Annotated in this window: 82 protein-coding genes, 1 tRNA gene and 1 pseudogene (1 of these 84 only partly in view); 55 read left to right on the forward strand and 29 right to left on the reverse strand. The window is 62.0% G+C overall.

The features are described 5' to 3' along the window. Both AC0L2K_RS02315 and AC0L2K_RS02320 read right to left on the reverse strand, forming a co-directional pair. Positions 1 to 66 carry the beginning of a hypothetical protein gene (locus tag AC0L2K_RS02315; RefSeq protein ID WP_128185627.1) on the reverse strand. The gene continues 168 nt to the left of window position 1, outside the view, so only the first 66 of its 234 coding nucleotides appear in the window; the start codon lies at positions 64 to 66; its stop codon lies off the left edge, out of view. Between the two features lie 725 nt (positions 67 to 791). Continuing rightward, on the reverse strand, positions 792 to 1,340 hold the full coding sequence (locus AC0L2K_RS02320) for a hypothetical protein (RefSeq protein WP_473530488.1): 549 nt from the start codon (positions 1,338 to 1,340) through the stop codon (positions 792 to 794). A gap of 257 nt (positions 1,341 to 1,597) precedes the next feature. Here AC0L2K_RS02320 and AC0L2K_RS02325 point away from each other — a divergent pair, with 257 nt between their 5' ends. Beyond that, positions 1,598 to 3,556, forward strand: a complete 1,959-nt coding sequence (locus AC0L2K_RS02325) for a DUF262 domain-containing protein (RefSeq protein WP_473530489.1) — start codon at positions 1,598 to 1,600, stop codon at positions 3,554 to 3,556. A gap of 131 nt (positions 3,557 to 3,687) precedes the next feature. Here the strand turns inward: AC0L2K_RS02325 and brxL are convergent, their stop codons facing one another. The 7 genes from brxL to AC0L2K_RS02360 form a co-directional block, all read right to left on the reverse strand. Continuing rightward, on the reverse strand, positions 3,688 to 5,760 hold the full coding sequence (gene brxL / locus AC0L2K_RS02330) for a BREX system Lon protease-like protein BrxL (protein ID WP_473530490.1): 2,073 nt from the start codon (positions 5,758 to 5,760) through the stop codon (positions 3,688 to 3,690). 11 nt (positions 5,761 to 5,771) lie between these two features. After that, entirely contained in the window at positions 5,772 to 8,276 is a 2,505-nt protein-coding gene (gene pglZ / locus AC0L2K_RS02335) for a BREX-1 system phosphatase PglZ type A (RefSeq protein WP_473530491.1), read from the reverse strand. Then, on the reverse strand, positions 8,276 to 9,172 hold the full coding sequence (locus AC0L2K_RS02340; RefSeq protein ID WP_473530492.1) for a hypothetical protein: 897 nt from the start codon (positions 9,170 to 9,172) through the stop codon (positions 8,276 to 8,278). Before AC0L2K_RS02340 ends, pglZ begins: the two co-directional genes overlap by 1 nt. 271 nt (positions 9,173 to 9,443) lie before the next feature. Then, positions 9,444 to 11,825 (reverse strand): BREX-1 system adenine-specific DNA-methyltransferase PglX, encoded by a 2,382-nt coding sequence (pglX, locus tag AC0L2K_RS02345; RefSeq protein WP_473530493.1) that lies wholly within the window; start codon positions 11,823 to 11,825, stop codon positions 9,444 to 9,446. After that, positions 11,825 to 15,370 carry a BREX system P-loop protein BrxC gene (brxC, locus tag AC0L2K_RS02350; RefSeq protein ID WP_473530494.1) on the reverse strand — a complete coding sequence of 1,182 codons (3,546 nt, stop codon included), beginning with the start codon at positions 15,368 to 15,370 and terminating at the stop codon, positions 11,825 to 11,827. The genes pglX and brxC overlap by 1 nt, the downstream gene beginning before the upstream one ends. A gap of 5 nt (positions 15,371 to 15,375) precedes the next feature. Then, the gene (locus AC0L2K_RS02355; RefSeq protein WP_473530495.1) at positions 15,376 to 15,984 is read right to left on the reverse strand and encodes a DUF1788 domain-containing protein; all 609 of its coding nucleotides are present in this window, start codon (positions 15,982 to 15,984) and stop codon (positions 15,376 to 15,378) included. After that, entirely contained in the window at positions 15,981 to 16,586 is a 606-nt protein-coding gene (locus AC0L2K_RS02360) for a DUF1819 family protein (protein ID WP_473530496.1), read from the reverse strand. The genes AC0L2K_RS02355 and AC0L2K_RS02360 overlap by 4 nt, the downstream gene beginning before the upstream one ends. Before the next feature lie 307 nt (positions 16,587 to 16,893). On the opposite strand from AC0L2K_RS02360, the gene AC0L2K_RS02365 reads away from it, so the two are divergent. From AC0L2K_RS02365 to AC0L2K_RS02385, 5 genes are all read left to right on the forward strand, one after another. After that, complete coding sequence (locus AC0L2K_RS02365; RefSeq protein WP_473530497.1) at positions 16,894 to 17,121, forward strand: hypothetical protein; 228 nt, start codon at positions 16,894 to 16,896, stop codon at positions 17,119 to 17,121. A 245-nt stretch (positions 17,122 to 17,366) separates the two neighbouring features. Next, on the forward strand, positions 17,367 to 18,701 hold the full coding sequence (locus tag AC0L2K_RS02370; RefSeq protein ID WP_473530498.1) for an integrase: 1,335 nt from the start codon (positions 17,367 to 17,369) through the stop codon (positions 18,699 to 18,701). Between the two features lie 606 nt (positions 18,702 to 19,307). Continuing rightward, on the forward strand, positions 19,308 to 19,664 hold the full coding sequence (locus tag AC0L2K_RS02375; RefSeq protein ID WP_473530499.1) for a hypothetical protein: 357 nt from the start codon (positions 19,308 to 19,310) through the stop codon (positions 19,662 to 19,664). Positions 19,665 to 19,764: 100 nt separating this feature from the next. Then, positions 19,765 to 22,449 carry a DUF5906 domain-containing protein gene (locus AC0L2K_RS02380; protein ID WP_473530500.1) on the forward strand — a complete coding sequence of 895 codons (2,685 nt, stop codon included), beginning with the start codon at positions 19,765 to 19,767 and terminating at the stop codon, positions 22,447 to 22,449. A gap of 879 nt (positions 22,450 to 23,328) precedes the next feature. Then, complete coding sequence (locus tag AC0L2K_RS02385; RefSeq protein ID WP_473530501.1) at positions 23,329 to 23,715, forward strand: hypothetical protein; 387 nt, start codon at positions 23,329 to 23,331, stop codon at positions 23,713 to 23,715. Positions 23,716 to 23,717: 2 nt separating this feature from the next. On the opposite strand, the gene AC0L2K_RS02390 is transcribed toward AC0L2K_RS02385, so the two are convergent. Then, positions 23,718 to 23,975 carry a hypothetical protein gene (locus AC0L2K_RS02390; protein ID WP_473530502.1) on the reverse strand — a complete coding sequence of 86 codons (258 nt, stop codon included), beginning with the start codon at positions 23,973 to 23,975 and terminating at the stop codon, positions 23,718 to 23,720. An 8-nt stretch (positions 23,976 to 23,983) separates the two neighbouring features. Then, positions 23,984 to 25,075: a tyrosine-type recombinase/integrase gene (locus AC0L2K_RS02395; RefSeq protein WP_473530503.1), complete on the reverse strand. Its 1,092-nt coding sequence runs from the start codon at positions 25,073 to 25,075 to the stop codon at positions 23,984 to 23,986. Positions 25,076 to 25,430: 355 nt separating this feature from the next. On the opposite strand from AC0L2K_RS02395, the gene AC0L2K_RS02400 reads away from it, so the two are divergent. From AC0L2K_RS02400 to AC0L2K_RS02425, 6 genes are all read left to right on the forward strand, one after another. Beyond that, positions 25,431 to 25,640 carry a hypothetical protein gene (locus AC0L2K_RS02400; protein WP_473530504.1) on the forward strand — a complete coding sequence of 70 codons (210 nt, stop codon included), beginning with the start codon at positions 25,431 to 25,433 and terminating at the stop codon, positions 25,638 to 25,640. A gap of 599 nt (positions 25,641 to 26,239) precedes the next feature. Beyond that, positions 26,240 to 26,788, forward strand: coding sequence for a hypothetical protein (locus AC0L2K_RS02405; RefSeq protein WP_473530505.1), 549 nt, complete (start codon positions 26,240 to 26,242; stop codon positions 26,786 to 26,788). Beyond that, on the forward strand, positions 26,733 to 28,442 hold the full coding sequence (locus tag AC0L2K_RS02410) for a hypothetical protein (protein WP_473530506.1): 1,710 nt from the start codon (positions 26,733 to 26,735) through the stop codon (positions 28,440 to 28,442). Before AC0L2K_RS02405 ends, AC0L2K_RS02410 begins: the two co-directional genes overlap by 56 nt. Then, the gene (locus AC0L2K_RS02415) at positions 28,439 to 31,606 is read left to right on the forward strand and encodes a hypothetical protein (RefSeq protein WP_473530507.1); all 3,168 of its coding nucleotides are present in this window, start codon (positions 28,439 to 28,441) and stop codon (positions 31,604 to 31,606) included. Before AC0L2K_RS02410 ends, AC0L2K_RS02415 begins: the two co-directional genes overlap by 4 nt. A 101-nt stretch (positions 31,607 to 31,707) precedes the next feature. Then, positions 31,708 to 31,971, forward strand: a complete 264-nt coding sequence (locus AC0L2K_RS02420; RefSeq protein WP_473530508.1) for a hypothetical protein — start codon at positions 31,708 to 31,710, stop codon at positions 31,969 to 31,971. A gap of 219 nt (positions 31,972 to 32,190) precedes the next feature. Beyond that, the gene (locus AC0L2K_RS02425; RefSeq protein ID WP_473530509.1) at positions 32,191 to 35,043 is read left to right on the forward strand and encodes a hypothetical protein; all 2,853 of its coding nucleotides are present in this window, start codon (positions 32,191 to 32,193) and stop codon (positions 35,041 to 35,043) included. Positions 35,044 to 35,117: 74 nt separating this feature from the next. Here AC0L2K_RS02425 and AC0L2K_RS02430 read toward each other — a convergent pair whose 3' ends face one another. Further along, the gene (locus AC0L2K_RS02430; protein WP_473530510.1) at positions 35,118 to 35,495 is read right to left on the reverse strand and encodes a hypothetical protein; all 378 of its coding nucleotides are present in this window, start codon (positions 35,493 to 35,495) and stop codon (positions 35,118 to 35,120) included. A 333-nt stretch (positions 35,496 to 35,828) separates the two neighbouring features. Here AC0L2K_RS02430 and AC0L2K_RS02435 point away from each other — a divergent pair, with 333 nt between their 5' ends. The 5 genes from AC0L2K_RS02435 to AC0L2K_RS02455 all read left to right on the forward strand — a co-directional run bounded on the left by AC0L2K_RS02435 (position 35,829) and on the right by AC0L2K_RS02455 (position 39,283). Continuing rightward, complete coding sequence (locus AC0L2K_RS02435; RefSeq protein WP_473530511.1) at positions 35,829 to 36,110, forward strand: hypothetical protein; 282 nt, start codon at positions 35,829 to 35,831, stop codon at positions 36,108 to 36,110. A 146-nt stretch (positions 36,111 to 36,256) separates the two neighbouring features. Then, the gene (locus AC0L2K_RS02440) at positions 36,257 to 36,988 is read left to right on the forward strand and encodes a thermonuclease family protein (protein WP_473530512.1); all 732 of its coding nucleotides are present in this window, start codon (positions 36,257 to 36,259) and stop codon (positions 36,986 to 36,988) included. Between the two features lie 50 nt (positions 36,989 to 37,038). Then, positions 37,039 to 37,440, forward strand: coding sequence for a hypothetical protein (locus AC0L2K_RS02445; protein WP_473530513.1), 402 nt, complete (start codon positions 37,039 to 37,041; stop codon positions 37,438 to 37,440). Between the two features lie 275 nt (positions 37,441 to 37,715). Next, a complete protein-coding gene (locus AC0L2K_RS02450; RefSeq protein ID WP_473530514.1) occupies positions 37,716 to 38,012 on the forward strand; it encodes a hypothetical protein in 297 nt (98 codons plus the stop codon). Positions 38,013 to 38,023: 11 nt separating this feature from the next. Further along, positions 38,024 to 39,283 carry a hypothetical protein gene (locus AC0L2K_RS02455; protein ID WP_473530515.1) on the forward strand — a complete coding sequence of 420 codons (1,260 nt, stop codon included), beginning with the start codon at positions 38,024 to 38,026 and terminating at the stop codon, positions 39,281 to 39,283. Between the two features lie 317 nt (positions 39,284 to 39,600). Here the strand turns inward: AC0L2K_RS02455 and AC0L2K_RS02460 are convergent. Both AC0L2K_RS02460 and AC0L2K_RS02465 read right to left on the reverse strand, forming a co-directional pair. Continuing rightward, positions 39,601 to 39,677: transfer RNA gene (locus tag AC0L2K_RS02460), tRNA-Arg, on the reverse strand. Between the two features lie 396 nt (positions 39,678 to 40,073). Further along, a complete protein-coding gene (locus tag AC0L2K_RS02465; protein WP_473530516.1) occupies positions 40,074 to 40,958 on the reverse strand; it encodes a D-alanyl-D-alanine carboxypeptidase family protein in 885 nt (294 codons plus the stop codon). Between the two features lie 466 nt (positions 40,959 to 41,424). Between AC0L2K_RS02465 and AC0L2K_RS02470 the strand changes: the two genes are divergently transcribed. Both AC0L2K_RS02470 and AC0L2K_RS02475 read left to right on the forward strand, forming a co-directional pair. Next, positions 41,425 to 42,525, forward strand: coding sequence for a hypothetical protein (locus AC0L2K_RS02470; protein ID WP_473530517.1), 1,101 nt, complete (start codon positions 41,425 to 41,427; stop codon positions 42,523 to 42,525). Between the two features lie 322 nt (positions 42,526 to 42,847). After that, on the forward strand, positions 42,848 to 43,468 hold the full coding sequence (locus tag AC0L2K_RS02475) for a nucleoside triphosphate hydrolase (protein WP_473530518.1): 621 nt from the start codon (positions 42,848 to 42,850) through the stop codon (positions 43,466 to 43,468). 50 nt (positions 43,469 to 43,518) lie between these two features. Here AC0L2K_RS02475 and AC0L2K_RS02480 read toward each other — a convergent pair whose 3' ends face one another. Further along, positions 43,519 to 43,818: a hypothetical protein gene (locus AC0L2K_RS02480; protein ID WP_473530519.1), complete on the reverse strand. Its 300-nt coding sequence runs from the start codon at positions 43,816 to 43,818 to the stop codon at positions 43,519 to 43,521. Between AC0L2K_RS02480 and AC0L2K_RS02485 the strand changes: the two genes are divergently transcribed. Further along, positions 43,817 to 43,945, forward strand: coding sequence for a hypothetical protein (locus AC0L2K_RS02485; RefSeq protein WP_473530520.1), 129 nt, complete (start codon positions 43,817 to 43,819; stop codon positions 43,943 to 43,945). The genes AC0L2K_RS02480 and AC0L2K_RS02485 overlap by 2 nt on opposite strands. Before the next feature lie 29 nt (positions 43,946 to 43,974). On the opposite strand, the gene AC0L2K_RS02490 is transcribed toward AC0L2K_RS02485, so the two are convergent. From AC0L2K_RS02490 to AC0L2K_RS02500, 3 genes are all read right to left on the reverse strand, one after another. Continuing rightward, entirely contained in the window at positions 43,975 to 44,679 is a 705-nt protein-coding gene (locus tag AC0L2K_RS02490; RefSeq protein WP_473530521.1) for a glutathione S-transferase family protein, read from the reverse strand. An 86-nt stretch (positions 44,680 to 44,765) separates the two neighbouring features. Then, a complete protein-coding gene (locus tag AC0L2K_RS02495) occupies positions 44,766 to 45,974 on the reverse strand; it encodes a beta-ketoacyl-[acyl-carrier-protein] synthase family protein (RefSeq protein WP_473530522.1) in 1,209 nt (402 codons plus the stop codon). 4 nt (positions 45,975 to 45,978) lie between these two features. Then, the gene (locus AC0L2K_RS02500) at positions 45,979 to 46,233 is read right to left on the reverse strand and encodes an acyl carrier protein (protein WP_010912831.1); all 255 of its coding nucleotides are present in this window, start codon (positions 46,231 to 46,233) and stop codon (positions 45,979 to 45,981) included. Positions 46,234 to 46,441: 208 nt separating this feature from the next. On the opposite strand from AC0L2K_RS02500, the gene AC0L2K_RS02505 reads away from it, so the two are divergent. From AC0L2K_RS02505 to AC0L2K_RS02520, 4 genes are all read left to right on the forward strand, one after another. Further along, positions 46,442 to 47,278 (forward strand): urease accessory protein UreD, encoded by an 837-nt coding sequence (locus AC0L2K_RS02505; protein ID WP_473530523.1) that lies wholly within the window; start codon positions 46,442 to 46,444, stop codon positions 47,276 to 47,278. 43 nt (positions 47,279 to 47,321) lie between these two features. Continuing rightward, entirely contained in the window at positions 47,322 to 47,624 is a 303-nt protein-coding gene (locus AC0L2K_RS02510) for an urease subunit gamma (protein WP_023801505.1), read from the forward strand. A gap of 40 nt (positions 47,625 to 47,664) precedes the next feature. Further along, positions 47,665 to 47,922, forward strand: coding sequence for a DUF1272 domain-containing protein (locus AC0L2K_RS02515; RefSeq protein WP_287290710.1), 258 nt, complete (start codon positions 47,665 to 47,667; stop codon positions 47,920 to 47,922). Positions 47,923 to 48,042: 120 nt separating this feature from the next. After that, positions 48,043 to 48,348, forward strand: coding sequence for an urease subunit beta (locus tag AC0L2K_RS02520; protein WP_077374464.1), 306 nt, complete (start codon positions 48,043 to 48,045; stop codon positions 48,346 to 48,348). A gap of 152 nt (positions 48,349 to 48,500) precedes the next feature. Here the strand turns inward: AC0L2K_RS02520 and AC0L2K_RS02525 are convergent, their stop codons facing one another. Both AC0L2K_RS02525 and AC0L2K_RS02530 read right to left on the reverse strand, forming a co-directional pair. Next, the gene (locus AC0L2K_RS02525; RefSeq protein WP_473530524.1) at positions 48,501 to 48,995 is read right to left on the reverse strand and encodes a hypothetical protein; all 495 of its coding nucleotides are present in this window, start codon (positions 48,993 to 48,995) and stop codon (positions 48,501 to 48,503) included. Positions 48,996 to 49,121: 126 nt separating this feature from the next. Beyond that, the gene (locus tag AC0L2K_RS02530; protein ID WP_023801509.1) at positions 49,122 to 49,505 is read right to left on the reverse strand and encodes a hypothetical protein; all 384 of its coding nucleotides are present in this window, start codon (positions 49,503 to 49,505) and stop codon (positions 49,122 to 49,124) included. Positions 49,506 to 49,696: 191 nt separating this feature from the next. Between AC0L2K_RS02530 and ureC the strand changes: the two genes are divergently transcribed. From ureC to AC0L2K_RS02565, 7 genes are all read left to right on the forward strand, one after another. Continuing rightward, on the forward strand, positions 49,697 to 51,409 hold the full coding sequence (ureC, locus tag AC0L2K_RS02535; RefSeq protein ID WP_473514448.1) for an urease subunit alpha: 1,713 nt from the start codon (positions 49,697 to 49,699) through the stop codon (positions 51,407 to 51,409). A 105-nt stretch (positions 51,410 to 51,514) separates the two neighbouring features. Then, the gene (locus AC0L2K_RS02540) at positions 51,515 to 52,003 is read left to right on the forward strand and encodes a DUF29 domain-containing protein (RefSeq protein WP_473530525.1); all 489 of its coding nucleotides are present in this window, start codon (positions 51,515 to 51,517) and stop codon (positions 52,001 to 52,003) included. A 157-nt stretch (positions 52,004 to 52,160) separates the two neighbouring features. Continuing rightward, positions 52,161 to 52,736: an urease accessory protein UreE gene (locus AC0L2K_RS02545; protein WP_473530526.1), complete on the forward strand. Its 576-nt coding sequence runs from the start codon at positions 52,161 to 52,163 to the stop codon at positions 52,734 to 52,736. Beyond that, positions 52,729 to 53,400, forward strand: coding sequence for an urease accessory protein UreF (locus AC0L2K_RS02550; protein WP_473530527.1), 672 nt, complete (start codon positions 52,729 to 52,731; stop codon positions 53,398 to 53,400). Before AC0L2K_RS02545 ends, AC0L2K_RS02550 begins: the two co-directional genes overlap by 8 nt. Further along, on the forward strand, positions 53,397 to 53,837 hold the full coding sequence (locus tag AC0L2K_RS02555; protein WP_473530528.1) for a DUF3995 domain-containing protein: 441 nt from the start codon (positions 53,397 to 53,399) through the stop codon (positions 53,835 to 53,837). The genes AC0L2K_RS02550 and AC0L2K_RS02555 overlap by 4 nt, the downstream gene beginning before the upstream one ends. After that, positions 53,834 to 54,475, forward strand: a complete 642-nt coding sequence (gene ureG, locus AC0L2K_RS02560) for an urease accessory protein UreG (protein WP_473530529.1) — start codon at positions 53,834 to 53,836, stop codon at positions 54,473 to 54,475. The genes AC0L2K_RS02555 and ureG overlap by 4 nt, the downstream gene beginning before the upstream one ends. 86 nt (positions 54,476 to 54,561) lie before the next feature. Then, complete coding sequence (locus tag AC0L2K_RS02565; RefSeq protein ID WP_473530530.1) at positions 54,562 to 55,329, forward strand: class II aldolase and adducin N-terminal domain-containing protein; 768 nt, start codon at positions 54,562 to 54,564, stop codon at positions 55,327 to 55,329. A gap of 41 nt (positions 55,330 to 55,370) precedes the next feature. Here AC0L2K_RS02565 and AC0L2K_RS02570 read toward each other — a convergent pair whose 3' ends face one another. Next, the gene (locus AC0L2K_RS02570) at positions 55,371 to 56,003 is read right to left on the reverse strand and encodes an HAD family hydrolase (RefSeq protein ID WP_473530531.1); all 633 of its coding nucleotides are present in this window, start codon (positions 56,001 to 56,003) and stop codon (positions 55,371 to 55,373) included. 223 nt (positions 56,004 to 56,226) lie between these two features. Here AC0L2K_RS02570 and AC0L2K_RS02575 point away from each other — a divergent pair, with 223 nt between their 5' ends. Then, positions 56,227 to 57,183 carry a sugar-binding transcriptional regulator gene (locus tag AC0L2K_RS02575; RefSeq protein ID WP_023801517.1) on the forward strand — a complete coding sequence of 319 codons (957 nt, stop codon included), beginning with the start codon at positions 56,227 to 56,229 and terminating at the stop codon, positions 57,181 to 57,183. 21 nt (positions 57,184 to 57,204) lie between these two features. On the opposite strand, the gene AC0L2K_RS02580 is transcribed toward AC0L2K_RS02575, so the two are convergent. After that, the gene (locus AC0L2K_RS02580; protein ID WP_027152175.1) at positions 57,205 to 57,390 is read right to left on the reverse strand and encodes a hypothetical protein; all 186 of its coding nucleotides are present in this window, start codon (positions 57,388 to 57,390) and stop codon (positions 57,205 to 57,207) included. A 214-nt stretch (positions 57,391 to 57,604) separates the two neighbouring features. Between AC0L2K_RS02580 and gcvA the strand changes: the two genes are divergently transcribed. From gcvA to AC0L2K_RS02625, 9 genes are all read left to right on the forward strand, one after another. Continuing rightward, the gene (gene gcvA, locus AC0L2K_RS02585) at positions 57,605 to 58,513 is read left to right on the forward strand and encodes a transcriptional regulator GcvA (RefSeq protein WP_236393227.1); all 909 of its coding nucleotides are present in this window, start codon (positions 57,605 to 57,607) and stop codon (positions 58,511 to 58,513) included. A gap of 189 nt (positions 58,514 to 58,702) precedes the next feature. Next, positions 58,703 to 60,013, forward strand: a complete 1,311-nt coding sequence (locus tag AC0L2K_RS02590) for an ABC transporter substrate-binding protein (RefSeq protein WP_027152174.1) — start codon at positions 58,703 to 58,705, stop codon at positions 60,011 to 60,013. Positions 60,014 to 60,133: 120 nt separating this feature from the next. Further along, complete coding sequence (locus tag AC0L2K_RS02595) at positions 60,134 to 61,006, forward strand: carbohydrate ABC transporter permease (protein ID WP_023801520.1); 873 nt, start codon at positions 60,134 to 60,136, stop codon at positions 61,004 to 61,006. Positions 61,007 to 61,017: 11 nt separating this feature from the next. Continuing rightward, positions 61,018 to 61,842, forward strand: coding sequence for a carbohydrate ABC transporter permease (locus tag AC0L2K_RS02600; RefSeq protein ID WP_023801521.1), 825 nt, complete (start codon positions 61,018 to 61,020; stop codon positions 61,840 to 61,842). Between the two features lie 50 nt (positions 61,843 to 61,892). Continuing rightward, a complete protein-coding gene (locus AC0L2K_RS02605) occupies positions 61,893 to 62,897 on the forward strand; it encodes an ABC transporter ATP-binding protein (RefSeq protein ID WP_473530532.1) in 1,005 nt (334 codons plus the stop codon). Next, a complete protein-coding gene (locus AC0L2K_RS02610; RefSeq protein ID WP_473530533.1) occupies positions 62,894 to 63,664 on the forward strand; it encodes an L-iditol 2-dehydrogenase in 771 nt (256 codons plus the stop codon). Before AC0L2K_RS02605 ends, AC0L2K_RS02610 begins: the two co-directional genes overlap by 4 nt. A 70-nt stretch (positions 63,665 to 63,734) precedes the next feature. After that, a complete protein-coding gene (locus AC0L2K_RS02615; protein WP_473530534.1) occupies positions 63,735 to 65,213 on the forward strand; it encodes a mannitol dehydrogenase family protein in 1,479 nt (492 codons plus the stop codon). Positions 65,214 to 65,257: 44 nt separating this feature from the next. After that, entirely contained in the window at positions 65,258 to 65,941 is a 684-nt protein-coding gene (locus AC0L2K_RS02620) for an HAD-IA family hydrolase (protein WP_473530535.1), read from the forward strand. Further along, the gene (locus tag AC0L2K_RS02625; RefSeq protein ID WP_473530536.1) at positions 65,938 to 67,524 is read left to right on the forward strand and encodes an FGGY-family carbohydrate kinase; all 1,587 of its coding nucleotides are present in this window, start codon (positions 65,938 to 65,940) and stop codon (positions 67,522 to 67,524) included. Before AC0L2K_RS02620 ends, AC0L2K_RS02625 begins: the two co-directional genes overlap by 4 nt. Before the next feature lie 25 nt (positions 67,525 to 67,549). Here the strand turns inward: AC0L2K_RS02625 and AC0L2K_RS02630 are convergent, their stop codons facing one another. Both AC0L2K_RS02630 and AC0L2K_RS02635 read right to left on the reverse strand, forming a co-directional pair. After that, entirely contained in the window at positions 67,550 to 68,128 is a 579-nt protein-coding gene (locus AC0L2K_RS02630) for a histidine phosphatase family protein (RefSeq protein WP_287221301.1), read from the reverse strand. Positions 68,129 to 68,352: 224 nt separating this feature from the next. Continuing rightward, entirely contained in the window at positions 68,353 to 69,057 is a 705-nt protein-coding gene (locus AC0L2K_RS02635) for a DUF1194 domain-containing protein (protein WP_473530537.1), read from the reverse strand. Positions 69,058 to 69,521: 464 nt separating this feature from the next. Here AC0L2K_RS02635 and AC0L2K_RS02640 point away from each other — a divergent pair, with 464 nt between their 5' ends. The 4 genes and pseudogenes from AC0L2K_RS02640 to AC0L2K_RS02655 all read left to right on the forward strand — a co-directional run bounded on the left by AC0L2K_RS02640 (position 69,522) and on the right by AC0L2K_RS02655 (position 73,324). Further along, on the forward strand, positions 69,522 to 71,048 hold the full coding sequence (locus tag AC0L2K_RS02640) for an MATE family efflux transporter (RefSeq protein ID WP_473530538.1): 1,527 nt from the start codon (positions 69,522 to 69,524) through the stop codon (positions 71,046 to 71,048). Further along, a pseudogene (locus AC0L2K_RS02645) lies at positions 70,967 to 71,965 on the forward strand (Tm-1-like ATP-binding domain-containing protein); the annotation flags it as partial. The gene AC0L2K_RS02640 and the pseudogene AC0L2K_RS02645, both read left to right, overlap by 82 nt. An 11-nt stretch (positions 71,966 to 71,976) precedes the next feature. Next, a complete protein-coding gene (locus AC0L2K_RS02650; protein WP_473530539.1) occupies positions 71,977 to 72,903 on the forward strand; it encodes a phosphoenolpyruvate hydrolase family protein in 927 nt (308 codons plus the stop codon). 4 nt (positions 72,904 to 72,907) lie between these two features. Next, positions 72,908 to 73,324, forward strand: a complete 417-nt coding sequence (locus AC0L2K_RS02655; protein ID WP_128248237.1) for a cupin domain-containing protein — start codon at positions 72,908 to 72,910, stop codon at positions 73,322 to 73,324. Positions 73,325 to 73,531: 207 nt separating this feature from the next. On the opposite strand, the gene AC0L2K_RS02660 is transcribed toward AC0L2K_RS02655, so the two are convergent. After that, positions 73,532 to 74,722, reverse strand: a complete 1,191-nt coding sequence (locus AC0L2K_RS02660) for a M24 family metallopeptidase (protein ID WP_023797328.1) — start codon at positions 74,720 to 74,722, stop codon at positions 73,532 to 73,534. A 275-nt stretch (positions 74,723 to 74,997) separates the two neighbouring features. Here AC0L2K_RS02660 and AC0L2K_RS02665 point away from each other — a divergent pair, with 275 nt between their 5' ends. The 5 genes from AC0L2K_RS02665 (at position 74,998) to AC0L2K_RS02685 (ending at position 80,491) form a co-directional block, all read left to right on the forward strand. Further along, a complete protein-coding gene (locus AC0L2K_RS02665) occupies positions 74,998 to 76,608 on the forward strand; it encodes an ABC transporter substrate-binding protein (protein ID WP_473530540.1) in 1,611 nt (536 codons plus the stop codon). A 277-nt stretch (positions 76,609 to 76,885) separates the two neighbouring features. Further along, complete coding sequence (locus AC0L2K_RS02670; RefSeq protein WP_023797326.1) at positions 76,886 to 77,872, forward strand: ABC transporter permease; 987 nt, start codon at positions 76,886 to 76,888, stop codon at positions 77,870 to 77,872. Beyond that, a complete protein-coding gene (locus AC0L2K_RS02675; protein WP_473530541.1) occupies positions 77,869 to 78,699 on the forward strand; it encodes an ABC transporter permease in 831 nt (276 codons plus the stop codon). The genes AC0L2K_RS02670 and AC0L2K_RS02675 overlap by 4 nt, the downstream gene beginning before the upstream one ends. Continuing rightward, positions 78,696 to 79,700 (forward strand): ABC transporter ATP-binding protein, encoded by a 1,005-nt coding sequence (locus AC0L2K_RS02680; RefSeq protein ID WP_473530542.1) that lies wholly within the window; start codon positions 78,696 to 78,698, stop codon positions 79,698 to 79,700. The genes AC0L2K_RS02675 and AC0L2K_RS02680 overlap by 4 nt, the downstream gene beginning before the upstream one ends. Next, entirely contained in the window at positions 79,697 to 80,491 is a 795-nt protein-coding gene (locus AC0L2K_RS02685; RefSeq protein ID WP_023797324.1) for an ABC transporter ATP-binding protein, read from the forward strand. Before AC0L2K_RS02680 ends, AC0L2K_RS02685 begins: the two co-directional genes overlap by 4 nt. Positions 80,492 to 80,545: 54 nt before the next feature. On the opposite strand, the gene ggt is transcribed toward AC0L2K_RS02685, so the two are convergent. From ggt to AC0L2K_RS02705, 4 genes are all read right to left on the reverse strand, one after another. Beyond that, entirely contained in the window at positions 80,546 to 82,132 is a 1,587-nt protein-coding gene (ggt, locus tag AC0L2K_RS02690) for a gamma-glutamyltransferase (RefSeq protein ID WP_473530543.1), read from the reverse strand. A 128-nt stretch (positions 82,133 to 82,260) separates the two neighbouring features. Beyond that, positions 82,261 to 83,115: a TIGR01459 family HAD-type hydrolase gene (locus tag AC0L2K_RS02695; RefSeq protein WP_287230212.1), complete on the reverse strand. Its 855-nt coding sequence runs from the start codon at positions 83,113 to 83,115 to the stop codon at positions 82,261 to 82,263. Continuing rightward, the gene (locus AC0L2K_RS02700; RefSeq protein WP_023797321.1) at positions 83,112 to 84,398 is read right to left on the reverse strand and encodes an FGGY-family carbohydrate kinase; all 1,287 of its coding nucleotides are present in this window, start codon (positions 84,396 to 84,398) and stop codon (positions 83,112 to 83,114) included. The genes AC0L2K_RS02695 and AC0L2K_RS02700 overlap by 4 nt, the downstream gene beginning before the upstream one ends. Position 84,399: 1 nt before the next feature. Next, positions 84,400 to 85,443 (reverse strand): class II aldolase/adducin family protein, encoded by a 1,044-nt coding sequence (locus tag AC0L2K_RS02705; RefSeq protein ID WP_473530544.1) that lies wholly within the window; start codon positions 85,441 to 85,443, stop codon positions 84,400 to 84,402. 200 nt (positions 85,444 to 85,643) lie between these two features. Here AC0L2K_RS02705 and AC0L2K_RS02710 point away from each other — a divergent pair, with 200 nt between their 5' ends. From AC0L2K_RS02710 to AC0L2K_RS02730, 5 genes are all read left to right on the forward strand, one after another. Further along, on the forward strand, positions 85,644 to 86,426 hold the full coding sequence (locus AC0L2K_RS02710; RefSeq protein ID WP_473530545.1) for a DeoR/GlpR family DNA-binding transcription regulator: 783 nt from the start codon (positions 85,644 to 85,646) through the stop codon (positions 86,424 to 86,426). Beyond that, positions 86,423 to 87,802, forward strand: coding sequence for an FGGY-family carbohydrate kinase (locus tag AC0L2K_RS02715; protein ID WP_287172984.1), 1,380 nt, complete (start codon positions 86,423 to 86,425; stop codon positions 87,800 to 87,802). The genes AC0L2K_RS02710 and AC0L2K_RS02715 overlap by 4 nt, the downstream gene beginning before the upstream one ends. Next, positions 87,799 to 89,343 (forward strand): sugar ABC transporter ATP-binding protein, encoded by a 1,545-nt coding sequence (locus AC0L2K_RS02720; RefSeq protein ID WP_473530546.1) that lies wholly within the window; start codon positions 87,799 to 87,801, stop codon positions 89,341 to 89,343. Before AC0L2K_RS02715 ends, AC0L2K_RS02720 begins: the two co-directional genes overlap by 4 nt. Further along, positions 89,340 to 90,338, forward strand: coding sequence for an ABC transporter permease subunit (locus tag AC0L2K_RS02725; RefSeq protein ID WP_128170892.1), 999 nt, complete (start codon positions 89,340 to 89,342; stop codon positions 90,336 to 90,338). Before AC0L2K_RS02720 ends, AC0L2K_RS02725 begins: the two co-directional genes overlap by 4 nt. Positions 90,339 to 90,416: 78 nt before the next feature. After that, the gene (locus AC0L2K_RS02730) at positions 90,417 to 91,355 is read left to right on the forward strand and encodes an ABC transporter substrate-binding protein (protein WP_091595356.1); all 939 of its coding nucleotides are present in this window, start codon (positions 90,417 to 90,419) and stop codon (positions 91,353 to 91,355) included. The last annotated feature ends 142 nt before the right edge of the window (positions 91,356 to 91,497 follow it).

A 91,497-nucleotide genomic window follows, 5' to 3' on the forward strand; every position in this document is an offset into this window, starting at 1 on the left:
CACGTAGGCGCCGATCCTCAAGGGCAGCTTTTCGAGGACGACATCCATTTCCTCAGGCGCGGACAATGGTTTCTCCCTTCGAGATCTACCGACAACAAGCCATTCGAGGCCGATTGGGTTCCAGACTATCCCGAACTCGTTGATCGCAGGTGCCGCTCGCCTCCTGGCTTGCAAGGACACTAACCGCTACCGTGACCCGCCGATTCAAACCTCGCTGGCCGCACTGATCCGCTCAGGAACCCCGATGGCTTTGTCCTGATGCTAGAAGTTTGGGCAAGGCCTGCCAGGCATCTGAATATTTCGGGAAGCATGGACCCGAAAATGGCTCAGATGGAGGGAAAGTTGGGGGACCCAATTGATCGGACGAAATGGGCGAATCTTGTTTCGACCGTCTATTCGATCGACTGAGGTTCTTCGGTACGAAAACTAGCAGATGAACGCCGCTAGGCCATGCGGGAGTATGCCGGATAATGTCGGCGACTTTGGCTATGTTATACCGCGCTCAAATACTCTTGTTTAACAGCTGACCAGAATTGTCGGGTTTTTTGCTGGCGGTGAAAGTGCCACGCTTCTCCAGGAACATCGTTGTCACGTAGGTCCGAAAACACAGGGCTCCTGAGTACCTTGTCGAAGGCTTTCCGGAAACGCAGTTCCCGAGGGTTGAACGGAGGCGGACTGACAGTCTCAGAAGCCAATATAACATTTTGCGGTAAGCCGTCGGAAGCCCAGCTGAACCCCCCTGTTACCACGATGCCGCTCAACTGGAGAAACCAAGGCGCGCGTTTGCTTGGTTATCCGGACGATAGTCTCTGCCACACCAGCAGCCAGCGGTTTGCGAGGACAGGTCTGTCATCATCATGGACTACCCAAAACCCCTCTTCCACTCGGCGATTTAGTTCTACGCCTTTTCCCCCCAACGCGTCTTCGACGGCCTTCTCGTTTGTAGTCCATTCCTCGTCATCGCCGACAAATGACACGATTGGCAACTCTTCAGCGCCAATATCAAAGTCAGCGAAACTTGCGACCGATGGCTTGTAAAATATCGCTCGCATATCCCATAGCCGCTCTGCTTCGTTCCAATCTGGGTCAGTGATCGGCTTCGAGCTATTGGACCATAGGTCATCAAACCATTTCTGGATGTCGCGAAGGTCCTCGACGAGAATGCCTGCCTCGATCCAGCTCGCCTGTTCTAACCCTTGAAGGGCAAGCCCGTTGATCGAAGCATTTGCAGACGTTACTACTGCGCGATTTCGGCCGATGTACACCTTCGCATGAAGCGTGTCGCATTGCCTTAACTCAGCTCGTACGTTGCGCAAAGCGCGCGGATTTGTGCCACCCATGCGCAAGTTGGCGACGACCTTGCAGTCTAGCCCGGTTACCCAGCTCTCGCACCCACGTCCCCAAAAAGCGACGGCGCTCCTTTCTCAGCAAGAATAGACCGAATTTCGCGGCTGAGATCCGTTCCAAATAAGAAATTTCCCAACTGGCACTCCTAATTGCTCTGAGGGATTGATCTGTGGGAAAGTCGACCAGAGACACGGTTCCGTGCGGATTCCACTTCGCCACTTTGTATAGCAGCCTAAGTCGGGAGCAAAAAATGAAGGCAGGACCTGTTGAAATCGGCACATTGCTGCAAAATCGGAATCGCTACTGCGTTCCAATTTACCAGCGTCACTATGTCTGGAATCGCGAGAAGCAGTGGGAGCCTTTCTGGCAGGACATTAGGACAAAGGCCATTGAGCGGCTGGCCGGACGGGAACGACGCTTCTCTCACTTCATGGGCGCGGTTGTCTTGGAAAGCCGGGCAAAGCCTTCGGTAAAGCAGGTTCCCTCCTTTCAAGTGGTGGACGGTCAGCAACGGCTAACAACGTTCCAACTGTTTTTGACAGCGGCGCGCCACTACGCTCAATCGATCGGTCACGAAACTACTGTCGGCAATATCACGCGCTACGTACTGAATAGCGACCCCCAACTCATGGAGGACGCTGATATCGAAATCTACAAAGTTTGGCCCACAGAATCGAACCGAAAGCTATTCGTTGACATCATAGCGTCGAAGGACCGCGCGGCGCTAAAGAAGGCCTACGCGGATCAGTGGTACGCGAATTCCAGTAGGGACCAAGTCAAGGAATACAACACGACGCCGTCGATGCTCCGCGCATACGGATATTTCTACGATCGCATCAAGCACTCTGTCGAGACAGATGATCTTCACGACGATCTGGTGGAGGCCCCCGAGGTCGAGAACGCGACCGCCCCTGCAAGCGAGGATGGCATACCAAAGGAACTCAAGCTCGACGCAATTTGGCAATCGCTGCTGGAGGAATTCAAAGTTGTCGAGATCGTCCTGGACGAAGGCGATGACGCACAGGTCATCTTTGAAACCTTGAATGACCGCGGAGAGCCTTTGCTGGCGGCTGATCTAGTCCGCAACAACATATTTCAGCGAGCCGATGCGCGCGGGGAGAATGCGGAGGTTCTGTTCAAGCGACATTGGAAACCCTTTGAGGCTCCGTTCTGGAGTGTGATGGAGAAGCAAGGTCGCTATAAGAAGCAGCGTATCGAGTTCTTCATTGCCAACTTTATCGCAGGGAAAATGGCCGGCGATGTCACTATCTCCAAACTTTTCTCCGAATACAAAGCGTTCCTGAGACCGGCTCGCAACAGCACGGTTCCCCGGTATGCGAACGTGCAGGCCGAGATTCAGGACCTTGAAGCGTACGGCAAGGTATATCGCGACGTTGTCGAACGGACCTCGGGCTCACCCTTGGCCGTGTTTTCCGCCAGGCTTCGGCCGTGGGATGTCACAACGATCAATCCCCTGCTCCTTCGCCTGTGGTCAAGCAATATGGGCGAAACCGAAAAGCAGGCATCCCTCGACCTTCTTCTATCCCTAATCGTGCGCCGGGCGGTATGCGGGTTGACCTCTAAAAACTACAACAACCTGTTTCTTATGGTTGTCGCAGACATGGACAAGAAGGGATGGAGTTACGAGAATCTGCGTGCATATCTGCTCGGCTTAACATCAGAGAGTGGCCGCTTTCCGCAAGATGGGGAATTCGAGAATGCCATCGGAACCAAACCTCTCTACACGACGCTTGGGCCAGCACGCCTTCGAACGCTACTGTCCGAGATAGAGCTAGCCAAGCGCGGCAAGAAGCAGGAACACCAATCTCTCCCCGAGACGCTTACCGTCGAGCATATCCTGCCTCAACAATGGCGTCAGCATTGGCCAATGGTTAGCGAAGTGCAGCCGACTGAGGCAGATTTCAACCAGGCGTTCTTTGCGGTCCTTGAGAACGAATCTGCCGTGGGGCAGATCGTACGCCGTAACCGGATCAAACATACGCTCGGCAATCTCACGCTTGTTACGCAATCCTTCAATAGCGGCGTTAGCAATCTAGCGTTCAGCAAAAAGCGGCAGGAATTCGAGGATCAATCCATCTTAATGCTAACCAAGGATTTCGTTAAAAAAGACGGGTGGTCAGAAGACGAAATATCCGATCGGGGAAAGATCCTGTATGCACTTTCACGCCAAATTTGGGCGGCTCCTTAACAAACTGACGACCCGCGAAATTCGCGGCGGAGCCGTTGAAGGGGTAGGAGGCAACATCGTAACGTCGTATCAGGTGAAGGCGCCGGAGCGCTAATTTCGGTGCCGGCGCCGGCACGGAAATATCATCTGATCTAGAGCTTGTTCGCTCTAGCCTCACGCATGTACGTCACTTCAAACGCTTTGGCGGACCGGAACTGCTGAAGTCGGTTTGAGAGGCTGAAGGCGTCGTTCATTTCGTAATGCTGGAAGATGTCGAGGCCTCGGTCGAGGGAGATTTTCCAGCCCGTATCGGTCACGATGTGGCGCGCGTGGATGGTTCCGGTACCGTCAAACTCCCAAGTGAAATTGACGCCTGAACCGAGACAGGACTCTTCGATGGAAAGCAGATTGGCCTTTTGTTGATCCGCTTTGAGATCATCGCGCGCCGTCACTAGATGGATGTCCACCTCGTCCTCCGGCGCCTTGTGCTTGACGACGGTCTCGATGAACTCCATCAGGTTCCGGACCTGGTAGAAAAGACGGATGTAGGGGTCCGTGAGCGTGATCTTCCGTGCGCCCCTGACATAGGGGCTAAAGAGCAAGTCGAATGAAACGCCCTTCTGGTTCTCGCTGAAAACTCGGTGGCCTTCCCTCGCATCCGGCAAGACGCTTTCAGCTTTGCTGGTCGAAGGCACGCTATTCCCGGAAACCACCTCCTCCTGGATCTCCGGTTGGCCCTCCTGCTGCGCAGCGGCCCGACGGCGATAGTGGGTAGGGTACTCGTCTTCCTCGAGCGTGGTGACGGCAACCTTCCGGTCTCCGGCGGCGAAGTAGGAAAAATCGATGTCGGGATATGTGTTGTCGATCCGCATCAACTGATCCTTGACGCGCTTTCGTCCCTCGATCGAGAGCCTGAGAAGCTCTTCGGTCTCCTCCGCCGACGCGCCACCGCCCGGGAAAAGGATCTTCATCAGGCCGGAAAAGGTCTTGTTGATCCCGTCGCGGTCGCGGGTCGAGATGGCCGAGGATAGCCGAAACAAGTCCTTGTAGCGATCGGAATAGTCGTCGCTTCTGAGGTGCCGCAGGATTTCGGCGAGATAATCGACGACGAATCCATAGCCGTTGGAGAACATTTCTCCGCGGATCACGTCCACCTCCCAACCCGGGATGTAGGCATGCAGGCGATCGATGAACGCCGAGTCGTAGTATTTCTCGGGAACCTCCTCGAAAAGATCGGTGTGCTTGAGCATATAGGGGACGTTGTGTTTCGTGTTCCCTACGAACACCATCGAGGCCTCGGCGCCCAGCGTCTCCACGCCTCGGGAGAACGTTTTGTTCGCCATATAGTTTTTCATGATGTCGACGAGCGACTTGTCGACCCTCTTTTGCCGACCAGCGAACTCGTCGAAAGCGACGACATCCCAGTATCCCACGAGCCCGAGCTTGCCGGACTGGTTGTTCACGAACAGCTTGGGCACGGTCACTTCGCCACCCGAGATCAGAATTCCGTGGGGCGAAAATTCCGAATAGATGTGTGACTTTCCCGTCCCCTTCGGCCCGAGCTCGATGAGGTTGTAGTTGCGCTCGACGAACGGGATGAGCCGCATCAGCTGGATCAGCTTGCTGCGTTTCCCGAACATCTCCGGGTCGAAGCCTATGCTCTGGATCAGAAGGTCGATCCACTCGTCCGTCGTGAATTCCTGGCGCGCCTTCAGATAGGCTTCGTAGTCGAAATGGGAGAGCTGGATCGGCTTAAGGGTGCCGAGAATCCATGGCGAGACGGCTTTGTCCTCGGTGTGCTCGTATTCGACGTCCGCGATGCACCAAACACCGCTCACAAGGAGCTTGGGGTGGGACTTCACCGTCCCGGAATCGACAATGACCTTCTTGATGCCCAGGTTCGCGAATTCCGCCTCGTAGGCATCATTCTTGTCGTTCAGCGCGACGCTGATCTTGTCGATGACCTTGTAGCGGCCCTTTTCGCGAACGTTCGAGCGAACGAGTCCCGCCTCGTTCCGATGGACATAATGCTTACGCAGGATCTCCTTGACCGTCTCGATGCCGGACTGGATCGAAGCCTCGTCGCTGGTCGCGCAGTACTGCCCGAGGAGGTATTCAAGCACATAGGTGGGAACGATGGCGTTTCCCTTGACCGCCTTGACCAGGTCCTTGCGGACAACCAGACCCGGGAAGGCCGCATTGATTTTGGTATCCAGCGCGTTCAATCGCCCACTCCTCAAAAGTCGAAATCACTCGTGAAGCTCCGGCGCAAAAGATAGCGCATGCTCCGGTACTCCTTGAAGTGGGACGTTCCAGCGTGCTGCTCCTCGAGCCGCAGCACGACTTCCTGCCCGTTGAAATCGTCGGCCTTCTTCGACAGCAGGAATCGAACTGGCATTTCCCTCTCTCTGGGATTCTCGGAAGGGAAGTCAAACAGGAGATCGTGGCTGTCGGAAATCAGCTCGCCGGCACCGCTGTAGATGCCCGCCCGCAGCCGCCGCGGCTGTGCCTTCTCGGTGACGGGGGTCGACTGATAGAAAAGCACGGAAATCTGGGCGGAGGTGATCGTCTTGTTCGAGCTGGCGACGATCTCAACCTCGACCGCTGACAGGTCGCTCTGCCGCTTCTTGTTGATCTTCAGAACGGGGATGATCACCTCCTGCAAGGAGGCGCCGCCATGCACATAACGGCTGCCGGATCCTTTGAGACGTAGCCGGTTGATGGATTTCGGGATCAGCACCTCGAGGTCACCCTCAAGACCGAGGGCGGCAGGCTCGAACTTCCGGAGGCCGGATTGCGCTACGAGACCTTTGCCCAGCACGAAGCGGCGATCCTTGAACAGGACGGGATCGCCCGCGACCTCAGCTCCCGAGAAGTCGCTCTCCTCAATCGGGCGATGCTGGTAGATAAAACCGTGATCGGCAGTCAGCACGAGATTGCTGGCATTCGCCGCCGTCAGCTTCTTCACGAGCTTGACCAACTCGTCGAGGGAGTCTTCGACAGCCTCGAAGACCCGTTCCTCCGAGACCATCTTGTCGCCGGCCGCATCTATGCGGTTGTGATAGATGTAGACCACATCGTGATCGCGCAGCAGGGTCCGGGCCTCGTCACCCTTCATGGGCATCACTTCTTCGGCCTTCAAGGCGGCAACCCGGTCGCCCGCCCGGCCGCCCTCGAGGATCTTGCGACGGTTTACGAGTCCTTGGGAACTGGTTCCGTCGACCAAGACAATGCCTGTGTCATCGCTGGCGATCCGGATTTCCTTGTTGGGCAGCAGTGACGCCATCCCGAGCTGCGTGTAACTCGGAAGTGACGCCAGCGCCGGCTCGATCTCGGCGTCGTAGCGGTCGAGGCTGCGGATGCGGCCGAGCAGCTCTTCCCCGACCTCGTATCGCATGGCGTCTGAAACCACGACGCAGAGCTTCAGGTCCTTGCGTCTATAAGGGGCGACCTGCGCCGCGTAGAATTCTCGCTGGCGCATGATGGGCGGCGCTTCCCATCGTTCAGCGGCGTCTATGTGTTCCTGCCAGCGGTCGTTGAGCTTGAGCAGGTAAGTGTTGACGTAGAGGTTCTCGATCCGTTCGAACAGGTCGCCCATCAAGGATGGATGCGCGGAGCGCTGCATGTGAAAGACGAATTGGCGATAGAGCTGGTCGATGCGGAACCAGGAATGGGCGTAGCGCCGAGCCCCGTCTGACAAGGACTCCATGTTCAACGTCGCCTGGGCGACGGACTGCAGGAAATCCGCTGCATGTCCTAGTGCCTGATAGAGGTCGGCGAATTCCTGATACCAGTGGCTCTGTCGCCGCTGGCGTATCCAACTGACCACGTCGGCATGAGGCACCGTTTGGGCGCCTACCTCGCGAACCAGGTTCCGGATGATTTCCCGGTCGATTTCCCGGAAGTAGTCGAGTTCCACCAGTGTCCGGAAGTCGCGCCTGGCGAGGTCAGCCGGAATGGCGAGAGCGTCCTCATATTCTGCAGACAGTGTTTCAAAGGACTCGGCCGCATTGCGGTTGTTCTTCCATCGCCGGAAGAAGACCAGCGCCTCGGAGGAGAGGCGCGCATCCGACCCTACCCCGAAGGCATAGCAGGACTTGAACAGCTCGATTGCGAAATCCGGGACCGACGGATCCTTGGCGCGATAGCCATAATGCCGGCCCATCTGCTCCCACAAGAATTCGTCCAAAGCGAAACGGGATATCAGCCGTAGCCTGTCGTCCTTCTTCTCCGCGTGCTCGGCCAGCAGGTTTTCGGCCACCGCGTCGAAGGTCGGGTCAGCGTTGGCGCAGACGGCCAGCATCTTCAGGCGGAGGGCGCTTGCCGTGTCGTCGGGCCTGAGCAGTCGCTTTAGCTGCTCGATGCGCTTTGCCGCGCGGAAGAATTCGCCATGCTTGCGGACGAGATCCGAGAAGGAGATGCCGAGACCCAACTCGGACAGCCAGTTTGACACCTGGTCCATGCGAAACTCGCCGTTGGCAAGCTGCAGGTCCATCAGCCAGTTCTCGAGCCGTTCTGGCTCCGGTCCTTCCTTGTAGAGCAGAAATTTCTGTTTCGGCGCCTCGCGAAGGATTCGGTGCTTTAGGCCGAACTCGTTGTTGGCGATTTCCACCTTCTCCACGTCAGGAATCGAGACGACTTGAAACGCGTCGCGGAAGCTGAGCTCCGCGTCATACCAGAAGACGATGCGGTGCTTTTCAAACTGGGCCTTTAGACCAAGCGTAATGCGGTCCTGCATCATCAGTCTTCCGAATCGCCAAGGCCCTTGATGGGCTTCAGGGCGCTGCCGAACCTGGCGTAGTTCACCTTGACCCCATCATCGAGGTCGATTTCGAGCCGGCGCGTGGCGAGCGGGAAAAGAACGTTACGCTCGTATCCGTCCAGTTCATCGATGTCGCGGCTGGTGCTTTCGATCTCTTTCAGCGCCTTGACCTTCTCGGCCTGTGTGGATGCCGAGCTGATGCTGACGGCCTCCAACTGGCTTCGGTGCGCGTCCAGCTTGCGGCGGAACTCGCGCAGGTACTCCAGCACCGTGCTGACCGTGTCGGAGCGGTAGCGATGCATGTAAATCAGGGCGTTGAATGTGCCCTTTGGGCTGGAGAACAGCCAGTAGATCGGACGCTTCCTGTAGCGCCGGACATGGTCGTCGTAGAAGTCGCGGAGGAAGAAGCGGCGTATGTCGTTGCCCAGCGCGGCCTCGATGAAGGCTAGGTTCTCGGCAAGACGTTCCTCGCCGAATGCCGTGCGCAGGAGCTGCCGGAACCGGTCAGTGATGTCGTCAGCGAACCAGTCGTCGTCGAGGATGGGGATCACATTGTCCTTGTCCGGCGAGAAAGTCCGCTGCGGAACGCGCTTCAGATAGTCCTCCAATCCTTCGCCCTGGTTCGCGAGAATCAGACCGGGGGCATCGAGGCTGTAGCGGCCGAACATGCATCCAACGGCGTAAGACAGGAACTCGCGCATGGTGTCGGTGCGCAAAGCGTTCTCGAGCTCGGGCTCGGACTTATTGCCGCCATACCGATAGGCGGGGTTGCAGGCGAGAGTGATTCCTTCCACCTGAACCTCAGGTGTCAGTTCGTCCTGCAGGCGGTAGGCGTCGATGAAGACGCGGTTGTTCTCTTCTTCAAGGCGATTCATTGCCTCGACCATGCCCCGCCAATAGGCGCGGAGGCGAGCATAGGTGCCTTCAAGTGTCTCGGCCCGATTATTCGGAGCGAGCAGAGGGTGCGTCAGGAAGTCCCATGAAGTTTCAAATGAGTCCCAGTCTATTTTCGCAATGGAGGAGCACTGGCTCGATACATCTTCAACGTTGGATGGCATCGAAGCGGGTACGGGTATTCCTTGCAAAGCAAATAAACTGAAGTCAAGAGTTGGCGCCAGCAACCGTAGAAAAGTAGAAGAGACACAACTATTCAATAGCGATGCGATCCCATTGCGTGCGAACGAATCCTCTCTTGGGAACACACACGATCCCTTGGTGTCGAATATAAACCCCTGATCGCAAAGCCTTGCTGCAAATTGCCCATCTGATAGCGACGAGTAAGACGCTTGGCTTGAAGTAATATGCACGATTTTTGATGACAAATTCAGGGTCGGATATTCGAGGATATTTTGAGCGAACGAGATCGATAAGAACTCGACCATTATGTTCGTACCTCACGACGAAGTCGTTGTGGCCATACCACCGCCTATCACCGCCGCCTTTGTTGTATGGAAACCAATGTTTCCCTTTTGCCACCTCGGCGGTAGCGGACGGTGCCCCTATCACCAATTCGTCGAAAGACAGTTCAGTCCAGCGCCTCAGGAATGTCTCGTTGTCTGTTGTGGCCATGCCCTGCCGAAAGTCAGCGTATGCGCCGAGAGAATCGAGCGAATTGAATGAATCTAATTCACTAGGCGTGATCCAATAGACGATTGGGGAGCCGGGCACCTTCTCAAACGTGGCTCCCGAAGCAAGGTAGCGGCACGGGGCATCAGCAACATTGGCGGCTTCACGTGCTAAGATGGCCTTGGCCTGCTCGCCAGGCGCCTTCGTCAGGTCCAGGTAAATCCCGTATCTATCGGCAGCGCTTCCATTGCACATGACAAATGCGGTTGCCGATACTACTTGGCCGCCGATCGATTCAAATGCGCCTGAACCTAGATGGGCCATTGTCACAATTGGAGATGAAACTAACAACCGCTCTCGAAGCTGCTGATACTTCGACCCTGACATCCATGAATGCAGGGTAATCATCCCAACATACCCGCCTGGCCCTATCATCCTAATCGCGCGATCTAAGAACATACTATAAAGATTGTACCGGGAGGTTGGATAGTTGCCCTTAACGCCATCTTTCAGAAGACGAGAGTAATACTTGTCACCCATGTACGGTGGGTTGGCCACCACGATCTGATAATTCAGGCTGAGATAGTCGGCCATCCGCAACACGGTCTGCACTCTGGAATGCACGTCGCGGAGGAACAGGTTGCCTTCGAACCGTTTGCCCGCGACCATCCGGGCCACCTCGGCCACATCCTTCAGCTTCGGCATGATGAGCGACCCGAAGGTCTTGGCTTCTGCAAATCGAACGAGGGTGTCGCGTAGGTCGGCGGTAAACAGGTCACGCCCTACGGCCGCGGTGTATTCCGCCAGTTCCCCGTCCTCGAAAGAAACATTCTCCAGTACGCAGATATTCGGCTGCGCGGGCCGCCGAAGGAATCGTTTCCGCTGCCCCGTCGCCTTCATTACCAGCGCAAAGGCCGCCAGCGCGCCTGCCCGCTCATCGATTTCGATGCCGTAGAGATTGTGCGTTAGGATCTTCTCGGGGATTTCCGCGGGGTCGAATCCTTCCTCCTCGTAGATCGCGTAGAGCAGGTCGAACGCGTAGGTCAGCATGTGACCCGAGCCGCAGGCCGGATCGCAGACCCTGATCTCCTCGGGCGAGGCGACGTGCAGGAAATCCTCGGGTTCCTCCGACGCGATGTAGTAGTCCATCTGCGCGGCAAGCTTCGAACCGGGACGGTTGAGCATCCAGAGCCGGCCCAGCGAGTTCTCGACCAGGTAGCGCACGATCCAGTGCGGCGTGAACAGCTGTGTGGCGGCAGGAATGCTTTCAGGCGTGATCTTCTGGTTCTTTTTCAGGCCGGCGAAGACCTGGTCCTTCTTCTCCGAAATGTAGAACTGGTAGAGCCAGCCGATGATTTCGACGTCGCGACATGCCTCCGCCGTCATTATGTCGCGCATGCGGGCGAGGATGTTGTCGGAGGAGAGTAGGTCCTCCGGCATCAGCAGCTCGGTGTAGTCCGCGATCTTCTCGAACAGGAACGGCATCGTCTGATGCCACTGGTTGCAGTGGGCGACGAGGAGGAGGCGATAGGCTTCACTCTGCGGATCGCGGCTCGGCCTGCGCCCGTCCAGCAGAGCGGCAACCTCCCGCCGGATTTCTTCTGGCAGGTCCCCGTCGATGTGGCCGGCTGCAGCTTCGGCAAGGATTTCCGGTCTCGTCTGCCCTTGGCCGGGAGACAGCACGCCGATGCGCGTGTAGCCGTTCACGTCCATGAAACGCAGGGCAGAGAAGCGGTTGAACCACGTGTAGGCAACCCGCTCGATCACCTGCTCCTTCCCATGTGCGGCGACTTGCCCTTCGAGTTCCTTCACGGCTTTCGGAATCTCGCGACGCGCGGCACTGCCGTCGGCGAGCACGTGATCGAGCTTGGTCGCAACCTGCTGCATGAGCGTCCGGCGCGCTGCCTGAGCGAACTTCTTCAGGCCGGACGTGTCGAGCTTTTGAGGCGTAGTGGCGTCCATCAGACAGTAATCCTTTTGCCGCTCCGGATTTCGGCGAGCAGCGACTTGCGCATGGATTCGAGGAAGGAATCGACGTCGGCCTCGGTTTCGAGGAATGCCTTGTCGAACGGGACGGAGAGCGACGTGTGTGCGATGAATGTCACAGGGGCCTCGATTTTCACGCCGGGACCGTTCTCGAATCCTTGGGCTGCGCCACGATCGTCATCGTTCGCCGCACCCGCCGCCGTCCGCCTGGAGGGAGCGGTTACCCGTGCGAGAAGCTCTGGGTACAGCCTCGTCCGGAAGTCGCCGGCCCGCTCCCGCACGACGGCGATAAGCGTGGCCGTGCGCAGAGGCGTCAAGCCGGTCTCGGCCTCCGAAAGGATCTCTTGGCGCTCGTCTTCGGGAAGGGCGGCCAGTTGCGGAAGCTCTCTCAGTTTCGAGACGAGTTCCTCGATTTCCTGGACGGCAGCCGTCCGCTCCTGCGCCAGGTGACATTCGACGATGCCGCGGGTGCGATCGAGGCCAGCCTTAAGCTGCTGGATGTTGCTGTTCCGAAAGCAGGCAGGGTCATCAAGCACTCCCTGTATGGCCCGAGCCTCGACGCCGCCTGCATAGGCGAGGTTCGCCTCCTGCTCGCGAAGGAATCGCCTAGCATCGTCGTAAATGCCGTGCTGGGCGCCTTTCATGAACTTCCGGACGGGATCGAGAACGTCCTCCTTCATGTCGAGCAAGGAACCGACCTGTGTTGGGAGGTCGGTCACGTACCAGCCGTAAGGTTTCCCGACTGTCGGCTTCAGCGCTTCCAGGATAGGCTCCAGGGCTATTAGGAACGGGTATTGATCCTTCTGTGACAGATAGCCTTGGATTTCCTGTAGAGTCCGCTGGAAAGCCTCGGCAGCCTCCTTGCCGATGACGCGCGCGTCGGTCCCGGACGGCTGCGTGTCGAAAAACTCCGAGTAGAATTCCTTCAACTGGCGCAGCTGGGCCTGCGAGAATTCTACCTGCGGTTCCAGCACGATGTTGCCGTGGGCCTGCGTGTTTTTCAGCGTTCGCTCGAGCGTTGGCCCTTCGAGCAGGTTTCCGTCGGCGCGAGCCTCGATCTTTCCGCGCGCGAAGAGGCTGGCGAGGTTGCAGAGGACAGCGGCGTAGGGCCAGCCATAGGGCTTGCGCTCGAACCGTTCCGTAACGGCCTTGACCGTGGTCCGGACGCCGGTGCGGCTGTTGGCTTGGATGAAGTTCTGGATTTCCTGCTCGGCTTCGCTCAGTCCTGCGGCATCGTTCCCGAACAGTCCGTCTTCCGCCTGCTTCAGGAACCTGCTGAGGTCGTTCTCCGAGTACTGCACGCCTCGGAGCATGCCGAGATTGACGTGCACCTTGTCAACGAGAACCTGGAAAGCTTTCATTACCCGGAGCTGGGCATCCTCGGCGCGTATATCGATTTCATCGCCCCGGACGAAGAGCCGGGCTTCCGACAGCAACGCCTTCAGGCGGCTGGTCAGGTCGCGGTGTCGCTGGGCATTCTGGGCGCCCTTGTCGCCGATGATCCGCTCGACGCTGGGCTGCAGTGCCGTCGCCCGGTGTTGGCGCACATACTTTTCCGTGCGCTTGTACATCATGATGTCGGTCATCAGCCGCTCATCGGGCTTCAGCACGACCGCAAGCTCGTCGCGCGACATGCTCTGCATCTTTATCGCGTCGGGCTTCCCAACCTGCTCGTGGAAGGGCGTGTAGAGGTTGATGGAAAGCTCGTGGTCGCGACCGGTCAGTCGGTCATCGAGTCGCCTTGCATATGCGTAATCGTGTCCGGTCGCCTCATGGCGGAGCTTTCGCGATTTGACGATCCCGTCAAACACCAGCTGCTCGAATTCCTGGGCGACCTCGGTCAGGTCCACCTGAACTGCCTTGATCTCCTGCTCGATGTCTTTCTCCTCATCCGTCAGGAACTCGAAGAGCTCGCCGTTCCGCTGGATGTAGGTCTGCTGCTCGAGGACGTTGACGGCTTCCTCTACCTGCTTCCTCAATCGGGTCAGATCCTCGTCGAACTGCCGCAGGAGTAGAATGCAGACATTGCGGAGCGTCGGCTTGAAGGGTCGGACATATTTGACGAGGAACAGGGCCTTCAGGACGCGCACAGCGAACGGATTGTCCAGGTTTCGCTCGGCGATCTGGATTGATTGCTGCACCCCTGACTTCAGCGCCGACCGAATGCCTTCGAACATCATGTCGAACGGGGCAATGCCGCCGAGTTCGAGATCGGCAATATGGACCGCGACGTCCTGGAAGACCCCTAACATCGACCTTTCGCCAACGGAGCTGTGCCTTCCCTCGAAGGCGTTGTGCTCCGACAAGGCCTGGATGGACATCTGGAACAGCGCGTACTGGTAGGGAATGAAGGGATAGCTCTGGATAAATTGATCGCGGTCGGCAAAGTTCCGGAAATGGATCGAGCCGTCGGAGAAGTCGAACAGGGTTTTGAAGTTGCCTGACTGCTCATGGAAGAGGTCCGACAGTGCGGTCACTCCATCCTCGGTCTTTTTCAGGAGCCGCTTCTGGATGACTTCGTCGGCATTGGCGCTGGTCAGGGACATCCGGTTGGCGAAACGCGCCTGGATCTTCGAGAAGTCGTTTTCCTGGCGCTGGGTCAGCTCGCCGATCACGGCGCGAATTTCCTGCTGCGCGGTGATAACGATCCAAGCCCGGCCACGGCACTTGGTGTTCAGGCTTTCGGCGATCGTCTGGAGGTTGGTCATCAGCTTGACGTTGTCAGCAATGTACTGGCCGACTTCGTCGACGAAGAAATTCAACCGGAACTGCGGTCCCTGCCGGTCAATGTACTCCTTCACCTGGCTTGCGAAGTCCTCGATCGAAACCTTGTAGTCGGCACGGTATTTTCCAAGGATTCCCTCGGCCGCCGATGCGTCGGCGCCACTTGCCTCCGAGTAAGCTTTCGTGATGCTCGGGCCCTCTAGCAGAGCCTGTTCCCGGCCGCGCTCCCACGTCTTCCCGGCGATGCGCTGGTATGCGGCCTTGAAGCCAGCGTATTGATCTCGGCTATCGAGATCGCGCTCAAACTGGGCGACATGGCCCTGTTTCCCATAATAGCCGCACATCTCGTCGAAGACCTTCTGGAACACCGCCAGCAGGGCATCGACCTGGGTCTTGGTGATGACGTCCGCCTTCTGGTCGATATTGAAGAGAATGCTCTTCGAAGGAATCGAGACTGCGCGCTTCAGATCGGCGCTGAGAATTTCATTTTCGGTTGATTTCTGCAGGAAGATGTCGAGCGCGGGAGTCCCGTCGACCACCCTGTTCTCAAGGATCAGGGCGAGCATCTTCAGCAAGTGCGACTTGCCCGAACCGAAGAAGCCGGAGATCCAGACGCCATTCGCCGTTTCATAGTTGTTATAGGCGTCGAGAAAATGCTCCAGGCGCTTCTCGACCTCGTTGGTGATAACGTACTCCTCCAGCTCCTGGCGGAGGCTCGCCTCGTCATCGGCCTTGATGACCCCCTCAATCGCGCGGTCGACAGGCTTCTCGAAGATTTCCTTCAAATTGATCGCCATCCCCGTCACACCTCGTAGTGAAAGATATTGAAGGCCCGGTAGTACTTGTCGTCGTGCAGCAGCCCGAAGAGGTCAAGGGACGCCCCGGTTTCCAGGCTCTGTGTGTATCGACCGGGAAAGAACATGACCGTGGGCTTTTCCTTGGCCGTGCTCTGGAGGTTGTTCAGAACGTTGTGGGACCTGATGTAGGGAAAGACCTCGCCCACGCCCGACAGGAAGAGGACAGAATGATCCTCGGATTCGATCCTCCGGCCGATCTCCGGCACGAGATGGGCTTCCGGATCCAGGACTCCCTGGAGCAATTCCTTCAGTTCTGCCTTCGTCGCCGAAGATTCCAGCTCGAGAACCTGCTCCCAAATTCCCCGTTGTTTCAGCAAGTCGATGGCCAGGTCGTAGAGGCTGACCTCCAGGATGACAACACCGCGGTTGGCAAGCTGGTTGATCAGCTGGCCGCGCTGTTGCTCCATGGAAGCGGCCTCTTCAGGGGCATACGGGCATATGAAGAAAGGAACTTCGTTCCCCAATCCCTGTCTTTTGAGAAAGCGCTCGCTCGAAATCACCTTCACGAGGTGTTCGAACCGCCGTTTCGGCGATGCCAGTTCACGCGACTTCATGCGGGCGACCCGGATGCGCCGGGAAAGAAACGCAACTCCGTGGGATCGTGTGCGACGATCAAGTCCTGCAGGGCAGGGGAGAGCAGGGTCCTCATGATCTGCCCGGGCGGCGAGACGAGATCAGCCTCACGCAGCATCCGGAACAGAACCTGACGAAGCTTCGCGCGGGTGGAAGGTTTCAGTTCCGCCAGTTCGGGGTGCCATTCCGCCTTAGCGTCGAAGAAGGAATCGAAGTGGTCGTATGCAAGCTCCTCCTGGAACCTGGCATATCGCTCCTGGAGAACTTCCGATGCGAAATCAGCGATAAAATCGTAGGTGCGGCAGATCGCCAGCCATAGGAGATGACCCTGTTCATGTCTGCTGCTGCGTGTGAAGAACTCCAACTCATCCATATGCAACGACCGGAGCCGGGCAACGATCTCGCGGATAGTGCGCCGGGCCGAACTTTGTGTCCGGAAGGAGAGGGACTGCAGCGCCTGCTCGGCAGCCTGCGACCAGTCGAACCGGTCCTGATACGATCGTGCCAGCAGGATGGATTCGTCGAGGAACAACGATCCAATCGAGAACGACAAGCGGTATGTGGCAGGTCCTGTTGAGAGCATCGAGAGGTATTACACTTTGTTTGGGCGCCGGGCATGCAATATCCGAGCGTTAATCCCGAGCCAACGGCTCGCGACGGAAGGGACGGTCACGTTTTGATCTGTGGCTGCCTCCCCGCGGGCCCGGCTCGGACACCGAATCCCGTCTACCATATTACCGATTTACGCCGAGGTGCCAACTTGATCGCTGCGACCGATATTTTGAACAGCCCCAAGGATCTGATAGAAAAAAACCGCTGAGTACGATGGTTCGCAAGCTCCGCAAAATAACGAAACTGACAGAACGCCCCGTAGGCGAAAGGAACACACCGTGGAACGACAGGGACCCGAACTCCCGCCCTACGATGCAATTGAAGCTGCACTACTGCTGTTCCTGGCCAAGCGCGGCCCCATTCGTCCTGCTGACGTCTATACTCCGCTTGCAGAGCAGTTTGGATTGACCCCTATGCAGCGGCGGACAACAGACAAGCTGAGGATTTGGCAGCTATCGCAGTCCGGGCTTGAATATGCTCGTGTCATCGACGATTTAGACATCTAGCGTGACAAAAGTCTACAGGCGCCGCCTGTAGCGCAAATGAACCGAGAAAATTTTCACCGTTGTTTGCTTACCCCAGCTTACCCAAGCGCTAGGCCCGACAAGGCAGTTTGGTCATAAGTAATTGATGTTATTGGCGCACCCGACAGGATTCGAACCTGTGACCTCTGCCTTCGGAGGGCGATGCAGTGCGGGATTGCGGATAACAGTGACATCCTGAAACCCTTGTGTTCCGGCGCTTGGCCGTTATGCTTATCACAGTCATCCTCGAAATCTATGTGGGACGTTCTGTGGGAAAGCGATCTTCCGAAATTGACAGCCCGTCGAAGCGGGGCCGGTTGGCCGCGCGTAAGAACCCTTATTGGATAGGCGTCAGCGGTGGCCGCGGCGGGGTGAGCCTGGGCTACCGGAAGCCAGCTCGTGGCCCTGGCGTTTGGATCGGCAAGATTGTGGCCGAAGGCAGCCGGACTGAAGAGCGAATGGGGGAAGCAGATGATGACGGCGCAGCGCACGGCGCCCTGACATATCGGGCGGCCGTCACTGCCGCACTCGAATGGAGCCGACGCCAGTATGAAGCCAATCGGTCAGTCGAGATTGGCACCGGTGGCCCGACTGTTCGCTCGGCCGTGGCTGCTTATGTGGCCGAACGCAAAAAACGATCGGCGCGCGAGGGCGGAAATGCAGAAGGCCGCTTGACCCGCCATGTTCTCGCCGATGATGAATTCGCCGGGACGCGGCTTTCGAAGCTTCGGGCGAGCACGATCGAGGATTGGCGAGCCAGGCTGTCGATCCGCGGCCAGACTGAAGCGGCGACCGAAGGCGGCCCTGAGCCGATCACACCCTCGACCGTCAACAGGTTGCTCAACGATCTGCGTGCAGCTCTCAACGCGGCAGCCGAACGCCACCGGCGCGAGTTGCCGGCCCATCTTCCCATCGAGATCAAAGTGGGAACGCGCGCGCTGAGCGTCACCGGCGACGCCCGCAAGCAACTGCTTACCGACTCACAAATCAGGACGATCGTGACTGCTGCGTTCGACGTCGACGCGGACTTCGGCCGTCTGGTCCTGGTCGCCGCGGCGACGGGCGCGCGCCATTCTCAAATCCGGCTGCTTCGGGTCGGCGACGTGCAAGTCGAGCAGCTTCGCCTAATGATGCCAGGATCTTCGAAAGGCCGATCTGCGAAGGCCAGGCCGTCGGTGTCGGTTCCCGTTGCTGCCGAAGTGATCGACAAGCTGCAGCCGGTGGTGGCCGATCGGGGTGCCGACGAGCCACTTCTAGAGCGTTGGGCGTACCGCAGCGTCGGGCCCATAAAATGGGAGAAGGACCATCGGCGCGCCTGGGGACCGGCTTATGAGATTGATAAAGCTTGGGTGGCAACCGTCGCGAAGGCGGGCGTTCCGGGCGACACTATCATGTATGCCTTCCGCCATTCGTCGATCGTTCGCGGCCTCAAGGCGGGGTTGCCCGTCCGACTGGTTGCCGCGCTTCATGACACCAGTAGCGAAATGATCGAGCGGCATTATTCCGCTTACATCGTAGACGCGACGGAGGAAATATCGCGGCGGGCGGCCTTTGCGTTATGATTTCGACATACAGAATAAAACGACATACGTTTTGTAAAAATCACAGATAGGCTACCAACATTTCTAACCAAGACCAGTTTAATTAGTCGAATTGGTTGACAAAGCGCACGATTAGTTTAGCTTACGATTGCGTTGCATTGGTTTTTTGTGAATCTGATGAACTGGCTGGCCCGGAGTGGCGCGACGCACCCTTCCGAAAAATGAGCGCGCAGCGCTTCGTTGAAAGGCAAGTCAGATGGCAGTCCAAGCTGCAGCAGCGCCTCCGCGCGCTGATCGCACCAAAACCCCAAAGCCCGAAATCCCATGGCGCCAGCGGCCGTTCCTTCCGCTTGTCGCTGCTGCCGAATTGCTCGGTTTATCGCCCTCGTCGCTGTATCGCCTCGAGGCCGAAGGCAAACTGTCCTTCAATAGGCTCGGCGGCCGAACTCTCGTTGCAGTCGGCAGCATCGTCAAGCTCATCGACACCGCGGACAGCTGGACGCCATCCGACAGGGGAGCTGCGGCACGTGCGAAGCGCCAGGAGCGTGCTCGCGCAGGGTGGGAAAGTTGACGGCGGCGTCGACGTCACGGGCCGAACGTCGCCGCGCTGCGAAGTCTGCGACCGGCATGAGCGCGCCGATCATCGCTCAAATCCGCCCCATCACCGTCGAAGAGATGGTGCCCGGCGAGCAATACGATCCTGGGTATTCGGTCTTCGTTATGGAGACGCTACCGGTGTTCGGGCCGAGTGGTAGGCAAAAGTTCGGGTTCCAGTGTCAAGTGTGGCTGCCGCCGGAGCATCGAGAGCCGACAGTCGCGAACATGAAGATAGCAATGGGTGTCCTTCGTGAGATCGATCCGAACGCCCGCCGGATGATCGACAAGGTTGCCGCTCTATCGCGCGACCCACGGTCACGCAGAGAAGCGGTGCGAATTGGGATGATAGAGGGATATATCCCGCCAGATCGCGCACCAGCGCCTTAGAACTATCCTGCCGACGACCGAATCGACTGACACGAATAGAAACGAAAGCCAGCTGCCGCAGGAACGGCAAACTGGCTTGAAAAGTCGTATCGGAAACAAAATGAACCATACGGTGAAAGCGCCTGTAGCGCAAGCTCTTACCATCGGCGATCTGTTGGCCAGACCCCGGCCCGGCGCAGCTCCAGAACTTTTTCCCGACGTCGTGCCCGCAGAGCATCCGCCTGCGGAATGCGTCTCCTTTACGGTTGTGACCAGTGGCGAGCGCCTGACCAAATTATTTGGCCCGGACGCTTCGGGTCTGCCAGTTCAGAAGAACGCCCCCGGTGTGCCGCGCCGTGCGACTGCCGATCGGAGGACCGTGAGCGGCGATAGCGGGTCTATGGCGGCAGAATTTGCGTCGGTTCTGACCGCGCTTACCGTCAATCAAGCGCTGGTGCTGGCCCCGCCGCCCCCAGGGAAGGATTCCTGGACCGTTGTGCCTATGCGGGAGGTCGGACAAAACGAGCACTCGATCGCGAAAACCAAAGCGAACTTTCCCGCACCGACGGGGCCAGCGCTCATCGGCCTAGACCTGGACATTAAAATCTGGCCGAAAGATTTGCGTCAACGTGTGGCCGCCCACGGCGACTTGTCTCGTGCTTTGCGGAGCGTTTTCCCGCCCTTGGGTTCGGCCACATATGTTCACCGGGCTTCTGTCTCCGCAGGAATCTTCAACAAAAGGACCAAGAGCAAGACGGAAGACTACTCGGGGCAGCATCGCTACTATTTCGCGCGATCGGGCTCAGATGTTGAGGGCGAGGACGGCTTTGCGAGTCGGTTGCGCGATCATTTAGTGTTGGCCGGTTTGGGCTTTGGTGTGATCACTGATGCCGGCAGCGTGCTCGTGAAGACACTTGTCGACAAGTCCGCTAGCCAGGATTACTCGCGCTTCTGGTTCGAATCTAGTGCTGCACTGGATTCGCCAGATCTGCAGCATGATCCTGCGGTCCGTGCTCCGAAGATTGTCAACCCGCACGGCGGCTTGCTCGACACCGGGCTACTGCCAAAACTTACCCGAGCGCAACGGGACGAGCTGGACGCCGTAGAGACTAAGATTCGGGCCGATCTGGAGCCGCAGGCGGCGCCCGTTCGTGCGCGCTGGCGAGCCGACCGCCAGGCAGCGCTTGTAGCCAAAGGCGTACCTGCCGACCGGGCAGCGAAGGCGGTTGGCCTTGCAGTCGAACAGCATGTCTTGCCCGAAGACTTCGCCCTTGATTTCGATAACGGCAGCTCCGCCACCGTCGCCGAAATTCTGGACAACCCGGCACGCTATCACGGCCTGACCGGGCCGGACCCGTTCGAGCCGAATTATGGCAATGGACGAAACTTGGCCATCCTTTATGCGGAGAGCAGCAGCGACGCTCGGATATATTCGCACGCTCATGGAGGCATCCACTACCGGCTCGTGCGTAGCCCAGCGCATTGGTTTCAGGACCCCGCAGATATCGATCGACCTATCGAAAGCGAGGCGCCGACTGATCCGGCTACCATTGCCGTTCGCCGGTTGAACGAACGCCATGCTGTGGTCCGACAGGGAGGAAAGGCTCTAATCATCACGGAAGCCGACGACGGCGAAGTGTCTTTCGGGACGGTCGCGAATATCCGCGACTGGTACGCCAACGACACCATCATCCAAAATAAGAAACCGACGACTGTCTTTGAGGTTTGGTTACAAAGCCGGCAACGCCGCCAATACGAACAGGTCGTGTTCGCACCCGAGGGCGGGCCGCCGCACAGCTTCAATCTGTGGCGAGGATTTGCCGTCAAGCCCGAAGCCTCGGGCTCCTGCCGGCTCTTCCTCGATCATGTGCGCGACAACGTCTGCGGCGGCGATTCTGATCTGTACGCATGGGTCGTTTCGTTTTTCGCTCAGATGGTGCAGCGGCCGGGCGAGAAACCTGGCGTGGCATTGGTGCTCCGCGGCGGCCAGGGCACTGGCAAGTCGATCGTAGGCAAGTACGTCGGCGCCCTCTTCCCAGCGCACCATGTGATCGTTTCGCAGCCTGACCACCTGACCGGCCGTTTCAACTCGCATCTGGAAAGAGCCATTCTCGTCCAGGCGGAAGAAGCTTTCTGGGCTGGCGACAGGGTCGCGGCCGGTGGCGCGTTGAAGGATCTCATCACGAGCGATCACATGAGAATCGAGCGCAAAGGCATCGACACCATTCAGGTTCGAAATAATGTCCGGGTGCTGATCACCACGAATTCCAAGTGGGCCGTGCCTGCCGGCGTCGATGAACGACGCTTTGCCGTGCTCGATGTTGCCGACCACAGGAAGCAAGATACGAACTACTTCGGCGCCATCGCCGCCGAGATGGCCGGCGGCGGCGGCTTAGGAGCGCTTCTGCACTTCCTGCAGTCGTTCGATTTGGGTTCTGTTGATCTCCGGCGCATTCCAGCCACCGAAGCACTGCTTGACCAGAAGCTTGCCAGCCTCGAGCCGTTGGAGCGCTGGTGGGTGGACAAACTTCAAAGAGGGACTTTCCAATATTCGGAGGGCTGGCCGGAAGAGATTAGCAAGTCCGATCTCTACGCAGACTACGAAAGACCCACAGCGAAGATTGCGCGGCCAATGCACGAAGCGGAGTTCGGCCGTTCAATCCGTCGTCTTTGCCCAGGGATCGGCGAAAGCCGGCCACGGAAGGGAGAGGCGCGCGTCCGTGTTTTCAACCTGCCCGAACTGTCCGTCTGCCGTGACGCCTTCAGCGAATTACTCGGAACGCGTCTCGATTGGGAGTTGAACTGATGCAGAACAGCGTTTTGCCCGGACCACTTGGACCAAACGTGGACCGCGAAGCCCTTACGTTTCAAGGCTTGGTCCAGGTGGTCCAAGTGGTCCAAGTAAAAAATGAAATTGATATAGAACGGAAATACCGTCGTATCGACATACACGAGACACATGCACGCATGTCGTGTGTGAAACGAATTTGCCTTTTTGACCCGGACCACCTGGACCACTTGGACCAGCCCATATATTTCAATGGGTTAAGCGGTCCAGGCGTCGAAAGGCGGTTGGACCAGCTTGGACCGGACAAGAGGTCCGGTGGTGGCGTGGTGCGCCGACGTCAAAACACGATACCCCATCAATACCTATCGCGGAAACGGTCGTGAGACGCGCCGGCTTGCACAAGGTACCCGGTGGATGGCGCGGCAGCTCGGCACAGATCGCCGTCGCAACGGCTGCGATTAAGAAGTGGAACCGCACCCGACATCTGCAACCCAAGTGTGGGGCAGCGCGTAAACGGGACTATGAGCCCTGCCAAAATCTCGCGATGGAAAACAGCCGGTGCTGGCGCCATGGGGGTCTCAGTCAGAAAGGGGATTCATGGCGAACGCCCCGGTGGCCGGATCCTGGATCTCCCGTCGCGATGAAGAAATTGAACCGAAAGCTCTCCGATCTCCAACGAGCAGCGGCAAAACGCGCCAAGCGCATCGCCAGAATGACGCCGGCTGAACTCGCCGCTTATCAAGCCTGGCAGAAATCGCATCAGCCAGGCTCAGCCGCGGCTAGAGCCCGAACGCGTCGCGAGCGGAAGGACGCGCAAGAGGCGCGCGAACTGTTTTTGAAAGTCGAACGAGAAGCAGAGATCGCAGCCGCGATCCGAGACGGAAAAGGAGTTTTCGCTTGACCAAACCACGGGAAGAAACACCAGAACAGGTTTTCGAGCGTGTCAGCCTCCGCCTGCGCACACGCGGGCTCATCGCTGCTGTGGATAGCTTGATCGCGGTGGCTGAAGACACAAAGGCGCCCCCGCCGGCTCGAGCGACTGCCGGCACAGCGCTGTTGCGGGCGAATGGGTTGCTGCTCACCGACAAGGCCACCAAAGCAGGCGGTAAGACGCCTGCCGAGATGAGCCCCGACGACTTGGCAAAAGCTCTCGACAAGCTGAAGCGAGAACTCGCGGATCGGCACGAAGGTGAGACGGATCGCGGCGACGACGGTGACGGCGGCGTTTTGCGGGATCTCGCGGGGCGGCGATCCGGAGACGATGCCGACGGCGTTTTCGACTGACGTCACGCCCAGCGCTGCGAAGCCAAGTTCCACAAATGGCGCCACATCGGCACGGCCTCGCATCGAGCATGCTTGAAAAACAGCAGCCGTCGAACTTCCGAAGCGCGTAGCTCGCATTCGAGTTCACGACCGGTTAGGCCCGAATCGGCAGGCATTCTGCTTGTTTGGGGCAGCGCTGCGTTCTGGTCATCCCGGACCAGATAGAAGCGATCGCCCATGCCGATGTACAAGACCAGGGCGCCGGCGGCGATTAAGACCATTCGCAGCCTCATTTGGGTTTTCTTGATATCAGGTTCACCACTTCCCGCAGGTCCTCCGGCTGGTGCTTGGCATACACGCGTTCAGTCATCAACGGCGAATTGCCGAGTATTTTTGCGATTTTGAATACAGGTGCACCCCGCCGCGCCATGATGGTCGCCGCCGTGTGCCGAAAAACGTTCGCTGATATCCCAGTGGCCTGCGGTTTCTGATGGCCTTTCGCTTTTTTGCTTTCATCCGCCAGTCCGGCTGCTATCGCGACGTGTTGAAGCGCGGCCCACACGTCGCCTTGATTGTCGAGCACAAACTCGCTGATACGCTCCGCATAAGCCCTCTTAAGTACCGGTAGCAAGGCGTCGGAGATCGGGACCGTGGCTCGCCGCTTCTTGGTCTTGCGCCGACCCGGCACGTCAAGCTCAATAACGCCAATTTCGAAATCGACCCGATCCCAGGTAAGATCAAGCAATGCCTGTTGTCTGGCGGCTGTTTCCAGGGCGAGCGCGATAAAGCGCTCAACGCGGGAGAGCCGGCGCGAAGTGCGCCCGCCCTGCTGTTTTCGCTGCGCCCTGGCGGCCGCTTTGAGCCTTTCAATTTCGTCGTCTCGCAGCCAGCGCTGGCGCGGCTGTCCGTGTTCGGGCAGTTCCAATTTCCGCACGTACTTCGGCGGCACGAATCCCCGATCGGCGCAAAACCGCAGGGCGGCCAATATGTAAACCAGCTCACGCAAGACGGTCGGCGGTTTCACCTTCCGGCCTAGCCGGCCGCTGGTCCGCTTGGCGACGTATCCATCGATAGCATCTTGGTTCAGATCGGACGCAGGCAGCGAGCCGAAATACGGCTTCAACTGTTTCCAGGCGAGGTACGCGGACTCCGGCGAAACCAATCTAACGGCGACGTGCTTCTCGCAGTAGATCGTCCAAATCTTCGATAGACTAGGAACTGCTACCGGCCCGCCCTCCAAGAGGAACGCGCCCAACACTTTTCTAGCCCGGTCGACATCGTACTCATGTGTGGTCACACGTTTGCCGACGCGATTTTCAGTCCAATGCACGTACCAGATCCCGTTATCGGCGCGTTTTAGGTAGGGGGTCGACTTCGCCACGAGTGAAACCAGCCATTACAGACTGTGTGATATTGCCAGAACATAAAGGATCATTCAATGTATTCTCGCGATGAGTTACGTATAGTAAAGAATGACGTGCGACGTCGTTTGACAAAATTGACCAACAATACTCCAACTAGACAGTTGACTTACTGAGCGAATACGGTAGTGTTTCCTCACGGCCTGAAACGCCGCTTTAACAAGCTATCTCCACAAGATAGTCCATTAGTCCGAGGGCTGCGCGCGAATGTCCAGGCGCGAGCTAAAGGCGCGCAGGGCCGAGCTTGTCGGTCGTTTCACCCTCGGACGCTGGACGCTGAGAACGCCGCCTGAAACGCGGCAGAGGGACAAGCAAATGGCTACGTTTGAATTCAAGAACTCCGAGGCAAAGGCTTTTTGGGTTGCCAGCTCGAACCTGCGGAAGGCAGTTAGAGAAGGAAGTGACGACATCGACGTGCTTGCGAAGCTTCTCGAGGGCCACGCCAACTACGGACTTCAGCCCGGAATTAGGGCTCGTGCCGAGGCGCTTCTCTGGGAAAGAAGACGCGCTGCCAAGGCGGGCTAACGATCTACGACGGAGAAGACGAAGGGGCGCCCGGAGCGCCCCTTTTTCGTGTCTGGGGGCAGTTTTCGGCTGATTTTGGCGCTTTGCTACCAATCCGCTACCAAGCGCCACTCCTAAGTGCCTGAAAACGCTGCTCGGCGAACTGTGTACGTAACACTGGGGGCGCGGTTTTTCGCTGGTTTGCAGCCCGTCGTCGTATCGCGGCGTGCACCCTTTCGCAGCTCGTCTATGCGGCGCCGGCCAGCTTGGCGCGCGCTGAACGGAAGGGGCGCGCCTTCGGTCATCGACACCGGACCGGTCGCGCTGCGCCAGACGCACCGTGCCAACGCCGCCAGCCGTGCCGCCGGTCGCCGCCCGCGCCCAGGCCAGCCTTGCCCCTGGGTGACGAATGCACCCCCGCCAATACCAACTTGCCGCTCTGAAAACGCGCATCGGACAATGCTAGGAATTTGCCGGAGCGTGGAACTTTTCGACCCGCCCGCTGGCATAGGCAAGGTCATCAAATCGCTGGCTTCGTGCATCGTTCTTTGCTAAGTTAAATCACCGGAAAAACTGCGGATCTCGGGTAGCCGCTCCACCGTCGAGCAACCTCGCTCGGCATGTTCAACGAACCTCACAACATCGCGCAGAATTGCGCCGAAGGTTCATTGAAATTGGAGTATCCGGTGGTCCCCACTGAACAGAACGAAATCGACCGTCTCGTGGCATCTGCTCGGCAGCGTCTTGATCGGGCTGTTGGCTATCTGCGACGTGTCAATGAGCCCGGGCGCGCAGTCTTACACGCCATGTGTGGCGCCGAAGAGATTCTGAAGGCAGCCTGTGAGATCGAGGATATCGCTGGCACGTTTCCCGAATTGGCTGCTGCCGCTTCGCGGTTGGTGGCCGATGCCTGTCCGATAGTTGCCGCAGAACCTGGAGCGCCGTCGGCAGAGCAAGTTTACTTTGGATTTGGGCGGGTCAGCGAGTTGCTGGTATCAGAAGCGCCGGCCTCACGAATCTGGCTGATCAATAATGCCGGCATCTTCGTTGCCGAATTGACAATCGCCATTCATCGGCAACAACTGCGCCGAAACGGCCAGGCGCTCTTCGAAGATGTCGCTGCGCGCATCGATGCGACTTCCGCGTCCCGCAGCGCTGCCTTGCACTAGGAGCCCGACAATGCCGACCATAAAATCGAGCCCATATTTTAATTCGCCCGCCTTCGCCCAGGCCGCCAGCAACCTATCGGCGCTGTTCGAACCGCCAAGCGGCGCAGACGCCGCGGGCTGGGCCAATGCCGATGCGAAACGCGAGGAAGCGTCTCGCCTGAAGCAGCAGTTCGAATACCGAAACGACCCGAATTTCGACCAGCAGACGTTCGATCGCGGGAACATCGCTATCGGGAACTACTCGCCGTTGCAGTCCTACTACGCGCAGGATCAGAACGACGCCACGAAGCGACGAGGCGACGACATCACGGCGGCGACGTCGCGATCGAACAACGCCGCCGACAACGTGCGCGCGATCGAAGATAGGCAGATGCAAGAAGCCGCCGCGATGCAGCGTCTTGGTGTGACCGATGCGACCTCGCGCTCGAACAACGCTGCCGACAATGAGCGAGCTTTGGAAGTCGGCAAGATCGGCAGTCTCGCTGACCTCTACAAGCCGATCGGCGAGGGCGAACTTCGCCCCGAAATGCCACCGCAAATCGCCAGCCGCTTCGGCGTCGAAGGGGGATTGCCGGCCGTTCAGGGCAACCCAAAGCCGCGCTCGGAAACCGAAGTGCAGGGCGACTTGGTGCAGCAAATGCGCGACGCCGGGCTCATCGATGACGGCATGGTCGTCGATCGTTACGTCGGCGACAAGACGCCTGTCGAAGCCGTCGGTACTGACGGAAAGCCGCGGTTCATGTCACCGGGCGCCGCCGTGCGGACCGGTGCGCAGCCTTACGCAAAACCGGATGATACAAAATTCGACAACTACCTGGCAGTCGGTCCGGACGGCCAGGAAAAGCGTTTCCTCGGCTACGTCGGAGCGAATAACCAGATTTTCGACAGCGCGACGCACCAGCCCGTCGCCAACGTTCTTCGTAAAGAAGGCACTGGCGGCGGCATGTCGTTCGAGACGGACGGTCAGGGCGGCATTAAGCTTTCGACCGGCAACGCGGCCGGCAATACCACCGCACGCACCACTGATCTCCAACGGCAGGAAGCGGAGGCCGGTCGCGCCGTTTCAGAACTCACCAGCTTGTTCGGCGCGCTGCGGACCGACGACGTAGGCGTCGCTGGCAACCTTAATTCCGTTCTAACCAACTACGGCGCGCAGCTTATTCCGAGCCTCGCACGGCCCGACGTGATCGGCACCAGGGCGCAGCTCGATGCGACCACGCTTGGCATCGCTCGGTCACTGGTCGGTGACGAACGGCTGTCGGACGGTGACCGACGGGCCGCGGAGGCGGTCATGGTCGATGGTGGCCTTGGTGAAAGCCTTCCCGGCGCCCGCGCCAAGCTCGCCAGCCTGATCGTGCTGTCGGCATACCGGCAGAAGTACGCCAACACCGTTCGAACCGGCGGCGAGCGTCTCCCCGCGCTCAACGCCGGCATGTTGGGAAAACTGGTAGACGAACGCGCCATTTCGCCCGACGTCGCGCAGACGTATTCGCAGAACGTGCTTTCCCGTGCCTCTCAGTCACCGGGTGGCCCGATCCCCGGCGTCAACCTTGGCGAGGATATCAACGCGGTTCGCGACGAGTTTTCGCCCCCGCCTACAAGTTCGGCCGCACCCCGTCGGCTTCGCTTTGATGAGAATGGAGATCCGCTATGAAAGAGGCCGAACTCTTCGACGGAACCGTTCTGGAGTTTCCAGACACCACTTCGGACGATGTGGTGCAGCGCGTCGCCAAACAGCAAACGTTGTCGCGTCGGGGCGCCACGTCCGGCAGCCCGTCGCCGGCCCCAAATGCCAGCGCTGCGCCGTCGGCCCCGCTTGTGCAGGAAGACGCCCGAGATCCCCGCGGCGTGCCTGGCGGGACGCCCGCCCCGGCCGCGCCCGTCGACACCATCGGCGACAAGGCGATGCGAACGTCAGCCGGTGTCTTGGGCGCGCCCGTCGATCTCGTGAACGCGATTATGGGGAAGGTCGGCCTCCCGTCCAGCGAGGCGCCGTTGCTCGGGTCCAACCAGATCGAAGGCATGATGAAATCGGCGTCCGGTACGCGCGAAAGTCGCGACATCGCCGCCACTTCGCCCGGCGTCTCGCAAGAAGGCGGCGCGCCACTTTCGCAGCGTGTCTATTCCTCGTTTCTCAACACGCCGAAAGCCCGCGAAGCGTATCTGAGCGAAAGCTACGGCCGGGAGGGCGAAGGCTGGTACAAGCTCGCCGACCAGTTCGGCAATCCGACCGACCGCTACGTGACGCGTGGTGCCGACGGCTCCGAAAAGCTGTTCAATCCTCCCGGCATCGATATGGGCGACGTCGCCGGCATGGCTGGCGGCGTTCCGGACCTTATCGGCGCCATCATGGGCGGCGCAGCCAGCGTTCCCGCATATGTCGGTGGTCCCCTAGTCGGCATCCCAGCATCGGCGGCATTGTCGTCGGCTGGCGCGCAGCTGGTAGGGGAACCGGTCGGGCGGCTTTTTCCCGAGAACAGGGAAGCAGAACCCAGCATCGCGTCGGACGTTCTGCCGCGGGCAGGCGGTGAAGCCATGCGGGATGCGATCATCTCCGCCGCAGTGGGCGGCGCCGGCAAGGTCGCCAGTTCCGCGGTAAACAAGGTCAGCGCGCCGTTCGCGGCCAGTGCGTCCGATCCATTGGCGACCGAATATCGTGCTGCCGCAGATCGCCTGAAACAGAAGGGTTATGACATCAAGCCGATGCCGTCAGAGGGCGGCGCGGGCGGCTTTGTGCCGCGCGTGGAAGGTTTCCTCGAGAAGCTGCCCGGCTCTTCGGAGAAGATGCGTCAATACCGCCAAAGCGGTGACGACGCGGTTGCCCGATATCAAGGCGATCTAGCCGCCGGCGCCAACCCGAACGAAATCGGCCGCGAGGTCATTTCGGAACTCGGCACGCAGCGGAAGAACCTGATCATTGATCGCGAGGAAGCCCTTCGCCGCGCCGACGAGGGCATCGCAGCGAACGAACAGAGCCTCACATCTCGCCAAGGCCCGGCGATGAGCGCGGAAGCAGCCGGCCAGCAGACACGCGGAGGCCTTGAACGGGCGCGCGGCGAGTTTCGCGGCGAAGCAAAACGCCTGTACGATATTGCTCGAGCAGCGCCCGGCGGCCGTGACGCCATCGTCGACATGACGCCGGTCCGCGCCCAGGTCAAGAAGATCCGGGCTGCGTTGCCGCCTGGCGCGTCGCGGTCGGAAAATCGAGCAACGGGGTTGCTCGATGAGCACGGAACACCGATGACACGCCAGGTCGAAGTCGGGGGAGGCCCGAGTTCGGAGTTCACGCCCCAAGGGTTGAGCCGGATGCTTGGCGGAGTGGACGACATCGCACAAACGATGACGCTCGATCAGGCGCGCCAGATGCGAACGCTGGTAGGAGATGCGATCGACGACAAGAACATCATGCCCGGCGTTCCGGAGCGCTATCTCGTCGAGCTACGGCAGTCGCTTTCGAGCGCGATCGACGGCAGCGTTGACAACGTTGCGGACCCGACGCTGAAGAACGCTCTTTCAGCTGCAAATCGCCACTACGCTGAGAACGTCGACCGTTTCTCCCGCAAGGGCGTCGCCGAAGTCTATCGCGGCCCGACCAGCCCCGGCTACGTAGAAGACAATGGCCTTGTGGCCCGGCTCTTCTCCGGCCGCGGCAAGCCCGGCGTCGTTCGCGAAACCCGCGATCTGATGGGCGCTGACAGCCCGGAATGGGCCGCCACACGTCGCAGCGCTGTCGAGCAGATCCTTGACGCCGGCCGCGACCAGACGCGCCAGGGCCGCCGGCTCGTCAATGTCGATGGGCTCGTCGCGAAGCTCAACGGCCTAGACAACGAAACAGTGCAGGAACTCTTTGGCGTTGCCGACGCGCAGCAGCTTCGAAACCTCGCTTCCGACATCTCGAACCGGTCGAAATATCTCGACGCGGACGCGATGTCGCAAAACGGTTCATCGAACATCCTTCTTCAACTCCAGGCCGCGGCAAAAGCCGACGACCAGATCGCTCGCGACTATCGTGTAGGCGTCATCGCGCCGTTTCTGCGCGGGGAGAACGGCTTGGCGGCTAAGATGCGGCCGGAAGAGCTGGTGCCGTGGCTGTATCGCCGCGCGGCACCACACGAAGCCAGGGCGGTCATGTCGAAACTGCCGGAGCCCATGCGCAAGGAAGTCGAGCGCGGCGCCATCGCCGACATCATCGAGGGCGCAATTTCGAAAGGCAACGGCGATATCGGCAGCGTGCGTCGCCTCGTGTCCGGAGAAGCCAATCCGGCCGACAGCCAAAGCATAGCTGCAATTCTCGGCGCCGGCAGGGACTCGGTGGGCCGCGAGCAGGCCGACCGCATCAACGCGCTCGTGTCGCCTGAGAACCGCCAGGCCCTTCGCGATCTCGCGCTGATCACCGCCAAGCGCCAGGAGCGCGATGCTACGACGTCGGCGATCGGCGGCCTCGCAGCGGGCGCCGCGATCACCGGCATTCTATCGCGGCCGGCGACTGCCATGCAGGCCGCCGTCATCTCGCGCGGGCTGGCGCAACTCGTCACATCGCCAGCGTTCCGGAAATGGGTGACGAACACCAAGCAGGCGCATGTCGGGCCGCTCGGCGAAGCGCAAGCCATCGCGCTGACGCCGGCAACGGTTCACACGATCACCGGCGCACTCGGCGAAAACAACGACGTTCAAACGGCGCTCGACTGGCTGAACGAAGGACTTTCCCAGCTCGACGAGGCTGGAAAACGCGTCGTTCGCCCGCCGAAGGGCACGGGCTCGTGGGAAGACTACTTCAACAATCACGAACTGATGGACGCTATCGACCGCGGCAGGTGATTCTTGACGAATGCCAAGCTCGCGCCATCATGGGAGGGCAGCCAATCATCCCAGCAAGCGCGCCGGACCTCTAGCCGGTGCGCATGGCAATCTGAAAAGGCATGTTCGACATGAAATCTGGACTACTTGAAGAAGTTCCTTGGTCAAATGACTCCATCACGGTTTACGACAAAGAGAATTTCACCATCTACATGCGGATCCTCGACTTCTGCGCCGACGAAGCCAGCATAGAAGAGATGGCCGAGCGCATTCTCGGGATCGACCCGGCTCTTGAACCGGTGCGCGCACGCAACGCTGTTCGCAGCCATATCGACCGGGCGAACTGGATGGTGACGACAGGATCCAAGTACCTGTTCGCCGACTGAGATATCCCTCATCGAAGCTTGGGCGAACCGGATTTCTGTGCTAGGCTCCCTAGCGTAAATATGCCGGAATACTCGCGAACCTCGGGCAGTCGCATCACCGCCTTGCTCACCCAGGGCATCGGATCAACCAGCTTCCTTTCGGATCTCACCTTCAGTTGAGAAAATGCCGTCCCAAGTTGGACGCATTCGACGGGAAGCCGCGTTGCAAAGTGATGCATCATGCCTTCTCCCGTCAAACCCGACATCGACTACAGCTACACTGGGTTTCAACAGGAAGCTCAGGACTTCCCGTTTCCCGGAAGCCAGCTCGATTCAGACCTGGCCGAGCTGAAGCGCGGCGTCGACGACACGATCGACGCGTTGGCCGACGTGCGGCGATCGGACGGCGCGCTGCAGAACGGCATAGTTACGGCCGATTCTCTCAGCCCGCAGATGAAACTGCTGGTCGGCGCCGATGAAGGCACCTTAGCGGACATCGAAGCCGTTGCGGACAACATAGCGAGCGTGAACGAGGCCGCCGCCAACATGGCGGCCATCATCGCAGCGCCCGGCGCTGCCACGGCTGCGGCTGGATCGGCCGGCGAGGCGTTCGGCTACAGGAACCAAGTCGCCGCAATCGCCGATGAGTTCGGCGACCTTGATGCGGCGATGGACGACATCGATGCGGCGGTTACGGCGACGGGTGAGGATCGAGACGCTACCGGCGTTGATGCAGCAGCGGCAGCGGCGTCCGCTGCCTTGGCGCAAGCTGCAATCGGTGGCGTTATCCATGACACCACGGCAGCAGGCATTGCCGCGACGACGAACGGGCAGTTCTTTATCGTAAAGGGTGACGGCACGACGACCTATGCCCTGATGTACAAAAACGTCGCCACCGTCGCGACACTCGTGGCCAGCTATCCGAGCAAGACATCGCTTGACGCCCTGGTGACCAACCAGACGATCGGCCGCGCTGTGGCGCCCGTCACCGGCTCGACGCTGGCGGCGCAGTCCTACGTGTGGGCCACACCAATCGCGGACGACGGGGTACTGGTCAGCATCTCGGCATTCGTCATGGCTGCCGGAGAAGTCCTTCTTCGCCGCTATTCAAAGACTGGCGACAACTTCGCTCAAATCGAAGAGCAACTGATCATCACGTTTGCAACTGCCGGCCTGCACACGCTGACATCTGCCGACTTCGGCTTGTTCCGGGTGCGCGCCGGGGATCGTGTCGGGTTTTACCAGTCAGGTGTCCTGGCTTGGACGCTGGCGACATCGGACAGCGGCGGCGTTTACAGCACGGGGACCAGCACGCCGGTTTTCACCGACGCGACAATCGCGACCAATATTCGTCCAGAATTAGGGCTGACGTTCTCCGTGGGCGACGTCCCTGATGCGCAAGCCAAGCAGCAAATAACTGACGAAGGCAGCACATACGACGGCATTCAAACCATCGGCAGACCCGTTGATCCGATTGCCGGCACGGCCATAGCTACGCACACGTACATTTTCGGGTTGCCGGTTCTGCATGATGGTGTTGTCTCACGGTTCCGTGCCTACGCTCCCGCGATCACGACCGCCTATATTAAACGCTTCTCGAAATCAGGAGACACATGGTCCCAGATCGGTAGTGATTATCCCGTGGCGCTTGCGGCCGGGGTGAACGATATCGGATCTGACGATCTGTCGTATATACCGATACTGGCTGGCGAATATCTTGGCCTCTATGCTGGCGCCAACCTACACGCCTCAAACGCCTTGCCAGCCGATAGCCAGAGCTGGTTTTCAGCCGCAGGCAACGTTGCCACGGTCACGTCGACATTGCGCCAGCTGACCCGGCTTCAGTGGGGCTTCGAGGTCGAGCAGGGACGCGTTCCTGATTTGGAAAAGCGAGTCTTTGACCTCGAAAATCTCGGTTCCGGCGGTCGATACGCTGACTATGTTTCCGACGCCGAGATGACTTCTAGCGGTTTGACCATTTCCGGCACGTTCCGCTTCGACCGAAACGGTTCTGCGTCGAACCTATCCGACAGCCGCACGCTGGCGGCAACGACGGGCAGCAACTCGCGCTACGACACATGGTATTACGATGCGCTGACCGGCGCGTTCGGTGTCGCGCAAGGAACTGAGAGGGCCACTGACCCGACCGCGTTCATGCCTGTGCTCGCTTCTTCGAACTATCTCCCGTTATTCTCAATGCGGATCAAGAACGGTGCTGTCACGAATGTTCCGCTGTGGAATGTCTACAATGGCGAGGTTCGGTCAATCGCCCAACAGATCGAGGAGGAACGTAGGCGTTCACTTCGCTTACTGCCGAAGACCATCGCCAAGATACGGCGCAAAGCGCCCCTGCACATTCTCGGCATGGGGACCAGCATCACGGCCGTCGCCAGTGGTGGCGGCAGCTTGACCGCACCGAATGGCGTCACCAGGGACAATGTGAAAGGAACTGTTGCGCCATATAACTATCTGCGCGCCAAGTATGGCGCAGATGTCGTTGATCCCATACCGACGTACACTTCGGTTCAATTGGGGCGAGCCGACGATGGTGCTGGCGCGATACATACGCGGGTCGGCTTCAATTGGGAGATTGTGGCTGGTCTTGAGGCAGCCGGCTATGTCTTGGGGACCGATTTGTTCTACGACAATTTCGGCGCTCCGGGTGGAGGAACTTCGACGGTTCCGCTTTCCGGCTCAACCCCTACTGCCTATCTCAACGCGGCCGTTGCTCTTGGTGCTGATCTCGTCATGATGGAGTGGGGAATGAATGAGATCAACCAGTCCTACACGGAGGGCAATCTCATCATCATTGCCAACCAATTTAAGGCAGCCGGGACGGAGGTGCTGTTCGTGGATTGCCCGCGTCGATATGGTTCTGCGGCAGATTGGGAATACACAAATCGCGCAATAAAGCGTGCAGCCGAGTTTACCGATTGCGCTCATTTTTCGATGCTGCCGCTTTATGACAGCCGGTACATTTCGAGCTTGGGGATTACCCTTGAAGACGTCTGCGCTGCGGATCAGTTGGCGCATCCCGGTCTTTTGGAGTTCGCCGCTATAGGGCGGGAGATGAAGAAGCTTCTGCTGGGGTGACGCCGGGCGGCGTAACCATCGATCCCCGCATCTCTTGCCTCCCGATGCGCGGCTAAGCCGATGCCCAGACGAGGCTACTCCTCGTCACTGAAACCCAGCAGCGACGCATGGCGTATGTGGCTGTGGTCGCCGCGGAGATGCTTGACGCGCAGCTTTACGCCAGGCTTGACCCACTGTGTCGCCGGCCGTTTCTTCATAGCCTCTGGCGGCGGCCCGGCGTGCTCTCGGACCCGCTTCAACAGCCGCTCCTTCACGTCGCGGCCCAGGGTGATGAAGGCCGAACCGACATATTTCCCGGTGCCAGGCTCTGCCAGTAGCGCGAATGCCGCCTTGCCCGGCTCGCGTTCGACGCCAATCAGTTCGAACTCGTCGACCGTGAAGCTATTTGTCTTCAGCCAATTCGAGGTCGGGCCGCGCTCGCGATACTTGCTGTCGCGGCGCTTCGACACCATTGTCCCATCTGGTGGCTAGGGGAACGGATCATGATCATTTACTAAATTAGCAATTCTGCATGAAACGGCTTATTATTCGTCCCAGCCGACGGACACGCCCACCCCCCGCCGGTTAGGCCCAGCGGCCACTACCCAAACCCCAAACTGACTGCTGGGCCGCCCCATCTCAGCGAGAAAGCATGGACGGCCAAGATAACATCTGCAACGCAAGGGCCGCCCTCAGCCGATTCGTTTAGCCGGTATCAATCGATTTTATCCGACGTGTCACATCCGCGTGATCTAGCGGCGTCTAATGAAACCGGCTAAGGGGGAGCGGGGTTTGGGGGACTTTTCGTGAATAGCCAAAAAGATGCAGAGCGTATCCGTGCCGAAATGTCGATCGCACAGGCGATTTACGATGCCATTTGCGAGATGAACGGATCTTCGTACAGGCAAGACAAAGCACCTTTACGGTGGGACACTTCGTCAGGCCAACCGTTGAGCCTGATGAGTATTGACGGCTTTTTCGAATTGCGGGAACTCGCCAGGCGCATAGCGTCGAAGATCGACACGCCTGCGCTGATCAGTCTCCAAAGCCACGCCTCGCAGTCGTCAAAAAAGATTGGCTTCCACTAGGTAGATTTGCCTCGGAGCAAAGAACGCATTGTTCCCGAGGGGGAGCGGGGGACTTGGACAAATCTCGATATAACAATCGGTCTGGCCAGTGGCGGAAGCGCGCCGGCTTAAGGCGATATCGTGCGCGTCGGCTCTCGGGCGTGCCGATGCGGCTGGTGTATGTGACCATCGCGGCAGTGGCCGCACTGGCGACACAGTACTTCCTGCAGCGCACCGACGGTTTCCAAGAAGCCGTGTCGAAACTGGTTGGCCCGGCTCCCGCTCCCATAGCGGGCGTTGCTTCCGTAATCGACGGCGACACGATCGAAATCCACGGCCAGCGGATCCGTTTCAGTGGAATCGACGCCCCGGAGGCTGCGCAACAGTGCGATGACGCCAAGGGCTTCCGCTACCAGTGCGGTGCGAAGTCCGCCGCCGCCCTTGACGGCTTCCTGGCGGCCTCGAGGCCGGTCCGGTGCACTTTCGTCGCTTGGGACCGCTACGACCGCTTTGTTGCCGACTGCTCGCGGGCTGACGGCGCCAGTGTGGCTGGCTGGATGGTCGAGCACGGCCAGGCGCTCGACTGGCCCCGTTACAGCCAAGGCGGCTATGCAGGGCAGCAGGCGAAGGCCAAGGCGGCGAAGGTCGGTCTTTGGGCTGGCGAGTTCGAGGCGCCATGGGATTGGCGAACTGCGCAAGCGGACCACGCCCGACCGGCCCTCAGCCAGCCTCTCGGCATCATCAGCCGGCAGGTGGCGCAAAGCTACTCGTGCCAGCCGCGGCGGACTTGCTCGCGAATCAGCTCATGCGATGAAGCGCAGTGGTATCTCAGCAATTGCCCGTGGGGCGGTAAGCTGGATCGCGATGGCGACGGCGTGGCCTGCGAGACACTCTGTTAAAATAGCAACGGACGCGAGCGTTCACGGCCGGGTGATTTGGGGCTTGGGAGATGATCGACCGCACATTTTCTGCATGGCTGGAGTGGCCGCTGTGGGCGAGGTTGGCGTCTGCTGCAGCTCTGGTCGTAGCTCTCGACGCACTGCGCATGGCGTGGCCGGAGCGCAATTTCGTCTCGGCGTTCTTCCAATCATACCTAGCAATTGTTCTGTACTATGCGGGGTTCCTGGCAGCTACGGGAGCCGGCATCTGGAGTGGCGTGAGGGCAGCGGAGCGCAGTGGCCGCAATTGGCTCGGCTGGTGTGTAGGACTGCTATGCGCAGTGGCTGTATACGCGTTCTTCGAGAGTGTCATCGACGAGATGCCCGGCGTCAAATGGCGCGTTGAGGCGATGCGCGATTCGGATTGCCATACAGATTGGGACGGGCGAACGAACCCTGTTGTTTGCGACTAGCCAAGGTGGGGAACTCGTATCCGGTCAGGACCGAAAACGTGGGCGCCACGTCGGCAACATCGGGATCAAGCAGAGTTGGCGCATGGTCACTTTTCTATCGGGCCGCAGGATTGCACCAGCATGCTGACACAAAAATTGAGGCGCAGAAGACGGTCTGGGTCTAAAAACTGTTGACTCTCCGGCATAAATATCTAGTGCAGGTTGTAGATCGATTTTCACAAAGAAAAGTCTTGACTCGTGTGTTACGATTGCGAATCAGACACTAGGAGGGATTGATGCAAGAAATCCTGATCGGCGCAGCGGTGCTGGCGGCCGGGTCGCTCCTGTTTGCGTCCGCTACCCTGTTTCGCGCTGCCGTGATACATCTAACCGCGCGATCGGACGTAATCCGCGATGCGGAAGCTCACTCGCCCAGGTCACCGGGGCGCGTGATAAAAGGCGAGGTTGAGACCTACAAGTCGAACAATCGACGCGACGCATCAATCGCGGCTGGGATGGCTCGTGATCGACGCGCCAATCGTATTGTGCTGCAGGGGCGCGTGTCAGACGAGGTTCTTGAGACACTAGTCTAGCCGGGGGGCAGGTGGGGGTACATTTCGGTTGGATCCCGAATGTCGCGGGAAAGCTTTCGTTCACCCTGAGCGGGACGTCAGCGTACCCACGACAATTCCATCACTCCACAAACATCGGGTCGGGCGGGCGCCATTTTGTTGGGTTTCAGCACCGCAATCTCTCGGATACGACGATTCCTTTCCTGACGGACTGGCCACTCCTCCGGAGTTTGGTCGACAGTTGGGTTTTCAACAAAGACGGAAACTTTGTCTTTCTCTGCCTATTTAAGGTCGCTGACGATCGCGAGTCGGCAAAGGGGCGAATCTACGCGTTCGAACTAAAGGTTTGGCGCGACGTCCGCGGAACCTTCGACCAGCCGTTGTATGAGCTTCCAGCTTCGTGGGACGACCTAACGGTGCTGCATGATCAGTTCAGCGATGCGAGTCTAGGTAAGGCTGGCTACAGCGCCCGCTTCACCATCAATAGGAATGGCGTTACCGAGATCAGCACGCTTTCGATGGCTCCTGACGCACGGCAGGAAGTCGAGTTGGACCGACTTGAGCATGCGTTCGCCGCTCAATCGTACTTTTGTCTGCGGGACCTTCTCCACACCCATCGGTTTCACTCACCCTCGTCGGACACGATCATCGATGTCTACGATGACATTGATAGCCTTAAACGCCAGGTGAATTTTGACTTGATGCGGAGAGCCCTCTCTGCACGTCGCGTGCAGACCGTGGAAGCCCAACATCGCGCAATAGGGATAATCGCGTACTTGCGGGCATTTCGTACGAACGTAATGACCTCGGAGGACCGAGAGCAGATCAGTTTCTCGTTGGATGAAACGGTGACTGCAGTAAACGCCTCTATCCCGCTGATCGCGGCTAAAGAGTTCCACTCTCCCAAAAACGCTCTTGACCGTTTTAGACTGAAGGCTATCGCAGGCATTTCCATTCTATTCGGCTACGCGGCCTTGATAAAAGACAGCACGGTACTCGTTCCGCCGCAGCTGTCTTGGATCCGCACGCTCTTTGCATTCGTTCAGGAGAGGATCGGAATAGCTTTCCTCGGGACCGTGTTTCTTGTCTGGTTTCTTCAGGTCCTCCTGTCGCTGAGGCACAGTCAGCGTGACGACATTGTGCGAAATACGTCGCGCGTAGCACTCGCATTTCGAGTTCGAAGATTCGCTGTGTTCGAAATATCTCTAGCGTTCGGCATGCTGATCGGCGCGCTGCTATTGATCGCGTGGATTTTCGAAGCGCTGCTCTCCGGGCCCATCCCGCAGCGGTGACAGGCTGGATCGGCAGGAATGTGCTGCCCCCGTGCTGCCCGCGAAAACGAAAAGGCCGGACTAATGTCCGGCCTTTTCTCGTAAACGCTTGATTTCCCGTGGAAACTGGAGCGGGTGAAGCGATTCGAACGCTCGACCCCAACCTTGGCAAGTGTGGGCCGCAAGAACTTAATGCTTGCGATCTTATCGGCGTGACAGTGACGTCCGAACAGGACCGATAGATGGGCGTTGGCAGCGCAAAAATGTCATTGTGTGGGAATGCTGTGTGGGATGACACCGCAAGATCACTAAATCACCACATAAGCGTTTGATTTTATTGGCGCACCCGACAGGATTCGAACCTGTGACCTCTGCCTTCGGAGGGCAGCGCTCTATCCAGCTGAGCTACGGGTGCTTTCAGGATCGACGATCCGGAAAACGAACCAGCCGGGTAACCGGCCAGCCACGGCTTCTTAGCGGAAGCCGGCGCGGGCTTCAACGGGCAAGTGTGCGGCGGCAAGGCTGCGGACTCGGAATAACGCATTTTTGGGATTGCTCATTCCACGGAGCCCCACGATCTGGGCCCCCCCATGGCCCTCGAATGGGCGAAAAGCAAGCCGGAAGCCCGGCAAACCTACGATTTATCGGACCAATGAAGAATGGCGCCGAAGCCTGAAATGAAAAACCCGCCTCGGCGGGCGGGCGCAAATCAGCACAGTGAATAAATTCCTAGCATAGTTGCCGTCACCTGTCAAGTTGAACCTGACACCGATCACCAGTTCGCCCCCCCGCCCCCGCCGAACGTAACGCCTCACTGCTCCCCGGCATACAGCAACCTTGTCGTCGTGTTCGATGCCGGCGACAGGTTGCGCTGGATCAGCGCTTCGACGTGGTCGTTGCGCTGGCGCGCGCTGTCGGCGCCCATCACCACGAGGATCAGCCGGCGGCCGTCGGCGTCGTAGGAGGTGACGATGTTGAAGCCTGAGGCTCTGATATAGCCTGTTTTGATGCCGTTGACGCCGCGGACGCGGCCGAGCATGTCGTTGTGGCCGCGCACCAGCCTGCCGCGGAACATGAAGTCGCTTTCGGAGAAATAGTGGAAATGCTGCGGGAAGCGGGCGCGCAGCGCCGTGCCGAGCACCGCCATGTCGCGCGCCGTCGTCAGCTGGCCGGCGTCCGGCAGGCCCGACGCGTTGCGGAAGACGGTGCTGCGCATGCCGATCTGGCGCGCTTTGGCCGTCATCATCGCGGCAAACGCCGCTTCGCTGCCGCCGAGATATTCGGCGACGGCGACCGCCACGTCATTGGCCGATTTGACGGTGATCGCCCGGATCGCCGAATCGACGTCGATCGCCTCGCCGCGCCTAAACCGCAGCTTGGTCGGCGGCTGCCTGGCGGCGTTGGCCGACACCGGGATCAGCGTCGTCTTGCTGACGCGGCCCTGCTCGAGCGCCTCGAACAGCAGGTAGAGTGTCATCATCTTGGTCAGCGATGCCGGATAGCGCGGCGCCGTCGAATTGGCCTCGAACAGCGTCTTGCCCCTGCCATCGATCACCATAGCCGCATATTTCTGCGCCGGCGCCGGCACCGCCAGCATGGTCTCCGTCGGCGTCGTCGCGCAGCCGGCGACGAGCAGCAGCAGCGCAAACGCCGCGACAAATTTTTTGATGAGCGGGAAGAGGCGCGGTTGGGACATTCTGAAGGTAAGCTGTTGCTGAGACGAGTGGGAAACTAGCCTAACCCAATGGTGCCGTCCATTTGGTTAATGCCGGTGTTCACGGCAATCGCTTCGGGTTTGAAATCACCCTGCTCCTGGCGTTGGCGCCGCCCCTCACCTCCTGCCGGCATCCTCTCCCCGTATAGTGACGGGGAGAGGGGCCGAGGCTTTCGCCTACCACAAGGGGGAGGGAACGCTGCCGCGCGCCTTTACTTTCCCTTTGGCGCGCCGGAAGGCAGGCAATTTGCCGAGGTCAGCGCCAACGGAAGTCTCCCTCCCCCTTGTGGGGAGGGGTTAGGGGTGGGGGTCCATCGTAGAGCGAAAGCCTCGGGGCTAGGGGTACGTGGCCGGGCAAATGCGTCTCTGATGCGAAATGCCCATCACCCAGCTTGCGCAACCGCCACCGAGCGGGTTTGCTGGCGCCGGCAGAATCAGCAGGTGTGCCATGGATACGCTGACGATCAAGGCAAAGGGCATTTCGGTAACGGTCGATCTCACCGTCGGCCATCTCGCCGACATGACGGTCCATAGCGACGGGCGCAGGCTAAAACCGCTGCATCGCGCGCCGTGGGTCGACGAGCGGCGCGAGACGCTGCCGCCAGACCTGCCCGAGGGCACCGTTCGCCTGTCCGGCGATTTTTTATGCGCGCCGTTTTCACGCAGCGATGTCGAGGAAGCACCGCTGCATGGCTGGCCGGCCAACAGCCGCTGGGATGTCGTCGCCTCCGCGGCGACAGTCGATGGCTGGCGGGCGGTTTTCAGGCTGCAGCACAAGGTTTTGGGCGCGACGGTCGAAAAGATCCTGACCCTGCGCGACGACCATCCCTTTCTCTACCAGGAACATGTCTTTTCCGGCGGTTCCGGCGGCATTTCCGTCGCCCATCATCCGATGACGGCGATGAAGGACGGCGGCAGGCTGGCTTTCTCGCCGAAGCGGTTTGCGGCAACACCGGACGACCCGCTCGAGCCCGATCCGGCCCGCGGCCGCTTTCTTTTCTCCTATCCCGCGCGGTCCGCCGACCTGACGCGTTTTCCCGCCGCCGATGGCGGCACGCTCGACCTGACCGACTATCGCATGGACCAGAGCCGAGAGGATTTCGTCACGCTGGTCGAGGCCGACCATGGCGGGCCGGGCTGGACAGCGCTGGCGCGAAAGGCGGCAGCCGATCTCGTTGTGGTGCTGAAAAACCCGGCCGAGCTGCCGGTCACCATGCTGTGGGTCAGCAATGGCGGGCGCGACTACGCGCCTTGGAGCGGCCGCCATCGCGGTGTGCTCGGCATCGAGGACGGCCGCACCGCGCTCGGCCATGCCGCGTCGCTCGGTGACAACTGGCTGAAGCGGGAAGGGGTGGCGACCGCCTTTGAGCTTGGCGGCAACGTCTCGTTCCGCCACGTCATCGGCGCACTGCCCTTAATGGACGGCGAGCCGCCGCGCGACATCACCACCACGCAGGGGCGCATGCGCCTCATGGCGGCCGACGGTTCGACGCGGGATGTCGCTTTCGACGGCGACTTTCTGAGGATTGGCCGATCCGTGCCTGCCTGATTGGGCTGTGTCGTGGGCGGCGCTTCCGGTTGGAGTTAGCCCTCCTATTGCGAGCGTTGGCGCTGCCCCCTCACCCGGATTGCCAACCGACTTGCAAAGGGCAATTCGGGGCAATCCGACCTCTCCCCGAGGGGAGAGGAGATCGCCAGCGCCGCCGCTTCTCTCTTCTCCCCAACGGGGAGAAGGTAGCCGCGAAGCGGCCGGATGAGGGGGCAGCGGCGCCGACCTCGACAATTGGTCGATCTTCAATAATCCCGCGTTTGAAATTCCCGCCAACTATCGCCAAGATGCGATCCAAAACACTTAGGCCAGAAAGGCTCCGATGTCCGAGATTGCCCACCTCGCCGCCACCATCTTCAAGCGCGCCGGCAAGGCGCGGCGCTTTGTCGTTGCCATCGCCGGCCCTCCTGGCGCCGGCAAATCGACGCTGTCCGCCCGCCTGCATGAGCTGCTGCCGGAAGGCGCGGCCGAAATCGTGCCGATGGATGGCTTCCACTACGACGACATCGTGCTCGAGCGGCGCGGCCTGCGCGCGCGAAAAGGCGCTCCGGAGACCTTTGATTTTGCCGGCTTCGAAACTTTGCTGAAGCGCATCCGCGCTGCCGAGCCCGACATCGCCATTCCGGTGTTCGACCGCAGCATGGAGCTGTCTCGCGCGGCCGCTTCGATCATCGCCGCCGACACCAAGTTCATCCTGGTCGAAGGCAATTATCTGCTGCTTGACGAGGAACCGTGGTCGCGGCTGGCGCCGCTGTTCGATTTCTCGATCTTTGTCGATGTGCCGCGCGCCGAGCTCGAGCGCCGGCTGCTCGAGCGATGGCACGAGCATGGCCGCTCCGACGAGGACGCCCGCGCCTGGATCGCCTCCAACGACATGCCCAACATCGACCGTGTGCTTGCCCGCCGCCGCCCCGCCGATCTGGTGATCGGCGATCACGCCTGATTTGCAAGGGCCAGCCGCGCCTGGAACCTTAGGACTTTCCGGCCGTTGTGTCAGATACGGCAATGATGCTGACATGAGGAAGACTGTCCGATGGCTACTCCGATGGCAAACAAGGCAAGAAAGCCTGCGCCCGGCAAGGGCAGGGCAACTCGATCCAGGGCAACTGGATCAAGGGCAACTGAATCGAAGACCGGCGCCGGCCCGGCTGTCGCCGCCCGCTCCAAGGATGCAAAACCTGCCTTTGGCAAGGCAGCACCGAAGAAAGTGACACCGACCGCAGCCAAGACCTCGGCAAAACCAGCCAGGTCGAGGAAGTCGGCAAGCGGCGGCTCGATGGCGGACAGCGCCATGCGCACCGTCAAGACGACAGCCAATGTCGCGGCCGGCGCAGTTGTCGCCACCGCCAAGACTGCTGCGTCCCTCGCCGCTTCCGTCATGGGCAAGGGCAGCTCAAAACCCAAAACCAAGGCAAAATAGCCGCTTCCCGGCGCCTGTGACCGGTCGAGCTAGCCGCGAGCGGGGATGCTGAGTCCCCTTTGCACCGCCGGCCGGGCGAGGCCGCGCTCCAGCCATGCCGCGACATGGGAAAAATCGTCGAAGCCGACAAGTTCCCTTGCCTCGTAAAAACCGATCAGATTGCGTACCCAGCCCAGCATCGAGATATCGGCGATGGTGTAATCGTCGTCCATGATCCAGCTGCGGCCCGTCAGCCTCGTCTCGAGCACACCGATCAGCCGCCGTGATTCGTCGCGATAGCGCGCCAGCGGTCGCTTGTCGGCGATCTCGCGTCCGGCGAATTTGTGGAAAAAACCGACCTGCCCGAACATCGGCCCGATCGAGGCCATCTGGAAGAACACCCACTGGATCGTTTCGTAACGCCGCGCCGGGTCGGCCGGGATCAGCCGGCCGGTCTTGTCGGTGAGGTAGAGCAGGATGGCGCCGGATTCGAACAGCCCGATCGGCTTGCAGCCCGGGCCGTCCGGATCGATCATCGCCGGGATCTTGCCGTTCGGGTTCAGCGACAGGAATTCCGGCGTCCAGCTTTCGTCCTTGCCGATGTTCACCGCATGCGCCTCGTAGGGCAGGCCGAGTTCCTCCAGCGCGATCGACACTTTTACCCCGTTCGGCGTCGGGAACGAATAGAGCTGGATGCGGTCGGGATGGCTGGCCGGCCAGCGCGTGGCGATCGGAAAGGCGGACAGGTCGGTCATCGAAACTCCTGGATTTTTTTCGCGCAAGCGCGCCGTCGTGGCGCGTGGCAAGACGCGTCTCGCCGAAGCTGGGGATCCGGTTGCGGTCAGACCGGCTTGAACGCCAGCACCGCGTTGGTGCCGCCGAAGGCGAAGCCGTTGCTGATCGCCGCGCGCACCTTGCGCTCGCGCGCCACATTCGGCGTGATGTCGAGATCGCAATCGGCGTCGGTTTCGCGAAAATTGGCCGTCGGCGGCACGATGCCTTCGCGGATCGCCATCACGCAGGCGATCAGCTCCAGGGCGCCCGACGCGCCGAGGCAGTGGGCATGCATCGATTTGGTCGAGGAGATCGATAGCCTGTGCGCATGGTCGCCAAAAACGCGCTTGATCGCCGCCGTCTCGATCTGGTCGTTGGCCTTGGTGCCGGTGCCATGCGCATTGATATAGTCGATGTCTTCCGGGTTGAGCCTGGCATCGACGAGGCAGAAGCGCATCGCCGCCTCCGGCCCCTCGATGGTCGGCGCGACGATGTCGGAGGCATCGCCGGAAAGCCCGGCGCCGGCAATTTCGGCAAGGATCGTGGCGCCGCGCGCCATGGCATGCTCAAAAGTTTCCAGCACGACCATGCCGGCGCCTTCGCCGAGCACCAAGCCCTGGCGATCGGCCGAAAACGGCCGGCAGGTGTCGGGCGCCAGCACCCGCAGCGCCTCCCAGCCTTTCAGGATGCCCCAGACCAGCGGCGCATCGGTGCCGCCGGCGAGCATGACGTCGGCGCGGCCAAGCCTGATCTGGTCGACCGCCGAGGCAATGGCGTGATTGGACGAGGAGCAGGCCGAGGTGATGCCGAAGACCGGCCCGCGCAGGCCGAGATTCATGCTGACATGGCCGGCCGCAGCACCCGGCATCACTTTCGGCACGGTGAAGATGCCGGTGCGGTTCTTGCCCTCGAGCAGGATGGCGCGATAGCTCTCTTCGATCGCCTCCCAGCCGCAAACGCCGACGCCGACGATCGAGCCCATCCGGTAGGTGTTGGCCGCGTGCAAGCTTAGCCCGGCTTGTTGCGCGGCCTCGCGCGCGGCGATCGTCGCCAACAGGCTGAAACGGTCCATCGAGACGGCCTGCTTGCGGTCGATGCCGTGCTCGGGAAGCGTCCTGATTTCGCAGCCGACCCTGATTTTCAGGTCATGCAGCTCCGAATTGACGATCGGGCCGATGGCCGAGCGGCCGGCGCGCATCTCGCCCCAGATCGCCGGCACGTTGGTGCCGAGCCCGCACAGGCCGCCGATGCCGGTAATGACGACGCGCTTGTGCATTCAGTCAGGCTTTTTTCGCGATCAGCGCGCGAACCGCCTCGACCATGTCGCCGACGTTCTTCAAATTGCTCCAGGCATCGACCGTGTTCATCTCGATCTCGATGCCATACTGTTCCTCGAGATCGAAGATGATCTCCGTCAGTTCCAGCGAATGGATGCCAAGCGAGGTCAGTTCGGTGCTGGTGGTGATCTCTTCGCCACCCGGCTCGGCATGAGCCTTGATCTTCTCGATGATGTCCGTTGCCAGCTGGTCAGCCATTCGGTTCCTTCCCCAACCCTCGTCGTTTCCCGGCGCCAACGGATCGGCGCCCGTTTTTCCCCAGGTTCAGACCGTCACCGTCGCCTTTTATCCGGCCAGGCGTTGTGTGACCGTACCAAGACGGCTCCTCTATAGAAACCGAAACGTTGTCAAGCAACAAGCTATATGTCGACAAAGCCGGCGCTGTGCTTAAGTTGGCGACGTGGATATGATCGGACAGGACCTGACCTTTGTGCCGCCGGCGCAGCGCGTCGCCGGGACGGCGCGGCTTGCCTGTGAGAAGGATGGCGGCCGCACGCGTCTTCGGCGGCTTTATCAGGATGGATCCGCCAAGATCCGCATGCCGGCCGTCTCGGCCGATCCGCTCGAAGCCGTGCTGATCAACACCGCCGGCGGGCTGACCGGCGGCGACCGCCTTGGCTGGCAGGTCGATGTCGGCGCCGGCGCCTGCGCCAGCATAACCACCCAGGCCTGCGAGAAGGTCTACCGCGCCGCATCCGACCGTGCCGAGGTGCGGGTGAAGCTAACGGTCGGCGCCGGCGGCCGCATCGCCTGGCTGCCGCAGGAAACCATCGTCTTTGATCGGTCGGCCTTCGCCCGCAGGCTTGACCTGGAGCTTGCCGCCGGTGCCGAGGCGCTGGTGCTCGAGGCGACCGTCTTCGGCCGCCTCGCCATGGGCGAACGCGCGGCGCACGGCGCTTTCCACGACCGCTGGCGGGTCAGCCAGGACGGAGCGCTGGTTCATGCCGAGGATTTCCGCATCGGGCCGGACATTGCGGCGATTCTGGGCGGTTCGGCCGTGGCCGGCGGCGCCATTGCCATGGCGACGGTGCTGATGATCTCGCCGCGGGTCGAGGCTTTGCTCGATCCGGCCCGGGACATCATCGGCGGCCAGGGCGACGCCAGCGTCTGGAGCGTGAAGAAATCTGGCAAGCTTCTTGCGAGGCTGTTTGCCGAGGACGGCTACCAGCTCCGCAAGCGGCTGGTTCCGCTCGTCGAATTGCTCAACGGACTGGCCGGTCTGCCCAAATTATGGTCACTCTGATTCCGATTACACCGCTCCTGTCTACGCCATCCTGGGAAAACGCATGAATCTGACGCCAAGGGAAAAGGACAAGCTGCTCATCGCCATGGCGGCGATCGTGGCGCGCAAGCGGCTCGAACGCGGCGTCAAGCTCAATCACCCGGAGGCGATCGCGCTGATCACCGACTTCGTCGTCGAGGGCGCCCGCGACGGCCGCCAGGTCGCCGAGCTGATGGAGGCCGGCGCCCACGTCGTCACCCGCGCGCAGGTGATGGAAGGCATCGCCGAGATGATCCACGACGTCCAGGTCGAGGCGACGTTTCCCGACGGCACCAAGCTGGTGACCGTGCATGAACCGATAAGATGAGGGCCGATACGATGAGGGCCGATAAGGTGAGGTGAGAAAAATGCTTGAGCTGCGCCCCAACTGCGAATGCTGCGACAAGGACCTGCCGCCTGAGGCGACGGATGCGCTGATCTGCACCTTCGAGTGCACTTTTTGCGCCGATTGCGCGGCAAACGTGCTGGGCGGCGCCTGCCCGAATTGCGGCGGCAATTTTTCAGCGCGCCCGGTCCGTCCGGCTGCGATGCTGAACAAGTATCCCGCCTCGACAAAGCGCGTCCTAAAGGCCGAAGGCTGCGGCCCGGCCCGCAACGCCGCGTGACGGCACGATCCTGACAGCGAAAGGCATATCGATGGTCCCCGCAACGATCAAACGCACCTCCCTCTCGGCGATCCTGCTGCCCGCCGCCGGCCTCGGCTTCGGCGTCTTGTGAGGCTGGCGATGATCCCGGGCGAAATCATCACGGCAGGCGGCGAGATCGAACTCAACAAGGGCCAGCCGACAATCACCATGAAGGTGGCCAACAGCGGCGATCGGCCGATCCAGGTCGGCAGCCACTATCATTTCTTCGAGACCAATGAGGGGCTGAAATTCGATCGCGACAAGGCGCGCGGCATGCGCCTCGACATTGCCGCCGGCACGGCGATGCGCTTCGAGCCCGGCCAGGAGCGCGACGTCACCTTGGTGCCGCTCGGCGGCAAGCGCGAGGTCTATGGGTTCCAGCAGAAGATCATGGGCGCGTTGTGAGATCCCCTGGTCGCGTTGTGCGATCCCCTGGTCGCGTTGTGCGATCCCCTGGTCGCGTTGTGCGATCCCCTGGTCGCGTTGTGCGATCCCCTGGGCGCGCTGTGAGATCCCCTGGTCGCGTTGTGCGATCCAGAGCGTCGAGCGGTTTCGGCTCAGCTGGGCGGCTTGGCCGCCGCGTAGATGACGACCTTGCCAGGATCGTCGAATTCGACGGCGAGAACGTCTTCGGTCTGCACGCGTCGAGAGTCGATGGCGTTGAACAGCAATGCGTTCGCCTCGATCTCGTCGCGCAGTTCCGCAATGTCGTCCTGATGCTGCTCGACCTTGCTTTCGATCGCCGGCGGCAGCCCGCCTTCCGTGCGCGCGGCGTCGGTAAGGAACACGATATCGACCTTGTCGAGCTTGGATGTCTTGCGCACCGCGCCGATGTTTTCACGCGTCCGGTCGATCGCGGTAGTGACTTTGCCGGCCTCGACAGCCGTGTTGGTCTCTTCCTGGCCGACCTCCGAGCCGATGATCTTGTTCTGGGTCTCAGGGCCTTCAAGGCCCTGCGCATTCAGCCCGGCCTGGGGAGTGCTCGCCGCAAGAAACGCAGTTGCGGCAAGCATATGCAGCCATCTGCTGTCGGGGAAGGTGGTGATCGCCATCGCTCGCTCTCAGAGCCGCTTTCGAGGCTCGCTTCTAGGCCAAAAAGTCGAAACGTATTCCGCCCTGCGAAGGTTCCCTCCCCGATGCGGCAGGCCGGCCTCGTGCCGGCCCGCCACGGCGCGTCGTCAGCTCGCCTTCTTGGTGATCAAGGTCAGCGAGCCGTTGGCGTCCATGCTGGCGGCGATCACTTGCGCCGAGGTGAGTCCCTTGGCTTCGAGTGCGGATTTGACCTGGGGGGTCGCGTCGATCGAGCTGCGCAATTTCTGCAGGCCGTCCTCGCCGCGCTTGGCGATCACTTCGTTGACCTTGGTCTGCGTTTCCTTGGGCAGTTCCTCGATGTCGACGACGTTGACGGTCTGGATCGCCGGTGCTTGCGGCTGAGCGCCGGGTGCTGCGGGAGCGGGCGAAGCCGGCGGCTCGGCAGGCTGCGGCGCAGGCTGTTGCTGGGCGCTGGCAGCGGTCGCGAGCAGCAGGGTGGCGGCGGCTGCGAGAGAGATCGTTTTGCGCATAAAACTTCCTTTCCATCGATTGGCAAACGGTCGTTTTGGGGTGACCCTGCCACCTCAAACGTTAAATGGGATCGGAAGGTGTCGCCCAGCAGGTCATTACGTGACCATAGGATGGCGACAATGTGGGGCCGGGCTTCGCCCGGCTGTGTCTTGGGTCCGCATTTGCGGCCGTATTTCGGGAGCAATTGCTGATGGCTAGAATCACCCGGGCCGCCTATGCGCAGATGTACGGCCCGACCGTCGGCGACAAGGTGCGGCTCGCCGATACCGAGCTGTTCATCGAGGTCGAGAAGGATTTTACGCTGCATGGCGAAGAGGTGAAATTCGGCGGCGGCAAGGTCATCCGCGACGGCATGGGCCAGAGCCAGGTGTCCCGCGCCCAGGGCGCGGTCGACACCGTCATCACCAATGCGCTGGTCGTCGATGCCTCAGGCGGCATCTTCAAGGCCGATATCGGCCTGAGCGACGGCCGCATTGCCGCGATCGGCAAGGCCGGCAATCCCGACATGCAAGACGGCGTCACCATCATCATAGGTCCCGGCACCGAGATCATCGCCGGCGAGGGCAAGATCCTCACCGCCGGCGGCTTCGACGCGCATATCCATTTCATCTGCCCGCAGCAGATCGAGGAAGCGCTGATGTCCGGCATCACCACCATGCTCGGCGGCGGCACCGGACCGGCGCATGGCACGCTGGCGACCACCTGCACGCCTGGGCCGTGGCATCTGGCGCGCATGATCCAGTCCTTCGACGCCTTCCCGATGAACATCGGCCTGTCGGGCAAGGGCAACGCGTCGTTGCCGGCCGCGCTTGAAGAAATGGTGCTGGGCGGTGCCTGCTCGCTTAAGTTGCATGAGGACTGGGGCACGACGCCGGCGGCAATCGACTGCTGCCTGTCGGTTGCCGACAACTATGACGTGCAGGTGATGATCCACACCGACACGCTCAACGAATCCGGCTTTGTCGAGAACACGGTGGCGGCGATCAAGGGCCGCACCATCCACGCCTTCCACACCGAAGGCGCCGGCGGCGGCCATGCGCCCGACATCATCAAGGTTTGCGGCCTGCCCAATGTCATCCCGTCGTCGACCAATCCGACCCGGCCCTACACCGTCAACACGCTGGCCGAGCATCTCGACATGCTGATGGTCTGCCATCATCTGTCGCCGTCGATCCCCGAAGACATCGCCTTTGCCGAAAGCCGCATCCGCAAGGAGACCATCGCCGCCGAAGACATTTTGCACGACATCGGCGCCTTCTCGATCATCTCGTCGGACAGCCAGGCCATGGGCCGCGTCGGCGAAGTGGCGATCCGCACCTGGCAGACCGCCGACAAGATGAAGCGCCAGCGCGGTTCGCTGCCGCAGGAGACCGGCGACAACGACAATTTCCGCGTCCGCCGCTACATCGCCAAATACACGATCAACCCGGCCATCGCGCACGGCCTGTCGAACGAGATCGGCTCGGTGGCGGTCGGCAAGCGCGCCGACCTGGTGCTGTGGAACCCGGCCTTCTTCGGCGTCAAGCCGGACATGGTGCTGGTCGGCGGCATGATCGCCGCCGCCCCGATGGGCGATCCCAACGCCTCGATCCCGACGCCGCAGCCGATGCACTACCGGCCGATGTTCGGCGCCTATGGCAAGGCGATGACCAATTCGTCGGTGACCTTTGTCTCGAAAGCCGCGCTCGATGCCGGCCTGCGCGGCCGGCTCGGCGTCGACAAGCAGATGGTCGCCGTCGACAACACCCGCGGCGGCATCGGCAAGCACTCGATGGTGCTCAACGACGCCACCCCGCATGTCGAGGTCGACCCCGAAACCTACGAGGTGCGCGCCGACGGCGAATTGCTCACTTGCGAACCGGCCACGGTGCTGCCGATGGCGCAGAGATACTTTTTGTTTTGATCCCTACAAACGCCCTGTTGGCGGGGCGTCAAATTCGGTGCTCAGTTGTTAAAGCTCTGACGTGCCGTTTTGCGATTGTCTCGAAATTGCGGCATGATGGGCCTCATGAACAGGATTGATCGTCTCAGGGCCCTCACTCCCTACGAAGCGGACTACGTCCAGTGGTGCGCCGAACAAGGCGCGTTGTTGCGCGAAGGTCGTTTCTCCGACCTCGATCGCGAGAATCTTGCCGAGGAGATCGAGAGCTTGGGGAGACGTGACAAACGAGAGATTCGCAGTCGGATGGAGGTGCTGCTTGCACATCTCCTGAAATGGGAATTCCAACCCGGCCATCGAAGTCATAGTTGGCAGTCGTCAATTTCCGAACAGCGCATCTGGATCGGAAACATCATCAAGGACAGCCCGAGTCTTCGCCGATATCCCGCTCAGATTTTCGAGGAGGCATATAAAGACGCTTTGCTTGTCGCGGTCAGGGAAACGGGTCTCAGGAAATCCCACTTTCCAGGCGAACCTCCATTCACATCCAAGCAGGCGCTCGATGAACGATTTTGGCCGGGAAACCCGCTATCGATGGGCGATTTCCTGCGGGATTAGCTGGCTTCTTCGGCGACCGTCGCTTTCACATCGCCTTTGTCGCCGCCGCCCTGGTCTACCAGATATCGTTCATCCTGCGGCTCTTCGACACGATCGTTTGAGCACCATTGGGGCGACGGACGCGATAGGCTACGCTTGTTGGGAGAGGCAGTTTCACATGAAGCTCGACATCCGCACCGATTTCACCAAATTCCCGCGTGCCGTCTCGGTTCTGAGCGCCGGCGAGGCAGGAGCGGTCGCGCCCTACGATCGTGCGGTGCTTGCCCATGACGAGCGGCATCTGCGCCGCCGCGCCATAGAAACGGCCCGTAGCGATAGAGTGCTGGTCGACCTGCCCGAACCGGTGGCCTTGAACGATGGCGACCGCCTGGTGCTGGAGGATGGCCGCCACATCGAGATCATTGCGGCCGAGGAACCGCTCTACGATATCCGTGCCAGCGGCCCTGTCCATCTGGCCGAGCTTGCCTGGCATATCGGCAACCGCCACCTGGCTGCCGCCATCGAGGCTAACCGCATCCTCATCCTGCGCGATCATGTCATCAAGGCGATGCTGGAAAGGCTGGGTGCGACCGTGAGCGACGTTTCCGAACCGTTCGCACCGGTGCGTGGCGCCTATTCCGGGCACAGTCACGGTCATGCCCATGCCGAGGCGCATGCGCACAGCCATGCCGCGTCGCATTCCCATACGCACAGCGAGTCGCATTCCCACAGCCATTCGCACGACCATGACTGACCAGCCTTCCAATGTCGCTTTGTTGCGGCTGATGGCGTGGCTGTCGCCTGCCTTCCCGGTCGGCGGTTTTTCCTACAGCCATGGTCTCGAACAAGCCGTGCATGCCGGCCTGGTCGCCGACAGCAAAGACCTCGCCGCGTGGCTGGAGACGCTGGTCGAGATGGGCTCGGGCTGGAACGATGCCGTGCTGTTTGCCGAAAGCTGGCGGCGCGCCCGCCAAGCCGGCGATCTCGCCGAAATCGCAGCCCTCGCCGAGGCCTTGGCCGGCTCGCGCGAGCGCCACAGCGAGACCATGCTGCAGGGCCCCGCCTTCCTGAAGGCGGCATCGGCCTGGCCGTGTCAGGTGCTCGACCGTCTGCCGGCCGAGTGCGCCTATTGCGTCGCCGTCGGTGCAACTGCCGGTGGCAACGCCATTGCCCTGCACGATGCACTGTCGGCTTTCCTGCACAGCTTCTTTTCCAACCTCGTCCAAGCCGCGATCCGGCTCGGCGTCGTCGGCCAGACCGGCGCCACGGCGCTGCTCGCCGGCTTCGAGCCGCTGGCCTTGGAAACTGCCGCTCGCGCCGCCGGCTCGACGCTGAATGATCTCGGCGGCTGCGCGTTTGTCTCGGATGTCATGGCGATGAAGCACGAAACGCAATATTCGCGGCTGTTCCGCTCATGATCGTCCTCGCCTTCGCGCTCTCCTTCGTCTTGCTGCTGATCACCACCCTGCATGTCTATTGGGGCATTGGCGGCATCTGGCCGGGCAGGGACGCTGCCTCCTGCGCCCGCGCGGTGGTCGGCTTTCGCGGCGTCGACGAAATGCCGGCGCCCTTCGCCAGCTTCGCCGTCGCCGCCTGCCTCGGCCTGGCGACACTGTGGCCGCTGGCGCTCGAAGGCGTGTTTGCCACGCCCTTTCCTAAGGCCGGGCTTGCCGCGACAGCGCTGCTCATCGCGCTGGTCTTCCTGGGGCGCGGCATTGCCGGCTTCACGCCGTGGTGGCGCCGGCTGGCGCCCGAACAGCCTTTCGCGCGGCTCGATGTCAGCTATTATTCGCCGCTCTGCCTGGTTGTAGGGCTCGGCTTTGCAGTGCAAGCCATCATGGAGTTCCCTGGATGACACAAGCCAATGGTCCCCTTCGCGTCGGCATCGGCGGTCCCGTCGGCTCCGGCAAGACGACGCTCACCGAAAAGCTCTGCAAGGCGCTGCGCGACGAGTTCTCCATCGCCGTGGTCACCAATGACATCTATACCAAGGAAGACGCCATGATGCTGGCCCGGCTGCAGGCGCTGCCCGAGGATCGCATCATCGGCGTCGAGACCGGCGGCTGCCCGCACACCGCCATCCGCGAGGACGCCTCGATCAATCTTCAGGCGATCGCCGAGATGACCAGAAAATTCTCGGATCTCGACATCGTCTTTATCGAATCGGGCGGCGACAACCTTGCCGCCACGTTTTCCCCGGACCTCGCCGATCTGACGCTCTACGTCATCTCGGTCTGTCAAGGCGAAGAAATCCCGCGCAAGGGTGGGCCGGCGATCACCCGGTCCGATTTCCTGGTCATCAACAAGAGCGATCTCGCCCCCTATGTGAACGTCAATCTCGACGTCATGGAGAGCGATGCCGCCCGTATGCGCGGCAAGCGGCCGTTCGGATTTACCGACCTGTCGCGCGGCAAGGGCCTGCAGCAGGTGATCGATTTTATCGTCGAGCATGGCGGGCTGCGCATCGACGCCGCCAGTAGCACTGCGGCGTAAGCCGAAGCGCTCGCCTGCACCAAACGAAACCGGTTGCGCGCATCTGCGACGCGCGGCATCCTTGCTTCTTTCACGGAGGTCTTTCGATGAGCATCGCCCGCCTGCAGAAAGAAATGCTGACCAACCTGCCCTTCTACGAGGAGCGCGTCGATCTGGCTTGCGCCTTCCGCTGGACGGCGCGGCTCAACATGCATGAAGCGGTGGCCAATCATTTCTCGCTGGCCGTCAACGATGACGGCTCGCAATTCCTGATGAATCCCAACCAGGTGCATTTCTCGCGCATCAAGGCGAGCGACCTGCTGCTGATCGACGCCAACGATCCCGATACGCTCTCCGGCCCGAATGCGCCCGACCCGACGGCGTGGGGGCTGCATGGCGCAATCCATCGCAATGTGCGTCACGCGCGCTGCGTCATGCATGTGCACTCGATCCACGCCACGGTGCTCGCTTCGCTGGCCGACTCGACGCTGCCGCCGATCGACCAGAACGCGGCGATCTTCTTCAACCGCCACGTCGTCGACAGCCATTATGGCGGGCTCGCCTTCGAGGAAGAAGGCGAACGCTGCTCGCAGCTGCTCACCGATCCGAAGGTCAAGGTGATGGTCATGGGCAACCATGGCGTGCTGGTCATCGGCGATACCGTCGCCGACACCTTCAACCGCATGTTCTATTTCGAACGCGCCGCCGAGACCTACATCAAGGCGCTGTGGACCGGCCGTCCGCTACGGGTCCTGTCGGACGAAATCGCCGAGAAGGCAGCAGCGGAGCAGGAAGATTATCCCGGCCAGGCCGAGCGGCACCTTTCCGAATTGAAGGCGATCCTCGACGAGCAGGAGCCGGTCTACCGGAACTGATGCCTCCTTCTCCCCGTCACTATACGGGGAGAAGGACCCTCTTAAAGCCCGAGTTCTGCCCGCAATTCGTCGGCGCTGCTGATGACGATCGCGCCGGGCGGCCCTGCCATGGGCGCTTCCGGCCAGAAGATCGTCTTCATCCCCGCCGCCAGCCCGGCCGTGGAGCCGGTCACGCTGTCCTCGACGGCCACGGCATCGGCCGGATCGACACCGGCCAGCCATGCGGCGCGCAAAAAAGGTTCGGCATGCGGCTTGCCTTCGCGCACGTCGTTGCGGCTGATCGTCTTCATGCCGGGATAGAAAAGACCGACCATGCGCAGATTGGCGTCGACGACCAGCCGGTCGGAATTGGACACCACCGTTTGCGCCACGCCAAGCGCGCGCAATTCGTTGTAGATCTCGATGGCGCCGGGGCGCGGCTTCAGCGTCTCGGCCATTGGCAGATAGTGGTCGTATTTGCGCACGATCCAGTCGTCGAAGGGCAGGTCGAGGCCGAACTCGTCGCGCAGCATCTCGTAGACTGGCCATGCGGCGATGCCGAGCACGCGCTCATGCAGGTTGGCCGGCGCCGCGATGCCGACGCTGTGCAGCGCCGCTATCAGCGCCGCCTCGTGCAACGGCTCGCTGTCGACCAGCGTGCCGTCCATGTCCCAGAAAACCGCTTTCGGCGTCATGCAAGGCTCCTTTGCCCGAATCCTTTAAAGGGTTTGCCTCGGGAGATAAACCGCCGCGCCTGGCTGCACCAACATTGCGGGCTATAATCATCCTCTCGGAACACTGCAGGCACCCCGGGAGCTTACCTAAGCAATTGCCCTGTCTGCAGGCAATTGCTTACAAACGCATTCCCGGGTAAAACCAAGGCGCTCCCGCTCGGTGCTGGGGCAGGGAGGCAGCAAGTTGAATTCCCGGCAGGACAGCGGCAGCAACAGGCTGGACGACGCGGCGCGCGCCGGCTGGCTCTATTATGTCGCCGGCAACACGCAGGACCAGATCGCCTCGACGCTCGGCATCTCACGGCAGACGGCGCAGCGGCTGGTGTCGCTGGCGGTTTCGGAAGGGCTGATCAAGGTGCGTGTCGACCACCCGATCGCCAATTGCCTCGACCTCGCGGCCCGGCTGAAATCGCGCTTCGCCCTCGATCTGGTCGAGGTGGTTCCAAGCGATCCCGCTTCCTCCTCCACCATCGGCGTCGCCGTGGCGGCGGCCGCCGAGATCGAGAAACGGCTGCGCTCGCCGACGCCGATCGTCATGGCGATCGGCACCGGCCGCACGCTGAAGGCGGCAATCGAGCAGCTGCCGCCGATGGAATGCCCGCAGCACAAGGTGGTGTCGCTGACCGGCAACATCTCGCCCGACGGTTCGGCCGCCTTCTACAACGTCATCTTCACCATGGCCGACAGGGTCAAGGCTCGCTCCTTCCCGATGCCGCTGCCGGTCATCGCCTCCTCGCCACAGGAGCGCGAGATGCTGCTCAGCCAACCGATGATCCAACCGACGCTGGCGCTTGCCGCGGAAGCCGACGTCACCTTCGTCGGCATCGGCGATCTCGGCCCCAAGGCGCCGCTTTACGAGGACGGCTTCATTTCGGAGAGTGAATTGAAAGCGCTGCAAAAGGCCGGCGGCGTCGCCGAGATCGTCGGCTGGGTGTTCGATCGCGAAGGCCGCATGATCGAGGGCATCACCAATGACAGGGTGTCGTCGGCATCGTTGCCGTCGCGCGAAAAATCGCTGGTGATCGCGCTCGCCATGGGCGAGCGGAAGCTGCCGGGCATCCTTGCGGCTGTCAATCGGCGGCTGGTCAACGGCCTCATCACCGACGAGCGGACCGCCGCCGCCTTGCTGGCCGCCAGCTGATTTGCGATAAATCCAGCAGAGCTATTTGCGACGGCCGTAAGGATCGTTGCCGTCGAGAAAACCCATGTCGCGCTGCAGATGCGGCGGTAATTCCCTGATGTCGAGATAAGCCCGTTTCCTGGCTCCGTGCCGCGCCAATCCCCGCGCCAGCCGCAAAAACCAGCCTTGGCCCGGCGTCAGAAATAGCTTTTCCTGTACAATGGTCATGATCGTCAGCCTTTGTTATGTCTGGCGCATGACCCCGAAAATCGATATCGATTTTCGGAAAGGATCATGCGCAAAATCAAAAGGGCTACAGCGTCCTTTGCGCGTCCAAAAGGACGCGCGGCGCTGTAGACGAGAGTGATCGTCGACCTCAAATATCGGCCGGATCGGCCCTTGCTGCCAATCAAACGTCAATCACGGCCCATAAGGAGGACTTATGCCTGAACTCAAGTCACGGCAGGTCTCACAACTCCCTCCGCTTCAGGCGATCCGGGTGTTCGAGGCGGTGGCGCGGCATCTTTCCTTCACCAAGGCCGCCGGCGAGCTTGGCATGACGCAGGCGGCGGCGAGCTATCAGATCAAGCTTCTGGAAGAGCGCGTCGGTGCGCCTTTGTTCCTGCGCCGGCCAAGGCAGATCGTGCTGACCGAGGCGGGGCAACGCCTGGCGCCTGCGGTCAGCGAGGCGTTCGCCTTGTTGGGTGGAGCCTATGCCGCCGCGCGTAGCGGCGCCGACGGAGTACTTTGTGTCTCGACGCTGCTGACCTTTGCCTCGAACTGGCTGGCGCAGCATCTCGGTTCGTTCCAGGTCGCGCATCCGTCGCTGGCGGTGCGTCTCGATACATCGAACCGCCTCGTCGACTTCGCCCGCGAGGACATCGACATCGCCATCCGTTCGGGCGGCGGAAACTGGCCGGGCGTGGAGGTGCACAAGCTTTTCAATGCGGACTTCACGCCGATGCTGAGCCCGAAACTCGCGGCGACCATCGGCGGGGTGAAGGAGCCGGCCGATCTGTTGCGCCTGCCGATCCTCGACCCCGGCGACATCTGGTGGCGGGACTGGTTTATCGCCGCCGGCCTGCCGGTCGAGGAACTGGCCAAGCGCCCCGGCTCCAGCATGGGGGCGCAGGCCTATGAGGCCAACGCCGCGATCGCCGGGCAGGGCGTGGCGATCGTAACGGCCGCTCTTTTCAAGGCCGAGCTTGCCGATGGCCGCCTGATCCAGCCTTTCGATCTGGTCGGCGACGACGGCCACGCCTATTGGCTGGTCTATCCCCAGGCGCGGCGCAACGTGCCGAAGATCCGCGCTTTTCGCGAATGGATCCTGGCTGAGATTGCCGGCCAATAGTCGATAATCCACCCGGTCAAGCGGCACCGACATCCGGCCTGTTCGCGCGCAAAAATCCTCCGGAGCAAGATCCGCACGAGGCTGCGTGCTGCGCTGCAGCAACGAATCCGGCTTGACATAAATCATGCGAGGTGAGTAATTGCTCACAGCCAAAGCAAATGCTCAGCTTGGTCCATGGGAGGAATTTTGATGAAACTTCGCACGCTCACCCTGGGTCTGTTGTCGGCCAGCACCCTCGCGTTCGCCGCGCATGCCGAATCCATCACCATCGCCACCGTCAACAATGGCGATATGGTCCGCATGCAGACGCTGACCGACGATTTCACCGCCAAGAACCCCGATATCCAGCTGCAGTGGGTCACGCTCGAGGAGAACGTGCTGCGCGAGCGCGTCACCACCGACATCGCCACCAAGGGCGGCCAGTACGACGTGATGACCATCGGCACTTACGAAGTTCCGATCTGGGCCAAGCAGAGCTGGCTGCTGCCGCTCGACAAGCTCGGCGACGACTATGACGTCAAGGACATCATCCCGGCCATTGCCGGTGGCCTGTCGGTCGATGGCACGCTTTATGCAGCACCGTTCTATGGCGAAAGCTCGTTCGTCATGTACCGCAAGGACCTGATGGAGAAGGCCGGGCTGACCATGCCCGACGCGCCGACCTGGGACTTCGTCAAGCAGGCCGCCGAGAAGATGACCGATCGCGCCAATGGCGTGAACGGCGTCTGCCTGCGCGGCAAGGCCGGCTGGGGCGAGAACATGGCCTTCCTGACCGCCATGTCGAACTCCTTCGGCGCACGCTGGTTCGATGAGAACTGGAAGCCGCAGTTCGACCAGCCCGAGTGGAAGAACACGCTGCAGTTCTATGTCGACCTGATGAAGGCCAATGGCCCGGAGGGCGCATCTTCGAACGGCTTCAACGAAAATCTGGCGCTGTTCCAGCAGGGCAAGTGCGGCATGTGGATAGACGCCACCGTCGCTGCCTCCTTCGTCTCCGACCCGAAGAACTCCACGGTCGCCGACAAGGTCGGTTATGCGCTGGCGCCCGACAATGGCCTGGGCAAGCGCGGCAACTGGCTGTGGGCGTGGTCGCTGGCCATTCCCGCCGGCACGCAAAAGGCTGACGCCGCCCAAAAATTCGTATCCTGGGCAACCAGCAAGGCCTATCTCGAGCTCGTCGCATCGAAGGAAGGCTGGGCCAATGTTCCGCCGGGAACGCGCACCTCGCTCTACGCCAACCCCGAGTACCAGAAGGCGGCGCCGTTCGCCAAGATGACGCTGGACTCGATCAACGCCGCCGATCCGACGCATCCGACCGTCAAGCCGGTGCCCTATGTCGGTGTCCAGTTCGTTGCCATCCCCGAGTTTCAGGGCCTTGGCACCACCGTCGGCCAGCTGTTTTCGGCGGCACTCGCCGGCCAGACCAGCGTCGACGACGCTCTGAAGCAGGCCCAGGACGCCGCCACCGCGACGATGACCGAGGGCGGTTATATCCAGTAGGCTCCTCCCGGTGCCGAAAGCCGGTTGCCCATCTTAACCGGCAGGGGCCGCCCGAATCCCAGTTCGGGCGGCCACCTTCACAACACTGAAAATTTGGCTGACCTTTGAAGGGTGACCGTCATGGCTACTCAGCAGACCCGTTCGCTTGCCCGCTTCATGATGGCGCCATCCGTGGTGCTGCTGTTCGTCTGGATGATCGTGCCGCTGGCATTCACCCTGTGGTTCTCCTTCCAGCAGTACAATCCGCTCAACCCGATCCGCGACGGCTTCGTCGGCTTCTCGAATTACGCGCTTTTCTATTCCAATCCGGCATTCCTGCAGTCGATCCTCAACACGCTTATCCTCGTGGCCAGCGTGCTTTTGATCACGGTGATCGGCGGCATCCTGCTGGCGCTGCTGATCGATCAGCCGATGTGGGGACAGGGCATCGTCCGCATCCTCGTCATCTCGCCGTTCTTCGTCATGCCGCCAGTCGCCGCGCTGGTTTGGAAGAACATGATCATGCATCCGCAATACGGCGTCTTTGCCGACATTGCGCGTTTCTTCGGCGGGCAGCCGATCGACTGGTTTGGCCAATATCCGATGCTGGCGATCATCATCATCGTCGCCTGGCAATGGCTGCCGTTTGCGACATTGATCCTGTTGACGTCCCTGCAGTCACTCGACGGCGAGCAGAAGGAAGCCGCCGAGATGGACGGCGCCGGTTTTGTCAGCCGCTTCATCTATCTGACGCTGCCGCATATGTCGCGCGCCATCACCGTCGTCATCCTGATCCAGACGATCTTCCTTCTGTCGGTCTATGCCGAGATCCTCGTCACCACCAATGGCGGCCCGGGTTACGCCTCCACCAACCTGCCCTTCCTCGTCTACCAGAAGGCGTTGCTGGAGTTCAAAATCGGCCAGGCCTCCGCCGGCGGAATCATTGCCGTCATTTTAGCCAACATCGTCGCCTTCTTCGCCATGCGCGCGGTCGGCAAGAACCTGGACAGATAAGGGAGGAAACGATGGCACGTGCAGTCAGCACCCAGCACAAGACGATCGCGACCGCGGCCGCCTGGATCGTCGCCCTGCTGATCTTCTTCCCGATCCTCTATACGATCATCACCTCGTTCAAGTCGGAGCAGGAGGCCATCCAGGGCTTCAACCTGTTTCCGTCGGGAACCACGGAGAGCTACACCGCGGTCGAGGCGCAGAGCGGCTACTTCAAGTTCTTCCTCAACTCGGTGTTCCTGTCGGTCGGCTCGACCATCCTGGCTTTGCTCGTCGCCATACCGGCGGCCTGGTCGATGGCGTTCTCGCCGGGCAAGTGGACCAAGGACATCCTGATGTGGATGCTTTCCACCAAGATGATGCCGGCGGTCGCCGTGCTGTTCCCGATCTACCTGATCTTCCGCGATACCGGATTGCTCGACAGCCGCATCGGCCTGATGATCATGCTGATGCTGATCAACCTGCCGATCGTGGTGTGGATGCTCTATACCTATTTTCGCGAGATTCCCGGCGAGATCCTGGAAGCGGCGCGCATGGACGGCGCATCGCTCTGGAACGAGATCGTCTATGTGCTGACGCCGATGGCGGTGCCGGGCATCGCCTCGACGATGCTGCTCAACATCATCCTGGCATGGAACGAGGCGTTCTGGACGATCCGGCTGACCACCACCGAGGCCGCCCCTCTCACCGCCTTCATCAGTTCCTTCTCAAGCCCGCAAGGCCTGTTCTGGGCCAAGCTGTCGGCGGCCTCGACACTGGCGATCGCACCGATCCTGATCATGGGCTGGTTCAGCCAGAAGCAGCTGGTGCGCGGCCTGACCTTTGGCGCCGTGAAGTAACACCGCCGCAAGCGATGAACGACGGACAATAACCCCTCGGGGAGGAAACCATGGGAAACATCACGCTCAAGCACGTCTCCAAGTCGTTCGGGTCGACGATCATCATTCCGGGCATCGACCTGGTCATCGAAAACGGCGAGTTCGTCGTCTTCGTCGGCCCGTCGGGCTGCGGCAAGTCCACGCTGCTGCGGCTGATCGCCGGGCTGGAGGACACCACCGCCGGCACCATCAACATCGACGGCCGCGACGTCACCGGCGAGGCGCCGGCCAAGCGCAAGCTGGCCATGGTGTTCCAGTCCTATGCGCTCTACCCGCACATGACCGTGGCCAAGAACATTGCCTTCCCGCTGAAGATGGCGGGCGAGGACCAAGCCACCATCGATCGGAAGGTCAAGGACGCGGCGCGCATCCTGAACCTCACCAACTATCTCGATCGCCGTCCCGGCCAGCTCTCCGGCGGTCAGCGCCAGCGCGTCGCCATCGGCCGCGCCATCGTGCGCCAGCCATCGGCTTTCCTGTTCGACGAACCCTTGTCCAATCTCGATGCAGCACTGCGCGGCACCATGCGGCTGGAGATCAGCGAACTGCATCATCAGCTCAAGACGACGATGATCTACGTCACCCACGACCAGGTCGAGGCGATGACCATGGCCGACAAGATCGTCGTGCTCAATGCCGGCAACATCGAGCAGGTCGGCTCGCCGATGGAGCTCTACAAGACGCCGAAGAACCTGTTCGTCGCCGGCTTCATCGGTTCGCCCAGGATGAACCTGATCGAAGGCGCGCCGGCGGCCAAACATGGCGCCAAGACCGTCGGCATCCGTCCAGAGCATATGAACATCTCGAGGACTTCAGGCGAATGGAAAGCCACGGTCGGTGTTGCCGAGCATCTCGGCTCCGACACGTTTCTGCACGTTCAGGCCGACGGTGTCGGGCCGCTGACGGTGCGCGCCGACGGCGAATTGGCCGCCCATCACGGCGACACGATCTATCTGACGCCGGACCAGACCAAGCTGCACCGCTTCGGCGCCGACGGAAAGGCGATGTTGCAATGAGGCTCGAGGGTAAATCGGCGCTGATCACCGGATCGGCGCGCGGCATCGGCCGGGCGTTCGCCGAAGCCTATGTTCGCGAGGGCGCCACCGTCGCCATCGGCGACATCAACCTCGAAGCCGCGGAAAAGGCCGCTTCGGAGATCGGTGGCAAGGCTTACGCCGTGAAACTGGACGTCACCGATCTCGCTTCGATCGAGGCGGCGGTCAAAGCGGTCGAGACAAGGGCCGGCGGCCTGGACATCCTGGTCAATAACGCCGCTTTGTTCGACCTGGCGCCGATCGTCGAGATCAGCAAGGCGAGCTACGACAGGCTGTTTTCTGTCAATGTCGCCGGCACGCTGTTCATGCTGCAGGCAGCCGCCCGCTCGATGATCGCGGCTGGCCGGGGCGGCAAGATCATCAACATGGCGAGCCAGGCCGGCCGCCGCGGCGAGGCGCTGGTTGCCGTCTATTGCGCCACCAAGGCAGCCGTCATCTCGCTCACCCAGTCGGCCGGCCTCGATTTGATCAAGCACCGCATCAACGTCAACGCCATCGCGCCCGGCGTCGTCGACGGCGAGCACTGGGACCATGTCGATGCCCTGTTCGCCAAACACGAAAACCGGCCGAAGGGCGAAAAGAAGCGGCTGGTCGGCGAGGCCGTGCCCTATGGCCGCATGGGCACGGCGCAAGACCTCACCGGCATGGCGGTGTTCCTGGCCAGCGACGACGCCGAATACATCGTCGCCCAGACCTACAATGTCGATGGCGGCCAGTGGATGAGTTGAGGGGGCGAAGGCGCTCTTCTCCCCGTCTCCTCCACGGGGGGAAGAGCCGTCCCGCTAAAGGGTAAAGCAGATGACCGTGAAACTCTCTTCTTCCATCCTCGCCAAGCTTCCGCCTGAGGTCGCCGGCCCAAAATATGATCGCGCGGCGCTCAAAGCCGGCATCGTGCATTTCGGCGTCGGCAACTTCCATCGCTCGCATCAGGCCGTCTATCTCGACGACCTGTTCAATGCGGGCGTCGGCCACGACTGGGCAATTGTCGGCGCCGGCGTTTTTGAGGGCGAAAAGGTCGGCCGCGGCAAGTTGCAGGAACAGGACTGGCTGACCACCGTGGTCGAGCAGGATTCTGGCCACATGAGCGCCCGCGTCACCGGTGTTATGATCGACTTCCTGATGCCGGGCGACGCGGTCGCGATCATAGAGCGGCTTGCCGACCCGGCGATAAGGATCGTTTCGCTGACTATAACCGAGGGCGGCTATTTCATCGATCCGGCGTCCGGCGTGTTCAACCCGACCCATCCCGACATCGTCGCCGATGCTGAGCCGGGAGCAATGCCGAAGACCGTGTTCGGCATCATTCTTGCCGGGCTGTTGCGCCGCCGCGACGACGGCATCGTGCCCTTCACAATCATGTCCTGCGACAACATCCCCCACAACGGCCATGTCACCGCCGATGGCGTCATCGGGCTCGCGCGGCTGATCGACGAGAAACTGGCGACCTGGGTGAGCGAGAACGTCGCCTTTCCCAACGGCATGGTCGACCGCATCACGCCGGCCACCACCGACCGCGAGCGCGGCATTCTGTCGAGCGAGTTCGGGCTCGACGACAATTGGCCGGTATTTTGCGAGCCGTTCAGGCAATGGGTGCTGGAGGACCATTTCACCGACGGCCGCCCGCCGCTGGAAAAGGTCGGCGTGCAGTTCGTCAGCGATGTCGCACCCTACGAGCTGATGAAGATCCGCATCCTCAATGGCGGCCATGCGACCATCGCCTATCCGGCCGGGCTGATGGACATCCATTTCGTCGACGAGGCGATGCAGGAGCCGCTGGTGCGCGGTTTTCTCGAAAAACTGGAGCACGACGAGATCATCCCGACGGTGCCGCCGGTGCCGGGTACCGTGCTGGAGGATTATTACCAGCTCATCGAGCACCGCTTCTCCAATCCGAAGATCGGCGACACCATTCGCAGGCTTTGCCTCGACGGCTCCAACCGGCAGCCGAAATTCATCATCCCGACCATCGCCGACCGGCTGAAGGCCGGCAAGGGCGTCGCCGGCCTGGCGCTGGGATCGGCGCTCTGGTGCCGCTACTGCTTCGGCACCACTGATTCAGGCGCGGTCATCGAACCCAATGATCCAAGCTGGGACCGGCTGCAGACGACAGCCAGGGCGGCGAAGGATGCGCCTGCCGCCTGGCTGGCCATGGAGGACATCTATGGCGAGGTCGGCCGCTCGGCGCCGTTTGTCGAGGCCTTTGCCAAGGCGCTCAAGGCGCTCTGGGCCGATGGCGCGCGTGCGACGCTGACGCGCTATCTCGCCGGCAATCTCTAAGATCGGCTCAATGCCGATGAAGCCCTGCCGATGAAGGCCCTTCAATGACGCCTGACCTGGTCATTTTCGACTGCGACGGCGTGCTGGTCGACAGCGAGGCGCTGTCCGTTTCGGCGCTGCTTAGCATGATCACGCTTGCCGGCGGCAGTGTCAGCGAGGATGCCGCCTATGAGCATTTCCTCGGCAAGAGCATGAAAAGCGTTCGCGAAATCCTCGGTCGCGACTTCGGACTTGATATCACTGACCAGCACCTGAGCGCGATGCGCGTCGGGCTGATGCGCAAGTTTCGCGACGAGCTGAAGCCGATCCCCGGCATCGGCCAGGTTTTGCCGAGGCTTACCGCGCCATGCTGCGTTGCTTCCTCCGGCACGCTGGACCGCATCCGCTATGCGCTCGACGTCACCGGGCTGCTCGGGCTGCTCGAGCCGCATCTGTTCAGCGCCGCCATGGTGGCGCGGGGCAAGCCGGCGCCGGACCTTTTTCTCCACGCCGCCGCCAACATGGGAGCGATCCCGCAAAATTGCGTCGTCGTCGAGGACAGCCCCGTCGGCGTCGCGGCGGCACGGGCGGCGGGAATGCGTGTCCTGGCCTTCACCGGCGGCTCGCATGCCGGCAACCCGGCACTGAAAGCGCGGCTTGCGTCGAGTGAACCGGACTTTATATTCGCTGACATGCTGCAACTGCCCGATCTGATTGCAGGCCTGGGAGCGAGAGTAAGAACATCTTGACGAACAGTTTCGTTTGCGCGGTCGATGTCGGCACCGGGAGCGCCCGTGCGGGCATTCTCGACACCAGAGGCACCTTGCTCGGCCGCGCCGAGCATCCGATCGTCATGAACCGGCCGAAGGCCGACCACGCCGAGCACGATTCGCAGGATATCTGGTCGGCGGTCTGCATAGCGGTGCGCGCGGCCAATGAAAAAGCCGGCGTGGCAGCGCAGGATATCGTCGGCATCTCCTTCGACGCCACCTGCTCGCTGGTGGTGCGGGGCAAGGATGGTGGCCAGCTCAGCGTGTCGGTGTCAGCCGAAAGGCGCTGGGACACCATCGTCTGGCTCGATCACCGCGCCATTGCCGAGGCCGATGAATGCACCGAAAGCGGCCACGCCGTGCTCGACTATATCGGCGGCGTCATGTCGCCGGAAATGGAGACGCCGAAGCTGATGTGGCTGAAGCGCAACCTGCCCGCAACATGGAACGAAGCCGGCTATCTATTCGACCTCGCCGACTTTCTCAGTTGGAAGGCAACCGGTTCGCTCGCCCGCTCGCAATGCACGCTGACCGCCAAATGGACCTATCTGGCGCATGAAGAGACCGGCTGGCGGCACGACTTCTTCAAAGCCGTCGGGCTCGGCGATCTTTTCGAGCACGGCAATCTGCCTGACAAGGCCAGCCCGGTGGGCGCCGATATCGGCCGGCTGAGCAAGCAAGCCGCGGCCGAGCTTGGCCTGAGCGAACAATGCCGGGTCGGCGCTGGCGTCATCGATGCCTATGCCGGCGCGCTCGGCGTGCTCGGCGGCTTCGCCGGCGATGAAACCAACATCGGCCGGCATCTGGCGCTGATCGCCGGCACTTCGAGCTGCGTCATGGCAATGTCGCCCGACCCGCAACCCTTTGCCGGGGTCTGGGGCCCGTATTATGGCGCGGCCCTTCCCCGGCTTTGGCTGTCGGAAGGCGGCCAATCGGCCACCGGCGCGCTGCTCGATCACATCATCCGCTGGCACGGCGCCGGCGGCGAGCCGGACGCCGCCATGCACGCCAGGATTGCCCGGCGCGTTGTCGAGTTGCGCGCCATAGAGGGCGAAAATCTGGCCGGAAGGCTGCATGTGCTGCCGGATTTCCATGGCAACCGCTCGCCGCTCGCCGACCCGCATGCCGTCGGCGTCATCAGCGGTCTGACGCTGGATTCCTCCTTCGACAGCATGTGCAAGCTGTATTGGCGCACCGCCGTCAGCATTGCGCTGGGCGTGCGCCATGTGCTGGAAGCGCTGAACGAGAACGGCTATCTGATCGACACGCTGCATGTCACCGGCGGTCACACCAAAAACCCGCTGCTGATGGAGCTTTATGCCGACGCTACCGGCTGCACGGTGGTCGAGCCGCTGGCCGATGAGGCGGTGCTGCTCGGCACCGGCATGATCGCCGCCACCGCCGCCGGACTTTTTCCCGATTTGAACGCCGCCTGCGTCGCCATGCAGCAAGGCGGCAAGACGCGAGAGCCCAATTCGCCGGCCGCCGGCCGGTTCGACCGCGACTACCGGGTGTTTTTGGAGATGCACCGACAGCGGCAGGCGCTGGATGCGATCAGGTAGTCTCGAATGGCCTGCAATGCGTCTGCTATCTCTGATTCCATCGCCGGATAATTGGCTCGCCAAGGTCGTGCTCATAACCGAGCACGCTTGTGCTGGCGGTATCCAGCACGAACAAGGCGCCATCTTGCGGCGGCAGGCCGAGCCAGCGCGCCGTCAGCACCCGCAGGAAATGCGAGCTTGAGAACACCAGGACATTGCCGTTGACGTCGCGCAATTCATTGACGATCCGATCCGCCCTCGCGCCGACATCCTCTGCCGCCTCGCCGTCAGGGCAGCCATCGCGAAACAGACGCCAGCCGGGGCGTTCGATGAGGATCTGCTTCGTGGTCAGTCCCTCGTAGGCGCCGTAATCCCATTCCGCCAGATCGGCCTTCTTCACGCCGGCCGAACCGAAGCCGGCCAGTGTACAAGTCTTGAAGGCGCGCTGCGACGGGCTCGACCAGACAGCCTGGAACGAAAGCCCCTGCAACCGCTCGGCGACCCGCCCGGCGGCCGCCTCGCCGGCTGGCGTCAACGGTATGTCGGTCAGGCCGGTGTGCTTTCCCGACGCGCTCCATTCCGTCTCGCCATGCCGAACCAGATGGATTTCGGGAAACGCGCTCATCCGCATGCCCTTTCGAGACACTGGGTATACAGCCTGCCCGGCTAGAAACCGCCTGAAGAGCAGACCTCATCGACTTCTACACTTCTACAGTCGCTGCTTCCGACGGTATTGCAAGCGGCGCGACCGGATCTCACGAGGGTCGGCGACGATCATCGCAACTTTTCGAAATGCGCCGGCGGAGGCGGATGATCCAGAGATATCCAGAGAAGAGACAGCGGGATCTGCTACCGGGTCGTGCGATCATTGTTTGGAGTAGCGCTGCTGATCTCCAGAACGAGCTTTCTGCGAATGGCGACCGAATAGTCGGCGGGTGAAGCGGGAGCGATGACGAATGATCCTGCCCCGCCGATGACATTCTCCCTGAAGTAGCCGGGAAGGTCGGTGGTGATGCCAGGCTCGGTTCGCTCCACTGCGATTGCGTTGATGATGTAACCCTTGGCAACCGCTCGCCGGCGGCTTTCCGTCACCGGCAACCCGTCATTGTTGGTTCCATTCGAGGAGACACTGATAATGTTCTTTCTTGCAGTTCCCGGAAACCCGTCGAGCAATTGGCCGCTTACGTCGATCGCGAAGGAAAGAGACGTTCTTCCGCGAGAGCTGCGCCCTTGACCCGTGTCGCCCGCCCTGTCGATGGTTGAGGCCGCAGCTGCAGCTTGCCCACTGTCGCATATTGTCGTCCACGGCAGCACCGTCTGGAGGCGTCCAACGCTCGACCATTGGATGTAAGTGATGGCAATACATCCGACCAGGCCGCCGGCGATGGCGTACGCCACCTCTTTGGAACGGAGTGCGTCGACATGCCCCTGTCGCTGCAGGGTCGCATGTTCGATGTTTATTGAGGCGGACTTGTCGACCGCAAAGACGATCGCCGCATCGACATCGTTTGCCCAGGCCTTCGCGCCAGGGAAGGGTACAATGGCGGCAAGCAAGCAAACGCCGGAAACGAGGCTGCGGAGGCTCCGCAGCGTTGCATGAGACATAGGGCGTTTCCTCGTTCCCCGCTTAAGGCGCGTCGCGTTTGAACCGATTCATGCGACGCGCTTGAAGTCTTTGTTTTTGTGCATGCTGTTGTTCCAAAACCGCCGCACACCTTTGGGTCAAGCCCAGGGGCACGCTTTTGGGCGATATGCACTAGCCGCGAAATTCTAGATGAACCCGACATTCTCGCTTCTCCAGGCAAGCACCGTCATCGTCCATTTGAATGACAGGGCACAGCGCCGTACGCCTTGCTGGCTCAACGCTTCCCCTAAGCCAGCCCCCTTGCCATAGCTGCCCATTTCGTGGACAAGCCGTGCAGATAATGCGGAATCCGGGCCGATCACGGCCATTTTCCGCGCTGAGACGCGGCTTCCGGCCCTTTTTGCCGACGCGCCGCAATCGGATAGGCGAAATAATGTCTGCGATCGAAGCCGGCGCGCGCGCGCCGGAAAATCTTTGGCGTCGGGAAATCAAGGCGACGCTGGCGCTCGCCTGGCCGATGGTGCTCACCAATCTCGGCCAGACCGCGATGACCGCCACCGATGTCATGATGATGGGGCGGCTGGGTCCGGACACGCTGGCCAGCGGCGCGCTCGGCGCCAACCTCTATTTCATGCCGCTGATCTTCGGGCTCGGCCTGATGTTGGCGACCTCGCCGATGATCGCCACGGAACTCGGCCGCCGTCGCCACTCGGTGCGCGATCTGCGCCGCACCGTGCGGCAGGGCCTGTGGCTGGCAATCCTCATCTCAATCCCGATCTGGATATTTCTCTGGTACGGCGAGGCCGTGTTGCTGGCGATGGGCCAGGAACCGGCGCTGGCGTATCAGGCCGGCATCTACCTGCGCTGGCTCGAATGGGCGGTGCTGCCGTTCTATGGCTATATCGTCCTGCGCTCGTTCATCTCGGCGCTGGAGCGGCCGGGTTGGGCGCTGGTCATCGTCTTCGTTGCCGTCGCCTGCAATGTGTTCTTCAACTGGGTGTTCATGTTCGGCAATCTCGGCGCTCCTTCGATGGGCATCGCCGGCTCCGGCCTCGCCACCACGCTGTCCAGCATGCTGATGTTCGCCGGCATGGCGGCGGTGGTGACGCTTGAGCCGAAGTTTCGCCGCTACCAACTGTTCGGGCGGTTCTGGCGGGCCGACTGGCCGCGCTTCAAGGGCCTGCTGCGGCTCGGCCTGCCGATCGCCGGCCTGCTTGCCTTCGAGGTGACGATCTTCAACGCGGCGGCCCTCCTCATGGGGCTGATCGACGCCGCCTCGCTCGCGGCGCATGCCATCGCCATCCAGATCGCTTCGATCAGCTTCATGGTGCCGCTTGGCCTCAACCAGGCGGCGACGGTGCGCGTCGGGCTCGCCCATGGCGCCGGCAATCCGGAAGGGGTTTCCCGTGCCGGCTGGACCGCTTTTGTCATCGGCGTCTCATTCATGGCGCTGATGGGGCTGGTGATGATCCTGTGGCCGCAATTGCTGATCAGCGCCTTCATCGATCTTGCCGACCCGGCCAATGCCACTGTGATCGGGCTTGCCGTGTCGTTCCTGGCCTTTGCCGCGCTGTTCCAGATTTTCGATGGCGCCCAGGCCGTGGCCGCCGGCATGCTGCGCGGCCTGCACGACACCCAGGTGCCGATGATCTATGCCGCGATCGGCTATTGGGGCATCGGCCTGCCGCTCGGCGTGCTGCTCGCCTTCCATTCCGGGCTCGACGGCGTCGGCATCTGGATCGGTCTATCGTTGGGGCTGGCGGTGGTGGCGGCGCTGCTCCTGGCGCGCTGGCTGCGGCGCGCTAGGATAGCGCCCCCCCGCTGCGTTTGGGGTTGTTGTAAGCGGCGTAGTGACGAAGCAGGGCGGGGGGGGGGGCCCACGACCGCGGCACCGCGGTCGCGGCAATGGCCATCGCCTTCACCCGGTTTGTCCAATCGCACACCGATATTTCAGGTGTGATCGGTATCGGCGGCGGTGGCGGCACTTCGATCATCACATCCGGCATGCGCGCGCTGCCGCTCGGCCTGCCCAAGATCATGGTCTCGACGCTCGCCTCGGGCGACACCGCGCCTTATGTCGATGTCTCCGACATCGTCATGATGCCGTCGGTGACCGACATGGCCGGCTTGAACCGGCTGTCTCGCGTCGTGCTGCACAACGCCGCCCAGGCGATAGCAGCCATGTCTGCAAAACCGGCGCCGCCGCCCGACGGCAAACCGTCGATCGGGCTCACCATGTTCGGCGTCACCACGCCGTGCGTGACTTCGATCGCCGACGAGCTTCGTTCGAGCTATGACTGCATGGTCTTCCACGCCACCGGCACCGGCGGCCGCACCATGGAGAAGCTGGCCGACAGCGGCTTGCTGTCCGGCGTCATCGACATCACGACGACAGAAGTCTGCGACCTCCTGTTCGGCGGCGTTCTGCCGGCAACCGAAGACCGTTTCGGCGCGATCGCCCGCACGAAGTCGCCCTATGTCGGCTCGGTCGGCGCGCTCGATATGGTGAATTTCTGGGCGCCGCCGACCATTCCGGAACGCTATAGCGGACGGCTGTTTTACGAGCACAATCCGAACGTGACGCTAATGCGTACGACGCCTGACGAAAGCCGCAGGATCGGCGAATGGATCGGTGCAAGACTAAGCCTTTGCGAGGGACCGGTCCGGTTCCTCATTCCCGAAAAGGGCGTTTCGGCGCTCGACATCGAAGGCGGCGCCTTCTTCGACCCCGAGGCCGATGCAGCACTCTTCGAGGCCATCGAGCGCACGATCCTGCCGGATAACACGCGTCGCGTGATCCGCTTGCCGCTGCACATCAACGATCCCGAATTCGCCAAGGCTGCGGTTGCGGCTTTTCTCGACATCGCCAGACAGTGAGAGACGAAGCCATGCCCGCCATACCGCGCAAGAAGATCCTGGAAAAGTTCCGCAAGATGATTGCCGGCGGCGTACCGATCGTCGGCGGCGGCGCCGGCACCGGGCTGTCGGCCAAGGCCGAGGAGGCCGGCGGCATCGACCTGATCATCATCTACAATTCCGGCCGCTACCGCATGGCCGGCCGCGGCTCGGCTGCCGGCCTGCTCGCCTATGGCAACGCCAACGAGATCGTCAAGGAAATGGCCTACGAGGTGCTGCCGGTGGTGAAGAAGACACCGGTGCTGGCCGGCGTCAACGGCACCGATCCTTTCGTCATCATGCCGCTGCTGCTGGCCGAGCTGAAGACGATGGGTTTTTCCGGCGTGCAGAACTTTCCGACCATCGGCCTGTTCGACGGCCAGATGCGGCAGAGTTTCGAGGAAACCGGCATGGGCTTCGGGCTCGAGGTCGACATGATCGCCGCGGCACACGAACTCGATCTCCTGACCACGCCCTATGTGTTCAACCCCGATGAGGCGCGCGCCATGACCAAGGCCGGTGCCGACATCGTCGTCGCTCATATGGGAGTGACCACCGGCGGCTCGATCGGTGCGACGTCGGCCAAATCGCTCGACGACTGCGTGACCGAGATCGACGCCATCGCTGAAGCGGCGCGTGCGGTGCGCAAGGATGTCATCCTGCTTTGCCATGGCGGGCCGATCTCGATGCCGGACGATGCCCGCTACATCCTCGAACGCTGCAAGGGCCTGCACGGCTTTTACGGGGCAAGCTCGATGGAGCGGCTGCCTGCGGAAGCGGCGATCGCCAGGCAGACTGCCGATTTCAAGGCGGTCTCGCTGGAGCATCGGACCCAAAAGTGGGAACCGGTTTTGGGAAAATCCGATGCGCAAACAAAAAAAAGCGGTGCCAAGACGACCGCGAAGAAAAAGAAGGGATGAGACGATGACCGACAAGAGCAAGGTGTTTGTCTACCCGAAGGATGTCAGCGCCTTCGGCTTCGACTGGGGCAGGCTGTCGCTGACGGTGGCGCCCGAGGTGAACGGCGCCACGCGCTTTTCCGGCGGCGTCGTCGACCTGCCCTCCGGCAAGGGCCACACGCGCCACAACCATCCGGGTGCGGAAGAGATCATCTTCGTCATATCAGGCAATGGCAAGCAGATGGTCGAGGACGAGGACGGCAATCCGGTCGTCGAGAAGGTCGGCCCCGGCTGCACCATCTATGTGCCGGAAAGCCGCTTCCACTCGACACTGAACACCGGCGATGCGCCCATGCAGCTTTTCGTCGTCTATTCGCCGGCTGGGCCTGAACTGGCGTTGCGCGACCTGCCGGATTTCAGGCTGCTGCCGCCGGGCGCGTGACCTTTTTCTCGGGCAGCGCTGCCCCTCATTGCCCTGCCGGGCATTTCTCCCCGTAAACGGGGAGAAAGGTCGCCCTCGTTACGGTTTCGCCACTCACAAGCGTTGCAGAATAAGCACCAAGGCTGCGGCCATGTCCCTTCTCCCCGTCCTATACGGGGAGAAGGTGCCGGCAGGCGGATGAGGGGCGGCGCCGCCCATTGCGGGAGATTATGCCACCCCACCTCTGTTCCAGCCCCTGCCCCGGTCGCCGAACATGACGTAGCCGCTATCGGTGACCGCCAGCGTGTCTTCGAGCTTGATGAAGCCGCGCGTCGGGTGATGCATCGTCGTCTCGACCGAGAGCACCATGTTTTTCTCCAGCGGCTTTTCGGCATAGGTGCCTTCATAGGTCACCGGATGGTTGGTCATCAGGAACGGAGCTTCATGTGTGATCAGCCCCATGCCGTGGGCAAAGAAATCGGTATAGGGCGCGACCTTGGATATCTTCAGCACGCCTTCCGCGTAGGAAATCATGTCACCACCCAGCGTGCCGGCGCGTACCTTCGAAAAGGCCGCCTGCTGCACGGCCTCGACTTCGGCCAACAGATCCTCGAGTTCGGCATCGGGCTCGCCCAGAATGCCCATGCGACAGAGGTCGCCGATATAGCCGTGATAATTGCCGCCGGAATCGATCGACATCACCTCGCCCTTCTTCCATGCCTGCGGCGAGCCGGCGCGGTTGTGGCTGGCGCCCAGCGTCAGCAGGCAATATTCAAAATGCGCGCCGCGATTGGTCTCCTCGCGCCGCAGCTGCTCGATGATCTCGGTCTTGGTCGTGCCTTCGCGCGCCCAGGCAATGGTCGCCAGCATGGAATCGGTGATCAGTTCAGAGGCGATGCGCAGCTTCTCCAGCTCCGCATCCGTCTTGATCGCCCGCATCCGCTCCAGCATATCGGTCGCATCGATCAGCTTGGCATCAGGCAGCGCCTTGCGGATCAGCGTGTAGGCATCCGACGGCAGGAAAGCCGGCTCGATGCCGATGCGGGCGTCGCCCTTGCCGATTTTCGCCAGGTGCTCGACCGCGAGATTGGCGGCGTCGAGCGTGCCCCAGCAGGCGGCGTGCAAGGTCGGCGTCCAGAACGGGTTGTTCTGGTGCTCGGCGCCCTCCATGCGATTGCCGATATAGGCGGCGTGGTCCGGCCCACCCTTCTCGTAGACGACAACAGGCAAATAGCGGCTGTGGCCGATCGCATCCATGGCGGCGAAGAAGATGAACTTGTAGCCGCCAAGCAGATATTGCGTGTTGTGCTTGGAGGTGGCGACCAGCACATCGATGCCGGCTTCCTCCATCAGCCGATCGACCCTGGCATGATCGAACGGGATGGTGCTGGCGGCATTCTTACCCGGAACGACGTTCATCTTTCTCTCCCTGAATTCCCTGGCCGGCCGCTCGGATCGCCGGCGGCGCCCAGTCTTCGACGAGACAAGTCTGGTCCTACCAGATAAGGTCGGCTTGGACCGCTTCCTGTAACTGGTCCAGAGGACGAAATTTTCAAAGCCACATGAGGATGCGCCAAATCCGTCTCTGGCGAAACCCTCGGCAAGGCTCATAATCACCCTTGCAAGGATGCCGTCTGGCGTCCGAGGGTAGTGGCCACCCGGGCCAGAGTGGCTGAGAGGGACGGAGTTCGATCATGTCAGAGGTCACGATTTCCAGACGCAGCGTGCTTGCCGGTTCGGCACTGCTGCTGGCTTCGACGGCGCTGCCGACGATCGGCTGGGCACAGACGCCGAAGAAAGGCGGGCGGTTGGTCGTCGCCGCCGATTCCGAGCCGCGCAACCTCAACCCGGCGATCGTCGCGTCCAACGGCGTCTTCTTCATTTCGAGCAAGATCGTGGAACCGCTGGCCGAGGCGTCCTTTGACGGCAAGGACGGGCTCGACCCGCGCCTGGCGATAAGCTGGGAGGGCGCCGCCGACGGCTTGTCGGTAACGTTCAAATTGCGCGAGGGCGTCAAATGGCATGACGGCAAACCCTTTACCTCCGCCGACGTCGCGTTCTCGGCGCTGCAGATCTGGAAGCCGCTGCAGAATCTCGGCCGCACCGTGTTCAAGGATCTGGAGGCGGTCGACACGCCGGACGAACTGACGGCGGTGTTCAAATTCGCCAAACCGACACCGTTCCAGCTGATCCGCAACGCCTTGCCGGCGCTGACCAGCGTGGTGCCGAAGCACATCTACGAGACAGGCAAGATCGAAGAGAACCCGGCGAACAATGCGCCTGTTGGCACCGGCCCGTTCAAATTCGCCGAACACAAGTCAGGCGAATATTACCGACTGGAGAAGAATGGCGACTATTGGGGCAAGGACCAACCTTACCTCGACGAGATCATCTACCAGGTGCTGCCCGACCGCACCTCGGCGGCAAGCGCGCTTGAGGCCGAAGAGATCCAGCTCGCCGCCTTTTCCGCGGTGCCGCTGGCCGATCTCGACCGCATCTCAAAAGTGCCTGGCCTCAAGGTGATCACCAAGGGTTATGAGGCGCTGACTTATCAGCTCGTCGTCGAAATCAATCATCGCCGCAAGGAACTGGCCGACGTGAAGGTGCGCCAGGCGATCGCCCACGCCATTGACAAGGATTTCGTCGTCAAGACGGTGTTCCTCGGCTATGCCGCCACCGCCACCGGCCCGGTGCCGAAAAACGATCCGCAGTTCTATACGGCCGATGTGCCGACCTATGCCTTCGACGTGGCCAAGGCCAACGCTCGGCTCGACGAAGCCGGCTACAGCAGGGGTGACGACGGCAAGCGCTTTTCGCTGAAGCTGCTGCCGGCGCCCTATTTCAACGAGACCAAGCAGTTCGGCGACTATCTGCGCCAGGCGCTCGCCGCCATCGGCATCGACGCCCAGCTGGCCAACAACGACTCGGCCGCGCACATCAAGGCCGTCTACACCGACCACGCCTTCGACCTTGCGGTCGGGCCGCCGGTGTTCCGCGGCGATCCGGCGATCTCGACCACCATCCTGGTGCAGAGCGGCATCCCGGACGGCGTGCCGTTCTCCAACCAGGGCGGCTACAAGAACGACGAACTCGACGCCCTCGTCGCCAAGGCGTCCGAGACGCTCGACCCCGCCGCGCGGACGGAGCTTTACAAGGAGTTTCAAAAAAAGGTCGCAGCCGACCTGCCGCTGATCAATGTCGCCGAATGGAGCTTCATCAGCGTTGTCAGAGACACGGTGGGGAATGTCGCCAACAACCCGCGCTGGGCGGTGTCGAACTGGGCGGACACCTGGCTGAAGGGGTGAGCTGCGGGTTAATTGAGATTGACCTTCGCCAATAGGTGAAGTTGGTAATGTCCGTGCTCGACGATACCCCCCTCTGTCCTGTCGGACATCTCCCCCTCAAGGGGGGAGATTCGCTTGCTTTGGCGACGGCCCTTCCCTCAGCAACGTTTGCGATTGGCGCCACGGCTAGTGACGGCCAATCTCCCCCCTTGAGGGGGAGATGTCCGGCAGGACAGAGGGGGGTGCCTAGGCTCGGCATTTCTCAGGATCGGCATACCGCCAAGCAGCCGGCGCCGCCATGACCCGCGCGCTTCTCCTCCTTCGCCGTCGCCTCGTCGGCAGTGTCTTCGTGCTGCTGCTTGTCGTGATCGGCACTTTCCTGTTGCTGGAAGCCGCCCCCGGCGACGCGGTCGACGCCTACATCGTCTCGACCGGCGGCGACGCCGGCATGATCGAACTGCTGCGCCATCGCTGGGGCCTCGACCAGTCGGCGTTGACGCGGCTAGCGACCTATCTCTGGGCGCTGCTGCATCTCGACCTCGGCCAGTCGGTGACCTTCTCGCGGCCAATCCGCGACGTCATCCTCGAGCGCCTGCCCAACACGCTGCTGTTGATGGGCAGCGCCACCGCGCTCTCCTTCGGGCTCGGCTCGGCGCTCGGCATCTATGCCGGCGCCAGGCCCGGCGGCTTTCGCGACCGCTTGCTGTCGATCGGCTCGCTGGCGCTCTATGCTGTTCCCGGATTCTGGCTCGGGCTGGTGCTGATCATCGTCTTTGCCGTCGACCTGCGCTGGTTCCCGATCGGCGGCATCGAGAGCATCGCGTCGGGCAAGACCGGCCTTGACCGCGCGGCCGATATTGCCCGCCATCTCGTCCTGCCGGTGTCGGCACTCGGCTTCATCTATCTGGCACTCTATCTGCGCATGATGCGCGCCGGCATGGCCGAGGTCTGGCGGCAGGATTTTGTCCTCGCCGCCCGCGCCAAAGGGCTCTCCCGCCGCCGCATCGTGCTCGCCCACGTCGCCCGCAACGCGCTGTTGCCGCTGGTCACCATGCTCGGCCTGCAATCGGCGCAGATGCTCGGCGGCAGCGTCGTCATCGAAAGCGTCTTTTCCGTGCCCGGGCTTGGCCGGCTGGCGCAGGAAGCGGTGGCAGCGCGCGACACGCCGCTGCTGCTCGGCATCATCCTGGTCAGCGCCGTTCTGGTCATCGTTATCAACCTTCTTGTCGACGTCGCCTACGCCTTCCTCGATCCGCGCGTCGGCGCTAGCGAGGCCAGCGCGTGAGCCCGCTTCGCCGCTTTCTTCGCACGCCGGAAGCGGTCGCCGGCGCGATCATCCTGGTAGCGTTGTTCGCCATGGCGCTGACAGCGCCTTTGTTCTTTCCCGGCGACCCGCAAGCCATTGCCGGGCCGGCATTGCTGCCGCCCTTTCAGGACTGGTCGCTGCCGCTCGGCACCGACCGGCTCGGCCGCGACGTGCTGGCCGCGCTTGTCCACGGCGCCGGTACGTCGCTGGCGGTCGGGCTGGCGGCAGCGGCAGCAGCTCTTGCCGTCGGCGCAATAGTCGGCACGCTGGCCGGCTTTGCCCGCGGGCTCGTCGACGAGGTGCTAATGCGCATTACCGACGCCTTCCAGACCGTGCCGAGCTTCCTGCTGGCGCTGGCTTTCGTCAGTGTCGTCGGGCCGTCGCTCGGAGTCGTCGTTGCGGCGATCGCGCTCGGCGCCTGGACGGGGCCGGCGCGCGTTGCACGAGCCGAAGTGCTGTCGATCCGCGAGCGCGATTTTGTCGCCGGCGCCCGCGTGATCGGCATGCATCCGCTGGAGATCGCCTTGCGCGAAGTCCTGCCCAACGCATTGCCACCGGTGCTGGCATTGTCGTCGGTGATCGTCGCCGCCGCGATCCTCACCGAAGCGGCCCTTTCGTTTCTCGGCCTCGGCGACCCCAACCGCGTGACCTGGGGCGGCATGATCGCCGAAGGTCGCGCCGTGCTGCGCACCGCGCCCTTCCTGTCGATCATTCCCGGCGTAGCGCTCGTGCTGACCGTGCTCGGCGTCTATCTCGCCGGCGAAGGCGTCGTCGAAACGGCCGCGGTGAGAAGGAGCCTGTCGTGACGGCGCTGCTTTCGATCCGCGATCTGACGGTGACCTATCGCCGCGACGGCAGCGAGGTGGCGGCGCTGAACCATGTCAGCCTCGATGTCACCGCCGGCGAGCGCTTCGCCATCATCGGCGAGAGCGGTTCGGGCAAGAGCACGCTGGCGCTGGCCATTGCCGGGTTGTTGCCGGGTTCTTCCAAGGTTGGAGGCTCGATCGAGTGGTTTTTGCCATCCTTTGGTGCCAAGGCACCCCCCTCTGTCCTGCCGGACATCTCCCCCTCAAGGGGGGAGATTGGCAGTTCCGTCGCCGGCACTGCAGCCTTGGAGATTGGCGAAAGCGGAAATGACAGCGCAATCTCCCCCCTTGAGGGGGAGATGTCCGGCAGGACAGAGGGGGGTCTCACAGAACGCAAGCCTCTAAAATCCGCCGCCGAACCCAGCCACACCCCCCTCAGTGGCCGCGATATCGGCTTCGTCTTCCAGGACCCGTCGGCCAGCCTCGATCCGGTAATGGCGGTTGGCGAGCAGATCGCGGAAGTCGCGCACACGCATCTTGGTCTGACTTGGTCGCAATCCTATGCCAAGGCAAAAGCCCTGCTCGAACGCGTCCGCCTGCCCGACCCGGACGCCGCTTTGCGCGCCTACCCGCACCAGCTTTCCGGCGGCCAGAAGCAACGCGTGGCGATCGCCGCGGCGATCGCGGCCGGTCCGAAACTGCTGATCGCCGATGAGGCGACCAGCGCGCTCGACACCATCGTGCAGGCCGAGATCGTCGCGCTGATCCGGAAATTGGTGGCCGAGGACGGCATGACGCTGCTGTTCGTCAGCCACGACATCGCGTTGGCCGCCGAGCTGGCCGAGCGCATCGCCGTGTTCCGGCACGGCGAGCTGGTCGAGCTCGGCACGACGGCGCAGATCGTCGCTAGTCCGCGCCACGCCTACACAAGAGCGCTGCTTAACGCCCATCTCGGCCTCGACTCCGAACCGCTGCTGCAGCAGTCAGGAGCGTCGCGGTGAGCCGTCCATTGCTGGCTGTTTCCGGCCTGACCAAACGATATCGTCGCGGCGGCAAGACAATCGCCGCCGTCGATGATGCCTCCTTTCATATCGAGGCCGGCGAGACGCTGGCGCTGGCCGGCCCTTCCGGCAGTGGCAAGTCGACGGTCGCGCGGCTGCTGCTGCGGCTGATCGAACCGGACGCCGGCCGTATCGAGTTTGAGGGTGGCGATTTCCTGTCCCTGAACGGCGCTGCCTTGCGCGCACGGCGCGCGCGTTTGCAAATGGTCTTCCAGGACCCGCTCGCCGCCTTCAATCCGCGCGCCAGCGTGGCGCGTGTGCTTGACGATCCCTTGCGCATCCATGGCATCGCAGCCCGATCAGAACGCCCGCGCCGCATCGCCGCTCTGCTCGAGCGCGTCGGCCTGAGCGCTGATCTCGCCGCTCGTGTCATCCACGAGATCTCGGGCGGCCAGCGCCAGCGCATCGCGATCGCTCGCGCCATCGCCACAAACCCGTCGCTGATCATCCTCGACGAGGCAGTGTCCGCGCTCGACGTATCGGTGCGCCGGCAGATCCTGCAATTGCTGCTCGATCTGCAACGCGAGCAACGGATCGCCTATCTTTTCATTTCGCATGATCTCGGCGTCATCAGCGCCATCGCCCATCGTGTCGTCATTCTCGATGCCGGCCGCGTCGCCGAAAGCGGCAACGCCCGCGCGGTCATCGGTGCCCCGCAGTCGGCGATCGGCAAGGCGCTGATGGCGGCAGCGCCAAAACTGAACAGGACCAGCATGCAGGGCGCCTCGTGACAGATATCGAAACCAGCTGAAACTGTCGTACAAGCTCGGCGACGCAGCGGACCGTCAGTAACCCAGCGCGCAACCATCCTTGCGTGGATCGGACGCGCCGGTAAGCGTGCCCTTGTCCCAGTCGATCAGCACCAGCTGGCCGCCGCCATGCGGCTCGGTTGGGACGGACACGTCGTGACCGCGCTCGCGCAGGCCGGCGATCGCCTCGGCCGGAACGCCACGCTCGGCCTCCACAGTGTTCTGTCGGTAAAACACGCGTGGCGCATCCAGCGCCTCCTGCGGGTCCATGCCGAAGTCGATCATGTTGGTGAGCAAATGGACATGGCCGAACGGCTGGTAGCCGCCGCCCATCACGCCAAACGGCATGACTGCCCTGCCCTTGGCTGTCACCATGCCCGGCATGATGGTGTGCATCGGGCGTTTTCCCGGTGCGATGCGGTTTGGGTGGTCCGCCGCCAGGCGGAAGCTGCTGCCGCGATTCTGCAGGACGACGCCGGTCCTGGGGCCGACCACGCCGCTGCCGAACGAACCAAAGGTCGAGTTGATGAAGCTGACCGCATTACGGTCGCGGTCGACCACGGAGATGTAGACGGTATCGCTCGGCTGAAGCTCCAGCCGTGGCAGATGCGTCATTGCACGCGCCGGATCGATCTCGGCGCGAAGCTGGTCGGCATAGGATCTGGACAACAACTGCTCTACGGGGACATGGACCTGGTTCTGGTCGCCGATGAAATTGTCGCGGTCCTGATAGGCAAGCCGCCCCGCCTCGATCTCGAGATGAAAGCGCTCGGCGCCGTTCGGTTCCAGCGAACCGAGCGAGAAGCCCGACAGCACGTTCAGCATGATCAGTGCCGTCAGCCCCTGGTTGTTCGGCGGCATCTGATGAATGTCGTAACCTCGGTAGGATGTGCCGACGGGCCTGACATAGTCGCCCTTCGTCGCCGAAAAATCCTCGAGCGCATGCAGCCCGCCAAGCGCGCGCAGACGCGAAACCATGTCGTCGGCGACCTCGCCTTCATAGAAGCCGGCACGGCCACGGCGCGAGACGATGCGCAGGGTTTCGGCCAGTTGCGGCTGCCGGTGCAGCTCGCCGGCCAGCGGCGCCTTTCCATCCGGCAGAAATATCCGCGCGGCATGTTCGTCGGCGGCCAGCAAGGCAGCACTTTCGGCCCAGTCGAAGGCCACGCGGTCTTGGACGACATAACCCTGTTCGGCGTAATGTATGGCCGGAGCGAGCGCGACGTCGATGCCCTTCCTGCCGTGATCATCGAGCAGCCGGCACCACGCGTCGACGGCGCCCGGCACGGTGACTGCGTGCGGACCGGACTCAGGCAGTTCGTCGTGCCCCTTGTCCAGATACCACTGCGCCTCTGCTGCCGCAGGTGCGCGGCCGGAGCCGTTGAAGGCCAGAACCTCGCCTTGACCGTTGGGACAATAGAGGACGAAACAGTCGCCGCCGATACCCGTCGATTGCGGCTCGACCACCGCCTGCACCGCCGCCGCGCAAACGGCTGCGTCCATTGCATTGCCGCCGGACCGCAGCATCTCGATCGCCGCCAGCGTCGCCAGCGGGTGCGATGTCGCGGCCATCGCTTCCGTCGCACGAACCGGCGACCGTCCGGGGAGTTGAAAATCACGCATGCAGTTCAATAGCCTCCGACCAACCAGATGTGAACTGGCAACAGCAGCCAAAGGGCTGCGCCACCGAAAGCAGCACTAACGACGGAACGATCACCATGGCAGCGCTCAACCCTCGGAAGCTGCCGATCTCAATCAGCGAATCTGAAACTGTTCGTGGTGTAATCGGGGTAGGCGTCCAGACTGTCGAAAAGCTCGGCCAGGTCAGGGGTGTCTGCCAATATTCCGGACAAGACCAGCGCGGTCGCCACGCCGGCACCAATTCCACCGGCGACATCGTGTTCGACGCTGTCGCCGACACAGACCACGCTGCTGCGGTCCGGGTTGCCCGCCAGCGCCAGCGCGGCGTTGAAGATCGGCGTGTAGGGCTTGCCGATGCGGGTGACGCTGCCGCCGAGGCTCTCGTAGAGATCCGCAAGCTGGCCGGCGCCAAAGCGAGGCCCCACTGCTGTCAGCATGATCTTGTCGGGATTGGTGCAGAAGCACGGCACCTGCCGCATTGCTGCCGGCGCAAAAAGCCGGCGATAGTGCTCGATATCGTAGCGGTCGCCCTCGCTGGCGGCGATCAGCACCAGCTCGGCATCGTCGCCGTCGCTGGTCAGGGTAAAAGGCAGGCCTTCAATCGCCGAGCGGTCGCCCTCGCGGCTGATCAGCAGGCACTTTGTGTTTGGGCGCAGCTTTCCGGATATCGCCATTTCGTGGAAGGACCGCCACGCGATCTCGCCGGAAGAGACAAATTGATCCCAGCTTCCTGGTTCGAAGCCGAGCTTCAGCAAGCGGGCCTCATTGGGCCGCGCCCGCCTGCCGGAATTCGAGACCAGCACGATCGTCCTGCCTGCGCGCTTCAGCGCCGACAACGCCTCCACGGCGCCCGGATAGGGGTTCGTGCCGTCGTGCAGCACGCCGAACTGATCGAGCAGGAACACCTGATAGCGCTCGACCAGCGCTCCGATGCCGTCGAGATGGTCGACTGGTTTCGTGCTCACAACAGCCCCGCTGCGATTGCGCCCATCAGCGCCAGCCGCGCCGTGCCGGCGGCCGCCTCGTCCGAAAGCGCCGGCAGAAAATCGACACCCAGCTTGCGCTGCCGGATCGCGGTCCAGGCGGGATTTGCCGCACCGCCGCCGACGCTCCTGACCGACGTCAATCGGGGGGTGCCAAGTGCGGCAAGCCGGCGATAGCCGAGCGCCTCGATCGCCGCAATGCCCTCGAACATCGCTTTCAGATAGTCGGCGTCGTCCGCCGGCCGCGGCGTCAGGCGTGGTGGCAAATCAGGATCGGCGATCGGAAAGCGTTCGCCAACCGCGGGAAGCGGATAATAGTCGAGACCGGTCTCGTTCATAGGGTCGATCACCGCACTCAATTCGATGATGCGCGCGAGAGAAAAATGCTGCGCCAGCACCTTGCCGCCCGAATTCGACGCACCACCCGCTAGATAAGCATCTCCCAGCCGGTGGCTATAGATGCCGAACTGCGGCGCCGAGATCGGCCGGTCGGAGAGGATCTTGATGGTCAGCGAGGACCCCAGCGCGGTGACGCCGTCGCCAACAGCCGCAGCCCCCGTCGCCAGGAACGACGCGCAGCCATCCGTCGTGCCGGCGACCACGGCGACGTCGCGCGCCAGGCCGAACAGGTCCGCGGCGTTCGCGGTGAGCTTTCCCGTGACATCGCCCGGCTTGACGACACCAGGCAGGAATCCCATGCGCATCCCGGTCGCCGCGATCCAGTCCGGCCAGCGCCGCGCCTCGACGTCGTAGCCGGTTTTCAAGGCATTGTTCTCGTCGCTGATGTCGAAGCGGCCGGAAAACTGTCCCGCGATCCAGTCGGCCTGATGCAGCACCGCGGCGACGCCGGGCTGCCGCTGGGACGACAGCGCCTTGGCGAGACCGGACGTCGCCCCACGGGCTGCGCTCGCGGCCGGCGCCTCGCGCGCGATCACCGCCAGAATGGCGTCGTCGTCGACCTTGTCGTTGTACATCAACGGCTCAGCCAGCGGTCGTCCGGCGCCGTCGACCGGCAGCAGCGTGCCCGAAGTGCCGTCGACGGCGATCGAGAGCACCGCCGCGCGATCGATGCCCGAAAGCAGTTCCGCCAGCGCCGCGCCGACCGCTGACCACCATACGGAGGGGTCGCGGGCATTCTGGCCAAATCTGTCGAGTGGAACGGCGGAACGCGCGGCAATCGAAAAGTCCGGCCGCATGGCGACGGCGCGGGCGCCTGATGTGCCGATGTCGATTCCGATCGAAAGCGGGCCGGTTGACAACGCCATGTCAGCTGCCGGCTGCATTGAGTTTCTGGCGGTACTGCTCGGCGTCCCAGTTGATCAGTTCGTCGTTCTCGGCGGCGGTCAGATAGTTCAGCTTCGCCGCGACGTCGACCCGAGCCGTCACGTCGGCGAGGCAGCGTTGCATGGCGTTGGCGCCGGCACTGGCGTCGCCGCGCATCAGCACGCCAAGCCCAGGAAACAGGATCGCCACCGGTGCCGTGCCGCACCGTTCGGTGACACGCTTCACGTCCTCACCGGGTCTCGCCACGACCGAACCCTGGCCGAGAAAGATGACGTGATCGGGATAGAGGCTGCCTCCCGACGCCATGCGGCAGCTGTCAGGATCGATCGCGACGGCATGCGCTTCGACATCCGCCGGCAGCCTGTGACCGGTGCGTCCGATGAGCGTCGTCAATGCCGCGATGTCTGGCTCCGCCACCTCGCGGGGCGGCCGCGCCAGCAACCCTGTGACGCGACGCAGCAGCGCCTCCGCGCCGGCGACGGTCTCGGCTGCGACGACCAGGCCATGGTTGGCAAGGATCAGCACATCGACCCCGGGCCGAAGGCGCTCGGCAATGCCCTGGGCAAGCGGCAGGCCCGGCCGGCGATAGGGAACATACGCCCATTCGAGGCCATCGAGGCGCTTGGCGACTTGAGCCTCGCAGTCGGCCTGCACGGCAAGCGAAATGGTATCGACGCAGTGGACATGCAGAACGACGCGCTGCGGCATCAGCGCGTGAACCGTGGTCTCGATCGAAGGACGCAGCTTGCGGGCATTGAGCGCCTCGATGGCGAAACCCTGGGGCTGATCCGCGGCCGGGTCACGCTGTTCGACAGCCCTGAGCAGCGGCGGGATCGCCACCGGGACCATGATGTCCTCGGCGAGCGCGTCCTTCAACCAGGTGCCGGAAGCCTTGATCCAGAGCGTGTCGCCGGCTTTCAGCGACGTGTTGCCGCCCGCGGCCTGGGTCAAGTGCGGGTCGCGCCCGATGCCGGCCGAAAGCGACCGCAAAGCAGCCAGTTCCTGCGCATCCGCATTGATTGCCATCGAAACTCCTTCACAAACCGGCCGCCTAGCCACGGCTTTGGATCCCCGGTAGCCGGCACAGCGAGTGACGCGGGTATCGCAGCGGCGAGTAAGTTACGTCAATAGTGATCTTATCCCACCAAATCAAGCTTGCAATCTGATCTGCGTTGAGTAAGTTGCACCAATTGCCGTGGCAAGATGGCATTTCGGGAGGGTATCCGTTGAGCGACTCCGGCCGCCAGCGTCAGATCGTCGAGCTGTTGCGGGATCGCCCCTTCGCCTCGGTGCGAGAGCTGCAGGAGCGGCTCGGCGTATCGGCTGCGACGGTGCGGCGCGATATCGACAAGATCGACGAGGCCGGCGAAGCACGCAAGGTCTATGGCGGCATCTCGGCGCTCGATGGCGCTGCGCAGGCGGGCGTCGCCTATGCCCGGCCCTACGACGAGAACCGCGATCTCGCGGTCGAAGCCAAGCGGCAGATCGCCGCTCTCGCGGCGACCATGGTGCGCGATGGCGACGCCGTCATCGTGCATGGCGGTTCGACCTGCTTCCATCTCGGCGTCAAGCTCGCTGACCGCAACATCCGGCTCTATACCAACTCGATGCCGCTCATCGCCTATTTGAGCGACCACGGCCATTGCAGCCTGACCGTTGCCGGCGGCGAACTGCATCGCGAGCCTGGCATCATCCATTCGCTCACCCAGACGGTGCCTTTCTACGCATCGAAGTTGTTTCTTGGTGCGCAGGGCATCGGCCCGGAGGGCGTGCTGGAATCGCATCCGCTGCTGGTCCGCTCCATCGCCGAGCTCAGCCTATGCGCCGACCAGATCGTGGTGCTGGCCGACAGCCGCAAACTGTCGATCCATGCGCGCAACGTCGCGCTGCCCTTGTCGCGCATCGGCACGCTGGTGACCGATGACGGCCTTTCCGATGCCGACGCACGCATGCTCGAAAACGCCGGCGTCATGGTGCGGATCGCCTCTGCCTCGGGAGCCGTCCAGTGAAGGTGGCTGTCCTCGACTTCGGCAAGACCAACTCGAAGCTGTTCGTATTCGGTCAGGACGGGCAGATTCTAGGTGAGCGCCGGACCCAGCCGAACTGGACGCGCGAAGGCGGCTTCAGTGTGCTCGACGAAGCAGCGCTTCACAATTGGGCCGCGCGCGCCGTCGGCGAAGCGGTCGACGTCCATGGCATAGAGGGCTTGATGGTTTCGGGCCATGGCTGCACCTTTGCCTTGGTCGACGATGCGGCGCTGACGCATCCGATACTCGACTACGAGCAGGAGCCGCCGGCCGAGATTGCCGCGCAGATCGATCGCCGCATTCCGGATTTCGCCGAGACCTTCTCGCCGCGCCTGCCGCTCGGCTTCAACTATGGTCGCCACATGCTGTGGCTGAAGACGGTGCAACCAAGCGTATTCGCCGCCGCCAAATCGATCCTCGGTTATCCCCAATACTGGAGCTGGCGCTTTGGCGGCCGGGCGGTCTCGGAGGTGTCCTATCTCGGCTGCCACTCGCATCTGTGGGCGCCGCGCAAGCGCGATTTCTCCACGCTGGTCGACGCCGAGGGATGGCGCGGCCAGATGCCCGCCTTCGAGCGTGCCGGCGCGGTCATCGGCGAGCAGCGCTTCGGCGGGGCGACACGGCCGATCGCCATTCACAACGGTGTCCATGACAGCAATGCCGCGCTTCATGCCTATCGCCGGCAGGCGCTTGGCCCGGTCACCGTCGTCTCGACCGGCACCTGGGTCGTGGTGCTCAATCCGGACTGCCCGCTCGACGCGCTCGATCGCGACCGTGACATGCTGGTTAATGTCGATGTCGATGGCGGCCCGGTGCCGACCATCCGCTTCATGGGCGGCCGCGAATTCGCAACGATCAGCGCCGGTTGGCAGGGCGCGACCGCCCCCTCAGCCGTACAGCAGGTGATCGACGCCGGCATCATGGCGCTGCCGAGCTTCGCGCCAGGTGGACCGATGCCTGGCCATCGCGGCGAACTGGTCGGGCGCGCACCCACCGCGGAGGAGCGCGCGGCCGTGGCGCTGCTCTACGTCGCGCTGATGGTCGATCTGTGTCTCGACCTGATCCATTCGAACGACACGGTGATCGTCGATGGCGGGCTGAACAGTGGCGGCCTGCTTGCCAGCCTGCTGGCGCAGCTGCGTCCCGGCCAGGCCTTCATGCAGGGCGCCACGCTGGAGGGCAGCGCCACCGGGGCGGCGGCTCTGGCCTTCGAGAGTGTTGGACGCGAATTTGCCGCCGAGGCGCCGGAGCCGGTACGCGCCTCGAGCTTCACCGGGCTTGCCTTCTATCGCGATAGCTGGCGCGGTCTCGCCGCCGACCGAGGCGTCGCTGATGCCGCAGCGGGAGGCGCGCGATGACCGCCGCTGCCCGGATCGAAACCGTGCGCCAGCCGGTGCTGAAGATGCGGCACATCTCCAAGACGTTCGGCCCGATTCGCGCCTTGCAGGACGTATCGCTGACCGTCCATGCCGGTGAACTGCACGCGCTGATGGGCGAAAACGGCGCCGGCAAGTCGACGCTGATGAAGGTGCTGTCCGGCGCCTATCGGCCTGATGCCGGCGGCGAGATTCTGATCAACGGCACACCGGTCGCCACCGGCGACCCGATCAAGGCACGCGCCAACGGCATTGCCGTCATTTACCAGGAGCTGTCGCTGGCGCCCAACCTGACGGTCGCGCAGAACATCTTCCTCGGCAACGAGCCGAGACGGTTCGGCATCGTCGACCGCGACCAGTGCAATCGCCGCGCCAAGGTGATCATCGCACGGCTCGGCGTTTCCTTCTCGGCGCGCGCCTCGGTCTCCAGCCTGTCGCTTGGCGAACGCCAGATGGTCGAAATCGCCCGCGCGTTGTCGACCAGCGCGCGCATCATCGTCATGGACGAGCCGACCACCTCGCTGACCTCGCGCGAGACCGACAGGCTGTTCGAGGTGATTGCGACGCTGAAGGCGCAGGGCATCGCCATCATCTACATCAGCCACCGCATGGAGGAGGTCTACCAGCTTGCCGACCGCGTCAGCGTGCTGCGCGACAGCGGCTATGTCGGCACGCTCGAACGCGCCGATCTGAACGCCTCGCGCCTCGTCTCGATGATGGTTGGCCGTGACCTGTCCGCCTTCTACAAGAAGGATCACCGCCCGCCGGACAGCAAGCGCGCGATCGCACTGTCGGTGCGCGACATGTCGGACGGCAATCTCCTGAAAGGCTGCTCCTTTGACCTGCACAAGGGCGAAGTCTTGGCGCTGGCGGGCCTGGTCGGCTCCGGCCGCACCGAACTCGCGCGGCTGATCTTCGGCGCCGACAGGCACACATCAGGCACGCTGGAACTCGACGGCAATCCGATAGCCATCGGCTCGCCGCGGGAGGCGCTGGATGCCGGCATCGCCTATCTTACCGAAGACCGCAAGGAACTCGGCCTGTTCCTCGACATGTCGATTTCCGACAATATCAGCATGGGCGTGCTCGCCAGGGACGCGCAGACCGGCGGCCTGCGCGACTTCGCCACGGCCGAAAGGCGCGCTGCCAAGGCCGTTTCCGACCTCTCCATCCGCAGCAGGTCGGTGCAGGCCAATGCCGGCTCGCTGTCGGGCGGCAACCAGCAGAAGGTGCTGCTCGCCCGCCTGCTCGAAACCGAGCCGCGGGTCCTCATCCTCGACGAACCGACCCGCGGCGTCGATGTCGGGGCGAAGTCGGAAATCTACCGGCTGATCGATGATCTTGCCAAAAAGGGCATCGCCATCCTGATGATCTCCAGCGAACTGCCGGAGGTGATCGGCGTCGCCGACCGCGTGCTGGTGATGCGCGACGGCACTATCGCTGGCGAGGTGACCGCATCCGAAGGCCAGCCGCTCAGTCAGGAGGCAATCATGGAACTCGCAACGGGAGCGGCCAAGGGATGACCCATAAGGCAACCGGGATGAGTGCGGGTGACCAGGCGGTCGGCAGGAGCCGGCGGCTGCGTACCGCCTTCGCCGCGCTTGGCATGCTGCCGGTCCTGATCCTTTTGGCGGCCGGCTTCCAGATCATGAACCCGCGCTTCCTCACCGAGACCAACCTGTTGATCGTCACCCAGCAGTCGTCGATCAACATCGTGCTCGCGGCCGGCATGACCTTCGTCATCCTGACCGGCGGCATCGACCTGTCCGTCGGCTCCATTCTTGCCGCCTCGGCGATGGTGGCGGTGATGGTGTCGCTGGTGCCGGATTGGGGCATGCTCGGCGTGCCGGCGGCCATTCTGGTCGGCCTCGGCTTCGGCGTCATCAACGGGCTGCTCGTCGCCTACATCAAGCTGCCGCCCTTCATCGTCACGCTGGGTTCGCTGACCGCCGTGCGCGGCGTCGCCCGCCTGCTCGGCCAGGACACCACGGTGTTCAACTCGGACCTGCCGTTCGACTTCATCGGCAACGGGTCGCTGTTCGGCATCCCTTGGCTGGTCATCATCGCTCTGTCGGTCGTGGTGCTGTCCTGGCTGGTGCTCAAACGCACCGTGCTCGGCACCTGGATCTATGCCGTCGGCGGCAATGCCGAGGCTGCCCGCCTCACCGGCATCAAGGTGCCCCTGGTGCTGCTCTTCGTCTATGGCGTTTCAGGCCTTCTCGCCGGCCTTGGCGGCGCCATGTCGGCGGCCCGGCTCTACGCGGCCAACGGCCTGCAGCTTGGGCAGTCCTACGAACTCGACGCCATTGCCGCAGTCATTCTCGGCGGCACCAGCTTCGTCGGCGGAGTCGGCTCGATCTGGGGCACGCTGATCGGCGGCCTGATCATAGCGGTGCTCTCCAACGGGCTCATCCTGGCCGGCGTTTCCGACATCTGGCAGTACATCATCAAGGGATTGGTCATCATCGTGGCGGTCGCCCTCGACCGCTACAGGCTCCAAGCGGGAGCAAGAACGTGATTGACCTAGTCGCCGGCGTCAACGACCCGGTTCATGTGTAACGCACCGTGAGAGGCGCGGGGCATCAGGAGGAAAACAATGAAGACCATCGCTAAACTGCTCTGCGGCGTTGCCCTCGCGGCCGTCGCCGTCGCACCGGCCTCGGCCAAGGACCTGAACAAGGTCGGCATCTCGGTCGGCCTGCTCGGCAACCCGTTCTTCGTCGCCACCATCAAGGGCATCGAGGACGCCGCCAGGAAGATCAACCCGAACGTCGAGGTGACGTCGGTGTCGGCCGACTACGACCTCAACAAGCAGGTCTCGCAGGTCGACTCGTTCATCGCCGCCGGCGTCGACGTGATCATGCTCAACGCCGTCGACGCCAAGGCGATCGCGCCGGCGGTGAAGAAGGCGCAGGCGGCCGGCATCGTGGTTGCCGCATTCGACGTTTCGGCGCCGGGCGCCGACGTCACCGTGATGACCAACAACGTCAAGGCCGGCGAAGCGGCCTGCCAGTATCTGGTCGACCACACCGGCGGCAAGGGTGACTATGTCATACTGAACGGGCCGGCATCATCGTCGATCCTGGAGCGGGTGAAGGGCTGCAAGGACGTGCTGGCAAAACACCCGGACATCAAGATCCTCTCCGACGACCAGAATGCCGAAGGCTCGCGCGACGGCGGCCTGAAGGTGTTCCAGTCGCTGCTGACCCGCTTCGACAAGATCGACGCGGTGTTCGCCATCAACGACCCGACGGCGATCGGCGCCCAGCTTGCGGCCAAGCAGCTCAACCGCTCGGAGTTCATCTTCACCGCGGTCGACGGCGCGCCCGACATCGAGAAGGAACTCTCTTCCGGCACCTCGATGATCAAGGCCTCGGCCTCGCAGGATCCTTACGTCATGGCCGGCCAATCGCTGCAGATGGCAGCTGAAGTGCTCGCCGGCAAAAAGCCGGCCGAGGCCACGGTGCTGCTCGACCCGCAGCTGATCACGGCAGAGAACCTGAAGGACTATAAGGGCTGGACCGCGGCCCGCTAGCTAAAGCCTCCCAAGGCTGGTGGGGGGGGGGGGGGGGGCGGCCCCCCGTTTTTTTTTTTTTTTTTTTTTTTTTTTGCCAAAGGGGCCCCGAGCAGGGGGGGGGGGGGGGGGGGCGGCCGCGCGCGGGCGGGGGGGGGCGGGG

This window comes from Mesorhizobium sp. WSM4817 (assembly GCF_055811135.1).

Coding starts and splice junctions, on each gene's coding strand:
- AC0L2K_RS02320 (WP_473530488.1), bottom strand. CDS start 1,340: ATGGGTGGCACAAATCCGCGCGCTTTGCGCAACGTACGAGCTGAGTTA.
- AC0L2K_RS02325 (WP_473530489.1), top strand. CDS start 1,598: ATGAAGGCAGGACCTGTTGAAATCGGCACATTGCTGCAAAATCGGAAT.
- pglZ (WP_473530491.1), bottom strand. CDS start 8,276: ATGATGCAGGACCGCATTACGCTTGGTCTAAAGGCCCAGTTTGAAAAG.
- AC0L2K_RS02340 (WP_473530492.1), bottom strand. CDS start 9,172: ATGAATCGCCTTGAAGAAGAGAACAACCGCGTCTTCATCGACGCCTAC.
- pglX (WP_473530493.1), bottom strand. CDS start 11,825: ATGGACGCCACTACGCCTCAAAAGCTCGACACGTCCGGCCTGAAGAAG.
- brxC (WP_473530494.1), bottom strand. CDS start 15,370: ATGGCGATCAATTTGAAGGAAATCTTCGAGAAGCCTGTCGACCGCGCG.
- AC0L2K_RS02355 (WP_473530495.1), bottom strand. CDS start 15,984: ATGAAGTCGCGTGAACTGGCATCGCCGAAACGGCGGTTCGAACACCTC.
- AC0L2K_RS02360 (WP_473530496.1), bottom strand. CDS start 16,586: ATGCTCTCAACAGGACCTGCCACATACCGCTTGTCGTTCTCGATTGGA.
- AC0L2K_RS02370 (WP_473530498.1), top strand. CDS start 17,367: ATGCTTATCACAGTCATCCTCGAAATCTATGTGGGACGTTCTGTGGGA.
- AC0L2K_RS02375 (WP_473530499.1), top strand. CDS start 19,308: ATGAGCGCGCCGATCATCGCTCAAATCCGCCCCATCACCGTCGAAGAG.
- AC0L2K_RS02380 (WP_473530500.1), top strand. CDS start 19,765: ATGAACCATACGGTGAAAGCGCCTGTAGCGCAAGCTCTTACCATCGGC.
- AC0L2K_RS02390 (WP_473530502.1), bottom strand. CDS start 23,975: ATGGTCTTAATCGCCGCCGGCGCCCTGGTCTTGTACATCGGCATGGGC.
- AC0L2K_RS02400 (WP_473530504.1), top strand. CDS start 25,431: ATGGCTACGTTTGAATTCAAGAACTCCGAGGCAAAGGCTTTTTGGGTT.
- AC0L2K_RS02405 (WP_473530505.1), top strand. CDS start 26,240: ATGTTCAACGAACCTCACAACATCGCGCAGAATTGCGCCGAAGGTTCA.
- AC0L2K_RS02410 (WP_473530506.1), top strand. CDS start 26,733: ATGTCGCTGCGCGCATCGATGCGACTTCCGCGTCCCGCAGCGCTGCCT.
- AC0L2K_RS02415 (WP_473530507.1), top strand. CDS start 28,439: ATGAAAGAGGCCGAACTCTTCGACGGAACCGTTCTGGAGTTTCCAGAC.
- AC0L2K_RS02420 (WP_473530508.1), top strand. CDS start 31,708: ATGTTCGACATGAAATCTGGACTACTTGAAGAAGTTCCTTGGTCAAAT.
- AC0L2K_RS02425 (WP_473530509.1), top strand. CDS start 32,191: ATGCCTTCTCCCGTCAAACCCGACATCGACTACAGCTACACTGGGTTT.
- AC0L2K_RS02430 (WP_473530510.1), bottom strand. CDS start 35,495: ATGGTGTCGAAGCGCCGCGACAGCAAGTATCGCGAGCGCGGCCCGACC.
- AC0L2K_RS02440 (WP_473530512.1), top strand. CDS start 36,257: ATGCGGCTGGTGTATGTGACCATCGCGGCAGTGGCCGCACTGGCGACA.
- AC0L2K_RS02445 (WP_473530513.1), top strand. CDS start 37,039: ATGATCGACCGCACATTTTCTGCATGGCTGGAGTGGCCGCTGTGGGCG.
- AC0L2K_RS02450 (WP_473530514.1), top strand. CDS start 37,716: ATGCAAGAAATCCTGATCGGCGCAGCGGTGCTGGCGGCCGGGTCGCTC.
- AC0L2K_RS02465 (WP_473530516.1), bottom strand. CDS start 40,958: ATGTCCCAACCGCGCCTCTTCCCGCTCATCAAAAAATTTGTCGCGGCG.
- AC0L2K_RS02470 (WP_473530517.1), top strand. CDS start 41,425: ATGGATACGCTGACGATCAAGGCAAAGGGCATTTCGGTAACGGTCGAT.
- AC0L2K_RS02475 (WP_473530518.1), top strand. CDS start 42,848: ATGTCCGAGATTGCCCACCTCGCCGCCACCATCTTCAAGCGCGCCGGC.
- AC0L2K_RS02485 (WP_473530520.1), top strand. CDS start 43,817: ATGCGCACCGTCAAGACGACAGCCAATGTCGCGGCCGGCGCAGTTGTC.
- AC0L2K_RS02480 (WP_473530519.1), bottom strand. CDS start 43,818: ATGGCGCTGTCCGCCATCGAGCCGCCGCTTGCCGACTTCCTCGACCTG.
- AC0L2K_RS02490 (WP_473530521.1), bottom strand. CDS start 44,679: ATGACCGACCTGTCCGCCTTTCCGATCGCCACGCGCTGGCCGGCCAGC.
- AC0L2K_RS02495 (WP_473530522.1), bottom strand. CDS start 45,974: ATGCACAAGCGCGTCGTCATTACCGGCATCGGCGGCCTGTGCGGGCTC.
- AC0L2K_RS02500 (WP_010912831.1), bottom strand. CDS start 46,233: ATGGCTGACCAGCTGGCAACGGACATCATCGAGAAGATCAAGGCTCAT.
- AC0L2K_RS02505 (WP_473530523.1), top strand. CDS start 46,442: ATGATCGGACAGGACCTGACCTTTGTGCCGCCGGCGCAGCGCGTCGCC.
- AC0L2K_RS02510 (WP_023801505.1), top strand. CDS start 47,322: ATGAATCTGACGCCAAGGGAAAAGGACAAGCTGCTCATCGCCATGGCG.
- AC0L2K_RS02515 (WP_287290710.1), top strand. CDS start 47,665: ATGCTTGAGCTGCGCCCCAACTGCGAATGCTGCGACAAGGACCTGCCG.
- AC0L2K_RS02520 (WP_077374464.1), top strand. CDS start 48,043: ATGATCCCGGGCGAAATCATCACGGCAGGCGGCGAGATCGAACTCAAC.
- AC0L2K_RS02525 (WP_473530524.1), bottom strand. CDS start 48,995: ATGGCGATCACCACCTTCCCCGACAGCAGATGGCTGCATATGCTTGCC.
- AC0L2K_RS02530 (WP_023801509.1), bottom strand. CDS start 49,505: ATGCGCAAAACGATCTCTCTCGCAGCCGCCGCCACCCTGCTGCTCGCG.
- ureC (WP_473514448.1), top strand. CDS start 49,697: ATGGCTAGAATCACCCGGGCCGCCTATGCGCAGATGTACGGCCCGACC.
- AC0L2K_RS02540 (WP_473530525.1), top strand. CDS start 51,515: ATGAACAGGATTGATCGTCTCAGGGCCCTCACTCCCTACGAAGCGGAC.
- AC0L2K_RS02545 (WP_473530526.1), top strand. CDS start 52,161: ATGAAGCTCGACATCCGCACCGATTTCACCAAATTCCCGCGTGCCGTC.
- AC0L2K_RS02550 (WP_473530527.1), top strand. CDS start 52,729: ATGACTGACCAGCCTTCCAATGTCGCTTTGTTGCGGCTGATGGCGTGG.
- AC0L2K_RS02555 (WP_473530528.1), top strand. CDS start 53,397: ATGATCGTCCTCGCCTTCGCGCTCTCCTTCGTCTTGCTGCTGATCACC.
- ureG (WP_473530529.1), top strand. CDS start 53,834: ATGACACAAGCCAATGGTCCCCTTCGCGTCGGCATCGGCGGTCCCGTC.
- AC0L2K_RS02565 (WP_473530530.1), top strand. CDS start 54,562: ATGAGCATCGCCCGCCTGCAGAAAGAAATGCTGACCAACCTGCCCTTC.
- AC0L2K_RS02570 (WP_473530531.1), bottom strand. CDS start 56,003: ATGACGCCGAAAGCGGTTTTCTGGGACATGGACGGCACGCTGGTCGAC.
- AC0L2K_RS02580 (WP_027152175.1), bottom strand. CDS start 57,390: ATGACCATTGTACAGGAAAAGCTATTTCTGACGCCGGGCCAAGGCTGG.
- gcvA (WP_236393227.1), top strand. CDS start 57,605: ATGCCTGAACTCAAGTCACGGCAGGTCTCACAACTCCCTCCGCTTCAG.
- AC0L2K_RS02590 (WP_027152174.1), top strand. CDS start 58,703: ATGAAACTTCGCACGCTCACCCTGGGTCTGTTGTCGGCCAGCACCCTC.
- AC0L2K_RS02595 (WP_023801520.1), top strand. CDS start 60,134: ATGGCTACTCAGCAGACCCGTTCGCTTGCCCGCTTCATGATGGCGCCA.
- AC0L2K_RS02600 (WP_023801521.1), top strand. CDS start 61,018: ATGGCACGTGCAGTCAGCACCCAGCACAAGACGATCGCGACCGCGGCC.
- AC0L2K_RS02605 (WP_473530532.1), top strand. CDS start 61,893: ATGGGAAACATCACGCTCAAGCACGTCTCCAAGTCGTTCGGGTCGACG.
- AC0L2K_RS02610 (WP_473530533.1), top strand. CDS start 62,894: ATGAGGCTCGAGGGTAAATCGGCGCTGATCACCGGATCGGCGCGCGGC.
- AC0L2K_RS02615 (WP_473530534.1), top strand. CDS start 63,735: ATGACCGTGAAACTCTCTTCTTCCATCCTCGCCAAGCTTCCGCCTGAG.
- AC0L2K_RS02620 (WP_473530535.1), top strand. CDS start 65,258: ATGACGCCTGACCTGGTCATTTTCGACTGCGACGGCGTGCTGGTCGAC.
- AC0L2K_RS02630 (WP_287221301.1), bottom strand. CDS start 68,128: ATGAGCGCGTTTCCCGAAATCCATCTGGTTCGGCATGGCGAGACGGAA.
- AC0L2K_RS02640 (WP_473530538.1), top strand. CDS start 69,522: ATGTCTGCGATCGAAGCCGGCGCGCGCGCGCCGGAAAATCTTTGGCGT.
- AC0L2K_RS02650 (WP_473530539.1), top strand. CDS start 71,977: ATGCCCGCCATACCGCGCAAGAAGATCCTGGAAAAGTTCCGCAAGATG.
- AC0L2K_RS02655 (WP_128248237.1), top strand. CDS start 72,908: ATGACCGACAAGAGCAAGGTGTTTGTCTACCCGAAGGATGTCAGCGCC.
- AC0L2K_RS02660 (WP_023797328.1), bottom strand. CDS start 74,722: ATGAACGTCGTTCCGGGTAAGAATGCCGCCAGCACCATCCCGTTCGAT.
- AC0L2K_RS02665 (WP_473530540.1), top strand. CDS start 74,998: ATGTCAGAGGTCACGATTTCCAGACGCAGCGTGCTTGCCGGTTCGGCA.
- AC0L2K_RS02670 (WP_023797326.1), top strand. CDS start 76,886: ATGACCCGCGCGCTTCTCCTCCTTCGCCGTCGCCTCGTCGGCAGTGTC.
- ggt (WP_473530543.1), bottom strand. CDS start 82,132: ATGCGTGATTTTCAACTCCCCGGACGGTCGCCGGTTCGTGCGACGGAA.
- AC0L2K_RS02700 (WP_023797321.1), bottom strand. CDS start 84,398: ATGGCGTTGTCAACCGGCCCGCTTTCGATCGGAATCGACATCGGCACA.
- AC0L2K_RS02705 (WP_473530544.1), bottom strand. CDS start 85,443: ATGGCAATCAATGCGGATGCGCAGGAACTGGCTGCTTTGCGGTCGCTT.
- AC0L2K_RS02720 (WP_473530546.1), top strand. CDS start 87,799: ATGACCGCCGCTGCCCGGATCGAAACCGTGCGCCAGCCGGTGCTGAAG.
- AC0L2K_RS02725 (WP_128170892.1), top strand. CDS start 89,340: ATGACCCATAAGGCAACCGGGATGAGTGCGGGTGACCAGGCGGTCGGC.
- AC0L2K_RS02730 (WP_091595356.1), top strand. CDS start 90,417: ATGAAGACCATCGCTAAACTGCTCTGCGGCGTTGCCCTCGCGGCCGTC.